The sequence below is a fragment of the Ectothiorhodospira marina genome (assembly GCF_900109495.1).
GTDB lineage: Bacteria > Pseudomonadota > Gammaproteobacteria > Ectothiorhodospirales > Ectothiorhodospiraceae > Ectothiorhodospira > Ectothiorhodospira marina.
The window spans coordinates 1-115,343 of sequence record NZ_FOAA01000002.1 but is presented as its reverse complement, the minus strand read 5'-3'; the positions used below and the strand labels follow the sequence as shown (position 1 = coordinate 115,343).

The 115,343-nt window shown below is 63.4% G+C and carries 106 protein-coding genes, 1 other RNA gene, 1 pseudogene and 1 riboswitch (1 of these 109 running past the window's edge); of the genes and pseudogenes, 50 read left to right on the top strand and 58 right to left on the bottom strand.

Features of this window, described 5'->3' with window-relative positions; translation table 11 throughout:
* The 13 genes from murC to rsmI all read right to left on the bottom strand — a co-directional run.
* Positions 1–55 carry the beginning of a UDP-N-acetylmuramate--L-alanine ligase gene (murC, locus tag BMY52_RS03120; RefSeq protein ID WP_090250819.1) on the bottom strand. The gene continues 1,376 nt to the left of window position 1, outside the view, so 55 of the gene's 1,431 nt are visible here — the first part of the coding sequence; its start codon is at positions 53–55; its stop codon lies beyond the left edge, outside the window.
* A complete protein-coding gene (gene murG, locus BMY52_RS03115; RefSeq protein WP_090250816.1) occupies positions 52–1,140 on the bottom strand; it encodes an undecaprenyldiphospho-muramoylpentapeptide beta-N-acetylglucosaminyltransferase in 1,089 nt (362 codons plus the stop codon). Before murG ends, murC begins: the two co-directional genes overlap by 4 nt.
* Entirely contained in the window at positions 1,137–2,336 is a 1,200-nt protein-coding gene (gene ftsW / locus BMY52_RS03110) for a putative lipid II flippase FtsW (RefSeq protein WP_090250814.1), read from the bottom strand. The genes murG and ftsW overlap by 4 nt, the downstream gene beginning before the upstream one ends.
* Positions 2,333–3,649 carry a UDP-N-acetylmuramoyl-L-alanine--D-glutamate ligase gene (murD, locus tag BMY52_RS03105; RefSeq protein ID WP_090250811.1) on the bottom strand — a complete coding sequence of 439 codons (1,317 nt, stop codon included), beginning with the start codon at positions 3,647–3,649 and terminating at the stop codon, positions 2,333–2,335. The genes ftsW and murD overlap by 4 nt, the downstream gene beginning before the upstream one ends.
* 25 nt (positions 3,650–3,674) lie before the next feature.
* Complete coding sequence (gene mraY / locus BMY52_RS03100) at positions 3,675–4,757, bottom strand: phospho-N-acetylmuramoyl-pentapeptide-transferase (RefSeq protein ID WP_090250809.1); 1,083 nt, start codon at positions 4,755–4,757, stop codon at positions 3,675–3,677.
* Positions 4,738–6,117 (bottom strand): UDP-N-acetylmuramoyl-tripeptide--D-alanyl-D-alanine ligase, encoded by a 1,380-nt coding sequence (locus BMY52_RS03095; protein WP_090250807.1) that lies wholly within the window; start codon positions 6,115–6,117, stop codon positions 4,738–4,740. The genes mraY and BMY52_RS03095 overlap by 20 nt, the downstream gene beginning before the upstream one ends.
* Complete coding sequence (locus tag BMY52_RS03090; RefSeq protein ID WP_090250804.1) at positions 6,114–7,622, bottom strand: UDP-N-acetylmuramoyl-L-alanyl-D-glutamate--2,6-diaminopimelate ligase; 1,509 nt, start codon at positions 7,620–7,622, stop codon at positions 6,114–6,116. Before BMY52_RS03090 ends, BMY52_RS03095 begins: the two co-directional genes overlap by 4 nt.
* Positions 7,619–9,331, bottom strand: a complete 1,713-nt coding sequence (locus BMY52_RS03085) for a peptidoglycan D,D-transpeptidase FtsI family protein (protein WP_090250801.1) — start codon at positions 9,329–9,331, stop codon at positions 7,619–7,621. Before BMY52_RS03085 ends, BMY52_RS03090 begins: the two co-directional genes overlap by 4 nt.
* Positions 9,332–9,333: 2 nt before the next feature.
* On the bottom strand, positions 9,334–9,603 hold the full coding sequence (gene ftsL, locus BMY52_RS03080; RefSeq protein ID WP_090250799.1) for a cell division protein FtsL: 270 nt from the start codon (positions 9,601–9,603) through the stop codon (positions 9,334–9,336).
* Entirely contained in the window at positions 9,600–10,583 is a 984-nt protein-coding gene (rsmH, locus tag BMY52_RS03075; protein ID WP_090250796.1) for a 16S rRNA (cytosine(1402)-N(4))-methyltransferase RsmH, read from the bottom strand. The genes ftsL and rsmH overlap by 4 nt, the downstream gene beginning before the upstream one ends.
* Positions 10,543–10,995 carry a division/cell wall cluster transcriptional repressor MraZ gene (gene mraZ, locus BMY52_RS03070; RefSeq protein ID WP_090250794.1) on the bottom strand — a complete coding sequence of 151 codons (453 nt, stop codon included), beginning with the start codon at positions 10,993–10,995 and terminating at the stop codon, positions 10,543–10,545. The genes rsmH and mraZ overlap by 41 nt, the downstream gene beginning before the upstream one ends.
* Positions 10,996–11,389: 394 nt before the next feature.
* An RNA gene (rnpB, locus tag BMY52_RS03065) (RNase P RNA component class A) lies at positions 11,390–11,751 on the bottom strand.
* A gap of 91 nt (positions 11,752–11,842) precedes the next feature.
* On the bottom strand, positions 11,843–12,721 hold the full coding sequence (rsmI, locus tag BMY52_RS03060; protein ID WP_090250790.1) for a 16S rRNA (cytidine(1402)-2'-O)-methyltransferase: 879 nt from the start codon (positions 12,719–12,721) through the stop codon (positions 11,843–11,845).
* Positions 12,722–12,896: 175 nt separating this feature from the next.
* Here rsmI and BMY52_RS03055 point away from each other — a divergent pair, with 175 nt between their 5' ends.
* The 4 genes from BMY52_RS03055 to BMY52_RS03040 are packed head-to-tail and all read left to right on the top strand — an operon-like array spanning position 12,897 to position 17,142.
* Complete coding sequence (locus tag BMY52_RS03055; protein WP_177169822.1) at positions 12,897–14,774, top strand: penicillin-binding protein activator; 1,878 nt, start codon at positions 12,897–12,899, stop codon at positions 14,772–14,774.
* Positions 14,768–15,121, top strand: coding sequence for a YraN family protein (locus BMY52_RS03050; RefSeq protein ID WP_090250784.1), 354 nt, complete (start codon positions 14,768–14,770; stop codon positions 15,119–15,121). Before BMY52_RS03055 ends, BMY52_RS03050 begins: the two co-directional genes overlap by 7 nt.
* An 18-nt stretch (positions 15,122–15,139) precedes the next feature.
* Positions 15,140–15,733 (top strand): phosphoheptose isomerase, encoded by a 594-nt coding sequence (locus BMY52_RS03045; protein WP_090250783.1) that lies wholly within the window; start codon positions 15,140–15,142, stop codon positions 15,731–15,733.
* The gene (locus BMY52_RS03040; RefSeq protein ID WP_090250780.1) at positions 15,730–17,142 is read left to right on the top strand and encodes an FAD-binding oxidoreductase; all 1,413 of its coding nucleotides are present in this window, start codon (positions 15,730–15,732) and stop codon (positions 17,140–17,142) included. Before BMY52_RS03045 ends, BMY52_RS03040 begins: the two co-directional genes overlap by 4 nt.
* A gap of 312 nt (positions 17,143–17,454) precedes the next feature.
* Here BMY52_RS03040 and BMY52_RS03035 read toward each other — a convergent pair whose 3' ends face one another.
* The 6 genes from BMY52_RS03035 to BMY52_RS03010 all read right to left on the bottom strand — a co-directional run bounded on the left by BMY52_RS03035 (position 17,455) and on the right by BMY52_RS03010 (position 22,335).
* A complete protein-coding gene (locus tag BMY52_RS03035) occupies positions 17,455–17,865 on the bottom strand; it encodes a ClpXP protease specificity-enhancing factor (RefSeq protein WP_090250778.1) in 411 nt (136 codons plus the stop codon).
* A 99-nt stretch (positions 17,866–17,964) separates the two neighbouring features.
* Positions 17,965–18,591, bottom strand: a complete 627-nt coding sequence (locus BMY52_RS03030; protein WP_090250775.1) for a glutathione S-transferase N-terminal domain-containing protein — start codon at positions 18,589–18,591, stop codon at positions 17,965–17,967.
* Between the two features lie 81 nt (positions 18,592–18,672).
* The gene (locus tag BMY52_RS03025) at positions 18,673–19,410 is read right to left on the bottom strand and encodes a cytochrome c1 (protein WP_090250773.1); all 738 of its coding nucleotides are present in this window, start codon (positions 19,408–19,410) and stop codon (positions 18,673–18,675) included.
* Positions 19,410–20,792 carry a cytochrome b gene (locus tag BMY52_RS03020; RefSeq protein WP_090250770.1) on the bottom strand — a complete coding sequence of 461 codons (1,383 nt, stop codon included), beginning with the start codon at positions 20,790–20,792 and terminating at the stop codon, positions 19,410–19,412. The genes BMY52_RS03025 and BMY52_RS03020 overlap by 1 nt, the downstream gene beginning before the upstream one ends.
* Complete coding sequence (petA, locus tag BMY52_RS03015; RefSeq protein ID WP_090250767.1) at positions 20,789–21,391, bottom strand: ubiquinol-cytochrome c reductase iron-sulfur subunit; 603 nt, start codon at positions 21,389–21,391, stop codon at positions 20,789–20,791. Before petA ends, BMY52_RS03020 begins: the two co-directional genes overlap by 4 nt.
* Before the next feature lie 194 nt (positions 21,392–21,585).
* Positions 21,586–22,335: a Nif3-like dinuclear metal center hexameric protein gene (locus BMY52_RS03010; protein ID WP_090250764.1), complete on the bottom strand. Its 750-nt coding sequence runs from the start codon at positions 22,333–22,335 to the stop codon at positions 21,586–21,588.
* A 63-nt stretch (positions 22,336–22,398) separates the two neighbouring features.
* On the opposite strand from BMY52_RS03010, the gene BMY52_RS03005 reads away from it, so the two are divergent.
* Positions 22,399–23,553, top strand: a complete 1,155-nt coding sequence (locus BMY52_RS03005) for a Do family serine endopeptidase (RefSeq protein WP_090250762.1) — start codon at positions 22,399–22,401, stop codon at positions 23,551–23,553.
* A gap of 97 nt (positions 23,554–23,650) precedes the next feature.
* Here the strand turns inward: BMY52_RS03005 and hisC are convergent, their stop codons facing one another.
* The 11 genes from hisC to BMY52_RS02950 form a co-directional block, all read right to left on the bottom strand.
* Positions 23,651–24,739 carry a histidinol-phosphate transaminase gene (gene hisC / locus BMY52_RS03000; RefSeq protein WP_090250759.1) on the bottom strand — a complete coding sequence of 363 codons (1,089 nt, stop codon included), beginning with the start codon at positions 24,737–24,739 and terminating at the stop codon, positions 23,651–23,653.
* Positions 24,736–26,049: a histidinol dehydrogenase gene (hisD, locus tag BMY52_RS02995; protein ID WP_090250757.1), complete on the bottom strand. Its 1,314-nt coding sequence runs from the start codon at positions 26,047–26,049 to the stop codon at positions 24,736–24,738. Before hisD ends, hisC begins: the two co-directional genes overlap by 4 nt.
* A gap of 14 nt (positions 26,050–26,063) precedes the next feature.
* The gene (locus tag BMY52_RS02990; protein WP_090251131.1) at positions 26,064–27,125 is read right to left on the bottom strand and encodes a 3-deoxy-7-phosphoheptulonate synthase; all 1,062 of its coding nucleotides are present in this window, start codon (positions 27,123–27,125) and stop codon (positions 26,064–26,066) included.
* Between the two features lie 83 nt (positions 27,126–27,208).
* Complete coding sequence (hisG, locus tag BMY52_RS02985; RefSeq protein ID WP_090250754.1) at positions 27,209–27,850, bottom strand: ATP phosphoribosyltransferase; 642 nt, start codon at positions 27,848–27,850, stop codon at positions 27,209–27,211.
* Between the two features lie 4 nt (positions 27,851–27,854).
* On the bottom strand, positions 27,855–29,114 hold the full coding sequence (gene murA, locus BMY52_RS02980) for a UDP-N-acetylglucosamine 1-carboxyvinyltransferase (RefSeq protein ID WP_090250752.1): 1,260 nt from the start codon (positions 29,112–29,114) through the stop codon (positions 27,855–27,857).
* Between the two features lie 30 nt (positions 29,115–29,144).
* On the bottom strand, positions 29,145–29,453 hold the full coding sequence (locus tag BMY52_RS02975) for an STAS domain-containing protein (RefSeq protein ID WP_090250749.1): 309 nt from the start codon (positions 29,451–29,453) through the stop codon (positions 29,145–29,147).
* The gene (locus BMY52_RS02970; protein ID WP_090250748.1) at positions 29,450–30,103 is read right to left on the bottom strand and encodes an MlaC/ttg2D family ABC transporter substrate-binding protein; all 654 of its coding nucleotides are present in this window, start codon (positions 30,101–30,103) and stop codon (positions 29,450–29,452) included. Before BMY52_RS02970 ends, BMY52_RS02975 begins: the two co-directional genes overlap by 4 nt.
* An 83-nt stretch (positions 30,104–30,186) precedes the next feature.
* Positions 30,187–30,645, bottom strand: a complete 459-nt coding sequence (mlaD, locus tag BMY52_RS02965) for an outer membrane lipid asymmetry maintenance protein MlaD (protein WP_090250745.1) — start codon at positions 30,643–30,645, stop codon at positions 30,187–30,189.
* Between the two features lie 15 nt (positions 30,646–30,660).
* On the bottom strand, positions 30,661–31,440 hold the full coding sequence (gene mlaE / locus BMY52_RS02960; RefSeq protein WP_218140382.1) for a lipid asymmetry maintenance ABC transporter permease subunit MlaE: 780 nt from the start codon (positions 31,438–31,440) through the stop codon (positions 30,661–30,663).
* Positions 31,440–32,216 (bottom strand): ATP-binding cassette domain-containing protein, encoded by a 777-nt coding sequence (locus BMY52_RS02955; protein ID WP_245740529.1) that lies wholly within the window; start codon positions 32,214–32,216, stop codon positions 31,440–31,442. Before BMY52_RS02955 ends, mlaE begins: the two co-directional genes overlap by 1 nt.
* A 124-nt stretch (positions 32,217–32,340) precedes the next feature.
* On the bottom strand, positions 32,341–32,964 hold the full coding sequence (locus BMY52_RS02950) for a DUF72 domain-containing protein (RefSeq protein WP_090250737.1): 624 nt from the start codon (positions 32,962–32,964) through the stop codon (positions 32,341–32,343).
* A 38-nt stretch (positions 32,965–33,002) separates the two neighbouring features.
* Here BMY52_RS02950 and BMY52_RS02945 point away from each other — a divergent pair, with 38 nt between their 5' ends.
* From BMY52_RS02945 to BMY52_RS02890, 12 genes are all read left to right on the top strand, one after another.
* A complete protein-coding gene (locus BMY52_RS02945) occupies positions 33,003–33,980 on the top strand; it encodes a KpsF/GutQ family sugar-phosphate isomerase (protein WP_090250735.1) in 978 nt (325 codons plus the stop codon).
* Positions 33,981–34,013: 33 nt separating this feature from the next.
* On the top strand, positions 34,014–34,541 hold the full coding sequence (gene kdsC / locus BMY52_RS02940; protein WP_090250732.1) for a 3-deoxy-manno-octulosonate-8-phosphatase KdsC: 528 nt from the start codon (positions 34,014–34,016) through the stop codon (positions 34,539–34,541).
* Positions 34,538–35,110: an LPS export ABC transporter periplasmic protein LptC gene (gene lptC, locus BMY52_RS02935; protein ID WP_090250730.1), complete on the top strand. Its 573-nt coding sequence runs from the start codon at positions 34,538–34,540 to the stop codon at positions 35,108–35,110. Before kdsC ends, lptC begins: the two co-directional genes overlap by 4 nt.
* Complete coding sequence (lptA, locus tag BMY52_RS02930; protein ID WP_238626812.1) at positions 35,097–35,609, top strand: lipopolysaccharide transport periplasmic protein LptA; 513 nt, start codon at positions 35,097–35,099, stop codon at positions 35,607–35,609. Before lptC ends, lptA begins: the two co-directional genes overlap by 14 nt.
* Positions 35,606–36,331 carry an LPS export ABC transporter ATP-binding protein gene (gene lptB, locus BMY52_RS02925; protein ID WP_090250727.1) on the top strand — a complete coding sequence of 242 codons (726 nt, stop codon included), beginning with the start codon at positions 35,606–35,608 and terminating at the stop codon, positions 36,329–36,331. Before lptA ends, lptB begins: the two co-directional genes overlap by 4 nt.
* 166 nt (positions 36,332–36,497) lie before the next feature.
* The gene (locus tag BMY52_RS02920) at positions 36,498–37,997 is read left to right on the top strand and encodes an RNA polymerase factor sigma-54 (protein WP_177169821.1); all 1,500 of its coding nucleotides are present in this window, start codon (positions 36,498–36,500) and stop codon (positions 37,995–37,997) included.
* 51 nt (positions 37,998–38,048) lie between these two features.
* On the top strand, positions 38,049–38,372 hold the full coding sequence (gene hpf / locus BMY52_RS02915; protein ID WP_090250725.1) for a ribosome hibernation-promoting factor, HPF/YfiA family: 324 nt from the start codon (positions 38,049–38,051) through the stop codon (positions 38,370–38,372).
* 7 nt (positions 38,373–38,379) lie between these two features.
* Positions 38,380–38,847: a PTS sugar transporter subunit IIA gene (locus BMY52_RS02910; RefSeq protein ID WP_090250722.1), complete on the top strand. Its 468-nt coding sequence runs from the start codon at positions 38,380–38,382 to the stop codon at positions 38,845–38,847.
* 4 nt (positions 38,848–38,851) lie between these two features.
* Positions 38,852–39,799 (top strand): HPr(Ser) kinase/phosphatase, encoded by a 948-nt coding sequence (gene hprK / locus BMY52_RS02905; RefSeq protein WP_090250720.1) that lies wholly within the window; start codon positions 38,852–38,854, stop codon positions 39,797–39,799.
* Entirely contained in the window at positions 39,796–40,656 is an 861-nt protein-coding gene (rapZ, locus tag BMY52_RS02900) for an RNase adapter RapZ (protein ID WP_090250717.1), read from the top strand. Before hprK ends, rapZ begins: the two co-directional genes overlap by 4 nt.
* A 21-nt stretch (positions 40,657–40,677) precedes the next feature.
* On the top strand, positions 40,678–41,073 hold the full coding sequence (locus BMY52_RS02895) for a PTS sugar transporter subunit IIA (RefSeq protein ID WP_090250714.1): 396 nt from the start codon (positions 40,678–40,680) through the stop codon (positions 41,071–41,073).
* Positions 41,074–41,343 carry an HPr family phosphocarrier protein gene (locus BMY52_RS02890; protein ID WP_090250712.1) on the top strand — a complete coding sequence of 90 codons (270 nt, stop codon included), beginning with the start codon at positions 41,074–41,076 and terminating at the stop codon, positions 41,341–41,343.
* Between the two features lie 171 nt (positions 41,344–41,514).
* Here the strand turns inward: BMY52_RS02890 and thiC are convergent, their stop codons facing one another.
* Positions 41,515–43,404 (bottom strand): phosphomethylpyrimidine synthase ThiC, encoded by a 1,890-nt coding sequence (thiC, locus tag BMY52_RS02885; protein WP_090250709.1) that lies wholly within the window; start codon positions 43,402–43,404, stop codon positions 41,515–41,517.
* A 42-nt stretch (positions 43,405–43,446) separates the two neighbouring features.
* Positions 43,447–43,540: riboswitch (TPP riboswitch) on the bottom strand.
* A 55-nt stretch (positions 43,541–43,595) separates the two neighbouring features.
* Positions 43,596–45,086, bottom strand: coding sequence for a polyphosphate:AMP phosphotransferase (gene pap / locus BMY52_RS02880; RefSeq protein WP_090251124.1), 1,491 nt, complete (start codon positions 45,084–45,086; stop codon positions 43,596–43,598).
* 155 nt (positions 45,087–45,241) lie between these two features.
* Here pap and BMY52_RS02875 point away from each other — a divergent pair, with 155 nt between their 5' ends.
* The 4 genes from BMY52_RS02875 (at position 45,242) to BMY52_RS02860 (ending at position 48,240) form a co-directional block, all read left to right on the top strand.
* Positions 45,242–45,898 (top strand): protein-L-isoaspartate O-methyltransferase family protein, encoded by a 657-nt coding sequence (locus BMY52_RS02875; protein ID WP_090250706.1) that lies wholly within the window; start codon positions 45,242–45,244, stop codon positions 45,896–45,898.
* Positions 45,899–45,907: 9 nt separating this feature from the next.
* The gene (locus tag BMY52_RS02870) at positions 45,908–46,228 is read left to right on the top strand and encodes a rhodanese-like domain-containing protein (protein ID WP_090250703.1); all 321 of its coding nucleotides are present in this window, start codon (positions 45,908–45,910) and stop codon (positions 46,226–46,228) included.
* Between the two features lie 100 nt (positions 46,229–46,328).
* Positions 46,329–47,675, top strand: a complete 1,347-nt coding sequence (locus BMY52_RS02865) for a TolC family outer membrane protein (RefSeq protein WP_090250701.1) — start codon at positions 46,329–46,331, stop codon at positions 47,673–47,675.
* 4 nt (positions 47,676–47,679) lie between these two features.
* The gene (locus BMY52_RS02860; RefSeq protein ID WP_090250698.1) at positions 47,680–48,240 is read left to right on the top strand and encodes a hydrolase; all 561 of its coding nucleotides are present in this window, start codon (positions 47,680–47,682) and stop codon (positions 48,238–48,240) included.
* Positions 48,241–48,286: 46 nt separating this feature from the next.
* Here the strand turns inward: BMY52_RS02860 and waaA are convergent, their stop codons facing one another.
* Both waaA and hldE read right to left on the bottom strand, forming a co-directional pair.
* The gene (waaA, locus tag BMY52_RS02855) at positions 48,287–49,558 is read right to left on the bottom strand and encodes a lipid IV(A) 3-deoxy-D-manno-octulosonic acid transferase (RefSeq protein ID WP_090250696.1); all 1,272 of its coding nucleotides are present in this window, start codon (positions 49,556–49,558) and stop codon (positions 48,287–48,289) included.
* Between the two features lie 59 nt (positions 49,559–49,617).
* The gene (gene hldE / locus BMY52_RS02850) at positions 49,618–51,045 is read right to left on the bottom strand and encodes a bifunctional D-glycero-beta-D-manno-heptose-7-phosphate kinase/D-glycero-beta-D-manno-heptose 1-phosphate adenylyltransferase HldE (protein WP_090250694.1); all 1,428 of its coding nucleotides are present in this window, start codon (positions 51,043–51,045) and stop codon (positions 49,618–49,620) included.
* A 237-nt stretch (positions 51,046–51,282) separates the two neighbouring features.
* Here hldE and lpxL point away from each other — a divergent pair, with 237 nt between their 5' ends.
* Entirely contained in the window at positions 51,283–52,218 is a 936-nt protein-coding gene (gene lpxL, locus BMY52_RS02845; RefSeq protein ID WP_090250692.1) for an LpxL/LpxP family Kdo(2)-lipid IV(A) lauroyl/palmitoleoyl acyltransferase, read from the top strand.
* Between the two features lie 209 nt (positions 52,219–52,427).
* On the opposite strand, the gene BMY52_RS02840 is transcribed toward lpxL, so the two are convergent.
* The 3 genes from BMY52_RS02840 to BMY52_RS02830 are packed head-to-tail and all read right to left on the bottom strand — an operon-like array spanning position 52,428 to position 56,116.
* Entirely contained in the window at positions 52,428–53,933 is a 1,506-nt protein-coding gene (locus BMY52_RS02840; protein ID WP_090250688.1) for a glycosyltransferase family 39 protein, read from the bottom strand.
* Positions 53,934–53,987: 54 nt separating this feature from the next.
* Positions 53,988–55,073 carry a glycosyltransferase gene (locus BMY52_RS02835; protein ID WP_090250685.1) on the bottom strand — a complete coding sequence of 362 codons (1,086 nt, stop codon included), beginning with the start codon at positions 55,071–55,073 and terminating at the stop codon, positions 53,988–53,990.
* Positions 55,070–56,116 (bottom strand): glycosyltransferase family 9 protein, encoded by a 1,047-nt coding sequence (locus tag BMY52_RS02830; RefSeq protein WP_090250683.1) that lies wholly within the window; start codon positions 56,114–56,116, stop codon positions 55,070–55,072. The genes BMY52_RS02835 and BMY52_RS02830 overlap by 4 nt, the downstream gene beginning before the upstream one ends.
* A 213-nt stretch (positions 56,117–56,329) precedes the next feature.
* Between BMY52_RS02830 and BMY52_RS02825 the strand changes: the two genes are divergently transcribed.
* Positions 56,330–57,673, top strand: coding sequence for an IS1380 family transposase (locus BMY52_RS02825; RefSeq protein WP_090250680.1), 1,344 nt, complete (start codon positions 56,330–56,332; stop codon positions 57,671–57,673).
* 481 nt (positions 57,674–58,154) lie between these two features.
* On the opposite strand, the gene BMY52_RS02820 is transcribed toward BMY52_RS02825, so the two are convergent.
* Positions 58,155–59,264: a glycosyltransferase gene (locus BMY52_RS02820; RefSeq protein WP_090250676.1), complete on the bottom strand. Its 1,110-nt coding sequence runs from the start codon at positions 59,262–59,264 to the stop codon at positions 58,155–58,157.
* A gap of 879 nt (positions 59,265–60,143) precedes the next feature.
* On the opposite strand from BMY52_RS02820, the gene BMY52_RS02810 reads away from it, so the two are divergent.
* On the top strand, positions 60,144–61,472 hold the full coding sequence (locus tag BMY52_RS02810) for an O-antigen ligase family protein (protein ID WP_090250671.1): 1,329 nt from the start codon (positions 60,144–60,146) through the stop codon (positions 61,470–61,472).
* Between the two features lie 644 nt (positions 61,473–62,116).
* Here the strand turns inward: BMY52_RS02810 and BMY52_RS02805 are convergent.
* Positions 62,117–63,028: a glycosyltransferase family A protein gene (locus BMY52_RS02805; RefSeq protein ID WP_090250669.1), complete on the bottom strand. Its 912-nt coding sequence runs from the start codon at positions 63,026–63,028 to the stop codon at positions 62,117–62,119.
* Between BMY52_RS02805 and BMY52_RS02800 the strand changes: the two genes are divergently transcribed.
* The 4 genes from BMY52_RS02800 (at position 63,000) to BMY52_RS02785 (ending at position 66,548) form a co-directional block, all read left to right on the top strand.
* Positions 63,000–63,818: a hypothetical protein gene (locus tag BMY52_RS02800; protein WP_143050410.1), complete on the top strand. Its 819-nt coding sequence runs from the start codon at positions 63,000–63,002 to the stop codon at positions 63,816–63,818. The two genes, BMY52_RS02805 and BMY52_RS02800, sit on opposite strands and share 29 nt — an antisense overlap.
* Entirely contained in the window at positions 63,815–64,564 is a 750-nt protein-coding gene (locus BMY52_RS02795; protein WP_177169820.1) for a sulfotransferase family protein, read from the top strand. Before BMY52_RS02800 ends, BMY52_RS02795 begins: the two co-directional genes overlap by 4 nt.
* Positions 64,565–64,566: 2 nt before the next feature.
* On the top strand, positions 64,567–65,676 hold the full coding sequence (locus BMY52_RS02790; protein WP_281244062.1) for a glycosyltransferase: 1,110 nt from the start codon (positions 64,567–64,569) through the stop codon (positions 65,674–65,676).
* 182 nt (positions 65,677–65,858) lie between these two features.
* A complete protein-coding gene (locus BMY52_RS02785; protein WP_090250658.1) occupies positions 65,859–66,548 on the top strand; it encodes a sulfotransferase family 2 domain-containing protein in 690 nt (229 codons plus the stop codon).
* A gap of 10 nt (positions 66,549–66,558) precedes the next feature.
* Here the strand turns inward: BMY52_RS02785 and BMY52_RS02780 are convergent, their stop codons facing one another.
* The 7 genes from BMY52_RS02780 to BMY52_RS02750 form a co-directional block, all read right to left on the bottom strand.
* Positions 66,559–66,777, bottom strand: coding sequence for a zinc-finger domain-containing protein (locus BMY52_RS02780; RefSeq protein ID WP_090250654.1), 219 nt, complete (start codon positions 66,775–66,777; stop codon positions 66,559–66,561).
* A 23-nt stretch (positions 66,778–66,800) separates the two neighbouring features.
* A complete protein-coding gene (locus BMY52_RS02775; RefSeq protein ID WP_090250651.1) occupies positions 66,801–67,724 on the bottom strand; it encodes a branched-chain amino acid transaminase in 924 nt (307 codons plus the stop codon).
* A 75-nt stretch (positions 67,725–67,799) separates the two neighbouring features.
* On the bottom strand, positions 67,800–70,706 hold the full coding sequence (gene glnE / locus BMY52_RS02770; protein ID WP_090250650.1) for a bifunctional [glutamate--ammonia ligase]-adenylyl-L-tyrosine phosphorylase/[glutamate--ammonia-ligase] adenylyltransferase: 2,907 nt from the start codon (positions 70,704–70,706) through the stop codon (positions 67,800–67,802).
* A gap of 31 nt (positions 70,707–70,737) precedes the next feature.
* Complete coding sequence (locus BMY52_RS02765) at positions 70,738–71,793, bottom strand: type IV pilus twitching motility protein PilT (protein ID WP_090250647.1); 1,056 nt, start codon at positions 71,791–71,793, stop codon at positions 70,738–70,740.
* A gap of 3 nt (positions 71,794–71,796) precedes the next feature.
* Positions 71,797–72,891, bottom strand: a complete 1,095-nt coding sequence (locus BMY52_RS02760; RefSeq protein WP_090250645.1) for a type IV pilus twitching motility protein PilT — start codon at positions 72,889–72,891, stop codon at positions 71,797–71,799.
* A gap of 42 nt (positions 72,892–72,933) precedes the next feature.
* Positions 72,934–75,366, bottom strand: a complete 2,433-nt coding sequence (locus BMY52_RS02755; protein WP_090250642.1) for a HEAT repeat domain-containing protein — start codon at positions 75,364–75,366, stop codon at positions 72,934–72,936.
* 87 nt (positions 75,367–75,453) lie between these two features.
* Positions 75,454–75,933 (bottom strand): hypothetical protein, encoded by a 480-nt coding sequence (locus BMY52_RS02750; protein ID WP_090250640.1) that lies wholly within the window; start codon positions 75,931–75,933, stop codon positions 75,454–75,456.
* Between the two features lie 188 nt (positions 75,934–76,121).
* Between BMY52_RS02750 and BMY52_RS02745 the strand changes: the two genes are divergently transcribed.
* The 3 genes from BMY52_RS02745 (at position 76,122) to BMY52_RS02735 (ending at position 80,014) form a co-directional block, all read left to right on the top strand.
* The gene (locus BMY52_RS02745) at positions 76,122–77,159 is read left to right on the top strand and encodes a Fe(3+) ABC transporter substrate-binding protein (protein ID WP_090250637.1); all 1,038 of its coding nucleotides are present in this window, start codon (positions 76,122–76,124) and stop codon (positions 77,157–77,159) included.
* Positions 77,160–77,295: 136 nt separating this feature from the next.
* Positions 77,296–78,987 (top strand): ABC transporter permease, encoded by a 1,692-nt coding sequence (locus BMY52_RS02740; RefSeq protein WP_090250634.1) that lies wholly within the window; start codon positions 77,296–77,298, stop codon positions 78,985–78,987.
* Positions 78,971–80,014 carry an ABC transporter ATP-binding protein gene (locus BMY52_RS02735; RefSeq protein ID WP_090250632.1) on the top strand — a complete coding sequence of 348 codons (1,044 nt, stop codon included), beginning with the start codon at positions 78,971–78,973 and terminating at the stop codon, positions 80,012–80,014. The genes BMY52_RS02740 and BMY52_RS02735 overlap by 17 nt, the downstream gene beginning before the upstream one ends.
* Here the strand turns inward: BMY52_RS02735 and BMY52_RS02730 are convergent.
* Positions 79,998–82,076 carry a contractile injection system protein, VgrG/Pvc8 family gene (locus BMY52_RS02730; protein ID WP_177169819.1) on the bottom strand — a complete coding sequence of 693 codons (2,079 nt, stop codon included), beginning with the start codon at positions 82,074–82,076 and terminating at the stop codon, positions 79,998–80,000. The two genes, BMY52_RS02735 and BMY52_RS02730, sit on opposite strands and share 17 nt — an antisense overlap.
* 517 nt (positions 82,077–82,593) lie before the next feature.
* On the opposite strand from BMY52_RS02730, the gene BMY52_RS02725 reads away from it, so the two are divergent.
* From BMY52_RS02725 to BMY52_RS15830, 3 genes are all read left to right on the top strand, one after another.
* Entirely contained in the window at positions 82,594–82,986 is a 393-nt protein-coding gene (locus tag BMY52_RS02725; RefSeq protein ID WP_090250627.1) for a magnesium and cobalt transport protein CorA, read from the top strand.
* A 187-nt stretch (positions 82,987–83,173) separates the two neighbouring features.
* Entirely contained in the window at positions 83,174–84,946 is a 1,773-nt protein-coding gene (locus tag BMY52_RS02720; protein ID WP_090250624.1) for an autotransporter assembly complex protein TamA, read from the top strand.
* Entirely contained in the window at positions 84,943–88,443 is a 3,501-nt protein-coding gene (locus tag BMY52_RS15830) for a translocation/assembly module TamB domain-containing protein (protein ID WP_090250621.1), read from the top strand. The genes BMY52_RS02720 and BMY52_RS15830 overlap by 4 nt, the downstream gene beginning before the upstream one ends.
* A gap of 45 nt (positions 88,444–88,488) precedes the next feature.
* Here BMY52_RS15830 and ilvD read toward each other — a convergent pair whose 3' ends face one another.
* Positions 88,489–90,351 (bottom strand): dihydroxy-acid dehydratase, encoded by a 1,863-nt coding sequence (gene ilvD / locus BMY52_RS02710; protein ID WP_090250619.1) that lies wholly within the window; start codon positions 90,349–90,351, stop codon positions 88,489–88,491.
* A gap of 334 nt (positions 90,352–90,685) precedes the next feature.
* Between ilvD and BMY52_RS02705 the strand changes: the two genes are divergently transcribed.
* Both BMY52_RS02705 and BMY52_RS02700 read left to right on the top strand, forming a co-directional pair.
* Positions 90,686–91,984 carry a sigma-54 dependent transcriptional regulator gene (locus tag BMY52_RS02705; RefSeq protein ID WP_177169818.1) on the top strand — a complete coding sequence of 433 codons (1,299 nt, stop codon included), beginning with the start codon at positions 90,686–90,688 and terminating at the stop codon, positions 91,982–91,984.
* 94 nt (positions 91,985–92,078) lie between these two features.
* The gene (locus BMY52_RS02700; RefSeq protein ID WP_090250613.1) at positions 92,079–93,134 is read left to right on the top strand and encodes a transporter; all 1,056 of its coding nucleotides are present in this window, start codon (positions 92,079–92,081) and stop codon (positions 93,132–93,134) included.
* A gap of 19 nt (positions 93,135–93,153) precedes the next feature.
* On the opposite strand, the gene BMY52_RS02695 is transcribed toward BMY52_RS02700, so the two are convergent.
* The 4 genes and pseudogenes from BMY52_RS02695 to BMY52_RS15980 form a co-directional block, all read right to left on the bottom strand.
* Entirely contained in the window at positions 93,154–93,696 is a 543-nt protein-coding gene (locus BMY52_RS02695; RefSeq protein ID WP_143050409.1) for a hypothetical protein, read from the bottom strand.
* 20 nt (positions 93,697–93,716) lie between these two features.
* Positions 93,717–94,340 (bottom strand): C39 family peptidase, encoded by a 624-nt coding sequence (locus BMY52_RS02690; RefSeq protein WP_245740524.1) that lies wholly within the window; start codon positions 94,338–94,340, stop codon positions 93,717–93,719.
* Positions 94,341–94,440: 100 nt separating this feature from the next.
* Positions 94,441–94,800, bottom strand: coding sequence for a hypothetical protein (locus BMY52_RS02685; RefSeq protein ID WP_238627235.1), 360 nt, complete (start codon positions 94,798–94,800; stop codon positions 94,441–94,443).
* Between the two features lie 718 nt (positions 94,801–95,518).
* A pseudogene (locus BMY52_RS15980) lies at positions 95,519–96,259 on the bottom strand (hypothetical protein); the annotation flags it as partial.
* 421 nt (positions 96,260–96,680) lie between these two features.
* Between BMY52_RS15980 and argE the strand changes: the two are divergent.
* Entirely contained in the window at positions 96,681–97,832 is a 1,152-nt protein-coding gene (argE, locus tag BMY52_RS02675; protein ID WP_090250606.1) for an acetylornithine deacetylase, read from the top strand.
* A gap of 122 nt (positions 97,833–97,954) precedes the next feature.
* Complete coding sequence (gene argA / locus BMY52_RS02670; protein WP_090250604.1) at positions 97,955–99,310, top strand: amino-acid N-acetyltransferase; 1,356 nt, start codon at positions 97,955–97,957, stop codon at positions 99,308–99,310.
* Between the two features lie 6 nt (positions 99,311–99,316).
* On the opposite strand, the gene BMY52_RS02665 is transcribed toward argA, so the two are convergent.
* Positions 99,317–99,979 carry an O-methyltransferase gene (locus tag BMY52_RS02665; protein ID WP_090250601.1) on the bottom strand — a complete coding sequence of 221 codons (663 nt, stop codon included), beginning with the start codon at positions 99,977–99,979 and terminating at the stop codon, positions 99,317–99,319.
* A 161-nt stretch (positions 99,980–100,140) separates the two neighbouring features.
* Between BMY52_RS02665 and cpdA the strand changes: the two genes are divergently transcribed.
* A complete protein-coding gene (gene cpdA / locus BMY52_RS02660; protein WP_090250598.1) occupies positions 100,141–100,947 on the top strand; it encodes a 3',5'-cyclic-AMP phosphodiesterase in 807 nt (268 codons plus the stop codon).
* 10 nt (positions 100,948–100,957) lie between these two features.
* On the opposite strand, the gene glgX is transcribed toward cpdA, so the two are convergent.
* Complete coding sequence (glgX, locus tag BMY52_RS02655) at positions 100,958–103,120, bottom strand: glycogen debranching protein GlgX (RefSeq protein WP_090250596.1); 2,163 nt, start codon at positions 103,118–103,120, stop codon at positions 100,958–100,960.
* 179 nt (positions 103,121–103,299) lie between these two features.
* Between glgX and BMY52_RS02650 the strand changes: the two genes are divergently transcribed.
* From BMY52_RS02650 to ubiT, 3 genes are all read left to right on the top strand, one after another.
* Positions 103,300–104,379, top strand: a complete 1,080-nt coding sequence (locus BMY52_RS02650) for an aminoglycoside phosphotransferase family protein (protein WP_090250593.1) — start codon at positions 103,300–103,302, stop codon at positions 104,377–104,379.
* A 2-nt stretch (positions 104,380–104,381) separates the two neighbouring features.
* Positions 104,382–105,047 carry an N-acetylmuramate alpha-1-phosphate uridylyltransferase MurU gene (murU, locus tag BMY52_RS02645; RefSeq protein WP_090250590.1) on the top strand — a complete coding sequence of 222 codons (666 nt, stop codon included), beginning with the start codon at positions 104,382–104,384 and terminating at the stop codon, positions 105,045–105,047.
* An 89-nt stretch (positions 105,048–105,136) separates the two neighbouring features.
* Positions 105,137–105,661 carry a ubiquinone anaerobic biosynthesis accessory factor UbiT gene (gene ubiT / locus BMY52_RS02640; RefSeq protein ID WP_090250588.1) on the top strand — a complete coding sequence of 175 codons (525 nt, stop codon included), beginning with the start codon at positions 105,137–105,139 and terminating at the stop codon, positions 105,659–105,661.
* A gap of 128 nt (positions 105,662–105,789) precedes the next feature.
* Here the strand turns inward: ubiT and rimO are convergent, their stop codons facing one another.
* Both rimO and BMY52_RS15085 read right to left on the bottom strand, forming a co-directional pair.
* Positions 105,790–107,118, bottom strand: coding sequence for a 30S ribosomal protein S12 methylthiotransferase RimO (gene rimO / locus BMY52_RS02635; RefSeq protein ID WP_425429217.1), 1,329 nt, complete (start codon positions 107,116–107,118; stop codon positions 105,790–105,792).
* Entirely contained in the window at positions 107,115–107,471 is a 357-nt protein-coding gene (locus tag BMY52_RS15085) for a hypothetical protein (protein ID WP_143050408.1), read from the bottom strand. The genes rimO and BMY52_RS15085 overlap by 4 nt, the downstream gene beginning before the upstream one ends.
* 90 nt (positions 107,472–107,561) lie before the next feature.
* Between BMY52_RS15085 and rpmE the strand changes: the two genes are divergently transcribed.
* Both rpmE and BMY52_RS02625 read left to right on the top strand, forming a co-directional pair.
* The gene (gene rpmE, locus BMY52_RS02630) at positions 107,562–107,765 is read left to right on the top strand and encodes a 50S ribosomal protein L31 (RefSeq protein ID WP_090250583.1); all 204 of its coding nucleotides are present in this window, start codon (positions 107,562–107,564) and stop codon (positions 107,763–107,765) included.
* Between the two features lie 152 nt (positions 107,766–107,917).
* Positions 107,918–108,583 carry a thermonuclease family protein gene (locus tag BMY52_RS02625; protein WP_245740523.1) on the top strand — a complete coding sequence of 222 codons (666 nt, stop codon included), beginning with the start codon at positions 107,918–107,920 and terminating at the stop codon, positions 108,581–108,583.
* Between the two features lie 216 nt (positions 108,584–108,799).
* On the opposite strand, the gene BMY52_RS02620 is transcribed toward BMY52_RS02625, so the two are convergent.
* Together BMY52_RS02620 and BMY52_RS02615 are read right to left on the bottom strand one after the other, a co-directional pair.
* The gene (locus tag BMY52_RS02620; protein WP_090250577.1) at positions 108,800–109,780 is read right to left on the bottom strand and encodes a malate dehydrogenase; all 981 of its coding nucleotides are present in this window, start codon (positions 109,778–109,780) and stop codon (positions 108,800–108,802) included.
* A 162-nt stretch (positions 109,781–109,942) separates the two neighbouring features.
* The gene (locus BMY52_RS02615) at positions 109,943–110,197 is read right to left on the bottom strand and encodes a DUF6489 family protein (protein WP_090250574.1); all 255 of its coding nucleotides are present in this window, start codon (positions 110,195–110,197) and stop codon (positions 109,943–109,945) included.
* A gap of 535 nt (positions 110,198–110,732) precedes the next feature.
* On the opposite strand from BMY52_RS02615, the gene BMY52_RS02610 reads away from it, so the two are divergent.
* The 6 genes from BMY52_RS02610 to tnpB form a co-directional block, all read left to right on the top strand.
* Complete coding sequence (locus BMY52_RS02610; RefSeq protein ID WP_090250571.1) at positions 110,733–111,611, top strand: 5'-3' exonuclease; 879 nt, start codon at positions 110,733–110,735, stop codon at positions 111,609–111,611.
* Positions 111,612–111,865: 254 nt separating this feature from the next.
* Positions 111,866–112,555, top strand: coding sequence for a DUF1007 family protein (locus BMY52_RS02605; RefSeq protein WP_090250569.1), 690 nt, complete (start codon positions 111,866–111,868; stop codon positions 112,553–112,555).
* Positions 112,556–112,770: 215 nt separating this feature from the next.
* Positions 112,771–113,868: a nickel/cobalt transporter gene (locus tag BMY52_RS02600; protein WP_245740522.1), complete on the top strand. Its 1,098-nt coding sequence runs from the start codon at positions 112,771–112,773 to the stop codon at positions 113,866–113,868.
* 3 nt (positions 113,869–113,871) lie between these two features.
* Complete coding sequence (locus BMY52_RS02595) at positions 113,872–114,468, top strand: rRNA large subunit pseudouridine synthase E (protein WP_090250562.1); 597 nt, start codon at positions 113,872–113,874, stop codon at positions 114,466–114,468.
* A 276-nt stretch (positions 114,469–114,744) separates the two neighbouring features.
* Entirely contained in the window at positions 114,745–115,125 is a 381-nt protein-coding gene (tnpA, locus tag BMY52_RS02590) for an IS66 family insertion sequence element accessory protein TnpA (RefSeq protein ID WP_090250559.1), read from the top strand.
* A partial coding sequence (gene tnpB / locus BMY52_RS02585) for an IS66 family insertion sequence element accessory protein TnpB (protein ID WP_143050407.1) occupies positions 115,122–115,343 on the top strand: 222 nt, incomplete at its 3' end. The genes tnpA and tnpB, both read left to right, overlap by 4 nt.

Here is a 115,343-nt window from a genome sequence, read left to right as displayed (position 1 = left end):
CAAAGTGAATCCGGCGGATGCGACGCATGCCGATCATGGCAGTGGGTGCATTCATTGCCCCTCTCCTCCCTGCGCCAGGGCCTGACAGGCCTCGGCCACCCGCCGGGTCGCTTCGGGATGGGCCAGGGCGCGTGCCTTCTCGGCCATCTCCAGCAACTGCGGGCGAGTCATGGCCTGCAGCCTCGCTGCCAGATCCTCGGCATTGAATTGCGTTTGCGGGATCAACCAGGCCGCCCCGGGATCGGCCAGATAGCATCCATTGGTGCGCTGATGGTCATCCACCGCATGCGGATAGGGGACCAGCATCGAGGCCACGCCGGCAGCGGCCAACTCGGAAACGGTCAGCGCACCGGAGCGACAGATCACCACGTCGGCCCAGGCGTAGGCCTCGGCCATATCCTCGATGAACGCATCCACACGGGCCTCCACGTCGGCAGCCTGATAGGCTGCCCGGGCCTGCTCCACGGTGCGCTCACCCGCCTGATGACGGATCAATGGGCGTGCCTCCCGGGGCAACCGCGCTACCGCCTGGGGCACACAGGTATTCAGGGCCAGGGCACCCAGACTACCGCCCACCACCAGCAGGCGCAGCGGCCCCTCCCGACCCGCCATGCGTTCGGCGGGTGCCGGCAGATGCAGGATCTGCTCGCGCACGGGATTTCCCACGGTCATGGCCTCGTGGCGGGTCGCAAAGGTGTGAGGAAAGGCCTCAAGCACCAGGTCGGCGCGACCCGCCAGCCAGCGATTGGTCAGACCCGCGATGGCATTCTGTTCATGAATGACCAGGGGCCGGCCCAGGGCCGCGGCCATCAGGCCGCCCGGGCCGGAGGCAAAACCACCCAGACCCAGTACGGCGCGAGGTTTGAGGCGCATGAGCAGGGCAAGGGCGGCCCAGAGGGCCACACCGACCCGCCAGGGTGCCAGCAGCCAGGTACCCAGCCCTTTGCCACGCAGACCGCTCACCGGCAGGGTGTGGAAGGGAATGCCGGCCTCGGGCACCAATCGGGCCTCCAGACCGTGCGCGGTGCCCAACCAACAGACCACTTCACCCCGAGCCTGCAGATGGGCCGCCACCGCCAGCCCCGGGAAGACATGTCCGCCGGTGCCACCAGCCATGATCAGGATGGGACGCCGACTCATGCGAGCCCCTCCGGTCGGATCTTGCGCCGAGGGCTTCGGCGACGCCAGCCTCCGCTTTCCACGGTTTCCCGATGGACTCGCGCCAACAATCCCATGGCGGCACAGGTCACCAGCATCGAGCTACCGCCATAACTCATCAGCGGCAGAGTCAAACCCTTGGTGGGCAGCAATCCCATGTTCACTCCCATATTGATGAAGGCCTGCAGCCCGATCCAGATGCCGATGCCGTAGGCCAGATAGGCGCCGAACCGGTGGCCCGCCGCCTCGGCCGCCTGACCGATGGCGAAACTACGCCAGATCAGAAAGACGAACAGACCCACCACCACGCAGATACCCACCAGTCCCAGCTCCTCGGCCATCACCGCAAACAGGAAGTCGTTGTGGGCCTCGGGCAGATAGAACAGCTTCTGTACACTGCCTCCCAGCCCCACACCAAACCAGGAGCCACTGCCGATGGCAATCAGTGACTGGGTGAGCTGAAAACCGGTGTTGAAAGGATCGGTCCAGGGGTCCATGAAACCGGTGAGGCGGGCAATACGATACGGGGTCTGCACTGCCAGGTAGGCCATGGCACCACTCACCACACCGAGCAGCAGGATGAACTGCCACAGACGGGCACCCCCCAGAAAGAGCATGCCCAGGCCAATGGCCATGAGCACCACCGCAGCCCCGAAGTCCGGCTGCATCAACAGCGGTATGGTGACCAGCGCCAGCAGCAGCATGGGTTTGACAAAGCCCATCAGGCTCTCGCGCACCTGGCGTCCATGTCGCACCAGGTAACCCGCCAGATACAGTGTGACCAGCAGCTTGACCACCTCGGATACCTGCAGGTTGAACAGACCCAACGAGATCCAGCGGGTGGATCCATTCACTGTCTTGCCCACACCCGGCACCAGCACCAGCACCAGCAGCACATAGACCAGAATCAGTAACAGCAGACCCGCCTGCTCCCAGTAGGCCAGGCGCAGGGAATACAGGACCCAGGCGGCGGTCATCCCCAGGGCCACGAAGATCGCCTGCCGTTGGAAAAAATAGAAGGGCTCGGCCATGCCAACGGAGGCTGATGCCACCATGACCAGCCCCAGCGACAGCAGGGCCAGCACCACCAGGGCCAGGCCCACGTCAATGCGCTGGTGAATCTCCACCGTCAGACGGGTGCCCACATCGCGACTTGCCTGGAGATCCAGCATCTTCATGACACCAGCCTCCGCACCGCCGCCTCGAACACCTCGCCGCGGTGCTCGTAGCCCCGGAACATGTCAAAGCTGGCGCAAGCCGGGGAGAGCAGCACGCTGTCCTTGCGGCGCGCCAGGCGGGCCGCCTCATCCACGGCCTGATCCAGGTCGCGGGCCCGCACCACCGGCACGACGCCGTCCAGGGCCTGTTCGATGACACCGGCATCCTGCCCCAGGAGCACCACCGCCCGGGCCTTCTCCTGAGCCACCTGGCGCAGCGGGGTGAAATCCTGCCCCTTGCCCTGACCACCAGCAATCAGCACCACGCGACCGGGCAAACCGGTCAGGGCCGCCAGCGTGGAACCCAGGTTGGTGCCCTTGGAATCGTTGTACCAGTTCACGCCCCGGAAGGTGGTCAGCCACTGGCAGCGATGGGGCAGACCCGTGAAGCGCCCCAGCACCACGATACTGGTCTCCAGGGGCAGACCAACGGCATCGGCCAGGGCCAGGGCCGCCAGGGCATTGGCAATATTATGACTTCCCGCCACCCGCAGGGTGGATTCGGCCACCAGGGTCTGTTCCCCTCGCGACAGCCATTGCACGCCGCTGCGCATATGCAGGCCGAACTGCCCCGTTTCGGGGACATCCAGACCAAAGCTCACCGGGGAGACCTCCGGCTGCATGGCACTGACCACCGGGTCGTCCCGGTTGATCACCGCGGCCCGGGCCCGGCGGTAGATCCGCGACTTGGCTTCGGCATAGTCGGACAAGTCACGATAACGGTCCAGATGATCTGCGGAAACATTGAGCACCACCGCTGCGGCACAGGCCAACGAGTCGGTGGTCTCCAATTGAAAACTGGATAACTCCAGGACATACAGATCTGGCTCCGGGTTGCTCAGCAGGTCCAGGGCCGGGGGACCCAGGTTACCGCCCACCGCCACCCGACGCCCCGTGGCACGCGCCATCTCGCCCAGCAAGGTGGTCACGGTGCTCTTGCCGTTGGAGCCCGTGATGGCCACCACGGGAGCCGTGGCGGCCTGAGCGAACAGTTCGATGTCCCCCTCCACCCGGGCACCCGCCGCCACGGCCGCCCGCACCGCGGGTTCCCGCACACTGACACCGGGGCTCACCACCAGCCGCTCGAAACCGGCGAACAGGTCCGGATCGAAGGGCCCGCGGTACAGGGAAACCTCCGGAGCCAGGGCCCTGAGCGCCTCGGCACCGGGCGGGTTCTCGCGGGAGTCGGCCACGCAGAAGGGTTCGCCGCGGGCGGTCAGATACCGCGCCACGGATAACCCTGTGCTGCCCAGTCCCACGATCAAGGTCTTCATTGCCTTCGTCACGTCCACACCGCCATCAGCGGATCTTGAGGGTGGCCAGACCGATGAGCACCAGCACCACGGTGATGATCCAGAAACGGACAATCACCCGGGGCTCAGGCCAACCCTTGAGTTCAAAATGATGATGCAGCGGCGCCATGCGAAAGATGCGCCGCCCTGTGAGCTTGTAGGAGACCACCTGGAGGATCACCGACAGGGTCTCCACCACGAAGACGCCGCCCATGATCACCAGCACGACCTCCTGACGGGTGGTCACCGCCAGCACCCCCAGGGCCGCCCCCAGGGCCAGGGCACCCACATCGCCCATGAAGACCTGCGCTGGATAGGCGTTGAACCACAGAAAGCCCATGCCAGCCCCCACCAGGGCGGCCGAAAAGACGACAAGATCCCCCACGCCAGGCACGTAAGGAATACCCAGGTAGTCGGCGAAGACGACATGGCCGGAGACGTAGGCAAATACGCCCAGGGCTCCCGCCACCAGCACGCAGGGCATGATGGCCAGGCCATCGAGACCGTCGGTGAGGTTCACCGCGTTGCTTGAGCCCACGATCACCAGCCAGGCCAGGGGGATGAACCACAGCCCCAGATCGATGGCCACATCCTTGAAGACAGGCATGATCAGGGTGGTCTCGATGGGGTTTTGCGCCGTGTAGAAAAGCAGGATCGCCGTGGCAAAGGCCACCACCGACTGCCACAGCAACTTCTTGCGGGCCGACAGCCCCTGGCTGTTGCCGTAACGCAGCTTCAAGTAATCGTCGATGCCGCCGATTAACCCAAACAGGAGGGTGACGATGAGCACGATCCAGACAAAACGGTTTCCCAGATCGCTCCACAGCAGGGTACTGACGGCCACGGCCACCAGGATCAGCGCCCCGCCCATGGTGGGCGTACCCGCCTTGCCCAGGTGGGTCTGGGGGCCATCGTCACGAATATGCTGGCCCACCTTGTACAGGGTCAGGCGCTTGATCATGGTGGGCCCGACCCAAAGGGCGATCAGCAGCGCCGTGAGCACGCCCAGGATGGCACGCAGGGTCAGGTACTGGAAAACGCTCAGTGCGGTGTAGTACTGGCTCAGATACTCAAACAGAATGAGCAGCATGCTCTTGGCTCCCCGATGGTTCTTCTTGCCGCTCATCCGGCGTGATCAATGCTTCCACGATGCGCTCCATGCGTTGCCCCCGCGATCCCTTGACCAGGATTGTCCCGGCCTCACCCGAGGTTGCTTGCAGGGTATGGATCAGGGCCTCCCGATCCTTGAAATGGGTAGCGCCTGCCCCGAAACCTTCCACCGCGTGGCGGCACAGCGGGCCCACCGCCAGCAGTCGATCAATCCCCCGGGCGGCGGCGTATTCACCGGTCTGGCGATGCAAGGTGGGACCGTCCCCCCCCAACTCACCCATGTCGCCGAGGACCAGGATCCGGGGCGCGGGCTCGTCCAGCAGCATGTCCACGGCGGCACGGGTGGAGGCCGGATTGGCGTTGTAACTGTCATCAATGATGTTGATGCCATGCGGTCCGGTGCGCCGCATGAGTCGCCCGGGCACCGGGGCCAGCGAGGCCAGCCCGGCGGCGATGGTGTCAAGATCCAGACCCAGCGCCAGGGCCGCCGCGGCGGCGGCGGCGGCATTGAGGCGGTTATGAGCCCCCGGCAGGGCCAGGTCCAGGCACACACTCGCACCTTCATGACGAATCCATGCCTTGCCATCGGCGCCCTGCCCCACCCGCACCTGTGCCTGTTCACTGCTGCCGAACAGCAGCGTGCGACGCCCCGCATTCAGGCCCATCCAGAACTGCGCATAGGCATCATCGGCGTTGATCACTGCCACCCCGTCGGTGCCCAGCCCCTGGAAGATCTCGCCCTTGGCGCGGGCCACGCCTTCCAGACTGCCAAAGCCCTCCAGATGGGCCGGACCGGCATTGGTGATCAGCGCCACCCGAGGGCCTGCCAGGGCGGTGAGGCCAGCGATCTCCCCCGCGTGGTTGGCCCCCATCTCAATCACCGCGAACCGGTGCTCCATGGAGAGACGCAACAGGGTCAGGGGCACGCCGATCTCGTTGTTCAGGTTACCCTGGGTCGCCAGGGTATCTCCCGCCTGCTGCAGGATGGCGGCCAGCATCTCCTTGACCGTGGTCTTGCCATTGCTGCCGGTGAGGGCCACCACCTCGGCCGGGCAACGACGGCGCCACCCCGCGGCAAGCGCCCCCAGAGCCAGACGGGTATCCTTCACCCGGATCCGGGGGTGCCCGGACACCACGGGACGATTCACCATGACGGCGGCGGCCGGCAGGGAGGCGTCAATGAATTCATGGGCATCGAAGCGCGGCCCCTGCAAGGCCACGAACAGCGATCCCCCGGATACCTGGCGGCTATCCGTCGACACCCCTGTCACGATGACATTCCCGCCGCTCGGGCTGCCGTCACACAGGGCCGCCACTTCCTGAAGCGAGAGCCGCATCATGCGCCACCCCCGGTCAGGGCCAGGGCCAGATCCCGGTCGCTGTAGGGTCGCACCTCGCTGCCCACCACCTGTCCGGTTTCGTGGCCCTTACCGGCCACCAGCACCATATCCCGGGATCCGGCCTGCATGAAGGCATGACGGATCGCTGCGTCCCTTTCCACCTCGATGTGCACCGCATCGGGGCGAGCAAAGCCACGACTCACTTCCTCAATGATCGTGAGGGGATCCTCCCATCGCGGATTGTCACTGGTGAGGATCACGTGATCCGCATACCGCTCGGCGGCCCTGGCCATGAGGGGGCGCTTGCCCCGGTCCCGGTTGCCCCCGCAGCCGAACACGCACCACAAATGCCCGCTGCAATGGTCCCGCGCCGCCTGCAGAGCCTGAGTCAGAGCCTCCGGGGTATGGGCATAATCCACCACGAGCGTGGGCCCATGGCTGCCACGGAAACACTCCATACGCCCGGGGATGACCGGACTGCGCGACAGGCGCTCCAGGGCATCGGAGAGGGTGACGTCCAGAGTGAGCAACGCGCCCAGGGCGGCCAGAAGGTTCAACACGTTGAACCGGCCCAGCAGCCGGGTTTCCAGTTCGCCGTCGCCCCAGGGGGTATGCACCCGACAACGCACACCCTCGGGCCCGAGGTGCAGATCCGAGGCCTGCAGATGATCCCGCCCTGCCGGATCGGGCCGCAGGCCATAGCCGAGAATCGGCACGTGACCTTCAATGCGACCGACCAGCATCTGGCCGAAGGGGTCATCCAGATTGAGCACCGCCGTTTTCAGGCCCGGCCATTCGAACAGCCTGGCCTTGGCCTCGCCATAGGCGGCAGCGGTCACATGATAATCCAGGTGATCGTGGCCCAGGTTGGTCAGGATGGCCAGGTCGAAGTCCACGCCTGCCACCCGGTGCTGGGCCAGGGCATGGGAGGAGACCTCCATCACCACCTGGCGAATGCCCTGAGCGCTCAACTCGGCCAGCCACCGATGCAGGGTGACCGGGTCAGGCGTGGTCAACCCCGGGTCACGCAACGCACCCCAGCGACCACAGCCCAGGGTTCCCACCACTCCGCAGGGTGCGCTTTCGCTATCCAGGGCAGCCGCCAGAATCTGCGACACCGAGGTCTTTCCATCGGTACCCGTGACGCCCACCACCTTCATGGATCGGCTCGGATGCCCATGAAAGCGTGCCGCCACCTGGCCCAGGTAGCGGCGAAGGTCCGGTGCCTGAATAAAGGGAACATCATCCCCCAGGTGGGGCGCGCTGACCCCCTTGAGAGGCTCCCAGACCACCGCTGCCACGCCCTGGCGAATGGCTTCAGCGGCATGGGTCAGCCCATGATGGTCGTGACCGGCCAGGGCAAAAAAGACTTCGCCGGGTTGAGCCCGGCGACTGTCCAGACACAGGCCGGTGATCTCTCGATCCCATTCCGCGGGCACACTCACATGCGGACTCAGAAGCTCCGACAGGCGCCAGGCAGGGTGGGAAGCGCCGCGCAGGGTCATGCCGGGTGCCCCTGGCCGGGGCCGGACACGGAACGCAATTCGGGCAGGTCGTCCGGCGGGATGTCCATCAGGCGCAGGGCGCCCCGCATCACATTGGAAAACACGGGTGCTGCCACCTGTCCACCGTAGTATTGATCACCACTGGGCTCGTCCACCATCACCACCATCACGAGTCGGGGGTTGCTGGCTGGCGCCATGCCGGCGAACAGGGACAGGTAACGCCCCTCGCTGTAACCGCCAGCGCTGGATTTACGCACCGTGCCGGTCTTGCCCGCCACCCGGTAACCCTCCACGCGCGCCCGCACGCCGGTGCCCTCGGGGGACACCGCGGCCTCCAGCATGTCCACCAGGGCGCGGGCCGTGCTGGCATGCATGACCCGTTGCCCCGGACGGGAGTCCTGGGACTGCACGAAACGAGGCTCGGGCATCATCCCTTCATTGGCGATGGCGGCATAGGATCGGGCCAGTTGCAGCACGGATACGGACACCCCGTAACCAAAGGCCAGAGTGGCCCGATCCACTTCGCGCCAATAGAGAAAATCGCGCAGGGTGCCACCGGCCTCCCCGGGGAAACCGCTGCCGGTGGCCCGACCGAAGCCCACCTGGTAGAGAGTCTCCCACAACTGCTGGGGCTCGATGGCCATGGCCAGCTTGCTGGCGCCCACATTGGAAGACTTGACCAGCAGGGTGGACAGGTCGATCAGGCCATAATTGCGAATGTCACGAATGGTGTGTCGCCCCACACGCAGGGTGCCGGGGCTGGTTTCCAGCAGGGTTTCTGGCTGAAACTGCCCCGACTCGAGGGCAGCGGCCACGGTAAAGGGCTTGATGGTGGACCCTGGCTCGATCAGGTCCGTGACGGCACGGTTGCGAAACCGGTCCCCCTGCAGGGTGTCACGGTTGTTAGGGTTATAGGAGGGCTGGTTGACCATGGCCAGTACATCGCCACTATGAGCGTCGAGGATGACGGCTGATCCTGCCCGCGCACCGTGGGCATGCACCGCCGCCTTGAGCTCCCGATAAGCCAGGTATTGCAGCCGCTGATCGATGGTCAGGCGCAGATCCTGCCCGGGGTTCGCCGGCCGGATGTTTTCCACGTCACGGATCACCCGTCCATAGCGATCACGCAACACCCGCTTGGCCCCCGGCTCACCGGTCAGCCATGCGTTGTAGCCCAGCTCGATACCCTCCTGCCCCTGGTCGTCGATATTGGTGAAACCCAGCACATGGGAAGCCACCTCTCCCATGGGGTAATAGCGACGGTACTCACGCTGCAGCGCCACGCCCGGCACGTTCAACTCGGATACCTGCATCCCCACATCGGGCGTCACGTGGCGACGCAGGTAGACGAATTCACGATCGGCCCGATCGGACACCCGCCGATGAAGAGCGGCCGGCTCCAAACCCAGCACCCGGGCCACCTCCGTCAGGCGCTGCGGCTCTTCCAGAACCTCCTGGGGGTTGGCCCAGACCGTATCCACGGGCGTACTGACCGCCAGGGGTTCACCCTCGCGATCCATGATCATGCCCCGGTGGGCCGGGAGGGAAACCACGCGCAGGTGTCGGGCATCCCCTTCGCCGCGCAGGAAATCCTGCTGCACCACCTGCAGATCCACGCCGCGGGCGAGCACGGCGGAAAAGCCGAGCACAAGCGCACCCAGCACCACCAGGCGCCGCCAGCGGGATACCCCTGTGGTTTCCTCTTTCATCGTCACTCCAGCAGGATCACGGTCGTGCGGCTATCGGGCAGACGCATGTCCAGCCGCTGACTCGCCGCCTCCTCGATCCGACCATGGGTGGCCCAGGTACTCTGTTCCAACTGCAACTGCCCCCACTCAACATTCAATTCATCCCTCAGATTGACTTCCCTTTGCCATTCCATGAACAACACCCGGCTTTGATGCTTGCTGTGAATCACGGCCAGGGCGCTGGCCATGACTGCCACGAACAGGATCGCCAGGCCGGTGAGTTGCCAGTTCATGACAGGCGCTCGGCAACACGCAGCACGGCACTGCGAGCCCTTGGGTTCACAGCCAGTTCAGCCTCGCCGGATCGCTGCGCCTTACCCACGTGACGCAGCGTACGGCCGGGTGGCAGGTCGCGGACCGGCAAGCCCCTGGGGACGGGCTCACCTTCCACCTGACGACGGATGAAACGTTTGACACGACGATCCTCCAGGGAATGAAAACTGATGACCGCCAGGCGCCCACCCGGGGCCAGCACCTGGGGAATCTGCGCAAGGCAGGCATCCAGGGATTCCAGTTCCCGATTCACATGCAGCCGAATGGCCTGGAAGCTGCGTGTGGCCGGATGCTTGTGGCGCTCGTGCCGTGGCACGGCCTCGCTGATCAATTCCGCCAAGTGCCCGGTCCTCTCCACGGGGGCCTCCTCACGGGCCTGCACCAGACGCCGGGCAATACGCCGGGCGAAACGCTCCTCACCCAGATCCCGCAAGACCTTGACGATGTCTCCTTCTTCGGCACGGGCCAGCCACTGGGCTGCGGATTCACCCCGTTCCGGATCCATGCGCATGTCCAACGGGCCATCCTTCATGAAACTGAACCCCCGTGAGGCATCGTCGAGCTGGGGCGAAGAAACCCCCAGGTCCAGAAGCAACCCCTGCACCCGCCCCAGGACGCCGCACCCTTCCAGCAGATCGGACAGATTGGCGAATGACCCCCGCAGAAACTGGAAGCGTGGTTCGGCACCCAAACGCTGGCTGGCCACGGCCTGCGCCTGTGGATCCTGGTCCAGCGCGATCAAACGCCCCGCCGGCCCCAGACACTCGAGGATGGCCGCACTGTGTCCCCCGCGCCCGAAGGTGGCATCCACATAAATGCCGTCCTCCCGCACCGCAAGCCCTGCCAGGGCCTCTTCCAGCAAAACGGGTCGATGACTGTCGGGGGCGGACGCGCCCCCATTAAAGGACGAGGGATTCAAGGGCCGAACTGGGATCACCATCTTCATCTTCTTCCTGCAACCAGGCATTCCGGCAACGTGTCCAGGCATCCTCGTCCCATAATTCGAATTTCTTGCCTTGGCCCACGAGCACGGCACGTTTTTCCAGGCCGGCGTAGTCGCGCAAGGGCGTTGGAAGCAGGATGCGCCCCTGCCCGTCCAGCTCGCATTCAGTCGCATGACCGACGAGCAGACGCTGCATACGGCGCGTCTTGCGATCCATGTTGGGGCGGGAGACAAGGGCTTCCTCGATCCGCTCCCACTCGGGCAGCGGATACACCAGCAGACAGCCATCGCGATCAATGGTGATCACCAAACGCCCCTGACAGGATTCCATCAGACGGTCACGATACCTTGCCGGCATCGCCATACGCCCCTTGGCATCCAGATTCAGGTTGGTGATCCCTCGAAACACGACAGCCCCGGGCCCATTGAATCGCCACCGGCAGGGGTGGCGACGGAGTCACGGGAACATACGGGCCTGTGCCTGGAAGCACGCACCCATACCACCGGTCCCCACGTTTCCCCACTTTTTTACACTATAGGTAGGGCCTCGCGGGGGTGTCAAGGGAAAAGCCCGGCGCGGACATGAAGATTTATACTTGCGTCACAAATACTTACAAAAACCTTCACAGGTGGAATGAGGGAACCCGGGGCTTGCATGAAGGGTTTCAATATTTGTCAGTTGGTTGCAGGATACTTCTGAAAACAGGATACGAAAAAGGCTCCATGAGCTTGGCTCATCGAGCTTTTTTTAGACAAGGGGCGGTGGGGAAAAGTGGGGGCCGGGAGGCCCCCGGAGGGAAAATGAGGGGAGTCGGCCGGTAAGCCGGGTTCTGTCGTGGACAATCATTCCTCTGGGGCGCGCGTCACCACACGCCTCTAGCAGCCTACCCGGGTGCAATGCGGGCCACACCAATGCACCCCTATTTGGCCTTGCTCCGGACGGGGTTTACCTTGCCACGGCGTGTTACCACCCGCGCGGTGCGCTCTTACCGCACCTTTTCAACCTTACCTGTGCCCCTGCCCGGAGGCGGGGACCATCGGCGGTATGTTTTCTGTGGCACTTTCCGTCGGCTCGCGCCGCCCAGGCGTTACCTGGCGCCCTGCCCTGTGGAGCCCGGACTTTCCTCTGCGACGTGGGGTCCGCAGCGACTGTCTGGCCAACTCCAGGTCCCATCATACTGTAAATTTGGATAGTTTCAAGAGGCATGAACATCCATCATCAGCCATTGCCGGAGGCAAGGGATGAGGAGTCGACATCATGCCTTCCCTTTGAGCGCCAGGGCCTGCTGATAGAGATCATTCTTGGGGGCGCCCGTGATCTGAGACGCCAGCTTCGCCGCCTGCTTCACCGGCATCTGCGCCAGACACAGTGCCAGCACCCGCCGTGCCTCAGCCGTCAAGGCCTCGCCGGGTGCATCCGGGGCCCCCGTGACCAGCACAACGAATTCACCCCGGGTGTGGTTGGGGTCGCTGGACAGCCAGACGCACAGGTCGTCCAGGCGCCCCCCCTGAATCTGCTCGAAGGTCTTGGTCAACTCCCGGGCCACCACCGCCCGACGCTCCCCGCCCAGAGTCTGAGCCATATCCTCCAGACTGCCCTGGATGCGATGACTGGACTCATAAAGGATGAGCGTGCCGGAAACCGCGGCCAGGGCCTCCAGGCGATGGCGACGGGCCTGAGCGCGGGCGGGTAGAAACCCCTCGAACCAGAAACGGTCGGAGGGCAGACCACTGGCCGACAGGGCCGCGATCAGGGCGGCGGGACCGGGGATGGGCACTACCCGAATGCCGGCGGCACGGGCAGCCGCCACCAGCCGAAAACCCGGGTCGCTGATCAACGGGGTGCCGGCATCACTGACCAGGGCCAGGGATTCTCCCTGGATGAGCCGCTGGATCAGGGCCGGTACCTGTCGGTCTTCGTTGTGCTCATGCAGGCTCACACGGGGCGTCTGGACCCCGCAGTGGGCGAGCAGCCCGGCCGTGTGGCGGGTATCCTCGGCTGCGATCAGGTCGACACCGGCGAGCACCTGCACGGCGCGCGGGGACAGATCCCCCAGATTTCCGATGGGCGTGGCCACCACATGGAGCACCCCACCCTCAATTGACACACTGGACCTCGGCCAAGATACTGACATTCCCATGAAAACAATACGTCAGTCTAACCCGGCACAAGCGCGCCGGGAAGGCTCGGCCACCCGCCCAATGCGACCCTGTGGATCACTGATGGACAGACAACCCCACCCCGGCCAGGCCCTCCACGGAAACACCCTCCGGGCAAGTGCCCTCTGGCGTGGGGCACGAACCGGGACCATGCTGCTGGTCATCATGCTGCTGATCTCCGCTTGCGCTGGCATCCCTCGCTCCATGGACGACGCCGAGGACCGCCTGGCCCAGGCGCAAGCCCTTGAAGAGGCCCAGGAGTACCAGCAAGCAGCGGATCTTTACCTGGAGATCGCACAGGGCCTGAGAGCCACACCCCGTGCGCGCGTTCAATTGGAGGCACTGGAGATTCTCACCCGGGAGGACGCCCCCCCCGCCCAGCGGGACCGGGCCGGGCAGTTACTGGAAGAGATCGACGCACGCCGTCTGGAAGGTGACGAGCCCGCGCGCCTGGACATCCTGGCGGCACGACTGGCATGGCTGGAGGAGGATCCCGATACCGCCCTCCAGAGGCTACCGGAAAATCCCGGTGCCCTGCCGGATCACCTGGCCCGCCAGGCCCTGGAAGTGGAGGCCCGTGCCCATGCCGCCCGGGCGGACTGGATACAGGCAGTGAACACCTGGGACACCCTGGGAGCACGCCAGCCGGATGAGGACCATCAGCAACAAATATACGAACGACTTTGGGCGCTCATCCAGGAACGGGACCGGGATACCCTCGAGGCCCTGAGGGAGCAGGCGCGCTCGCCTGCCACTCGGGGCTGGCTGGACCTGGGGCATGTGGCGCAGACCACGCCCCCCAGTCCACGCGCCCTGGAAAGGGCCCTGGATGCGTGGCGTGAACGCCACCAGGACCATCCGGCCGACCCGCTCTTCCTGGAGCGCCTGCGAGAGCAATGGGCCGCCTACTCACGGCACCCGGATCACGTGGCGGTGCTGTTGCCGCTGACCGGACGATTCGGATCCTCGGCCAACGCCATCCTTGAGGGCATCGTGGCCGCCTACTACGACACCCCGCGGGAGGAACGCACAACGCTGCGGGTATACGACACAGGTGACCAGCCGGAAGCAAACTGGACACAGTACGAAAAGGCCGTGGAAGCCGGCGCCAGCCTGGTCATCGGCCCTCTGGAGCGCTCCGCGGTGAACCGCTTTGCCCGGGAATCTTCACTACCGGTGCCCGTGCTGGCGCTGAATCGGGCCGAGACTCGCGACAGTTACCCGGACACCCTCTATCAATTCGGGCTCAACCCTGAGGATGAAGCCATCCAGGCGGCGGAACGGGCGGTGCTGGATGGTCATCAGGATGCGGTGGTCATGGTACCCCGCACCGAACTGGGCGACCGTCTGCATCGTGCCTTTGAAGCGCGTTACGAGGCACTGGGCGGCCTGGTGCGTGATGTGCAGTTTTATGCCCCCGAGGCCACGGATTACAGCGACACCATCATCCAGGGACTACAGATCCGCGACACCCGCCCCACACATCGACGCCGCCCATCGCAGGACGGAGAGGCGGACCGGGAGGAACCCCGCTACCGCAGCGACGTGGATGTCATCTTCCTCTCCGGGGGCCCCCGCCAGGCTCGCCTGATTCGACCGCAATTGCGCTACTATCAGGCGGGTGACCTGCCGGTGATCGCCACATCACACATCTACTCCGGTCACGCCGATGCCCGCGCCGATGCCGACCTGAACGGGATCGTCTTCGCCGACATCCCCTGGCTGCTGGACCACGCCAATCCTCGCCCGGAACTGCGCGAAACCCTGGATGACCAACTCTCGAACATCTCTCGGCAATTGCCGAGACTGGTTGCCCTGGGCTTCGATGCCCTGCAGGTCAGCTCGTTGGTAGAACACCTGGCCCACCGCCCGGGCGAATACCACCAGGGACTGACCGGCCGGCTGCACCTGGACGAGCAACGGCGTATCATCCGCGAACTGAACTGGGCCCGCTTCATCGAGGGGGAACCGCGGGTGATAGGTGTCGGCAACGCGCTGATCAACCCGTTGGGCGACGCAGCATGGTGAACCGACGGGCCCAGGGTGATGTGGCCGAGGCCCGTGCACGGGCCTATCTGGAATCACAGGGGTTGCGGTTCCTCCGCGCCCAGTTCCGTTGCAAGGTGGGCGAGATCGACCTGGTCATGGAGGATCGGGACAGCCTGGTCTTCGTGGAGGTACGCCAGCGCCGATCCACCCGCTACGGGGGGGCCGCCGCCAGCATCAATCACCGCAAACAGCGGCGCATCCTGGCCGCTGCGGCGTATTATCTGCAAATCCATGGTTGCCAGCGCCCGGCCCGTCTCGATGTCATCGCCATCGAGGCTGATGACCGCATCCAGTGGATCCCCAATGCCTTCCAGGCACACGCCTGACTCAACCGAGCCCGTTCAATGAATCTGCAAGACATCATCCGCCAGACCTTTGCCGAAACCCTGGAGACCCAGCAGGCCGCGGCCGATGCGCTACCACCGGCAATCGAACTGGCTGCCAACAACATGCTGCGGGCACTGCTGGGCGGACACAAGGTGCTCATCTGTGGCAACGGGGGCTCGGCGGCGGATGCCCAGCATTTTGCCTCGGAGATGGTCAACCGGTTCGAACATGACCGACCGGGCCTCCCGGCCATTGCACTGACCACCGATACCTCCACCCTCACCTCCATCGCCAATGACGACGCCTTCGAGCAGATCTTTGCCCGTCAGGTCCGCGTGCTGGGTCAGGGGGGCGATGTCCTCGTGGCCATCTCCACCTCTGGCCGCTCACCCAATATTCTGGAGGCCATCCATGCCGCGCGTGAGCGTGACCTGCAAGTCATCGCCCTGACCGGACGGGATGGGGGTCCGCTGGCAGAGTTACTGACGGAGCGCGACGTGGAAATCCGTGTCCCCGCGGAGCGCACGGCACGGATCCAGGAGACCCACCTGGTGGTCATCCACTCCCTGTGCGACCTGATCGACCGGCAACTCCTGGGCATCCGCACATGACCGCTTCCGCCCCGGACAAGCCGCTGCCCAAGGCGGCCATCAAGGCCCTCAGGGATTCGGTTGGTGCAGCCAATCTGCTCACTGAAGCAGCCGATCGCTGGCCCTACGGGGGCGACAACTCACGCCTGCATGCCCCCCCGCAGGCGGTGGCCTTTGCCACCGAGGCCGACCAGGTCCAGGCCCTGGTGGATGCCTGCCGTAGCCATCTGATCCCCTTGGTGACCCGCGGGCGTGGTACAGGCACCACAGGTGCCACCGTGCCCGACCAGGGTGGCGTGGTCCTGTCCCTGGAGCGCATGAACCGCATTCTGGAAGTGGACCCCGACAACCGGATGATGGTGGTGGAGCCAGGCGTGACCAACCAGGCCGTACAGGACGCCGCCGCCGAACACGGCTTTTTCTGGCCACCGGACCCCACCAGTGCGGCTTACTGTACCGTGGGGGGCAACCTTGCCTACAACTCGGCGGGCCCGCGAGCCGTGAAATACGGTACCCCTCGGGAAAACACCCTGGGCCTGACCGCCGTGACCGGCAGCGGGCGCCTGCTGCGCACAGGTGTTTACACCACCAAGGGCGTGGTGGGCTACGACCTCACCCGCCTGCTGATCGGTTCGGAAGGCACCTTAGGGATCATCACCCAGGCCACCCTGCGCCTCACCCCCCTGGCGGAGGCCAAGCGCACCCTGCAGGCGGTGTATGGCTCCATGGACGCTGCCGCCCAGGCCGTCTCCCGCATCATGGCGCAACCGGTCGTGCCTTGTGCCCTGGAGTTCATGGATGGCCGGGCCATTGAGATGATCCGGGACTATTCCCAGGCACGCCTGCCCGAGGGGGCCGGGGCCCTGCTGATGATCGAAGTGGATGGCCCGCTGGCAGGACTGGATGAGGCCGCCAGGCGGGTGGCCGATGCGGCACGCGGAGAAGGCTGTCTGAAAGTGGAACTGGCCCGCTCCGAGGATGAGGTCAAGGCCCTCTGGGCCACCCGTAAGGCTCTCTCCCCCGCCCTGCGTCGCGTTGCGCCCAAGAAGATCAACGAGGATGTGGTCGTGCCGGTCTCCCGGATCCCCGATTTGATCCGGGGTCTGGAGTCCCTGGGTCGCAAGCACGACATCACCATCGTCTGCTTCGGTCACGCGGGCAACGGCAATATCCACGTCAATCTGCTGATCGACCCCGACGACCCCCGCCAGATGAAGGCCGCCGGGGCCTGCCTGGATCAGGTGTTCACCCTGGTACTGGACCTGCGCGGCAGCATCTCCGGCGAACATGGCGTGGGGCTGGCCAAGCGGAATGTCGTGGGCCGGGAGCTTGGAACAGAGGTGCTCAGCCTGATGGAGGGCATCAAGGCCACCTTCGATCCGGCGGGGATCCTGAACCCGGGCAAGGGCGTGCCCCCCTCCCCGCAGTAGCACCGCCACCAGAAGGGCACCCCGATGTGCCGTTTGTGTGTGTGGAAGCGGCCCTCGGCCGCGAAGGGTCACCCCGCGCACCATCCCCTTCGGTTGGCACTGGGGTGAACCACGGCGGGGTGGTATGCCTGTCCGCGGGACGCCGTGAATACTTCCCTGTAGGCTTGACCGCCGCATCCCTGCGGCGAACACCCGCTCCCAGGCACACCACCCCGCCGTGGTTCGGATGCTGTCGTGGCTTCGTTGTGAATAGACCCTTCGCGGCCGAGGGCCGCTCCCACACAGACACCCGCACAGGGCGGTGGGCGGGAGTTACTTGACTACCCGGAGGCTGGGGCCCTTCTTCTGAGGTCCGGATTCTCCCGTGCTCGGGCCACCGTCCTCACCACCGCCCTCCGGCGGCGGTTCCTCCCCATCCCCCGACTCGGCGAACATCATGCCCTGGCCATTCTCGCGCGTGTAGATGGCCAGCACGCGATCCACCGGGATGATGACGTTCATGGGGCGCCCACCGAAACGGGCACTGAAGGTGACCTCATCGTTGCCGATATTCAGGGCACTGACCGCCATGGGCGCCACATTGAGCACGATGCGTCCTGCCTCCACGTACTCGCGCGGCACCACCACTTCCGGGGCCGCGTCCACCAGCAGGTGGGGGGTCATGTCATTATCGGCGATCCATTCGTAAATGGCTCGAATCAGGTAGGGACGGCTGGAAGTCATGGTAGGGCTCAAACTCGGCTGCTCTTGCTGACATGGGTCGCAGGGCATCCTCGCACCGACGAGTGACGAAAAGCCACCCCCCGCGTACGGCCCTGTTGATCAGTGCATTTCCTTTTCCGCCTCGGTCAGGCTGTGCTGGAAGGCCTCCCGGGCAAAAACGCGCCGGGCGTAATCCCGCATCGGCTTGGGCAACTTGTCCATGGGGATGCCCAGAGAAGGCAGACGCCACAGCACCGGCGCCACTGCCGCATCAACAAGACTGAATTCATCACTGAGGAAATAGGGCTTGATGGCAAAGATCTCGCTGGAAGACACGAGGCTCTCAAGCAGAATCTTGCGTGCTCGATTGGCTGACGCCTTGTCCGAGGCCGCCTCCAGATTCTCCACCCCCCGATACCAGTCCTGTTCGATACGATACAGGGCCAGACGGGCCGTGGCGCGGGAAACGGGGTCCACCGGCATCAGCGGTGGATGAGGAAATCGCTCATCCAGGTATTCCTGTATGACCTGCGTACCGTACAAAACCAGATCCCGGTCCACAAGCGTGGGCACGGAATTATAAGGATTGAGATGGGACAGGTCTTCGGGTCTGGATTCCGTGTCGATATGGGTGATATCGACGGTGATGTCCTTTTCAGCCAGCACGATCCTCACCGCGTGACAACGCGGGCAAGCGGGTGCTGAAAAGAGCGTCATGACGGATCTACGGTTGGCGACTAACGCCATGGAAGCTCTCCATCAGGCGGACCGCGCCATGCGCGGTCGCCAAACACGGGGGGCATCCCTGCCCCGGGCCAGCAATGACGATCAATGAACGTCGCGCCAGTATTCCTTCTTCAGCAGGTAGGCCAGGATGGTGAACAGGATCAGGAACCCGATCACGTACATCCCCATGGCTTCACGCTCCATCCGGATCGGCTCGGCCACGTAGGTCATGAAGGCGGTGATGTCACGGACCACTTCATCATACTCTTCGGTCGACATCTTGCCTTCTTCAACCAGTTCCAGCTCGATGTGGCCATCTTCACCCACATTCTTCTGCCAACCCTGGAGTTCCCAGAGGGCGTGGGGCATGCCCATGGCCTCGAAGGTGGCATTGTTCACGCCCAGGGGACGAGAATCATCCAGGTAGAAGTTACGCAGCACGGTGTAGATCCAGTCCGGCCCCCGATGGCGAGCCGTCAGGGTCAAGTCCGGCGCTGGCTGAGCAAACCATTCCTCAGCATCATCCGGACGCATCGCGATCTCGATCAACTGCCCCACGCCAGTGGGATCACCGGCAGCATCACGGGTGTGGACAAACTTCTCCGCCACCTGCTCTTCGGTAAGCCCCAGATCCTGGCCGATACGGTTATAGCGCGCATGCTCCAGGGAGTGGCAACCGATGCAGTACTGGAAGAAGTACTCCGCGCCCCGCTGTAGTGAGGTGGTGTCTTCCAGGTTGATGTTGGCGTCATCCACGGGAACCGACGGACCCGCAGCCAACGCAGCCCCTCCCGGCACCGCAAAGGCAATTACAAATGCACATGTCAAAAGCTTTTTCATCACGAAGTCACCCTCGCCGGAACCGGCTTTTCCTCGTTGAAACTGGTGTACAGGGGCCCCAGCAGGCAGATCGCCAGATAGGCCGTGGGCAGCAACCACCAGGTCATGGTCATGGTTGGATCCGCGCCAGCTTCAACACGCAGGAAATCCCAGTAGGTATAGCCGGCCGCGAGCACCAGGAAAGACCCCCAGCTGAACGCGAAGGATCTAGGCTTGCTGTGGAACCACAGCACGAAGAAGAACGCGCAGTAGATGGTCGTGAAACGCAGGCCCAGTTCCGCATAGAAGGGCTCGACCGCCTTCATGCCCAGCCAGCCCAGAATGACGAACGTAATACCAAAGGTCACCAGGTTGAGCTTGTGGATGGCGCTACGATAACGGATGGAGTTGATGGGGTTCCGGTCCAACCAGGGCAGGAAGAACAGGATCAATACTGCACCAAACATCAACAGCACGCCCAGGAACGGATCCGGTATCACACGCAGGATCGTGTAGAAAGTGCCGAAGTACCACACCGGGTGGATCAGGTCAGGTGTCACCATCGGATCGGCCTGAATGAAGTTGGACTTCTCGATGAAGTAACCACCCATATCCGGAGCGAAAAACACCACGGCGAAGAACAGGATCAGGAAAACCCCGAAGCCGATCATGTCCTTGACGGTGTAGTAGGGATGGAAGGGGATGCCATCCAGGGGAATGCCATCGTCACCGGTAAACTTCTTGATTTCCACACCATCCGGATTATTGGAACCCACAGCGTGCAATGCCACGATGTGAGCGAACACCAGCATGATCAGCACCAGCGGCAGGGCTGCCACGTGCAGGGCGAAGAATCGGTTCAGTGTTGCATCGGAGATCAGGAAGTCCCCGCGGATCCAGGTCACCAGCTCACCGCCGATGAAGGGGATGGTGTTGAACAGGTTGACGATCACCTGAGCCCCCCAATAGGACATCTGCCCCCAGGGCAGCATGTACCCGGCAAAGGCCTCGGCCATGAGCACCAGATAGATGGCCACACCAATCACCCAGATCAGTTCGCGCGGCTTCTTGTAGGAGCCATAGAGCAGGGCCCGGAACATGTGGAGATACACCACGATAAAGAAGGCTGAAGCGCCCGTGGTATGCATGTAACGAACCAGCCAGCCCCATTCCACGTCGCGCATGATGTATTCGACGGAGGCAAAGGCCAGATTGGCATCCGGCTTGTAAAACATGGTCAGGAAGATACCCGACACGATCTGGATGGCCAGCACCAGCACGGCCAGGGAACCGAAGTAATACCAGAAATTGAAGTTTTTCGGCGCGTAATATTGCGCCAGGTGCTCATTCCAGGTCTTGGTAAGCGGATACCTGGCGTCGACCCATTCAAGAAGACCTCTCATAATGCGACTCCTTCCTCGTCCTCGCCGACGACGAGCAGCGTGTCGGACACATACATATGCACGGGCACCACCAGATTGGTGGGGGCGGGCACGTTCCGCCATACTCGACCGGCCAGGTCAAAGCGCGAGCCGTGACAGGCACAGAAATAACCACCCTTCCAGTTCTCTCCCAGATCCGAAGGGGCGATTTCTGGGCGATAGCTCGGCGAGCAGCCCAGGTGCGTGCAGATGCCGATGAGAACGGAGTATTCCGGCTTTCTGGACCGGGTTTCATTTTGCGCGTAGGCAGGCTGCTGCGTCTCCACCTCGGAATCGGGATCCACCAACCGGGGACGGTTTTCAGGCAGCATGTCCAGCATTTCAGGGGTTCTGTGAGTCACCCATACCGGCTTGCCGCGCCATTCCACCACGATCAATTGACCTGGCTCGACCTGACTGACGTCGAATTCCACTGGAGCGCCAGCTGCCTGGGCGCGGGCACTGGGCGCCCACGTTGACAGGTACGGATACGCTAACCCGACGACCCCGGCCCCGCCGACCACGCTGGTCGCCGCCACCAGGAATCGCCGTCGATTCTGGTTCACGTCTTCATAAGACATTAATTAAGATCTCCCGTTGAGTTCCAACAAAAAGCCGCTGGCCGCTGGGCGCCCGGCATTGGCCGAACGCGTAGACACACGCTCGCCTACCACTAAAACCCCTCGACCCACCGGGGCACTCAAAACGCGGTAGCATTCCCGAAGACGCTCTCGAGGTCAAGAGAAAACTCGAAGCGAATCTGTAACACATTGTTTCAAACAGGGTTATCAATGTCTATAAATTCATGCGAAAGTGCTAATATTCGCGCAAGATGATCGCCCACGGCCTTGGGTCCATAGCGTTCGGTGGCATGGTGCCCCGCCGCAAAAAAGTGAATGCCCTCCTCGCGTGCCACGTGCACGGTCTGCTCCGAGACCTCCCCGGTGATGAAGGCATCCAACCCCAGGTTCACGGCTTGCTCGATCATCCCCTGGGCGCCCCCGGTACACCAACCCACGCGTCGGATGGACTCAGGACCTGATGGGATCCACAAGGGTTCACGCTGCAAACGCCGGGCAATGCGATCCTTCAGTTCGGCCCCGGAGAGGGCTTGTTGCGGGCGACCAAAGTTGCCCACGCCGTCAGGGCGCATGGAGCCTTCCACCTGGAACTCCAGCAATCGCGCCAGCTGGGCGTTGTTACCCCATTCCGGATGGGCATCCAGCGGCAGATGATAGGCCAGCAGATTGATGTCATGAGCCAGGAGCAGGCGCAGACGCTCGCGTTTCATGCCAGTGACACAGGCATCCTCACCTTTCCAGAAGTAGCCATGGTGCACCAACAGGGCATCGCCCCCCCGCTGGATCGCCGCCTCAATCAGGGCACGACTGGCGGTCACGCCCGTCACCAGCCTGCCCACATGGGGCCGACCCTGCACCTGCAGCCCGTTGGGACTATAGTCGGCGAAGGCGCTCACGTTGAGCAGATCATCGACGTGACGCACCAGATCCTGAATGGCAACCATGGAGACCTCCGTAATGGGCAGCGCTTCAAACTGCGTATATAAGCATTGTGTTATTGTAGCCCCATGACGCGAATCAGTCCCTTTCTGATGCAGGTGGTCGGTGTCGGCGTGGCCGTGGCTGTCCTCATGCTGGTGTTCTTCCCCGGCCTGTTGCGGGATCCCCAGCCGCGCGTGGAAGTACTCCAGAGCGACCGGGCCACCCCGCTCGCATTGGGTGAGGGCCCTGTGTCCTATGCCGATGCGGTTGACCAGGCCACCCCGGCGGTGGTGAACATCAGCACCCGCAAGACGGTGGTACAACGCAGCCACCCCTTCCTGGATGACCCGGTCTTCCGCCAGTTCTTTGGTGATCGTTTCGACGCCCCGCAACGTCGCACCCAGACGAGCCTGGGCTCGGGTGTGATCATCAGCCCGCAAGGGTACATCCTGACCAATAACCATGTCATCGAGGGCGCCGACGAGATCGAGGCCATGCTCGCTGATGGTCGCAATCTGCCCGCCCAGGTGGTGGGCACAGACCCGGAGACGGACCTGGCGGTACTGCGGATCGACTCCGGCGAAGGCCCGCTGCCCAGCATTGTGGTCGGAGACTCACGACACCTGCGCGTGGGGGACGTGGTGCTGGCCATTGGCAACCCCTTTGGCGTGGGGCAAACCGTCACCCAGGGGATCGTCAGTGCCACCGGCCGCAACCGCCTGGGCATCAATACCTATGAAGACTTCATCCAGACCGACGCCGCCATCAATCCCGGCAACTCAGGGGGCGCCCTGGTGAATGCCCATGGGGAACTGGTAGGCGTGAATACCGCCATCTTCACCCGCTCGGGCGGCTCACAGGGGATTGGCTTCGCCATCCCCGTGGATCTGGCTCGGGATGTCATGACCCAGATCATCGAGCAGGGCGCGGTGGTGCGAGGCTGGCTGGGCATCGAGGTGCAGGAGATCACGCCGCAATTGGCCCGATCCTTCGGCCTGGAGAACAATCGGGGCATTCTGATCGCCGGCGTGCTGGGCACGGGCCCGGCAGCCCGAGCCGGCATCCGTCCCGGGGATGTGTTCACTCACATTGACGGTGACCGCATCAACGATGCCCAGGACGCCCTGAACTTCATCGCCCGCAAGGAGCCCGGCGAAACCCTGCGCATCAGGGGGCTTCGCGATGGGGAGCCCTTCGAGAGCCGGGCCGAGGTGGGGAAGAGACCGACGGCAAGGCGTTGATTCCGCTGCTGGCGGACCCAAGCCACCAGCGCCCCCTTTCGCGGCCGAGGGCCGCTCCCACACGGTCCTTTGGCAGCCCGGGGCCGCCGCTCACACTTCAGGTGGCGCTCGCGAGGGAGCCTTCCAGGGCCTTCAGGAAGTGCTGATTCTCCTCGGGGGTGCCCACCGTCACCCGCAGGCAGTCGGCGAGCAGGCCACCCTGGCCGGAGAGGTCCTTGATGAGCACGCCGCGATCCCGAATGCCCTCGAACACCTGACGGCCCTTGCCTTGCGGAACCCGGAAGAGGATGAAATTGGCCTCACTGGGGAACGGCGTCACCCCCGGCATCCCCTCCAGGGCCTGGCTCAGGGGCTCACGATCCCGGCGGATGGCGGCAGCCTGCTGATCCAGCACTTCGTGATGATCCAGGGCAAACTCTGCCGCCACCTGCGTGAGCACGTTCACGTTATAGGGCAACCGCACCTTTTCCAGTTCATCCATCCAGGAGGGCGGACCGCACAAATAGCCCAGGCGCAGCCCGGCCAGACCCAGCTTGGAGACGGTCCGCATCACCAGCAGACGCTCAAACCGCCCCACATCGGGCAGGAAGCTGTCATCGGCAAAGGGCCCGTAGGCCTCATCCAGCACCACCAGACCCGGCGCCCGGTCAAGCAGCGCCTCCACATCCCGCCGCGACCAGCGGTTACCGGTGGGATTGTTGGGGTAAGCCAGGAAAAGCACCGCTGGCTGATGGGTATCCAGGGCACGCTCCATGGCAGGCCGATCCAGGGAGAAGTCTTCGTTAAGGGGCACACCGACAAATTCCAGGCCCAGCCAGAGGGCAATCATGCGATACATGACGAAACCCGGCTCCGGGGCCATGATCACCCGACCGGGGGACGCCACGGCCATGAGCAGGATCTGGATCAGTTCATCCGAACCATTGCCCAGCATCACTCTGGCCGACTCGGGCACCTGCATCACCCGGCGCAGCGCCAGGGCCAGGCGCGTGCCCTGAGGATCGGGGTAGCGGTTCATGGCCACCGTGGAAAGACGCTCTGCCCAGGCCGTTTGCAGTGATGCGGGCCATTCGTAGGGATTTTCCATGGCATCCAGCTTGACCAGTCCCTGAGAAGAAGGCACGGGATAGGCGGACAGGGCCCGGATCTGGGGACGAATGAGATCTGCTGGCATGGTGGCGGTCATGGCCTGTCGTCCGGGTCCTGGCGGTATTCCGCAGAGCGGGCGTGGGCAATGAGGCCCTCGCCCCGGGCAAGCACCGACGCTGTACGGCCCAGATCAGCCGCGCCCGCCGCCGAGCACTGGATCAGGCTGGAGCGCTTCTGGAAGTCATATACCCCCAGCGGCGAGGAGAAACGGGCCGTGCGCGAAGTGGGCAGCACATGATTGGGCCCGGCACAGTAATCACCCACGGCCTCGGCCGTGTGCCGCCCCATGAAGATCGCCCCCGCATGCCGAATGCGCGGTAACAGGGCATCGGGATCGGCCACCGACAGCTCCAGGTGTTCCGGAGCAATATGGTTGGCCACCTGCACGGCCTCGTCCATGTCTTGCACCTGGATCAGCGCCCCTCGATCCGCCAGGGAGGTCCGGATAATCTCCGCCCGGGGCATCTCGGTGAGCAACTCATCCATGGCGGCCGCCACCATCTCGAGAAACGGGCCATCCGGGCTGACCAGCATGGCCTGGGCATCCTCGTCGTGCTCGGCCTGAGAAAACAGGTCCGCGGCGATCCAGTGGGGATCGGTCTTGCCGTCACAGACCACCAGGATCTCGGAGGGGCCGGCCACCATGTCGATGCCCACGGCGCCAAAGACCATGCGCTTGGCCGTGGCCACGAAGATGTTGCCAGGGCCGACGATCTTGTCCACTGGCGGCACCGTCTCGGTGCCATAGGCCAGCGCGGCCACCGCCTGGGCACCACCGATGGCAAACACCCGATCCACCCCCGCCACGGCCGCCGCTGCCAGCACCAGATCATTCACCACGCCATCCGGCGTGGGGACCACCATGATCACTTCGGGCACGCCGGCCACCTTGGCGGGGACAGCGTTCATGATCACCGATGAGGGATAGGCGGCCTTGCCGCCGGGCACATACAGGCCCACCCGGTCCAGGGGGGTGATCTGCTGACCCAGCACGGTGCCATCGGGCTCGGTGTAGCGCCAATCAGACATTTTCTGATGTTCGGCGTAGGCACGCACGCGCCCGGCAGCACGTTCCAGTGCCTCGCGCTGCTCGCCCGGGATGGCCTCCAGTGCCCGGGCAAGCCGCGCCTGGGGGATCTCCAGTTCATGCAGATCGCGGCACTCCAGACGATCGAAACGGGCGGTGTACTCCAACACCGCCGCATCGCCGCGGCGACGCACGTCCGCCAGGATGTCGGTGACAATACGGGTTACCGACTCATCGGAGACCCCTTCCCAGGCCAGCAGTTCGTCGAGCCGGGCCATGAAGTCGGCTTGCGTGGAATCCAGTCGATTGATCTTTGGCATGACAATATCTCCGGCTACGACGCCTTGGAACGGCGTTCCCGCACACCTGCCGCCAGATCGCGCAGCACGGGAATGGTGTCGTCCCAGTTCATGCAGGCGTCGGTGATGCTCTGCCCGTATACCAGGGGCTTGTCGGCGACCAGATCCTGCCGCCCAGCCACCAGATGACTCTCCAGCATAACACCCATGATGCGCCGATCGCCGCTGCTCACCTGCCGTGCCACCGAACCGGCCACCTCCACCTGCCGGGCCGGATCCTTGCGGCTATTGCCATGACTGCAGTCGATCATCATATGGGCGGGCAAGCCGGCATCCTGAAGGGCCTCGGCCGCCTCGTCCAGGCTCCTGGCATCGTAGTTGGGCTTGCGCCCACCGCGCAGGATGATATGACAGTCCGGATTGCCGGCGGTGGAGAAAATGGCCGAGTGCCCCTCCTTGGTCACAGACAGGAAGTGATGCGGCTTGGACGCCGAGCGAATGGCGTCAATGGCCACCTGCAGGCTGCCGTCGGTACTGTTCTTGAACCCCACCGGGCAGGACAGGCCCGACGCCAGCTCCCGGTGCACCTGGCTCTCGGTGGTGCGGGCACCGATGGCGCCCCAGGCCACCAGGTCGGAGACATACTGGGGGCTGATCAGATCAAGGTATTCCGTGGCCGCTGGCATGCCCTCCCGGGCCAGATCCAGCAGCAACCCCCGGGCCAGGCGCAGCCCCTTGTTGATCTCGAAACTGCCATCCAGGTTGGGATCGTTGATCAACCCCTTCCAGCCCACCACGGTGCGCGGCTTCTCGAAATACACCCGCATGATGATCACCAGATCCCGGGCCAATTCATCCCGCAGGGCCTTCAACTGACGGGCATAGTCCTTTCCGGCCTCCACATCGTGAATGGAGCAGGGGCCGGCGATCACCAGGAGTCGGTCATCGGTGCCCCGCAGGATACCCTGAATGGCCTGGCGGGCCTCGTGAACCGTCGTCGCGGCGGCCTCGGTGATGGGCAGTTCCTCGTGCACCTGCCGTGGCGGCGATGCCTCGCGGATATTGATGATCTTCAGGTCGTCGGTCAGGTGCTGCATGGGTACCTTGGACAATACGTGTCGAGTATGGGCAGGGACTTCCCTGGCTGAGGCCGGAGCCGTGGCTTCACCCCGGCGCGGGCTCATGCCGCCTGAGACACCGCCGTCTCCAGCGACTGGATCAGCGCCTTGACGCGAGCGGATTTCATCTTCATCGACGCCTTGTTGACGATCAAACGGGAACTGATGTCGGCGATGTGCTCCAGGGGTTCCAGGCCATTGGCGCGCAGCGTATTGCCGGTGTCCACCAGGTCGACGATGCAATCGGCCAGCCCCACCAGGGGCGCCAGTTCCATGGAACCATAGAGCTTGATGATCTCCACCTGCCGGCCCTGTTCAGCATAATAGTGGCGTGTGGTGTTCACGAACTTGGTGGCCACCCGCAGGCGCCCGGCCCGTTGTGTCGCACCGGGATGCCCGGCCACCATCAGACGGCAACGGGCAATGCGCAGGTCCAGGGGTTCGTAGATGCCCTCGCCACCGTGCTCCATCAGCACATCCTTGCCGGATACGCCCACATCGGCCGCCCCGTATTGCACATAGGTCGGCACGTCGGTGGCGCGGATCACCACCACTTTCACCTCTGGATGATTGGTGTCCAGGATGAGTTTGCGGCTGGTTTCCGGGTCGTCCACCGGCTCGATGCCCGCCTGGGCCAGCAACGGCAAGGTGTCCTTGTAAATGCGCCCCTTGGACAGGGCAATGGTCAACGTCTGTTCAGGCATGGAATCATCCGGGCACGCGGCGAATGATGGCACCCAGCTGGGACAGCTTCTCCTCGATGCACTCATAGCCGCGATCAATGTGATAAATGCGATCCACCAGGGTGTCGCCGTCGCCCACCAGGCCCGCCAGGATAAGGCTGGCCGAGGCACGCAGGTCCGTGGCCATGACCGGCGCCCCCTTGAGGCGTGGTACGCCACGAATGACGGCGGTATTGCCCTCGATGCGAATATCGGCCCCCATGCGCTGCATCTCCAGGGCATGCATGAACCGGTTCTCGAACACCGTCTCGGTGATGGTGGCCGTGCCTTCCGCCACGGCGTTCAGGGCCACGAACTGGGCCTGCATGTCGGTGGGAAAGGCCGGATAGGGCGCCGTGCGCAGATTCACGGCCCGTGGCCGACGACCCTTCATGTCCAGGCGGATCCAGTCCTGTCCCACATCCAGTTCCGCGCCGGCCTCTTCCAGCTTCACCAGCACCGCATCCAGGGTCTTGGGCTCGGTGTTACGGGTCCGCACCCGACCGCCGGTGATGGCCCCCGCCACCAGAAATGTACCGGTCTCAATGCGGTCCGGCAGCACGTCATAGGCGCAACCTTTGAGTGATGTGACGCCCTCGATGGTGAGGGTATCCGTACCGGCACCACTCACCTGGGCGCCCATGGCATTCAGGCAATTGGCCAGATCGATGATCTCTGGCTCCCGGGCGGCATTTTCGATGACGGTGGTACCCTCGGCCAGGGTGGCCGCCATGAGGAGGTTTTCGGTGCCGGTCACGGTGACTGTATCCAGCACCAGCCTGGCTCCCTTCAGGCGACGCGCCCGGGCACGTATATAGCCTCCCTCCACCTGAATATCGGCGCCCATCGCCGCCAGCCCCTCCAGATGGATATTCACCGGACGCGTGCCAATGGCGCAACCGCCAGGCAAGGAGACCTCCGCCTGCCCATGGCGGGCCAACAGGGGCCCCAGCACCAGAATGGAGGCCCGCATGGTGCGCACCAGCTCGTAAGGTGCCACACATTCGCGCAGGGTGTTGGGATCCACCTCGATGCGCATGCGCTCGTCCACGGTCAGCGTGACGCCCATCCGCCCGAGCAGTTCCATGGTGGTGGTCACATCCTGCAGATGCGGCACGTTACCGATGGTCATGGGCCCGTCAGCCAGAAGCGTGGCCGCCAGAATGGGCAGCACTGCGTTCTTGGCGCCGGAAATGCGCACGTCGCCCTGGAGCGGGCCGCCACCACTGATGATGAGTTTATCCATGGGGGTGGGATGATAGCGGAAATCCGGCCGTCAGTCGTCCCGCTCCAGGGGCATCACCCCATCCAGGTCGCTGAGTCGGATCAGATCCCACATCCGGTCCGGCACGCTCACGAACCGCAAGCCACCGTGCGGACCGCCACACAGGCGCATCCATTCCAGCAGCAGGGCGACCCCTGCTGAATCGGTGCGGGTCACACCAGACAAATCCACCCGGCAGCCACCCTGCCCTGCCTTGAAACGCTTCACGGAGTCGGCCCAGAGGCTGGGTACCGTCTCCTGCGTCAGTTCGCCCACCAGACGCAGGCCCTGCTCAGCAGACTCCAGGCGGGCCTCGCTCACTGGCTCTGCCCCGCTTCGACAGCGTCCTCGATCAGCGACTCATCCCCCTCCTCGAGGCGCGTGATGAGGGCATCCAGGCCATGGCGATCCACCTCGGCACCGAAATTGGTACGGAAGTTGGTCACAAAGCTCAGGCCCTCGACAGTGAGATCGAAGACCTTCCACTCCCCGTCCACCGGACGCAGACTGTAGTTCACGCTGATGTTGGACTGCCCCTGCCCCATGACGATCTCACTGGCCACCGAGGCCATGCGCTCATCCGTGAAACTGCGGTGGGGCAGTACGCGAATGTCCTTGTCCATGTGCTCGGCCATCTGCTGGGTGTAAGTGCGCACCAGCATGCCGCGAAAGGCCTTCACGAAACGCTCACGCTGCTCGGGTTCGGCTGTACGCCAGTGCCGGGCCAGAATCAATCGCGACATGCCCTGCCAGTCGATCAGCGGCAGAATGATGTCGTCCACCAGCTCGAACAGGAACTCGGGGTCTTCACGGGTCCGCTCCGGATCCTCCCGCAATTTCTCCAGGACTTCGTCAGCCGTACGGGTCACCAGATCCACCGGATCCTGCTCGGGCAGGGATGCGTTGGCAACGGAGACGGATGTGGCCAGGGCCACAACGGTGGCCAGCACGAGATGGATGAATGACTTCATGACGGACTCCGGGTCAATGATGCTGCAATCCTGCGCCGCGGGGTGTGAACCCGGGCTGAACGGTGTGGGTGAAGGGTCGAGGACTAATCGCTGGTCATGTTGACCATCATGCGGCCAATCAATTCCTCAAGCACCACCGCCGACTGCGTGAACAGGAGGCTATCGCCATCCGCCAGCACCGCTTCCTCGCCACCAGGTTCCAGGGCGATGTATTGTTCCCCCAGCAGGCCGGCCGTGTAGATGCTGGCCTGGGTATCGGTGGGCAGGTAATCATGGGCGTTGGAGATATTCATGGTGACCCGCGCCTGATAGCGTTCCGGGTCATAACGGATATCCGTGACCCGACCGATACGCACCCCGGACATGGTGACCGGGGCACGCACCTTGAGCCCGCCGATATTATTGAAATGCGCATGCACCTCGTAACCCTCGTCGCCGCGGTATTCCCCCAGGTTGCTCACCTGCAGGGCCAGCATGAAAAGGCCCGCCAGGCCCAGGGCCACGAAGATGCCCACGGTGATCTCGATCCTGCGCGTCGTCATCTTGCCGTCCCGTTGTCAAAGGTCACCGAACATCAGCCCGGTGAGAATAAAGTCCAGGGCCAGTACGGCCAGTGCGGTATGCACCACGGTGCGCGTGGTGGCCCGGCTCACGCCTTCGGAGGTGGGCGGGGCATCATAGCCTTCAAAGACCGCGATCCAGGCGGCCACCAGGCCAAACACCATGCTCTTGATGACTCCGTTCATCACATCCTCGAACAGATCCACATTGGCCTGCATCTGTGACCAGTAAGACCCGGCATCCACCCCCAGCACGCCCACGCCGATGCCGTATCCCCCCATCACCCCGACGGCGCTGAAGATGGCCGCCAGCAGTGGCAGGGAGATCACCCCGGCCAGAAAACGCGGGGCGATCACCCGTTTGAAGGGATCCACCGCCATCATTTCCATGCTGGAAAGCTGTTCGGTGGCCTTCATCAGGCCGATCTCGGCGGTGAGGGCCGAACCGGCACGACCGGCGAACAGCAACGCGGTGACCACCGGCCCCAGTTCCCGCACCAGGGACAGGGCCACCACCGTGCCCAGGGCCTCCGCCGCACCAAAGTCCACCAAGGTGATATAACCCTGGTAGCCCAGCACCATCCCCACAAAGAATCCCGAAACCACGATGATGAGCAGGGAAAGCACGCCCACCGAGTAGAGTTCGCGAATCAGCAGTCGGGGTCGCAGCGCCAGAGGGCCCAGGGCCATCAGGGTGCGAAACAGGAACACATGCCCGCGACCCAGCCGCTCCAGCACGCTCAGACTCCATTGACCCAGCCGTTGGAATGCGCCCATCAGGATTGCCCGCCTCCCATCAGATCGTCCAGATAGTCCGGGGCCGGATAGTGGAATGGCACCGGCCCGTCGGGCAGTCCCTCCAGGAACTGGCGGGACCAGGCCGAGGCATCCTGCTGCAATTGTGACGGAGAGCCTTGGTCCACCACCCGACCATCGGAGATGAGGTACACCCAGTCGGCAATGGAATTGGCTTCCGCCACGTCGTGGGAGACCACGATACTGGTCATGGCCAGGGCATCGTTGAGGCGACGGATCAGCGAGACGATCACGGCCTTGGTGATGGGGTCCAGCCCCGTGAAGGGCTCGTCATACATCATCAGCAGCGGATCCAGAGCAATGGCCCGGGCCAGTGCCACGCGCCGGGCCATGCCCCCGGAGAGTTCGCTGGGCTGCAGCGACCAGGCCCCCCGCAGTCCCACGGACTCCAGTTTCATCAACACCAGATGACGCAACACCGACTCAGGCAGGCGAGTGTTCTCGCGGATGGGGAAGGCCACGTTATCGAAGACATTGAGGTCGGTGAGCAGCGCCCCGCTCTGGAACAGCATGCCCATGCGTCGGCGCAGGCGATAGAGTTCTCGCAAGGAGAGGCGATGCACATCCTGCCCCTCCACGAGCACCTGCCCCCGATCCGGCTTGAGTTGACCGCCGATCAGCCGCAGCAACGTGGTCTTGCCCGTACCGCTCGGCCCCATGATGGCCGTCACCTGCCCCTGGGGAATGGTGATATCCACCCCATCAAAGATCTTTCGATCTCCGCGGGCAAAATGCACGTCGCGGATCTCGATCCACGGCTTTTTATCGGCTACGGGGGAGATAACGACTTTCCTTGTGAAGGGTGACGATCATGGCATACCCATCGAACACGCAACATCTTCAGTCGCGGCGCGGGGGCTGTCAAGTGAACCCCAGCAAGCGCGCCACCGTGATGGTTTGACCCATGACGGCGGGTGGGGCATCCAGGAACAAGACGCCCGACCGGCCCTCCGCGCATCGAGCAAAGGCCTCCAGGTTTTCACGCAGCATCCGCGGGTGCGCGCCGGCAGGCAAGCCCATCCACCCCACCGGCGCACAGGGAGGCTCCGTCGCTGGCCCCATCCACAGACGAGTCCGGGCCGCCGGGGCATCCACCGAGTAGCACGGAAGGCGACCCTGCCCGGGCCTCATGAACACCGCCTCTTGAAACGTCTCATGCGACGCACCCGGCAGCACCAGACCACCCAGTTGCGGCCCCAGGGTCGCCGTCATGCGCCTGAGGTGCTCGACGTCCTCCAGTGCGCCCCCCCCGACTTCCAGAAAAAAGCGAAAATCCTCCCGCACTTCGCCAAGCCAGCCCTGCCAGTCGGCCGGACTGGTGCCTTGCCAGCGTTGCGGAGGAAGCAGCACAGTGGAAAACTCGTTGGCGTAAAAGCACAAACGCCAGGACGCTGGCATGTCCTGGGGATAGAATTGCGCCACCCACGCCGGATGCTCCCAGTCGCGGGCACCCAGGGTGAGGTGGAAAGGCTTGCCGTATCCCATTGTTTAATCCTCTCCCGCCTTGAGGTAGTGTTCCGCCGATGAAGCTCAATCCCGACAAGACGCTGGCCATGGCCCGGGCCGTCCTGGAGACCGAAGCCCAGGGGATCCGCGACCTCATCATCCGCCTGGATGACCGCTTCGTGCGCGCCTGCGAGCACATGCTGGCCTGCACCGGGCGGGTGGTCGTCACGGGCATGGGGAAATCCGGCCACGTGGGCGGCAAGATTGCCGCCACCCTCGCCAGCACCGGCACACCCGCCTTTTTTGTCCACCCGGGCGAAGCCAGTCATGGCGACCTGGGCATGATCACCGCCGGGGATACGGTGCTGGCCTTGTCCAACTCCGGCGAGACCGATGAACTTCTCACCATCCTGCCATTGATCCGTCGCCTGGGCGCCCCCCTGATTGCCCTCACCGGGAATCCTCACTCCACCCTGGCCCGGGAGGCCAACGTGCACCTGGATGTGAGCGTGGCCGCGGAGGCCTGCCCTCTGGGCCTGGCCCCCACCTCCAGCACCACCGCCACCCTGGCCATGGGAGATGCCCTGGCCGTGGCACTGCTGGAAGCCCGGGGCTTCACCGCCGATGACTTTGCACGCTCTCACCCCGGCGGTCGACTGGGACGAAGGCTGCTGCTGCACGTGGGCGACATCATGCACACCGGCGAGCGCATCCCCCTGGTACGTGCCGACGCCCCGCTGGCCGATGCCCTCCTGGAAATCACCCGCCAGGGCCTGGGGATGACCGCCGTGGTGGACGCGCACCGCAACCTGATCGGCGTCTACACCGACGGCGACCTGCGCCGCACCCTGGACCGAGGGATCGACATTCGTACGGCGCGCATTGGTGATGTCATGACCCGTCAATGCAAGGCAGCGCAGCCCGGGATGCTGGCAGCGGAGGCCCTCAAGGTGATGGAGGATCACAAGATCAGCGCCCTGCCCGTCGTGGATGGGGGCCAGCACTTGGTGGGGGCCCTGAACATGCATGACCTGCTGCGTGCCGGCGTGGTCTGAAGTTGCCCACCCGCCCCATGGTATCCTTGCCCCATGAACGATGCCCCAAGACAACGCGCCCGTGACGTGCGCTTCCTGATCCTCGATGTGGACGGTGTGCTCACCGACGGCAGCCTCTATCTGGGGGACGATGGCCAGCAGTACAAGGCCTTCAACAGCCGGGATGGTCACGGCATCCGCATGCTGGCCGACAGCGGCGTGCAGATCGGCATCCTCACCGGACGACGGTCCCAGGTGGTGGAACACCGCTGCCGCGACCTGGGCATCCAGCATATCGTCCAGGGCCGCCGCGACAAACTGGATGCGCTGGGCGGATTACTCGAGGCGGCCGGGGTGGGCATCGAGCACACTGCCTACATGGGTGACGATGTGGTGGATCTGCCCGTGATGCGTCGCGCCGTGCTGGCCATCGCCGTGGCCGACGCGCATCCCCTGGTACGGGAGCATGCCCACTACATCACTCGGGCAGGTGGCGGTCGCGGGGCCGCACGCGAGGCCTGCGAATTCATACTGGAGGCCCAGAACAACCTTCAGGCCGCCCTGGCGCCGTACCTGGAATGAGTCGACGTTTCTCGGGACTATTGCTGATTCTGGTGCTCGCCCTGGTGGTCGCCCTGGGTTTCTGGCTCTCCAAGAGCGCCCAGGAACAACGCGTGGTGCCGACTGCCCAGGTGGACCCTGAAGCCAATCAGTTCTTTGCCGAGGATTTCGTGGTCTGGAGCATGGATGCCTCCGGCCAGCTCAAATACCGGCTCTCCGGCACCCGCCTGGAACAACGCCAGGGAGATCAATCCAGCCACGTGGAATCCCCGGTACTGATCATGGAACATCCCCCCGCTCCCGACTGGACCCTGCGTTCCGAACGTGGCTGGGTCTCATCCGGCGGCGATGAAGTGCAACTGCTGGGTCACGTGCAACTGGACCGCCCGGGGGCACCGGACCACCCTCCCATGACCATCACCAGCCGGGATGTGACCGTATGGACCCTGCCCCGCCAGGCACACACCAATGCCCGGGCCCGCATGGTGACCACCCACCGCGAGGCAGAGGGCGTGGGCATGACTTTGGACCTGACCCGGGATACCCTGGAACTTGAGAGCCAGGTGAGAGGCACCTATGTTCCGCACTGACATCTCCAAGAGGCTGCTGCTGACCCTCTTGCTGGCCTGGATGCCCGCCGCACACGGCCAGCACAACCCTGACCTGCCCATCCGCATCGAGGCGGATCGCGCCAACCTGGATGACCAACGGGGGGTGAGCGTATACCAGGGCAACGTCACCATCACCCAGGGCGACACCGTCATTACGGGTGACGAAGTGACCGTGCATGCCCCTGATCGACAACTGGAGCGCATGGTCTCCGAGGGACGCCTGGCCACCCTGACCACGCGGGACGAGTCGAACCGGGAGGTTCGCGCCGAGGCACGACGCATGGAATTCTTCCCGGATGGGCCGCGTGTGGCACTCACCGGCGAGGCCCGGGTATGGCAGGGGGATGACGAATTCCGCGGCAGCCGCATCGTCTACAACCTGGAAGCCGCCACGCTGGAAGCCAGCACCGGTGACACGGGCCGCGTGGAGGCCATCTTCGCGCCCCGCGACCGCTCGGAGGACGGCGACACCCCATGAGCCGGCTGGAGACCGACAAACTGGTCAAGCGTTACCGGGCAATCAAGCCCGTGGACGGTGCCTCCATCGAGATCAACAGCGGTGAGGTGGTGGGCCTGCTGGGCCCCAATGGGGCCGGCAAGACCACCTGCTTCTACATGATCGTGGGCCTGGTGCCCTGCGACGAAGGGCAGATCCGCCTGGATGGCCGGGACATCACCCAGTTACCCATGCACGCTCGGGCCCGCATGGGCGTGGGCTATCTGCCCCAGGAACCTTCGGTGTTCCGCAAGCTTTCCGTGGCCGACAACATCATGGCCGTACTGGAGGTGCGCCGCGACCTCGACAAGGTCCAGCGCCAGGAAAAAATGGAATCCCTGCTTGAGGAGTTTCAGATCCAGCACATCCGTGACAATGCCGGCGTCAGTCTCTCCGGCGGTGAGCGGCGGCGCGTGGAGATCGCCCGGGCCCTGGCCACTGAACCGGCCTTCATCCTCCTGGACGAGCCTTTCGCTGGCGTCGACCCCATCTCCGTGATCGAGATCCAGCGGATCATCACCCATCTCACGTCACGGAACATCGGCGTGCTGATCACCGACCATAACGTGCGCGAGACCCTGGGCATCTGCAACCGGGCCTATATTCTCAGCGGCGGGCATATCATCAGCCAGGGTGCGCCGGAGGATGTATTGGCCGACCCGCAGGTGCGCCGCGTTTACCTGGGGGAGAACTTCCGCCTGTGAAACCCCATGCACTCACCGCAGGCAGGGTTTTCCGGGCACGGGTCCAATTTTTGCCGGCACACCGTATAATCTCCCGTGACAGCAATATTAACGTCGGGGGCCTGCCCCCGCCTCCATCATCAGGCATCACAGACTCGGGCTCCGGCCCGATGGCGCGCATCGTGCTATGTTGAAACCTTCCGTCCAGCTCCGGCTGGGTCAAAACCTGACCATGACCCCTCAGTTGCAGCAGGCCATCCGCCTGCTGCAACTGTCGACCCTGGAGTTGCAGGCACAGATCCAGGAAACCCTGGAAACCAACCCCATGCTCGAGGCCATGGAAGGTACGGAGGCGGATCAGGACACCGCCTCCGAGGAAACGCGCGAGCAGGACCCGGCCGACACCCGCGAGACTTCAGAGGCGGCCGAGGCCGCCGCCGAGACAGAAGGCAACGCCGAAGGCAGTCAGGAACAGATCCCCGATGAACTGCCGGTGGACAGCAACTGGGACGACATCTACGATGTGCCCCCTTCAAGCGCCGGGCAGTCGGATCACGACGGGCGCGACGTGTTCGAAAACCAGACCGGGCCCTCGGAAAGCCTGCATGAACATCTCATGTGGCAGGTGCATCTGTCGTCCATGAGTGAGCGTGACCGGGCCATCGCCTTGACCATCATTGACTCCATCAACGAAGACGGTTACCTGGCCGAACCCATCGAGCAGATCCATGCCGCCCTGGCCGAAGACCGGGAAATGGATCTGGAACTGGATGAGGTGGAGGCCGTACTGAACATGGTTCAGCACCTGGACCCGGTTGGCGTGGGCGCGCGGGATCTGGCCGAGTGCCTGAGCCTGCAGCTGGCACAGTTTCCGGATGAGACGCCCTGGCTGGCCCAGGCCCGAATCCTGGCCCGTGAACACCTGGATGCCCTGGGTGCCCGCGATTATAAGGGCGTGCAGCGGCGCCTGGGGCTGGATGATGGCGAACTGCAGCAGGTGATCGCCCTGATTCAGACACTGAACCCGCGCCCGGGCGGGCTCATCAGCAGCAGTTCGCCCGAATACATCATCCCCGATGTCTTCGTACGCAAGCGAGAGGGCCGCTGGCAGGTGGAGCTCAACCCGGAAATTGCGCCGCGGTTGCGGGTGAACCCCCTCTATGCCAGCTTTGTGCGCCGCGCCGATTCCAGTCAGGACAACACCTACATGCGCAACAGCCTCCAGGAGGCCCGCTGGTTCATCAAGAGCCTGCAAAGCCGCAACGAGACCCTGCTGCGGGTGGGCACCGCCATCGTCGAGCACCAGCGCGCCTTTCTGGAATATGGCGACGAGGCCATGAAACCCCTGGTGCTGCGCGATATCGCCGAACAACTGGAGATGCATGAGTCAACCATCTCCCGGGTGACCACCCAGAAATTCATGCATACCCCCCGGGGCATCTACGAATTCAAGTATTTCTTTTCCAGCCATGTGGGCACGGCAGACGGCGGCGAGTGTTCAGCCACCGCGATCCGCGCCATGATCCGCAAGCTGGTTGCCGAAGAGCCTCAGGGCAAGCCCATGAGTGACAGCAAGATTGCCCAGGTTCTGGTGGATCGTGGCATTCATGTGGCACGACGCACCGTGGCCAAGTACCGTGAGGCCATGGCCATTCCGCCATCCAACGAACGCAAGCGGCTCGTCTGACATCAACCGCGAAGCTGTCTTGATCATTACCCATCCCTAAGGAGTCATCTTATGCAGATCAACCTCACCGGTCATCACGTCGACCTGACCGAAGCCCTGCGCAACTACGTCAACGAGAAGTTCGAGCGCCTGGAGCGGCATTTTGACAACGTCATCGACGTGCACGTGATCCTGACCGTGGAGAAGCTGCAGCAAAAGGCCGAAGCCAACCTGTTGCTCAGCGGTAACAGCATCCATGCCGAGGCCACCCACACGGACATGTACGCCGCCATCGACGCCCTGGTGGACAAACTGGATCGCCAGGTGGTGAAGCATAAGGAAAAGCTCAAGGACCACCACCGGGCGGAAGGCTCCCACCGCAACCATATCGAGTGAATGATTCATGAACATCGGTGATCTTCTCGCCCCCGAGCGGGTGCACTGCCAGACGGACGTGAGCAGTAAGAAACGTGCGCTGGAGATGCTGGGCGAGATGCTCTCCAATCATCTGCCCAAACTCACCCAGGGTGAAATCTTTGACAGCCTGCTGGCCCGGGAGCGCCTGGGCAGCACGGGATTGGGGCATGGCGTGGCCATCCCCCATGGTCGCCTGGCGGGTGCCAGCGAGGCCTGTGCTGCCCTGCTCAAGCTGGAGAAGGGCGTGGACTACGACGCCCCCGACAGCGAACCGGTGGACATCCTCTTCGCGCTGGTGGTGCCGGCGGACTGTACCGACGAGCACCTGCAGATCCTCGCGCTGCTGGCGCGGATGTTCTCCGATCCGGAGACCCTGGCCCGGTTGCGTAGCGCCTCCGGCACAGCGGAACTGCTGACCCTGGTGCGTGACTGGGACACCGAAGACACCGGATGACCCCATGACTGACTCGCTCACCGTCAGCAACATCATGGAAGTCATGGAGGAACGCCTGGGCCTCACCTGGGTTGCCGGCACCCTGGGGGGCGAACGGAGCATTTCGCACCGATCCACGCCCCAGGGCAGCCCGTCGCTGGTGGGTCACCTGAACATCATCCATCCCAACCAGATCCAGGTGCTGGGAAATGATGAGATGCGTTACCTGTGGTCGCTGCGCAAAAACTCCCAGCGGGACATCCTGGAGCAATTGTGCAGCGGCGCATCCTCCATGCTGATCGTGACCGACAGCCTGGAACCCCTCCCCGAACTGCGCACCCTGTCGGAGCGTCAGTCAGTACCGCTGCTGCGCACCGCCCTGCCCAGCCATGAATTGATCAACATCCTGCGTTACTTTTTCAGCAACAAGCTGGCGGAGACCACCACCCTGCACGGGGTGTTCATGGAGGTTCTGGGGATCGGGGTGCTGCTCACCGGGGAAAGCGCCGTGGGCAAGAGCGAACTGGCCCTGGAACTCATCAGCCGTGGCCACCGCCTGGTGGCGGACGATGCGCCCGAATTCGCCCGCATCGCCCCGGACATCCTGCGCGGCACCTGCCCGCCGGTGCTGGAGAACTTTCTGGAGGTCAGAGGCCTGGGGGTGCTCAACGTACGCGCCATGTATGGCGACAGCGCCATCAAGAACAGCAAGTACCTGCGCCTGATCATCGATCTCAAGGACCAGACCAAGGTGCAGGCAGGTGACATTGACCGCCTGCATGGCGTGCGTTACACCCGGGTGGTGCTGGGGCTGGAGATTCCGGTGATCACCCTGCCCGTGGCACCGGGGCGCAACCTGGCCGTCATGGTGGAAGCTGCCATCCGCAACCACCTGCTGCGTCTGCGCGGCTATTATGCCGGCGACGACCTGGCCACCCGACAACGCAAGCAGATGCAGATCGAAACACCATGAAGCTGATCATCGTCAGCGGCCTGTCCGGTTCCGGCAAGACCGTGGCCCTGCATGCCCTGGAGGATGCGGGCTATTACTGCATCGACAACCTGCACCTGGGCCTGCTCACGGCAGTGGTCGCGCAGCTCCGGAGCCCACGTCTCACCCTCTACGACGAAGCCGCCGTGGGCATTGATGCCCGCAGTGGCATTGAAGAACTGGATCGCTTCGACAGCATCGTGGATGAAATCCGCGCCATGGGCGTGGATCTACAGGTCATCTTTCTCCAGGCGGAGGAAGAAACCCTGCTGCGGCGCTTCAGCGAGACCCGCCGGCGTCATCCGCTGACCCGCGATGGCGTGCCCCTGTGGGAGGCGATCCGCCTGGAACGCAAACTGCTCTCCAATATCGCCAATCACGCAGATCTGGCCATCGATACCACCCGCACCAACGTGCACCAGTTAAGCCAGACGATCCGCGAACGGGTCGAACAGGCCGCCGACCGAGGAATTTCGCTGCTGATCCAGTCCTTCGGCTTCAAGCATGGCGCGCCAGTGGACTCGGATTTCGTCTTCGATGTACGCTGTCTGCCCAACCCCCACTGGGAGCCACTGCTGCGTGGTCTCACCGGCCGGGACGAAGAAGTGGCCCAATTCCTGGATAATCACCCGATGGTGGAGGAAATGTTTGCCTCATTGCGCGATTTCCTGACCACCTGGATCCCGCGGTTTGAAGGCGAGAACCGCTCATACCTGACCGTCTCCATTGGTTGCACCGGCGGGCAGCATCGCTCAGTCTATCTCGCCGAGAGACTGGCGGAACACTTCCGCGGCCTCAGGGGCGAGGCGGTGAGCACTCGTCACCGTGAACTTTCCTGATCCTTGAAACGGTATGCCAGCATGTCCGTCGGACTCATGATCATTACCCATAATCACATCGGGGAAGACCTGCTCAGCACGGCGCGTTCCATGATGGGCACCATTCCTCTGGACACCTACTGTCTGGCGGTCTCCCAGTCCGGGGATCCGGATGTGCTGCTGGGCAAGGCCATCGATGCCTATCACCGCCTCAATCAGGGGGATGGCGTGCTGGTGCTCACCGACATGTATGGCTCCACCCCCAGCAATATTGCCAACCGCCTCACCCAGCACCCCAAGGTCCAGGTGATTGCGGGGCTGAACCTGCCCATGCTGGTGCGCGTCCTCAACTACCCCACCCTGCGTCTGCACGAACTGGTCAACAAGGCCATCAGTGGTGGCCATGACGGTATCCTGCTCTGCGAGACCCACAGCTAAATGCCCACCCGGGAAGTCGAGATCATCAACAAGCTGGGCATGCATGCGCGGGCCGCGGCCAAATTCGTGAATCTGGCCAGCAGTTACGCGGCTGAACTGGAGGTGGAAAAGGGCAGCCGCCGCGTGAACGGCAAGAGCATCATGGGCATCATGATGCTGGCTGCCAGTCGCGGCACCACCGTGCGCCTGATCGCCGAAGGCGAGGACGCCGATGACGCCCTGGATGCCCTGGAGGGGCTGATCGGGGATCGGTTCGGGGAGCCGGAGTAGTTGCAGGATTCGGGGGCGGCCCCCGCCCCTCATCCCCAGCCCTTCTCCCCAGAGGGGAGAAGGGAGTTTTTAGCACTAAGCCCCTCGCCCGCTGGTGGGAGAGAAGGGCGTTTCCAGCACTGAGCCCCTCTCCCGCTGGCGGGAGAGGGGTTGGGGTGAGGGTGGAGGACCCTACACCTCCCGGTACACCTTCCCCCCCTTCTCCACGAATTCCACCGCCTTGTCCTGCATCCCCTTCTCCAGGGCCTCCTGAGCCGATACACCCTGTTGGGCCGCATAGTCCCGCACATCCTGAGTGATCTTCATGGAACAGAAATGCGGCCCGCACATGGAGCAGAAGTGGGCCACCTTGTGGGACTCCTTGGGCAGCGTCTCGTCGTGGAACACCCGGGCCCGCTCCGGATCCAGTGACAGGTTGAACTGATCCTGCCAGCGGAACTCGAAACGCGCCTTGGAGAGGGCATTATCCCGCACCTGCGCCCCAGGAAACCCCTTGGCCAGATCGGCCGCATGGGCGGCAATGCGGTAGGTGATGATGCCATCACGCACATCTTCCTTGTCAGGCAGCCCCAGATGCTCCTTGGGCGTCACATAACAGAGCATGGCTGTGCCATACCAGCCGATATTGGCAGCACCGATCCCCGAGGTAATGTGATCATAGGCCGGGGCCACGTCGGTCACCAGCGGCCCCAAGGTATAGAACGGGGCCTCGAAACAATCGGCCAACTCCTTTTCCACATTTTCCTTCACCCGATGCAGGGGCACATGCCCCGGGCCCTCGATCATCACCTGTACATCATGTTCCCAGGCGATGCGGGTGAGTTCGCCCAGGGTTTCCAGTTCGGCAAACTGGGCGGCATCATTGGCGTCGGCCAGGCTGCCGGGACGCAGCCCATCGCCCAGCGAGAAGGCCACGTCATAGGCCTTCATGATCTCGCAGATGTCCTCGAAGTGGGTGTAAAGGAAGTTCTCCTCATGGTGGGCCAGGCACCACTTGGCCATGATGGAGCCGCCCCGGGAGACGATCCCGGTCAGACGCTGGGCCGTCAGCGGCACATAGCGCAGCAGCACACCGGCATGGATGGTGAAATAGTCCACGCCCTGCTCCGCCTGCTCGATGAGCGTGTCGCGGAAGAGTTCCCAGGTGAGATCCTCGGCCTTGCCGGCCACCTTTTCCAGGGCCTGATAGATGGGCACGGTGCCGATGGGCACCGGGCTGTTGCGCAGCACCCATTCCCGGGTCTCATGGATGTTCTTGCCGGTGGACAGATCCATCAGGGTGTCGCCGCCCCAGCGGCAGGACCACACCAGTTTCTCCACCTCCTCGCTGATGCTGGAGGTGAGGGAGGAGTTGCCGATATTGGTGTTGATCTTCACCCGGAAGTTGCGCCCGATGATCATGGGCTCCAGTTCCGGGTGGTTGATGTTGGCGGGAATGACCGCCCGGCCAGCGGCCACCTCGTCGCGCACGAATTCCGGAGTGATGACTTCGGGGATGTGGGCGCCGAAGGATTCACCGGGGTGCTGACGCAGCAGGGCCGCATAACGCGGGTCGGCGCGCATCTCCTGCAGACGACAGTTCTCGCGGATGGCCACAAACTCCATCTCCGGCGTCACGATCCCCTGGCGGGCATAGTGCATCTGGGTGATGTTGTGGCCCGGTCGCGCCCGGCGTGGTGCACGGATATGCTCAAACCGCAGGGAGGCCAATTCGGGATCATCGGCCCGCGCCCGACCAAACTCGGAACTGGGACCCTCCAGTTGCTCGGTATTGTCCCGCTCCTGTATCCAGACCTCGCGCAATGCGGGCAGACCCTTCATCAGATCAATCGACGCCTCCGGGTCGGTATAGGGGCCCGAGGTGTCATACAGGGTGATGGGCGGGTTGTCTTCCGTGCCAGCGGAGGTCTGGGTGGACGCCAGGGTCACCTCGCGCATGGGCACCTGGATGTCGGTGCGGGAACCGGGCACATGGATCTTGCGGGAGCCCGGAAAGGGCTGGGTGATCTCGTCGGAGAGACGGGCGGTTTGCTTGACAAAATCCTGGGGAATGGCGCTCATGCGGTGACCTCGAAGAAGGCGGTGGTCACCACGGGGCGCGAATGCGCATCTCCGAAGCTTCCCTCCGCCGGTATGATCCGGTTCAGGTTCCAAGGGACTGTCTCAGCCCCCTTCGGGGGCACCCCTAGCCTCAAGCGTTCAAGCTAGCCCAGATGCCGCGGCTTGGCAAGCCCGTCGGCTCTCGGGGCCCTTCAGGTGATCGCCGCCTCCAGGCGGTCGCACACCGTTTCCAGCACCGTCACCCGCGCAAAACGCTTGTCATTGGCCGGCACCAGTGTCCAGGGGGCGTATTCCGTGCTGGTGCGCACCACCATCTCGTTCACCGCGGCATTGTAGCCCGCTCGCTGCTGGCGGTTACGCCAGTCCTCATCGGTGATCTTGTGCTGCTTGTAGGCCACTTTCTCACGCTCCCGGAAACGCTCCAGTTGCTCTTCTTCCGTGATGTGCAGCCAGAACTTCACCAGCACCACATCGTGCTCCACCAACTGCTCCTCGAAGTCGTTGATCTCGTGGTAGGCCCGGCGCCAGCGATCCTCGGCGGCAAAGCCCTCCACCCGCTCCACCAGTACGCGCCCGTACCAGGAGCGATCGAATACCGTCATGCGCCCGCGACGTGGTACGTAGCGCCAGAAACGCCAGAGATAATGGTGCGCCCGTTCCTCGTCAGTGGGTGCCGCCACGGCCACCACCCGGTACAAGCGGGCATCAATACCGGAAGTGAGGCGACGGATGGCGCCACCCTTGCCGGCGGCATCCCAGCCCTCGAAGACAATGACCGTGGCCACGCCCTTGTCCTTGGCGCGCCAGCATAGATCCCGCAGCCGTGCCTGGGCGGTGGCCAGGCGTTTCTTGTAGTTCGCCTTTTCCAGGACCTGAACCATGTCCAGATGGTCCAGCACCGTCACTCGGGCGGAAGGCTCGGGCGGCAGACTGGGCGCATGGGAGAGTGTGACGCCCTCATCGGGAGGCCCGCCCACCTGCAGGCGCTCGTTGATGGCATCGAGCAGGGTCCGCCCCACGGTCAGATCCCGGTAGCGCGGGTCGGTGGCCTCGATCAGATACCAGGGGGCCAGACCGCTGTCGGTCTCGCGGATCACCCGCTCACCCGTCTCCACCAGACGTTGATAACGAATCGCCTGATCCTTGCCTTTGGGCAAGCGATACCAGCGACTGGCCGGATCCTTGAGACGCTGCTTGAGGCGGGCCTTTTGTTCCGAGCGGGTCAGATGAAACCAGAACTTGATGATCAGGGCCCCGTCCACCACCAGCATGCTCTCGAAATCGCGGATGCGGGTGAGGGACTCGTGCAGACTGGCCTCGTCCCATTCATCACGGATATGCTGACGGATCGGCCGGGAATACCAGCCCCCAAAGAAGATGCCGATGCTGCCCCGACGCGGCATCGACTGCCAGTAACGCCACAGGGGCGGGCGCTCCAGTTGCTCGGAACTCTGCTCCCAGAAGGCGTGGGTCTCCACGCCCCGGGTATCCAGCCAGGTATTGAGACGGTTCACCACCTCACCGCGTCCCACGCCGTCCACGCCCTCGACGATGATGATCACCGCCGCATCCGTCTCCCGTAGACGCCTTTGCGCCTCCAGCAAATCGGCCCGCAGTAGCGGCACCGTTTCCTTGTAAGTCTGTTTCGATACCTTCCTGCCCAGTTCCGCTGCTTCGAACATGCCTGCCCCCATCACCGTGAGATGCCCGCACCTCATGGGCGCGGGTCTTGCCCCGCCTTGCCCAAGACCTTAACCTTCCGATCACGACTCATCACCGGGCGGCGCCTCATCATGGCCACCCGGCATAACAACCACAAGATGCAGAGACCACCACCATGAACCTCGAACAAGCCCGATTCAACATGGTTGAACAGCAGGTCCGTCCCTGGGAGGTACTGGATCCGCGCGTGTTGTCCGTGATGGAACACACCCCCAGGGAACAGTTTGTCCCGGACAACCACAAGCAACTGGCCTACGCCGACCTGGAGATCCCCCTGGGCCATGACGAATCCATGATGCGCCCCACCGTGGAAGGACGTCTGCTGCAGGCACTGGACATTCAGCCCCGTGACGTCATCCTGGAGGTGGGTACCGGCTCCGGTTATCTCACGGCCTGCCTTGCCCAGCTGGGGGGGCATGTGGAGAGCGTGGATATTCACGAGGACTTCACCCGAGCCGCCCAGCGCCCCCTCAGGGACCTGAACCTGAGCCATGTCAATCTGGCAACAGGTAACGCTGCGGAAGGCTGGTCTGGCCGCCATGGTCAATATGATGTGATCGCTGTGACGGCCTCCATGGCACGCTACCGCGAGGATTTCGAGCGCCAGTTGAGCCCGGGTGGGCGTCTGTTCGTGGTGGTGGGGGAACCGCCGGCCATGCAGGCCATGCTGGTCATCCGTGTGGGCGAGAACGATTTCTCCCGACATGCACTCTTCGAGACGCGCCTGAAGCCCCTGGTGGGTTTCGAGCCGGCTCCCCGCTTCGTTTTCTGAATCCGCCCCATGCAGCGACTGACGGCCAATCAGCTGTACGATCATCTGCACTCGACCCAAGAGCCACCACGCCTCATCGACGTGCGCGAGCACTGGGAGTACGAGATTGTGCACCTGGAGGGGACTCAGTTGTTCCCCCTGGGGCAGATTCACGAGCTGGAAGAGGCGCTGGATCCCGACGAGGAAGTGGTGCTGATCTGTCATCACGGCATTCGCTCCCTGCAGGTGGCCCATTATCTGGAGCACCAGGGCTTCACCCGGGTGATCAATCTGGAGGGTGGCATCGACGCCTGGGCCCGCCAGGTGGATCCCACGCTGCCCACGTACTGACAAGGCCTGTCAAGGTTCCCAATTCAGGCCCGATGACGATACGATATCAGAATACGCTGATGTTCCCCGATCACCCCGCCCCCCGCGGCTGGAGACACCCATGATCCGCTTTCGCAAACCGCTGCTGGCCAGCCTGTTCGTTTCACTGACCACGGCGGCGGCGCCCTTGTATGCCACTGACCTGCTGGAGGTCTACCGCACGGCACAGGAACGAGACGCCGAGTTGCGCACTGCCGAAGCGGAGTTCCGGGCTGCCCTGGAGGCCCGACCACAGGCCCGCTCCGCGCTGCTGCCTCAGATCGAGGGCACTCTGGGCTATGCCTACACGGACAGTGATCAGGAAGGGCGGCCCTCCTTCGACTATCAGACCCGCACCTTTGAGTTGTCCCTCAATCAAACTCTCTACGATCACACCAACTATGTGGCCTTGCGCCAGGCGGACCTGGGCGTTGCCCAGGCCACAGCAGTGCGCGACGCTGCCCGTCAGGAATTGATCCTGCGAGTGGCCGAGGCCTACTTCGGGGTGTTGTCAGCCAAGGATAATCTCTCCTTCGCCGAGGCGGAAAAGGAGGCCATCGGTCGACAACTGGAGCAGGCAGATCAACGCTTTGAGGTCGGTCTGATCGCCATCACCGACGTCAAGGAGGCCCAGGCCCAATTCGACCTGGCTGTTGCCGAGGAGATTGCCGCCCAGAATCGCCTGGATCAGGCCCAGGAAGACCTGGCTGTCATCACCGGTCAGTTCTACGAGAACCTGCCCGAGTTGTCCGACCGCATGCCTCTGGTGCTTCCCGACCCGGCGGACAAGAGCCAGTGGGTGGAAACCGCCCGGGAGGCCAACCTGAATCTGGTGGCCCAGCGACTGAGCACCGAGGTGGCCGCCCAGGATATCAAGCGCCAGCGCTCCGGCCATTACCCCACCCTGGGCTTGTCCGCCAGCTACAACGACCAGGCGTTCAACGACCTCCCGGACTTTGGGGGCCAAACAAGTGGCGCCACCAGCCAACAGTTTCTGGATCGTCAGGATGCCCAGGTTGGCGTGCAGTTACGGGTTCCCATTTACACTGGCGGCCGCGTGAGTTCCCTGACCCGCGAGGCCCGCGAGAATTTTGACGCTGCGCGAGAGCAGCAGGAGCTGGCGGAACGCCAGACCGTGCAGCAGACCCGCAGTGCCTTCCTGTCGGTGAACGCTGGCATCTCTCGAGTTCGGGCCCTGGAACAGGCCCTGGAATCCACTCGCGCCTCCTTCGAGGCCGCCGAGGCAGGCTTCGAGGTGGGCACCCGCACGGCCGTGGACGTGCTCCTGGAACTGCGTCAGGTGTTCCGGGCTGAGCGGGACTTTGCCGAGGCCCGCTATGATTACCTGCTCAACACCCTGCGTCTGAAGCAGGCCGCCGGCACCCTCTCGCAGGAAGACCTCATCAGCGTGAACACATGGCTGGATTGAGTGGATGATGGATCTGCTTTGCGATCGTGACCGCAGCCACCTGCTCGTGGTGGATATCCAGGAGAAACTGGCCGTCGCCATGGACGAGGCCGAGCGTGCCCAGGTGTATCGCAACGCAGGACGCCTGGCCCAGGCCGCCGGGATCCTGAATATCCCGGTCACCGTGACCGAGCAATACCCCCAGGGAATCGGCCACACGGCTCATGCCGTGCTGGAGCAGGCGCCCCAAGCGGCTCGTGTGCTGGACAAGACCACGTTCTCCTGTTGTGGTGCCCCGGGCATCATGGATGCCCTGAAGAGCGCTCGCCGTCCCCAGGTGATCCTGTGCGGGATGGAGGCGCATGTGTGTGTGCTGCAAACGGCCCTGGGACTCACTCAGGAGGGGTTCCAGGTCTTCGTGGTGGAGGATGGCGTCTGCTCGCGCAACCCCCGCAACCGGGACAACGCCCTGGCCCGCATGGCCCAAGCCGGCGTCACCGTGACCAACGCCGAGTCGGTGATGTTCGAATGGCTGGGCGAATGCACCCACCCGCGCTTCAAGGACTTGCTTAAGCTGATCCGCTAGCACTGGATTCCGTCGATCGCAGCCCGTGGGAGCGGCCCCCCATTCACTATCGAGACCTCAGTGCCATTGCCTCGGCCCAGTCAAGTACTCGGGCCACCGCTCCGCGATTGGACTCCAGTACCTGTTTGGCCGCGGCGCTGAGGGCGTCGCGATCCTTCCCCGAATCAAGCAATCGCACAACGACCTGCCCCAGTGCATCGGCATCTTCCACCTGGCACACCCCGCCCGCGCCGGACAGCGCCGCAAAGACCTCGCTGAAATTGAACACCTCAGGCCCCGTCACCACAGGTACGCCATGGGCGGCAGGCTCCAGGGGGTTGTGCCCCCCCGTGGGCACCAGGCTGCCCCCCACAAAGGCCACATCCGCCACGCCGTAGAGCATGAGCAACTCCCCCATGCTGTCGCCCAGCCATACCGCCTGTGAGCCATCAGGCACCACGCCCCGGCTGCGGCGTGCCGGGTCCCCTCCCGCTTCACGGCACAGGCGCGCCACGGTCTCGAAGCGCTCCGGATGCCGGGGCACCAGGATGAGCAAGGCATCGGGCAGCGCCTGGCGCACGAGGGCGTGGGCCTTGAGCACCTGTTCATCCTCCCCGGGATGGGTGCTGGCGGCGATCCACACCGGGCGCGCACCCAGGGCATCGCGCAGGGCGCGGGCCTGCTCACGCAAAGGGGCGGAGAGCGTCAGGTCGTACTTGATATTGCCCGTCACCCGCACCCGGTCCGGCGATGCCCCCAGCGCCACAAAGCGGTCCGCGTCCTCCTGCCCACGGGCCGCCACGCCCTCCAGCCAGCCCAGGGTGCGCTGCACCAGCGGGCGCAATCGCTGATAGCCGCGAAAGGAACGGGGAGAGAGGCGTGCATTCACCAGCAGGATCGGGATGCCACGCGCGTGACAGGCCCGGTAGAGGTTGGGCCAGAGTTCGGTTTCCATGACCAGCAGCCGATCCACGGGCATTCGCTCGATGAACCGCCCCACGGCGCCGGGCAGGTCGAACGGCAGGTAGCGATGGATCACTTCATTCCCCAGACGCCGCACCACCTCGTCCGCCCCCGTGGGCGTCGTCGTGGTCACCAGAATCGGCTGCTCCGGATGTCGTTGCCGCCAGGCCCGGATCAACTGCGCAGCCGCCACCACCTCTCCCACGGAGACGGCATGCACCCACAAATGGCGGCGCTTGTCCCGAAGCGGCTCAGGAAATCCCAGCCTCTCTCCCCAGCGCTGCCGATAAGCCGGATTGCGACGACTGCGCCAGAGCAGGCGCAACAGGAAGATGGGCAAGAGCAGGTGGATCAGGAGATTGTAGAGTGCATGCATGTCAGGCGTTCCAGTGCTAATGGGGACGGATTCAAATCCGTCCCCTGGGTTCCGACGATCTATCCCCCTGACCGAATCCGATCGATCACCCCGGTGGTCGACACCCCATCCACAAAGGGCAACACCTCCACCGAGCCACCCGCCTCCCGCACGCAGCCGGCCCCGGCAATCTCATCGGGCCGATAATCCCCGCCCTTGACCAGCACATCCGGCTGCACCGCGCAGATCAGGCGCTCCGGGGTGTCCTCAGCAAAGGGGACCACCCAGTCCACCGAGGCCAGGCCCGCCAGCACGGCCATGCGGCGCTCCAGGGGGTTCACCGGTCGCTCCGGACCCTTGAGACGTGCCACCGAGGCATCATCATTCACCGCCACAATCAGCCGGTCGCCACGCTTGCGGGCCTGCTCCAGGTAGGCCACATGCCCGGCATGAAGGATGTCGAAACAGCCATTGGTCATGACAACGCGCTCCCCCTGGGCCTTCGCCTCCTCCACGGCCAGCATGAGATCCGCCTCCGACAGCAGGCTGCTCCAACCCCCGTGATGCCCACGCAATGCGGCCCGAAGCTCGGCGGGCTTCACATAGCCCGTGCCCAGCTTGCCCACCACGATTCCGGCACCCAGGTTGGCCAGGGCGGCAGCGGCGGCCATGTCCTGCCCCGTGGCCAGGGCGGCGGCCACCAGGGAGATCACGGTATCCCCCGCCCCGGTCACATCGAAGACCTCCCGGGCCCGGGTGGGCAGGTGCACGGGATCATGCCCCTCGCGCACCAGCAGCATGCCCCGCTCACTCAGGGTGATCAAAAGCCCCGTCAACCCCAGGTCGGCCCGGAGCCGTTCCCCACGCTCCACCAGCAGATCATCCCGAGGGCACGGACCCACCACGGCCTCGAACTCGGCCAGGTTGGGGGTGAGCAGCGTGGCCCCGCGATATCGCTCGAAGTCCCGTCCCTTGGGGTCCACCAGCACGGCCACCCCCGCCTCACGTGCCCGAGCGATCAACTGGGGCGCTGCCGCCAGGGTGCCCTTGCCGTAATCGGACAGCACGAGCACGGACACCGAGGCCAAGGCGGCCGGCAGGGTATCCAGCAAGACCTGAGTGTTCACGTGATCCAGCGGCTGCTCAAAATCCAGCCGCAGCAGTTGCTGATGCCGGCTCATCACTCGAAGCTTGGTGATGGTGGGGACCGTCGGATCCCGAACAAACTCGCAGGTCACCCCCGCATCCGCCAGCAGTCGATCCAGCGAGGCAGCCGCCTCGTCCTGCCCCACCACGCCCGCCAGGTGTGTCTGCACACCCAGTCGGGCCAGGTTCAGGGCCACGTTGGCGGCACCGCCGGGACGCTCCTCCACGTCGTTCACATGCACCACGGGCACCGGGGCCTCCGGCGAGATCCGCGCCGTGGCGCCAGACCAGTAGCGATCCAGCATCAGGTCACCCACCACCATGACCCGGGCCTGTTCGAAGGGGGGCAAACTCGGATTCACAAGCCAATCACCTCATCAAAAACTCCCGCGCATGATACAAGACCGGTGGCGGCCATGTGGGCACCCTGGCCGAGCCTGCCCCCCTGTGGGAGCGGCCCTGGCCGCGAATCATCCCAAAAGCCGCCGGACTCCCGGGGCTTGAGCATTCGCGGCCAGGGCCGCTCCCACACAGGTGGAATCCGTCAGGGCGAAGAGGCATGTTAACATCCGTGCCTTTGCTCCCCTTCTCCCTTTTCGATGCCCAAGCGCAAACCCTCATCCTCGCTCTACCATCCCCATCACTGGCCCATGTGGGTCGGTGTGGCGCTGCTCTGGGCACTGGTGCGCCTGCTGCCGTGGCGATGGCTGGTGCGCCTCGGGGAGGGTGTTGGCAGGTTGCTCCATCCACTGGCGCGGGAAAGGCGCCGCATCGCCGAGACCAACATCCGCCTGTGCTTTCCGGAACTGGACGAGAAGGCTCGGCAACGACTGGTCAAGGACCATTTCCGGGCCATGGGGGCGGCACTGTTCGAGACACCCTTTGGCTGGTGGGCCACGGATGAGCAACTCGCATCGCTGGAACACGTGGAGGGACTGGAGCATCTTCAAGAGGCCCTGGCTCAAGGCAAGGGCGTGCTCCTGCTCTCGGCCCATTTCACCTCACTGGAGATATGCGGTCGACTGATACTTCGACATCAGCCCCTGGCGGCCATGTACCGCGCCAACCAGAACCCGGTGGTGGAATACTTCTTTCGCCGCAACCGGGAACGGCATTGCACCCGAGCCATCCGCCGCGACCAGGCCAAGGAGGTCATCCGCACCCTGCGCCAGGGCGAAGTGGTGTGGTATGCGCCCGACCAGGCGTTCAAGACACGCGCCAGCGTCATGGTCCCCTTCTTCGGACAGCTGGCCGCCACCAATCCGGCCACCTCCCGCCTCGCCAGGATCACCGGCGCGCCTGTAATGCCCTTCTTCGGCTACCGGCTACCGGGCAACCAGGGTTACCGCCTGGTGATCCACCCCCCCCTGGAAGACTTCCCCGGCGAAACGCCAGAGGCGGATGCTACGCGCATCAATCAGGTGATCGAGCAAGCCATACGCGAGGCCCCGGAGCAGTACTTCTGGACCCACCGACGTTTCAAGTACAAGAAGTGCTGGGGCCTGCCGGATCCCTATCGCTCTCACCTCGACTGACACCCACCCCGACCCCTCTCGCGCCAGCGACTGCTCCCTTCGCCACTCAGGGAATCGTGAGAAAGGCCAGGGATGAGGGGCAGCGGCGGGCACCGTGCAGCAACTGCCCTCACCGTGGGAGCGGCCCTGGCCGCGAAGGCAGCGCTGGATTGCCCCCTATGCTTTCACCTTTCAGCCAGGGCCCAGCGCCGCACGGAAGCTGAACTCGCTCAGCTAACTGGGCGACCCACTCTACATGCCCCATCCAGGGCCCCGGGCCAGAGCACCACGGCAAAATCGAATCGCTCACCGCTCCAGGATTCAAGCGAGATCACCTGAATATCCCTTTGCATGTCGCTGGCCGAGGGCCCCAGATGGTGCTCCACCCAGGCCCCAAGGCGCTGACCCAGAACCGCTTCTTGACTGACCTCCCATGCCACCAGGACATCGCCACCCGCCTCGCACCGCAGACGGCCCGGGGCCACGCTGGGGGACAACACCTGACTGTCCGGAAAATGCATCCTCAGATTGCCGGCCACGAACGTACCATCAGAGACGATGATCCCGCGCTCAAAGCCCCGGTCCGCCAACGCCTCGGCCAAGGCGTCGAAGGGATGCACATGCCGTTGCCGGTCCTCCAGTACCGCCCAGTCGTTCACCCGCCAGGCCATCACCAGTAGCACCAGCGCCGGCATCACCACACAGGTGGCGATATAACCCCGCACGCGTCCTGGGGTGAGGGCCGAGCTGCCCATCATGGCGAACACATACAGCGGGAACACCCATAACATGGGCAACATCCAGCGGTCCTTGAAATGGGCTGCCCCCAACAGCACCAGAATCACCAGCAGAGCAAGAACAGCCAGCAGGTATCGCTGTAAAGAGAACTGCCCCGCAGGCGATTGCCAACGCAAGAACACACGACTGAAGTCTCCCCGGAACGTCATCCACATCACCAGCCAAAGCGGAGTCAGGAAGGCCAGCACAGCCAGCGTCATCTCCCCCAGCCCGGACAAAGGCCAAATTCCCTGGCCAAAATCCATCTTTTCCAGGCCACTGCTGGCCATATCCTGGCTGGACAACACCCAATGTAGATGCGGTCCCGTCACAGCCAGCGCGGCCGCAGCACTGATCAGGATACGCACATCCAGCAACAGCGCCCGCCCACGCGGCAGGGTCAACAAGGTCAACCCTGCGGCTGCCGCAAAGACCAGATAGTTATACTTTGAAAGTACGCCCAGACCGAATACGACGCCCACCAGCAGGTAATGGCCCAGCGTGGGCCGATCCAGCCAGCGCAACATCACATACACACTGGCAGCCGCCATACAGGTAACCATCACCGAGTGGGAAAGATCTCTCTGCGACTCCCAGACCACCTGCGGGATCAGCAACAGCGAAAGCGTGGCCAGAACAGCCAGGCGCATATCCCCCTGCAAACGCCGGGCTGAGAGATAGACAAACATATAGGTAAGAAACAGCAGTCCGTTTTTTACCAGGGCCAAAGACCAAAGGTCCGCCCCCAGCAAACGGAACACCACAGCCTGTATCCAGGCATACAGGGGCGGCTGCCCCGAATAGCCGGCCGCCCACCACTGGGTGACCACCATTTTCTCGGCTTCGTCCAACTCCAGCGTCGGCGATCCGGTCGCCCGGATAAGCACGTGCAAGAAGAAATAGGCGGCCAGCCCCAGCAACAGCCAGGCACCCCATGGTCGGTGAACATCGTTGCTCATGATATATTCGGATCGATTGGGTCAGGTGGGCGGGCAGGGACTTGCCGGAGTATGTTACCGGATCAACTCCCGATATACCGCCAGATTCCCCTCCACCATGGCATCCAGTGAAAACAGTCGGCCCACCCGGTCGCGGGCAGCCTGCCCCATGCGCTCGCGCCCGACCGGGTCATCCAGCAACTGGATCACCGCATCAGCCAGGGCCGTGGGATCAGCAGGCGGTACCAACAGCCCCGCCTCATCGCCGATGATCTCCGGCACCCCGCCCGCCCGGGCGCCCACCAACGGCACACCGGCGGCAGCGGCCTGCAACAAGGAGACTCCCAGCCCCTCCATCTCCGCCGGATGCACCACCAGGTTCAGGCAGGGCAGGATGCTTGGGAGGTCATCACGAAAGCCCGCCAGCAACACCTGCGATTCCAGCCCCCCGTCCCTCACTTGGGCGCGAATGTCGTCCTCCAGGGGCCCCTGACCCAAAAACACGAAACGCACCTGCGGATGCCTGGCAAGAATCCATGGCGCCGCCTCCAGCAGATGCCGATGCCCCTTGCGGGGGATCAACTGGGCAATCACGCCCACCACAATTTCGTTACCGGAAAAGCCGAAGGCCTCCTTGAGAACCGAGCCATCGCAGCCACCGGTGTATGCGGCCATATCCACCGCGCTGGGCACACAGATGACCTTGCCCGCCGGCACCCCCTCGGACAGCAACACCTCCCGGATGGCCTGGGAGATGGTAATCACGCGATCAAACAGGCGGTACTTCAGGCGCGCCGCCCAGGGCCGCTCGGGGTTATCCACCCGCCGGGAGAGCACCACCGGCACCCGGCACCAGCGGGCTGCCAGCCCGCCCAGCACATCGGCACCGCGCCGGCTGTGAAGATGCACCACATCGGGCCGGGTCTGACGGATCACGCCGCGCAAACGCCCCACGAACCCCAGGTCCAGGTCGCCCCCCATGGGCAGTTCATGCACCTGCTGGCAAAAAGGCCCGGCCGCCCCGGCAATCGCCGCACCTTGAGGACAGACCAGCACATTGGACATCCCCCTCTGGGCCAGCCCCTCGACGAGATAGCGCACCTGCAGGGCCCCACCGTAAAGATGGCGCCCCGCTTCCACGTGCAAGATAGTGAGACTCAAGCGGATGTCTCCCGGTGAGGCAGGAGTGCGTCCACCTTGCCCAAAACCTCGTCCACGGTGATGCCCGTCATGCAATCAAACCGGCCCTGGCAGGTGGGATTGCGTTTGCAGGGTGCGCAGGGCAGATCGTGGTAGATGACCACCGTATTGTCCCGGCCCGTATACAGGTACGGACAGGTCGACCCGAACAGGGCCACCGTGGGCACATTGAAGGCGGGGCCCATGTGCGTGAGGCCGGTGTCCACCCCCACCAGGAGACGGGCACGGGAAATGACGGCGGCGGCCTCGGTGAGCGAGGTCTCCCCTACCCGGTTGTCCACCGCATCACCCGCCTGGGCGGCGATGCGTTCAGCGGCCTCGCGATCGCCGGGGCCGCCGAGCAGGACCAACCTCGTCCCGAATTGCTCCTGCAGCCGCACGGCAAGACGGCCCCAGGCGGACTCCACCCAGTGTTTCTGGGGGCGGGTCGTGAAGGGACAAGCAACCAGATACCCCTGCGGATGCGCGCGGGCTAGGCCCGAGGCCACTTGGCGATCATCATCGCTCAACCCCACCTGCATCCAGAAATCCCCCACGTCGAGGCCAAGGGCCTCTGCCAGATGCCGGTATTCGGAGCCAATGCGGCGTATGTCGCCCCCCCTTGGCACCACCCGGGTCATGAGCAGATGGCTACCCTCTCGGGAGCCCAGCCCCACCCGTTCGCGAGCCCCGGACAACCAGGCGAAGACACCACTTTTGAGTAGACCCTGCAGATCCAGCGCCAGGTCATGGCGCTCACTGCGCAGTTCGCGACGCAAGCGGACCACATCCCGCCCCAACCGAATCCAGCGAAACCCCCTTAGCCACGAGCGCCATTGGGCCTTGGGCCAAACCACCACCCGATCCACCCCAGGGTGCCGAGCCACGAGCGAGGCGGCCTGCGGCTCCACCAACCAGGTGATTCGCACTTGGGGCCAGCGCGCACGCAGCACGGCGGGCAGCGGCGAGGCCATGACGACGTCACCGATGGCGGAAAGACGGATGATCAGGATGGAGGAGTGCATCTAAGGATATCGGAGGGTCGGGGGAACGAGCGGGGGGCTAGGCAAGCTTGTTGTGGTGACGATACATTGTAAACGCGATCCGTTTTCGGTCCATCGTTTAACCATTGCCTGAATCCGTGACGAAATCTCGCCAAATTTCATGATTAGCCTTCAAAAACAACAAGATAAATGAGAAAATCGGGGCTTCCCGTTGCACCAGTTGGGTGAACCCAGATGCCCCTCAAAAAACCTCGCCTTGAGCAGTCGCCGCGCCGGATTCTCACCGCCCATGCGGGGCTGGCACTGATTGGCGAGGCGATTGCGGCATCCCGCCTGGATCAGGCGGTGAAGTCGATGGGATCTTACCGGGGCGCCGACCATGGCCAGGTGCTCAGCACCTACCTGGGGCTGCTTACCCTGGGCAAGAGCGACTTTGAAGCCGCCGAGGGGGTGCGCAAGGATCCGTTCTTTCTGTCTTGCATGGGCTTGAAGCGCGGGCTGTCGGCAGCGCGATTGCGTCAGCGCATGGATGCCTCCGCCATGGATTATGCCCGCGCCCTGGATCAGGCCAACCTGACCTTCCTTCAGCAGGCTAAGATCCCAGTGACGCCGTTGTCCTGCGGCCACGTGGCGCTGGATCTGGACCTGTTTGCACAGGACAACTCGGGCACTCACAAGGAAGGCGTGTGCTACACCTATCGGGGCTTTGACGGCTATGGCGTGATGCCGGCCTATCTGGGTGAAGAGGGTTGGTGTTTGGCCACCGAGCTCAAGCCGGGATCCGAGAACAGCCAGAACGGCTTCGGGTTTGTGCTGGATCGCGTGCTGCCAGCGGCACGCAGCCTCACTGAACGCCCCATTCTGATGCGTCTGGACAGTGCCCATGATGCCCGGGAAAACCGCGTGCGCGCGCAGGCCGAAGGCATCGACTTCATCATCAAGTGGAACCCCCGACAGGCGTCGGCCGCGGACTGGATGGCGCATGCGGATGGCCTGGAGGCGAGCAAGGTCAAGTGGGAAACGCCCCGCGAGGGTAAGCGGATCGCCACCTTCAGCGTCAACGAAACCCGGAGTTGGCAAGGGCAGGAGTACACCTTCCGACGCATCATGCGCGTGGTGGAGCGCACAATCGACCGCAAGGGCCAGACGCTGGTGTTCCCCGACTTGGAGGTCGAGGGCTGGTGGACCTCCCTGGAACTGTCCGATGACGACATCATCGCCCTGTATCGCGGCCATGCCACCTGTGAGCAGTTCCACTCCGAGTTCAAGACCGACATGGACCTGGAGCGCCTGCCCTCCGGCAAGTTTGACACCAACACCTTGGTCATGGCAGCGGGCACTTTCGTGTACAACGTCCTGCGCTGGATTGGCCTGCAGGGGCTGATCGGCGATGACTCGCCCGTGCGCCATCCCGCTAAGCGCCGCCGCATCCGCACTGTGTTCCAGGAGTTGATCAGCCTGCCTGCTCAGCTGGTTCACCACGCCCGTCAGGTCTGGTTGCGCATTGGCGCTCACTGCCCCGGCTTTGCGGCCTTCAAGCGAGTGTTCACACAGCTCCAGGCTTGCGCTTCCGGATAGCGGGAAACGCCGGCTCACATCCTGAACCCTCACGCACGGCCTGGAGCACAGGCGGTGCGGATACCCATGGCTCTGGCCCCGGGAATCACCCCCAACTGCTGTTTGGAAAGGCTCGAATTTCATGGATGAACGCCTTCAGGTAACCTGAACGCTGGTTGGCCACCGGTCACAGCATCGCTCGCGGGGTCGCTCCCCTGCCAAGGCCGATTTCCGGTCGGGCGGGCGAGGTTGGCCACGGATTCAGGCATTGTCCCGGACCAGCAAACTCTCGTCCAGCCGGATCAAGGCAAGGCATACCTCGGCGCTTCAACCAATTCAAGATCCCGCCGCGGATCCACCCCAAAAAGGACAGGCGGGTCGGCCCTTACCACATTTCGCAAAGCGCTCGCTGGTGACCGCAGAGGTTGTAATTCCGTTAAAACCACTCCACCAACCGATCACGGAAACAGAATAGCCACATCAACCTAGGAAAAGTTGCCATCTACGCGCTGAGTACACGGATATATTGCTTGGTCACGGCATTAACGGCATACTTCATCGCTGCTTGGCGAAGCACCGACGAATCTGTCGGCGACTCGATGCACCTCTCAAAAGCATTCGCTAATGCTGGAACGTCCCCGACCGGCACAATTGGCCCCAATCTCCCGTACTCAAGGATCTCCGCGGGACCACTGGGGCAATTGGTCGCAACAACCGGCGTACCCAAGGCCATCGCTTCAACCAGAACGTTCCCAAATCCCTCCCAGCGAGAACTCAAGGCTAGAAGGGACGCCATCTTCATAAAGGGAAAAGGATTTGCTTGATATCCAAGAAACGTGATGCCCCCGGAGTAGTTACTGCCCTTCGACTTACTCTTAATCTTCTCTGAGTCTGCCCCATCTCCAATAAGGGCTAGTCGACATCCCAGTCGCCCACGCAGCGTCAAAAACGACTCCAGGAGCGTATTAAGATCCTTTTGGGGTTCCATCCTCCCCACCCAGACGATGACTGGAACCACCTGATCCTTAAACCAAGGGTGATCCACGGGGCAACGGCCCGCATCCTCAAGATCTTGCGTAACCACTGGATTATTAATAACAGAAAGCCGAGACTCCTGAATGCCACTCAAGTTCGAAAATGAACGTGCAGCGCCCTGAGAAACAGGAACTACAGCATCGCATCTCGGATAGTATCTTTGGATTGTTCGTATGCGCCGCTGTCGCTTCTTAAATTGCAGATGCTTGAATGACTCAATATAGTCATTATGCACGTTCACCACCAAACGAAATTGATGACCACTCACGCTACGCGCCCGACACATCCATACTGCGTGCCGCGGCACGGCAGTTAGTACGGCAAGCGGCCTTCGGTTTATCAGATACCAGGCCAGCCAGGGCACATCGAAAATCGGATGCGATCCTCGTGGAGTCCAAAACCGCACTCCATCCGGAAACTGATCGATATACCTTCCGCCAAAGTGATCCACTATAATATCTACACGGTAACCTTCATCGATAAATCCAATACACAGATTTAATAGATTTCGACCACCCCCCCCTTCAAGGCATGGCGCAGTCATTGTAATAAACCTATTTGATGTCTTATCGTTCATCTTGGCCCAATCCCGAAAACATATCCTTACTCCTCCATGGATTGGCAAGCGTATGTAATACGCCAGCTACCACGATATGCAGAACGGCACTACTAGGATAGTTGACGTACGACTCAAATAAAGGGAACCTTGATCAATCGTGTTTTCTACCTCTCCTCCCCGGGCCAGCAGGCCGAGTTAGCCCACACGACAGCATACGTATCGTTGTCGTCCAGAAAGACATCGATCACCTGGCTGTTATGGACGGACGCTGATGACCTCAAAGTACCGGACCAGGTTCTGCCTGCGGTCGGTCCCCACGTTCTCCTTGTAATCAAAAAAACGCTCTTACCCTGCGTCTTCGCACAGCGGTCTTCACGGTCCTTCTGCGGTACCTTGTTGGGCTGCCCTTCCGAGCCGTCGGGCACACCCTGCTTAATCGCCTTGCACTCCTGACATCTGCACCCGGGCAACGGCTCATCCGCCTTCTCCTGCAGGGCATAACCCTCTTCCCGGCCAAGGAATCCAGACTTCATAAGGGGCGTCCATCAGAACGGGCGACGTGGGGACATGATGCCCCGGCAGCGGCCATTTTTCGAGGCCTCCTTAAGGAGTATTCTGCGAGGCGATTGACCCCCCAGTTTGCCTGGATCAAAACCCTGGTATATCCTTTGCGGCTGGACGTCGAGTTTTCGGCTCCAACGCCCTGTAACAAAATGACCTGACCGGCATAATACGCCCCCCCTTGCGACTAACCCACACGTCAAATCGACACGACTGTGCCGTTACGGTGCCCGACCACGATCGAAATACGCCTTAATCTGATTGGTAGCGGCCCGTGGCCGGCCAAACTGGACGATTTTCACTTAGCATCCTTTGTCAGAACTCACCGGAAATCCCATGAAATCCCCTGATCACGCAGATACTGGAGGTCATTGTCAGCACTCGGCTTTTTGCACCTTCACAGCCTTCTCCGGCTGGTATGTCTTTGTATTCTTTTCACCCTACTCCGTCTCTGGCTCCTACTTAGGGCTGGCGCTCGTCCTAGCCGCATCAGCATGCGCAGCAAAACACTTGTGGCCTGACCTCAGAAAAGAACCGATCTTCTGGGTTAGCCTATTACTCGGCGGCTATATCCTGCTACGATCCATAATGGCTATTAGTCAGTTCCCAGAACTTGATGAGATGAGGAACCCACACTGGCGGCACTTCGTTATTATAAGCCTGCCCATCCCGTTAGTTATGGGGTGGTGGCTGTTCCGATACCCGCACCATATCAAGCCTTTACTGATAGTTTCCGTGATCGGTTTTTTAGTTGGAGTCATATACGAGGCTCCAACTGTCACCTTACGCGAGATAGATCTTTCATCTCGCTTTGCTTGGGGATATCACCCCAATTTTCTCGGACTGACTGCCGGCGCCGGCATGCTCGCATGCTTCTCATACCTACTGATGGGAAGCAAAAAGAACGTTATCGAAATTCTCTCATTGACAACACTAATAATTCTCTTCGGATTAATGGTAGTCACATCGCAATCCAGATCAATCTGGCTAGCACTCCCTATCGCCCTGGCAGTATTAATCTATAGCGCATTAATTAACAGACAACAATCACGAAAGGTGATTTTTTCCGCTACATCTGGATTACTCCTACTCCCCATACTCGCCATGATTGTGGACCACATGTCAGGGGATCAATCAATCATCATCAGTCGTATATTATCTGAAGACCACACGCTCTCTTTATTATTTAGCGGCGAACTCGAAGCCGCTGCTAGCCAAGGCCAATCAATCGGCGCAAGAATACAGATGTGGATGATAGCAGCGGAAGCCATATGGGAACGACCATTGACGGGGTGGGGCGGCGGGAGCGGCGAGATCTTACTCACCGAGCTACCATACCGGCATTTCCATAATTTCTATATTGAGCTCCTAACTAGTTACGGAGTTCTGGGGGTGGGTGGATTCTTGACACTTATAACACTAATGCTAAGAGCCCTATTCGCTGCCGGCCGAACAGGCGTCATCACACCCACAATGCGCTTGAGTATTTTTTGCATAACATTATTTGCCGCCATAGTTCTAAATTTTGAAATCCGCATTGGCCAAGCGGAAGGACGTGCACTACTGCTCTTATTGCTGTCATTCTATGCATTCGTGATATTTTCTAACAACACTCCACAGAAGGCAAAAGTACCAGAACCTCCGAAACGGAGCACTCAACCATGATGCATGCTTTTAGATGGCTCACCCCGCTGACCTCGCCTCGTCACATGAAGCTCACACCTGGGTAAACCCATACAGAATTATTTATGCCAGAAAAAGCGCAGAGTGGCCCTTTTATATCAAATATTGGCCCTTACTCACATGCCCCGGGGGCTGGGATCTCTATAATGCACCCAAGACTGCTTTCAGAGAAAACGAATTACGCGAACTCCTGCTCGAGAACTGCGATTACCGCGACACCCCCAGTTATCGGCGTTTACTCAATGAGCTAAAACATAACAGGCGAACTCGCTTTCCACGCTGTGAGTCGACAGATGATCGAGTATTTCTCCGGGGTCAAGGCACTGTTTTTAAGCATGAAACAACATGGCTATTTAGCGGCCGACCATAGCAACGCAGGTAGCGACATCGTGATCCGGATCGGACGTGATGGATCCTTAATTAAATGCGGTGAAGGGACTCACAGACTTGCAATAGCAAGGATTCTAGATACTAGCCACGGTCAAGGTGCAGGTAGATCTTCTGCATTCACAGTGGGCGAGGCATTGCATTTCCCGATATGATTTACCCATGAGAGCGGCCATTAGCAACTGGATAAAGGAGATTTCACTGCCTCCAGCAGCCGCTTCAGAAAGGCCCTCACATTATTAGTGGCGGCGTGTTTTCATGCGGTCACCCACATAATTGGACACCCCCCGTGGAAACGCCATCAGCCAGAGCAAACGATTGGGAACCTCGCACCACTGCTCACGCAGCCCAAAATCAGCATGCAGGCCATACCGAACAAACTCCGCATAATGCCTGATTCGACGGGATACCCGCAAACAGCCTTGATGATGATGGATGTCATCCCGCCAGTAGGCGAACAATCCGCGTACATTCCGGAGGCGACGCCTTGAAGCAGTGGCGGTCAACCCATCAGTAGCAAAATCGACCACCTGCAGAGGCTGATTAATACAGCGGAGGCCATAGCGATGGGCGATCTGTTTCCAGATGTAACTGGGGCGAACATGTGTCTCGTTGGCAAAGACTGGATAAGGATAGTGCTTCAGGACATCCACCCGCAGAGCGCTGCGCTTTTCTCCACAAACCCCGAGTTCGCCACGCAACACCAGGTAATTGCCATCCCAAGGGTCACAGGGATAAGGGGTGCCATGGAGTATCCCGGCACTGGTGATGCACAGACCTTCCACCCCCGCGCTGCCGGCCCGAGCCTCGGGGGACAGATCCAGCCAGGCGGCCGCCACCTTGCCCAGGGCATCAGGAAGCAGGATGTCATCGGAATCCAGCACCATGAAAAGCTCGCCCCGGGCCAGTGAAACACCGTGGTTGTGGGCCACATGCTTGCCCCTATTGGCCTGGTAAGCGTAGTGCACGGGGATATCATGATGGCTGGACCAACGGGCCACTACATCTCCGGTGTCGTCGGTGGAGCCATCATCCACCACGATGACCTCCCAGGAACGGAAGCCCTGGGCTGATATACTGTCTAGAGCCCGAGTGATGACATGCCCCCGGTTATAGGCCGGAATGAATATGGAGAACAAAGGACTTGCCATTTACCAACCCTACGGTCACCGGCTGCCGACGGTTAAAGTCTCTGCAACCATGAACAATGATACCCATACCGCGCCCAAGGGCAGGACCAGCCTGGGCGCGTGGACAATGTGCCAGACCTGGCGGCATCTCCCCGTCGGTGCCGCAAGAAGACTGGAGCCGCTACTGGAGTGCAGCGCCGTAACCCGAGTATTTCCACAGGCCACGTGGATGACGGTGAACCCGCGCAGCGTCAGGCGCCGCCTGATCAAGCCCGAAGCCTGCAGCCGGGCACGGAGAAGAAAGTTCTTCCTGAAGGAACCAAAAGGCTGGCGGAAAGCGGATTTTCGGGAATCATACCAATACCGGTTGATCCAGGACATATGGGAACATCAGGTTGATCTGGCGGGCAGCAGCGTCTACCAGGAACTGCTGGGGGGCATTCGTCGGGGCAAGGCCTTTCACCACCGCACCGGCAGACGTCATTTCGTGGTTGATACCGAAGAAGGACTGTTCGATGACATGTCCGGCTATCTGAAGATCATGCAAGGCATGCAGGCGGATGGATACAGGATAGATGCCGCACCAAATGAACTGACCGTTACCGTGGCCGCCAACGGGGAATTGCTCGCGACTTCCGGCGGCAAGCGCAGGCTAGCCATGGCCCAGGTACTGGGCCTCACCCGCACACCGACAAGGATCAGTCATATGAGAAGCGCATGGGCGCGCAACCACGCCCGGGATGCCCGGGAGCCGGCGTGCGAAGCCTTGATGCGCGTCATGCAAACCTTCCCCGGAGGAAGCCTGGCATGACTGACTGGTTCAAGACTCTACGTATCCGTTCACGCCCCTTCTACCGGCGCTTCAAAGGAACGCCCCTGCATGTGCTTCCGCAGGTGGATCAGCGCATTGCCGTAGACCGGGGGCGGGGCTTCATCTATTTCCGCATCCCCAAAGCGGCCAACTCGACCGTTATACGCCTACTGACCCGCGAAGGTGACGGTGAATATTGTTTCTTCGCAAGCAAGCGCTCATTTGCCCGCCCGAGCGACCTTTCAGTGAAAGAGGTCGAAGAGCTGGATAGACGATTTTTTCTATTCACCATCACGCGCGACCCCTACTCACGAATACTGTCTGCCTATCTGGACAAGATTGTCACCGGCAAACGCAAGGAAAAGGCACGCCGAGCCCTCAATAAGTCCGCGGACGAAGACATTAGTTTCGAGGAGTTCTGTCGATACTTGGCTCAGGGCGGGTTTACCCAAGACCCCCACTGGTACCCCCAGGACTGGTACATCCCCTGTGATACCGCACTATTGGATCACGTGGGCAAGATGGAAACTCTGACGAAGGAACTGGAGACCATCATGGCGCGAATTGATCCGGCCAGGAAGCTGGCGGATACCGGTTCGCAACGCGGGCATCGGACCGATGCCCGCCAGAAGCTGACAGCCTATTACAGCCAGAACACAGCTCAGATTATTGCACGGATTTACCAGCAGGATTTCGAGCGCTTCAACTACCCCTTGCAGCCTGAGTGGCTGAAGGACATCCGGTGAGCCTGCCCCCCCACTTGGCTGTACTCGTCTCCCTCTCGGGCGAAGGTGGCGTGGAACGCATGGTGCTGAACCTGGTCCGAGAGTGGGCCGACATGGGCCTGCAGATCGACCTGGTACTGATCCGCGAGGAAAGTCAACATTTGCGTGATCTGCCGGAGACCGTCAACGTCACCCGACTGGGCACCCGCCACAGCGCCCTTGGCGTTGCTCCCCTTGCACGTTATCTGCGGGAGCGCCGCCCCGACCTGCTATTAGCCGCCAAGGATCGGGCGGGACGGGCAGCGCTCAAGGCTCGCCGCAGGGTAAAGGTGAACACCCGCATCTTCATCCGCCTGGGCACCACGCTGTCCGAGGCCATGGAAGGGCGTTCGAGGCTGAGGAAATGGCTGCGGTACCGGCCCATGCGGCGGCTTTATCCCTTGGTGAACGGGATCATCGCAGTGTCACAGGGGGTGGCGGATGATGTGCGCCAGATTACCGACCTGCCTGAAAACCGGGTGCATGTGGTGCGCAATCCCGTGATCACCCCGGGACTTGAGGCATTGGCTGCCGAACCTGCTCCGCACCCCTGGCTGGAAGATGGGGGTGATCCGGTCATCATCGGCATGGGGCGACTGACCCGACAGAAGGACTTTCCCACCTTGCTGAGGGCCTTTGCCAGTATCCAGCTCCACCGACCTGCGCGTTTGATCATCCTGGGAGAGGGCGGCGACCGCGAAGCCCTCGCCGCCCTTAGCCGGTCGCTGGGTGTGGAGGACCGGGGCGTCATGCCCGGTTTTGCGGCCAACCCCTATGCGTGGCTGAGACGAGCACATCTTTTCGTACTCTCCTCTGCCTGGGAAGGCTCTCCCAATGCACTCACCGAAGCCATGGCACTGGGGGTGCCAGTGGTTTCCACGGACTGTCGCAGTGGCCCGCGCGAGATCCTTCAGGGTGGGCGATACGGCCCACTCGTGCCAGTGGGCGATGTCACAGCACTGGGTGAGTCCATGCTCGGAACACTGGATGCGCCCTTACCAGCCGACGACATCCGAGCAGCGGTGGAGGAGTATAGGGCCGAAATCAGCGCCCGTCGCTACCTGGAAGTCATGGGCCTGGAGCCCCCGAAATGAACGCCTCCACCCGTTCCACGTACCCCTCGTAATCCCGCAGGCAACTGCCGACGGAACGGTGGCGGATGCTCCGCCGCAGCCAGCCGGAAAGGCCTGTCAGTCGAGGCTATCGGTGGACACCCACGCCGCTGGGTTGGATACTTTGCCGCTCCCCAACCCACTTCGCAGTCCGCTGATCCCCCATGCTACTCTCCCTCAAGCACAACTTCCTTTTTGTCCACATCGCCAAGACCGGTGGCACCAGCGTGCGGGCGGCGCTGTCGCGTTACCGCTACCAGGGACCCTGGGGCGTGCCCCTGTTCCTGGCCGACAAGCTGGATCAGCTGAGCGGGCACCGGATCGGTGCCAAGTTTCCCCGCCATGCCAAGGCCATTGCCGCCCGGGAGATGCTGCCGGCAGAGCTGTACGACAACCTCTTCAAGTTCGTGTTCGTGCGCAATCCCTGGGATCTTCAGGTGAGTTCGTTCTTTCACATCCGCAAGGAGCGCCCCCATGTGCTGGAGGGGGTGGAGACCTTCGAGCAGTTCGTGAAGCTCAAGTTCGACCCGCAGCGGGAATGGAACTACATGCTGGATACGTCGAAGGAGTTGCAGCGGGACTATGTGACCGACATGGGAGGACGATGCATCGTCGACTTCATTGGTCACTACGAGAGCCTGCAGGAGGACTTCGATACCGCCTGCGATCACATCGGCATTCCCCGAGTGGCACTACCCCATCGGCGCAAGGCCGAGGGGCGGGATGATTACCGGCGCTACTACACGGACGAGACAGCCCGCATCGTCGAGGCCCATTACCGGCCGGATATCGAGATGTTTGGCTACCGATTCGACGCCCCTGCCCCTCCGGAGAGGCAGGGGTCAGCCGAATGAACGTCAGCCGCTAATCCTCCAGCGTAAACTCCGTGCTGCAGTAAGGGCACAGGATCCGGCCATCCTTGCTGTCCTCAATGGGCAGAAACACCCTCGGATGCGATGCCCATAGCGCCGTGCCCGGCATGGGGCAATGCAGGGGCAGGTCCTTGCGGGTCACCCGGATGGCCGTCTGCTGGTTGGCCACCTGATACTGATCCTGATGCAGTGCGGTCTGCGGATTGGGCATGACATCTCACTCCTTGGGGCACGTCAGATATAGGTGAGCCACTCATCATGCTTGGGATGGCGGCCCTTGACCACATCAAAATACAACGTCTGAAGCTTCTCTGTGATGGCACCGCGACCGCCGTTGCCAATGCTGCGGCCATCCAGTTCGCGGATGGGGGTCACCTCGGCGGCGGTGCCGGTGAAGAAGGCCTCGTCGGCCACATAGACCTCGTCCCGGGTGATGCGCTTCTCGCGCACCTCGATGCCGCACTCATGGGCCAGAGTGATGATGGTGCGCCGGGTGATGCCATCCAGGGCCGAGGTGAGCTCAGGGGTGTAGATCACGCCGTCATACACCATGAAGAAGTTCTCGCCACTGCCCTCGGCCACGTAGCCCTCGGTATCCAGCAGCAGAGCCTCGTCGCAGCCACAACCCTGAGCTTCCTGGAGGGCCAGCATGGAGTTCATGTAGTTGCCGTTGGCCTTGGCCTTGCACATGGTCACGTTCACATGGTGCCGACTGAAGGATGAGGTCTTCACGCGGATGCCGCGCTCCAGGCTCTCGGTGCCCAGGTAGGCCCCCCACTCCCAGGCAGCCACGATGGCATGCACCTCCAGGTTGTCGGCCCGCAGACCCATCCCCTCGGCCCCGAAGAAGCACATGGGGCGCAAGTAGGCGCTGGTGAGCTTGTTGTCACGCACGGCGGCCACCTGGGCGGCGTTGAGCTCATCCGGGGTGTAGGGGATGGTCATGCCCAGGATATGGGCGGAACGGAACAGGCGACGGGTGTGGTCGCCCAGTCTGAAAATGGCCGGACCGCGGTCGGTCAGATAGGCGCGTACGCCCTCGAACACCCCCATGCCATAGTGCAGGGTGTGGGTGAGCACATGGGTCTTGGCCTCGCGCCAGGGCACCATCTCACCGTCGTACCAGATCAGACCATCGCGATCGGCCATGATGGACATGCAATGCTTCCTCTTGAATATTCGATCATCAGTGCCCCCACCGGGGGATGGAACACCGCCGGGAGGGGCGATGGGTCAGGTCATCAACTGCTGCCAGTAAGCGCGCACCCGGTCCCGCTCCCGGGACCACCGAGCCGCATCCACACGCGTCGTCTGATCCTGAAGCGTCAGTTCGTGGATACGGTCCCTGAAGGCCCGGTAGGTATCCATCAGGAACACGGCAGCGTCCCTGGACATCAGATCGGTCTCGATCAGTGATTCCAGGATACGGATATTGTCCGGATAGGTGGACAACTCCGGATACTCTCTGGCATGTGCCAAAACCAGGTATTGCACCATAAATTCGATATCCGCGATACCGCCAGGGTCTCTCTTCAGATCAAAGCGCGCGGGATCACGACTGGCGTGCTCTTTCCACATCTTCTCGCGCATCTCGCGCACCTGGCGCTTGAGTTCATCAGGATCCCGTTCGCGCCCAAGCACACGCTGACGCATGGCCTGGAAGGCCTCGGCAATCCGGGCATCACCGGCCACGGGGCGGGCCCGCACCAGGGCCTGGTGTTCCCAGGTCCAGGCAGAGTTCATCTGGTAGTCCTCGAAGGCCTCCAGACCAATCACCAACAGCCCGGCGGCACCGCTGGGGCGCAGGCGCGTGTCCACCTCGTAGAGTCGTCCGGCGCCGGTGAACACCCCCAGAAAATGCAGGATGCGCTGCCCCACCCGGGCAAAGAACTCACTGTTATCCAGGGAGCGATCCCCATCGGTCATGGCCTGATCACCCCGGCTGTCGTGCAGGAACACAATATCCAGGTCCGAACCATAACCCAGCTCCAGCCCTCCCATCTTGCCATATCCCACCACGGCGAAGCCCGGCTCATAGGGCTCACCATCGATCAGGCAGCGGGGTCGGCCGTGCTTGGCGATGAGCTGTTCCAGCACCAGCGACAGCACCTTTTCCAGCACCACCTCGGCGATCCAGGTGAGGTGATCGCTCACCTTCATCACCGGCAACACATCCATGATGTCGGCTGCCGCCACCTTGAGCACCTGCACCTGCTTGAACATGCGCAGGCGATCCATCACCTGCTCCAGGTCATCCAGAGGCACCTGTACCAACTCGTCCTCCACTGCCTCGCGCAGCCCCTGGCGATCTGGTGGAGCATACAGGCTGCGGGGATCCAGCAATTCATCCAACAGCAGGGGATAGCGGGTGAGGTGGTCAGCGATCCAGGGGCTGGCCTCGCACAGGCGCGCCAGTTGCGACAAGGCCAGAGGGTTTTCCACCAGCAGGGAGAGGTACACTGAACGCCGGGCGATGGTCTGCACCAGCCGAAGCAGACGACTGAGTGTCGCATCGGCTTCCTCCAGGCCGTTCAAAACGCCCAACATCAATGGCATCAGGCGATCCAGGCGCTCCCTTCCGGTGGCGGTCAACGAGCGACAGGCGCTGCTTTCACGCAAATGCTCCACGGCCGAGAGGGCCGTCTCGGGATCCTTCAACCCCAGCCCAACCAGCACCTCCAGGGCGCGTTCATGCCCCAGGCTGCCTGCCCACAGGGCCGCCAGATCGCGCTGCACCTCGGACTGGGCAGCCGCCTCGCCCTCCTCGTCCGCGCGCTGGGGCGCCGCGAACACCTGCTCGAAGTGCCCATGGATGCGACGCATATGGCGGCCCAAGGCAGTCTCAAACCCCTCCCAGTCGGCAAAGCCCATGGACAGGGCGAGACGCAACTGACCGGCCTGATCGGAGGGCAGACAATGGGTCTGCTGATCCGCCACCATCTGCAAGCGATTCTCCGTGCGCCGCAGGAAGGCATAGGCCTCCTTGAGTTGTTCCACGGCATAGTCCGGCATGACCTCCTGACGGGCCAGTTGATCCAGCACCGGGCGGATGCCACGCAACTGCAGCGAGGGATCGCGGCCGGCACGGATGAGCTGGAAGGCCTGCCCGACGAACTCCACCTCGCGGATACCGCCCTCACCCAACTTCACATCCCGCTCCTTGCCCTTGCGCGCCGCCTCGCGGTTGATCATGGCCTTCATGTCCCGCAGCGACGCAAAGGCCCCGTAGTCCAGATAGCGGCGATAGACAAAGGGCCTGAGCAGGGTATGCAGTTGCTCGGCGCCTTCCCGGTCCCCGGCCACGGCACGGGCCTTGATCAGGGCATAGCGCTCCCATTCCCGGCCATGGCTCTCGTAATAATCCTCCAGGGCATCAAAACTCATCACCAGCGGACCGGCATCGCCAAAGGGCCGCAGTCGCATGTCCACGCGGAACACGAAACCATCAGCAGTCTTCTCATGGAGCACCTTGATCAGGCGCTGGCCCAGGCGGATGAAGAACTGCTGGTTCTCCAGGCAACGCTCCCCATCGGTCTGCCCGGGCTGGGGGTAGGCGAAGATCAGGTCGATATCCGAGGAGAAGTTCAGCTCCCGCCCCCCCAGCTTGCCCATGCCCAGCACCACCAGTCGCTGGGCATGGCCCTGGGCATCCCGGGGTTCACCGTGTCGCCGTGCCAGTTCCCGATGCTGCCAGGTGAGGGCCTCGTCGATCAGATGCTCGGCCAGGCAGGTCAGATCCTCCAGGGCCTCATTCAGGTCGGAAAGGCCCGCCAGGTCACGCCAGGCAATGCGCACCATCTCCCGGTTGCGCACCCGGCGCAGGGCACGCATCAGAGCCGGCTCATCGGTGGCATTTTCCAGGGCCTCGGCCACATGACGGGCCATCTCCCCATCCTCATACGACCGTTCCAGATCCCCCGACGTCACCAGATCCACGAACAAGGCCGGTCGTCGCACGCAGGTCCGGGCCACAAAATCGCTGTAATACCAGACCATCCCGATAAGGTCCGGCCACGCATTCAGGGACACGCCCTCACGCTCACAGGCCTTCAGGAAGTCATCACCAAGATGGTTCACGCTGGCGCGGGCGGCGTTGGGCACGGCATCAAGCGGCAGGTCTTCAGGAGCAGGCAATGTCATCGGGGCAACTCAAGAGCAACGGGTTGGGGGTTCAAGGCGGGCCACCGCCAAATTCAGACTTGTTGACCGCGTGATGCCGGGCCTCCTCGGGGGTGGCCTGGCCTGCGTCCACCAATCGCCGCAAGGCGGCATCCATGGTCTGCATGCCCACCAAGGCGCCGGATTGCATGGTGCCGGGCAGCTGGTCCGTCTTGCCCTCGCGCACCAGATTGGCCACAGCGGGGGTGTTCACCAGGATCTCCACCGCCGCGACCCGACCGCTCCCATCGGCCCGCCGCACCAATTGCTGGGACACCACCCCGCGCAGGGAGGTGGAGAGCATGGTGCGGATCTGGGCCTGCTTCATGGCTGGAAAGGCATTGATGATCCGATCCACCGTGGCTGCGGCCCCGTTGGTATGCAGCGTACCCAGTACCAGGATACCCGTCTCGGCCGCGGTCACCGCCAGGGAGATGGTCTCCAGGTCGCGCATTTCCCCCACCAGGATGGCGTCGGGATCCTCGCGCAGCGCCGAGCGCAGGGCGGCAGCGAAACTGGGGGTGTGCAAACCCAGTTGACGCTGGCTGATCAGGCAGCGCTTGCGTTCGTGGATGAACTCGATGGGGTCCTCGATGGTGATGATATGACCACGACGGCGCTCGTTGATGTCGTTCACCAGGGCCGCCAGGGTGGTCGATTTGCCCGATCCCGTCTTGCCCGTCACCAGGATCAAACCATGGCGCTGCATCCCCAGGCTGGCGATCACCGGGGGCATGTTCAACTCACCCAACGACAGGGCACGGGCGGGAATGGCACGAAAGACCACCGCCAGGCCGTTGAGATGCCGGGAGAGGTTCACACGAAAACGCGCCAGATCCGGGATGGCATAGGCGAAATCGGCCCCATCCTCCCGCTCGAAGGTCTGGCGTGCCGCATTGGGCAGGATCTCCGCGGTGAGATCATTCACCGTCTGGGAGGTGAGGGCCTCATCGGAGAGATTCTCCAACTCGCCGTTGATGCGCAAGCGCGGCGGGTCACCACCGATCAGATGCAGATCCGAGCCGCCCCGCGCAATCAATTCCCGCAGAAAACCGTCTACCTGGTGCATCAATCATCCCCCCGCCAGATTGATCCGGGGCAACAGGCTGGAATCGGTGACAAACCGCTGAAAGGCCTGCTTATCGGTGGCGTACTGATAGGCATCGTCCGGGTCCACTTCATTGCGCTGTATGGCCTCCAGCAGGGCCTGATCCAGGAGTTGCATGCCCTGGTCACGACCTGTCTGCATCTGGGAAGGGATCTGGTGCACCTTGTCGGACATGATCATGCGGGCAATGGCCCGGTTCATCACCAGGCACTCGACAATGGCCCGGCGGCCTCGCCCATCGGCGGACTTGACCAGATTCTGGGTGACCACCCCATGCAGGTTCTGGGAGAGAAAGGTCTTGCCCTGCTCGCGCTGCTCCAGTGGCAGGGCATCCAGGATACGGTCGATGGTCTTCACCGCCGAGGTGGTGTGCAGGGTGCCCAGGACCAGGTGACCCGTCTCGGCGGCCACCATGGACATGATGATGGAATCCACATCCCTGAGCTCCCCTACCAGGATCACATCCGGATCCTGGCGCAGGGCGGCCCGCAGACCCTTGGCAAAGCTGGGCACGTGGGTGCCCACCTCCCGCTGGATCACCTGGGCCCGCTTGCAGCGGTGCACGAACTCCACCGGATCCTCCAGGCTGATGATATTCACTGAACGACGGGTATTGATGTGATCAATGATGGCCGCCAGCGTGGTGGATTTGCCGGTGCCGGTGGAGCCGGTCACCAGCACCATGCCCTGATGATGATCCACCATCCGGGTCACCACCGGCGGTAGTCCCAGGCTGTCCAGCGCTGGCGCCTGGGCAGGGATGTACCGGAAGGTGGCGCCCACCCCGGTGGCCTTGCGGAAGAGATTGGCCCGGAACCGGCCCACATCGTCATTCACATAGGAAAAATCCAGATCATCCCCGCCTCGAAACCGATCCTTCTGCGCCGGGGTGAGGATCTCCATCACGTAGGCCTCCAACTCCCGATCGCCCAGGTCGCGAAACCGGATGGGCATCAACTCGCCATTCATGCGCAGCATGGGGGGCACCCCCACCGCCAGGTGCAGATCGGAGCACCCCTGTTCCCTGGCCAGTTTGAGAAAGGCGTCGATTCTGGGCATGGCAAGGTCTCGTTCAGGCAGCCAATCCAGCCGTGCAGGCCATCAGGCCCACCGCTCTTGCTGGAACTCTAACAGCGTCTTGCGCACATCCCGCATGGTGGGATAGCGATCCTCCGGGTTCACCGCCATCATGGTCATCACGATGGCGCTGAGCTCGCGGTCAATCCCAGGGCTGATCTCATGGGGCGGCGTCGCCTGCCCCTGCACGTGCTGATACATGATGGCCATCTGGTCTTCACCGCTATAAGGCACCTGCCCAGTGATCATCTCGTACAACATCACCCCGAGTGCATAGATGTCGGCACTGTGGGTGATCTTGCGGCCCGTCACCTGCTCCGGGGCCATGTACTTGGGAGTGCCGATGAGGATGCCGGTACGGGTCAGGCGGGTGTCCGCCGAACCGGTCACCGAGGCGATGCCGAAGTCCACGATCTTGAGTTGTTCCCGGTTGTTGATCAGCACATTGCCCGGCTTGAGATCCCGGTGGATGACACCCACCTGGTGAGCGGCACCGATGCCGGCGGCAATGCAGGCGGCAAAGCCCACCGCCCTGTCCTGAGGCATGGGACGCTCCTGCTTGAGGACGACGCCCAGGGTGGAAGACGGGAAATACTCCATGGAGATGGCCAGCACCCCCTGCACCGTCAGGAAGTCGTAGATGCGGATCACGTTCTCGTGAGTGATCTTGCGCGACAGACGCAGCTCCTGAACGAAGCGCTTGATCATCTCCTCGTCGGCAGCCAACTGCGGGTTCATCACCTTGAGGATGATGGTCTCGGAGATCATCACATCCTCCATGAGCAGTACGGTGCCAAAGGCGCCTTTGCCCACACGACGGATGAAACGGTAGCGTTCCCCCAGTGTCTCGCCGGGTTTGAGGGCCTCCAGGTCCAGGCCCGCGCCGTGAAAGCTCAGGCGACGGGTACCCGCGGCAGTCTCATCCGCGCCGGTCCGTGTGACGGCGATCTGCCCGGTATCACTATCCAGCATGGAGGTGGCTTCGGGCAGGGCTTGACCCGAGACGCCTTGCCCGAGCGAAGACACGGCAAACCTGGCCTCCAGCCGGGCACTGGCATCCCGCGCCATATCCTGCAGTTCGCTATCGCCGGCAGCGGACACACGGCGAACGGCCGTCAGAATATCGCCGGCAGTTCGGGCATCGGCCAGGTCCACCAGGGCATTCATCGCCTCCAGACACACGGCGCGATCACCATCGGCCAGGCGCTGTATCAGGGGTTCCACTGCACGGTCATCCTGCAGGCGGGCCAGGGCGCGCACCACCACCGGAGCGGCATCGGCATCCCGGTCCAGCATCTTCAGCAGGGCCGGCACCGCAGCGGTATTGCCAATGCTGCCCAGGGCATCCACAGCGCGCTCGCGCACCCACCAGTCCGAGTCCTCCAGGGCATCAATCAGGTAGGTCAACGCCGTCTCGTCACGGGTGGAGTTGAGGATCTCCACCGCCGAGCGGCGCACGAACTCGTCTTCATCACGAATCAGTTCCACCACCGCCCGTACCACCCGGGGCCCGCCAATCTGTGCCAGCGCGTCGGCGGAACGGGCTCGCACCCACCAGTCCTCGTCCTTGATGGACACCAGCAACTCCTTGATGTTGCTGGCATTGCCCACCCCATTGAGCACCTCCACAGCGGCCCGGCGCACATACTCCGACTCATCCTGCAGCACCGGCAACAGAGGGCGCATGATATGCGGGTCATCGAGCTTGATGATGGCGTCGATGGCCTTTTGCTGCACGTTGATGTCCGGGTCATGCAGCAAGGCGCACAGGGAGGCGGCGTCCATATCCACCGCGCCCAGTGCCATCAGGGCCTCCAGTGCGGCGCCACGCACCCCCCTGTCCTCGTCACTGAGTCGCTCCTGCAGGATGGCACGCACGGCGGGGGTATCAAAGCGACGCAGCACCCTCACCACCATGCGCCGGATCACCGGATCCTTCCCCGAGGCGCGGCTCATCAGATCCGGTAGCACCACCTCGTCGGCCACCTCGTCAACCACCCGGAACAGGGCATTGCGATCCAGCGGTGGCAGTTCATAGGCCTCGCGCAACAGCAGGCTGGCGTTGAGTCGAGCCCGATGGGCGTGCAACACTCGCACCAGGGCCGACTTGGACACATGGGGATCACGAAAGGCCCGCGCCAGAGGGTTGGGGTCGAATCCCCGGGCCTCCTCAAGGATCTGAGTCACTCGGTCCACCTGGGTCGGGTTGGTGTCAGACAGCGCCTGCAGAAAAACCGGTAGCGTCTTGTCGCACACCAGGCATCGCAGCAGCTCCATGGTGCGGGACAGGCCCTCACCCGAGGCATCTCCCAGCCCGTGCAGCAGACGACGTACACCGGCATCCCCCAGGGACCTCAGTTTCTCAAGACGCTTTTGGGCCTGCGCTTCACCCAGATCCCCGGCATCCAGCAGACGCTGGATCTGACGGTCGGCTCGAAAATCGCTGAACACACTCACGACGGATCGCCCTCATCGGGACATCCTGCGGTCGAGGGCGCACCGGCACGAGCCCCGTTCCGGAGATGCCGCGGAACGCGGCCACGATCAATCCCGGGGGGCATCATCATCGGGCGAGACACGCACGATGTAGGCCTTGTTCACCAGCGTGACCTCCGTATCCGACAGGAACAGGCGCACAAAGCGCTGATCATGGATATTGATGTAATCGTAGAGACGGGCATTCTGCGGGTCCAGCAACTCCCGGATGGTCCCCACCAGATTGGAGCCGTCCATGAGATGCAGTCGGGCTCCCAGGCAGACCGCGTTGTCCTCGGATCCGGGTGCATCCACCGCGTGCTCCAGTCGCACCACCGAATGCTTGTTGTAGAATCGCGTTTCGTCTTCGCCGCACTGAATCACGAAGAAGGGCTCGGGCCCGTTGAGGATCTCCGCTGGCGACTCTTCCCCCAGGTAGCGAGCGCTTTGCAGATGAACGAACAGGGACCCCAGAACCAGACCATCAGGATGCACCCAGGCCTTGACCGGTTTGAGCTTCTTGGGAATCTTCAGTGCTTCTTTATCCACGGGTGCCCCCTATGGAGAATCTCTAGGCCAACGACAGGTGACTTCACAGTATGCCGCAAACATCCGGCGCTGACTAAGGTCGGCAAACAGATCCTGTTGACATGGACGCAAAACAAAATGACAATCGTTCTTGTTTATCCCGGTATCCGCCGGGCATTGAACCTTCACGATAGGGAGTGACTCCTTCCATGATCCAACGCCCCATCACCGCACTGGCGAGCCTCACCGTCGCCGCCGTGACCGCCCTTACCCTGCCCCTGCCCCTTTTTGCCAACGATGAAGTGAACGTCTACTCGGCCCGGCAGGAAGCGCTGATCAAACCCCTGATGGATGAGTTCACCGAGGAGACCGGCATTCGCGTCAACATCGTCAGTGCCCGGGCCGATACTCTGCTGCAGCGTTTGCGCAGCGAAGGCCGGAACACCCCCGCTGATGTCCTGATCACCGTGGACGCTGGCAATCTGCACAACGCCAAGGAGGCCGGTGTACTGCGCCCGGTTGACTCCGAAGTGCTCAAGGAGGCCATCCCGGAAAGTCTGCGGGATCCAGAGGGTTACTGGTACGGGCTGTCCATGCGCGCGCGCCCCATCATGTATGTCACGGGCGAGGTGGATCCGGAACAACTGTCCACCTACGAGGCCCTGGCGGACGAGCAATGGCAACAGCGCATCTGCATCCGTTCCTCCAGCAACGTGTACAACCAGTCCCTGGTGGCCTCCATGATCATCGCCAACGGTGAGGAGGAAACGGAAGAGTGGGCGCGTGGGCTCGTGGCCAACATGGCTCAACCGCCCCGGGGCGGCGACCGTGATCAAATCCGTGCCGCCGTGGCCGGTGTCTGCGACATCGCCATCGCCAACACCTATTATCTGGGGCAGATGCTCAACTCCGACGACGACACCGAGCGAGCCACTGCGGAGGCCATCAGCGTGTTCTGGCCCAATCAGGAAGGTCGGGGGGCCCATGTCAACGTCAGTGGTGCCGGCCTGATCACCCATACTGAGAATGTCGATAACGCCGTGAAGCTCCTGGAATTCATGGCCAGCGACCGGGCACAGCAGTGGTATGCCGAGGCCAACCAGGAGTACCCCGTGAAGCCAGGTGTTGAATGGAGCGACACCCTGTCCGAGCTGGGTGACTTCAAACCCGACGCCGTCAACCTGGGCCAACTGGGTGAATACAATGCCGAGGCCGTGCGCCTGATGGACCGGGCGAACTGGCGGTAAGTGTCTTGGTGAGACCTTCCCCCAGCCCCTCTCCCCGATGGGGAGAGGGGCTGACAGGCTGTCTTCCGGGCTGCGACGCGTTACTATGTCAGGCTTTGAGCGTCCTCATGCCCATGAACCATTACCCAAGCACTTCATGAGATCGGCCCTGGCTACCCTGGGGGGCACGCTGCCGCGTCCCCGCTGGCGCAGACCGGAAGGCTGGACCATCGTCACGCTGCTGATCGCGGGCGTGTTGTCATTGCCTATCCTGGTCATCTTTGCCCATGTCTTCGTGCCCGCCTCGGAAGTGTGGCTGCACCTGCGCCAGACCGTGCTGCAGGATTACGTGGTCAACTCGCTGATCCTGATGCTGGGCGTCGGCGTCGGGGTGCTGCTCATCGGCGTCTCCACCGCCTGGCTGGTGAGCATGTGCGACTTCCCGGGCAGGCGCGCCTTTGAATGGGCCCTGCTCCTGCCTCTGGCCATGCCAGGTTACATCATCGCCTATACCTACACGGGCATGCTGGATTTTGCCGGCCCGGTGCAGACACAGATCCGCGATCTCACCGGCTGGGGCTACGGCGATTACTGGTTCCCCGAGATCCGCTCCCTGTCCGGGGCCATCGCCATGCTCACGCTGGTGCTCTATCCCTATGTGTATCTGCTCAGCCGGGCCGCCTTCCTGGAACAGTCCATCTGCGTGCTGGAGGTCTCCCGCACCCTGGGGTCCAGTCCCTGGGCGGGTTTTCGGCGTGTGGCCCTGCCCCTGGCCCGGCCAGCCATCATCACCGGCCTCAGCCTGGCCCTGATGGAAACCCTGGCCGACTACGGTACGGTGCAGTATTTCGGCATCCCCACCTTCACCACCGGCATCTTCCGCACCTGGTTCGGTATGGCCGATCCGGGGGCCGCGGCACAACTGGCCGCCCTGATGATGACCTTTGTGCTGGTACTGATCGTGCTGGAGCGCTACTCCCGGCGCCGCGCCCGATTCCATCACACCAGTGCCCGCTATTCCCGTCTCCCCCGCTATCGTCTCAAGGGCTGGGCTCGCACCGGCGCCCTCGTCGCCTGCCTGCTGCCCATTGTCCTGGGGTTTGTGGTGCCCTCCAGTCAGCTGACTCAGTGGGCCATGAAGACCACCCACATGTGGCTGCAGCCGCAGTTCCTGGGGCTGGTGTGGAACAGCGTCTCCCTGGCGGCCATCGCCGCGGTGCTGGCGGTGTTCCTGTCCCTGATCATGGCTTATGGCAAACGCCTGGAATCCTCCCGAACCACCAACGCCGCCGTGCGCATCGCCGGCATGGGCTACGCCATCCCGGGCACTGTCATTGCCGTGGGGATCATGCTGCCGTTTGCCTGGGTCGATAACACCATCGACAGTTTCATGCGTGATACCTTCGGCATCTCCACCGGGCTTCTCCTCTCGGGCACCCTGGTAGCCCTGGTGTTTGCCTATTGCGTGCGCTTTCTGGCCGTCTCGCTGAATACGGTCGAGGCGGGTCTGGGCAAGATCAAACCCTCCATGGACGATGCCGCTCGCTCCCTGGGCTCTGCACCCCGCACCGTGCTCTGGCATGTGCACATGCCCATCATGCGTGGCAGCATTCTCACGGCGCTGCTGCTGGTATTCGTGGACATCTTGAAAGAACTGCCCGCCACCCTGATACTGCGCCCCTTCAACTTCAACACCCTGGCGGTGCGCGCCTTCGAGCTGGCCTCGGACGAGCGCCTGGCGGATTCCGCCAGTGCCGCCATGGCCATCGTCCTGGCCGGGATCATCCCCGTGATCCTGATCAGCCGCACCATCAGCCGCTCAAGACCCGGACATGACACGCCTGCTTGAGATCGACCACGTGAGCGTGGGCTACGACGGTACCGACGTCGTCCACGAAGTCACCCTGACCCTGAACACCGGCGTCATCGGCTGCCTGCTGGGCCCCAGTGGCTGCGGCAAGACCACGCTGCTGCGCTCCATTGCCGGGTTTGAGCCCATCAGTGACGGGCGGATCCGGCTCGAGGGCCAGGAGGTCAGCCGCCCTGGGCGCACTCAACCACCGGAACGCCGCCAGGTGGGCATGGTCTTTCAGGATTTCGCCCTGTTCCCGCATCTGACCGTGGCGGAAAACATCGCCTTTGGCATCCGCGGCCAGTCCGCCAGGCAGCGCCGCCGACGGGTCACGGAACTGCTCAGCCTGATCTCCATGGACGGCTATGGGGAAGCCTATCCCCATGCCCTCTCCGGGGGCCAGCAACAGCGCATCGCCGTGGCCCGGGCCATGGCCCCGCGCCCCCGGGTACTGCTCCTGGACGAACCCTTCTCCAACATGGACGTGGAACTGCGCGAAGGCCTGGCACGGGAGGTGCGGGCCATCCTCAAGCAGGAGGAGATCACCGCCATGCTGGTCACCCATGACCAGAACGAGGCCTTCGCCTTTGCCGACCGCATTGCCGTGATCCACGCCGGGCGGGTATTGCAGTGGGACACCGCGTACAACCTCTATCACAGGCCCCGGGATCGTTTCGTGGCCGACTTCATCGGCCAGGGCCGCATGCTGCCCGGCCAGGTGCTCAGCGAGCATGAGGTGGAAACGGAACTGGGCACCATCACCGGCAGCGTACCCCAGAACTGCAGTCCGGGTGCCCCGGTGGATGTGCTGGTGCGGCCCGATGACATCCTGCCCGATGATGACAGCGAGATCTTCGGCGAGGTCATGGACAAGGCCTTTCGTGGTGCCAGCTTCCTCTATAACCTGCAACTGGGCAGCGGCACCCGGGTGCTGTGTCTGACACCCTCCCATTACAACTTCGCCCTGGGAGAGCGCATCCCGCTCAAACTGGGCTTCAACCACCTGGTCATCTTCCCCCGTTGAGGTGATGCTCCACCCGACCCCGCAGATTCACGGCGGGGGCTGCCAGATGGATGGCCCGGCCATGAAGGATCACCACACCACGCGCCGGCAGCAGGGTGATCCCCGCTTCGGGCGTGCCGATGACAATAGGACGCCCACCCCGGGACTGGATATGAAGATCCTGGTCCGCCCACCAGTCAAGATCCCCTTCCACCCGCCATTGGCCCTCTCCCGCCATCACCTCAAGGCCCAAGCCGGCGCCGGCGGAGAGGGTCAACCGCCGGGTCGCCATGGCTCGCAGATCCGCCTCGGCGTCCATGATCACGTGATGACGGACACGCGCCCGCCAGTCGCCCGCGGCCCGATGGATACACTGCCCGGATGCCTGAAGCGAGGCTTCGCCTGCCACACGCTCATGCCGATTCCCCCCTGCCCATGAATCCAGGTGGGCGCCGCACCGTATGTGCAAACAACCACCGGTGGTGGCAATGAGCGCGCCCTGGCGACAGATCAGGGACAAGGCGGCGGCATCCATGCGGGCATCCAGGGCCAGCAGGTGCTGCTCGTCACGGGTGAACAGCTTCAGCAGTGCGCGCCCCTCCCGATCATCCATCAGCAGGGTGTGACCGCCAGCACTGCGGTAGAGATGCCGACGGTCATCCCGGGCATCGACCGGATTGGCGTGGGCCCCATCGAAACCGGCCCCGGCAATCACCGCAAAACCATCCGGATCCCCGCCCAGGATCATCAGGCTCACGGGTTGCCCCGGCTGCAACGGGGTGTGCCAGCCACTGGCCCGCCCGTCCTGCCCCGGTGGGGCGGCATAGGGGGTCAGACGCGGCCAGTGTGGCTCCGCCTCGGGCGCCATCAGGCCCACATCCATGAACAGGCCACGGGCCCGCTGACACCCGGCGTCATCCATGTGGGGATCGGAAAGACCCTGAATCCGGGCCTGCAGCATATCCGGCACCGGCCCCCCGTACCGACGCGGCTCCGCGGGCTGGTAGGGGATGTCCCCGGGGCACAACCGCACACGATTGCGGTATCCCCAGCCACCCGACTCATCCGCCTGCGCTCCGTGCAGAATGGATTCCACACGCCACACCCCTCGCGGGACCGCGGGGTGACCCGGGGCCGCTATCTGGATCCGGTCTCCGGGATGCAGATCCTGCACGGTGGTCTCCAGCAACAAGCCATGGGCTCGACAGGCCTCACGCTGAGCCAGAATCCAGGCCCGCCATTCCAGGCTTCGGCTATCATGCAACCCCCAACCGGGATGGTCTTGCACGCCTTCGCCATGACCGCTGTCCGCGGTGGCCACACAGGGCCTTCCGTCGGCCAGCCGCCCCTGAACACGGATCTGCCGGCAGACCGCGCGATGATGTCCCCGGGCGCTGAGCACGCCCGCGGGTCGATCCCCCCACCCCCCAGGCGATCCCAGCCAGTTCAGCACCCGGTGCCCGGGCATGCCCGCGCCATCTTCCAGTCGCAATGTTTCCATGCCCTCGGCCACGGTCAACCGGGTATGGATCCCGGCACGAGCCAGCACCCGGAACAGCAGATCGGCGTCGCGCTCATCCGCTTGCAGGATGGCTCCACGGCGGGGGTGATCCCGGGTAAGGTGCCGGGCATCCACCGCCAGCCCCAGCGGATCCAGCAATTCCCGGGTGAGCCCCACGGCATCCAGACCAATGAACAGGCGCGTGTCCCGATGCAGGGTCAACCCCGCCAGCCGGCTACGCAGGGTAAGGCGCCAGCGCCGCCCCACATCCTCAGCCTTGCAACTCGGGCGACAGGCGGTCAGAACGCCCAGCCATTCACGCGCGGGGCTCAAACAGGAGGAGAGCGTCAAACGGGCCGGGGCCCCCAGGCATGCCAGACACTCCGGCCCGGCGTGGACCACGTCCACCTCCATGCGGGTGATCCGGGAGAGACCCTCACGCAGTCGCAGGGCGACAACGGGCAGCTCGAGATCACCGAGGGTGAGGCTCAGGGCAACCCCGGCTGAAAGGGAGTGAGGAGGCTGTTTCACAGGCACATCCATGGGCATCGAAGCACTTCCCTGATCCGTGGGAGAAGGCATGAACATATCACCCCCGGGCATGGCTTTGAAGGGCAGACCAGTGGCATGAAAAAAGGCCTGAAAAGCTCTTCAAAAATACCTCCCGAAGCGTTATGGTGGCGCCCGTTCCCGGGGGGGATGCGAATGGCGGCCCATTGGCGCCTCACTTGCCTCCCCATGCAGGCGACAAGCCCTGACCGGGGGCCTTTGTGAGGCAATAGAGGATCCACCTCTCGTATGGACAGTTGCAGTACAAACGGCACACGCGCGGCGGCCCTTCCGGCCTGTCCCAGGATGATGTGCAGCGTCCATCGGGACGAGCGCCCCGCAACGGTCATCTGACCTTCCCGGGCTCTCCCCCTGGCGCCGCCCTCCGGAACGCACGGGAGAACCCGACCCCGACTTCACCACCCATGCCCGGTTTCCCCGGTGCCGTGGGAGAGGTGTATTGATATCGGGATCATCTCTCCACGGCCCCGCCTGTTGCCACACCCGCCACACCGCGCAGCACGCCCCCCGGCAAGAAGGAAACAATGAGATGACCGAGATGATGACCAAGGCCAACGACCGCTTCGAAGCCAACCACTACCAGGCCATTCACTGGATTGACGAGCGTCAGGACCCGGCACTGCAGACCGTGGACCGGGCTGTCAGGCAAGGGCATTACCAGACGGCCCGCACGCGGTTCCTGAAGCTGGCCGAGTCATCCCAGATCGGTGTTCTTCAGCACATCCCCCAGCAGGATGCGGTGCGTCTGGCCGGGGGGCTGCCCACCTATACCGTCGCCCGCCTTTTCGAGCACCTGCCCCGCCCACTGGGCCGCGCCATCGTGCAGTCCCTGCCGGAGGGCAAGCGGGAGGGCGTGGTGGTCATCCTCAACCATCGCCGTCAGACCCCCCGCAGCCTGCGGGGCCGACCGCTTCAGGGTTGATCAGGCCCACACCCCGCGGGGCCAGTGTGGCAGATGCCGATGGGTACGGTGCGCCGCCCGCGGGGCTTGAGCAGACTCAAGGCCTATGGGTTATCCTTGGCATCACCCCCAAGGACCCGGTCCCGCTCACTCCCGTGAACCAGGCGACCCATCCGGTGTCCGACGGCAAAGGATCATTCATCGGCCCATGACACCAGCCCACCCCCCACCATCGCTCACCTGCACCTCCCCTCCCCACATCCGATGGGTGGTGTATGGGGTGGGCGTCCTGTTGCTCATCGCCACGTCGACTGCCTGGGGCAACCCTCAGGCGGAGATCTCCGGTGGCAACAGCGAGATCCAGGACAATGTGCGTGCCCATCTGGGCCTTTCCTCGGCGCGCTGCGACCTGCCCGCCTGGCGTGAGCGCCCCCTGGTGAGGGCAGCCCGCGAAGACACCCGCAAGGCCCTTCGGGCCCTGGGCTACTACAGTCCGGAGATCGAGGTTGATCTTCAGCGCCTCGACGAGTGCTGGCAACTGAACGTACGGCTGGATCCGGGGCCGCCCGTGCGCATCCGTACCATTGACGTCACCTTGAGTGGGGGCGCCACCGAGGATTCAGCCTTCCAGGCATACCTGCGCGATCTCCCCCTGCGCGAAGGCCAGCGCCTTCGCCACAACCAATATGAACAAATCAAGAGCGGCCTGAACCGGCTGGCATCCTCCCGTGGCTATTTCGATGCCCGCTTCACCACCACCCAGATCCGCGTTCAACTCAGCGAGCAGGCCGCCGATATCGTGGTGCACATGGACAGTGGCCCGCGTTACCGCTTCGGACCGGTCACCCTGAACCAGGACATCCTTCATGATGAACTGGGTCAGAAATTCGTTCCCTTTGAGCAAGGACAGACCTTCGAGAGCCAACGCCTGATCCAGTTGCAGCAGGCCCTCATCGACAGCGGCTACTTCGCCAACGTGCGCGTGGACACCCAACCGGAGGAAGCCCAGGATCTGGAAGTGCCCATCACCGCCACCCTGGATGCCCGCAACCAGTGGTCCTATCTGGCCGGCGTGGGCCTGAGCACGGATATCGGCCCCCGATTGCGCCTGGGCCTGGAAAACCACCGTGCCAATCGCTCGGGGCATCGCTACAGCGCGGACCTGGAACTGGCACCGGTGCGCTCCAGCATCGGCCTCAACTATCAGATCCCCCTGGGCGATCCGGCCCGGGAACGGGTGGATCTCACCACCGGGTTCCAGACCGAAAGCACCGACAACGCCGATGGCGACCTGTTCACTCTGGGCATCGCCCACATCCGGCAGAAGCCCTCGGGCTGGACCCACACCCGCTTCCTCCGCTACGAACACGAGGATTATGAGATCTCTGATACCCGGGGCACCTCACGTCTGCTGACCCCCGGGCTGGAGTGGTCCCGTATCCAGTCAGATCACCCCATCTTCCCGCGCCAGGGTTGGCGCCTGAGCGCCAACGTACGTGGTGCCTCCGAGGACCTGCTCTCCACCGTCACCTTCGGCCAGGCCACGGGTCGGGCCAAGCTGATCATCCCCCTGGGCCGGGGTCGGCTGCTCACCCGGGCTGACGCCGGCATCACGGCAGTCGACGAATTCGTGGAGCTGCCCAGTTCCGTGCGCTTCTTCGCCGGTGGCGACAACAGCGTGCGCGGCTATGGCTATCGTGAACTGGGCCCCACCGATAACGACGGCGAGGTGATTGGTGGGCAGCACTTCTTCACCGCCAGCCTGGAGGCCGAGTACCCCATCGTCGGCAAATGGAGTGCCGCTGTCTTCGTGGACGGCGGTAACGCCTTCGACGACCTGGACGACTACAAGGCCAAGTACGGCGTCGGCGCTGGTGTGCGCTGGCGTTCACCCATCGGCCCGATCCGTGTGGATATCGCCCATCCGACCGACGGCGACGACAATTTCCGGCTGCACCTGACCATGGGGATGGACCTGTGATACGCCGCGCCCTGATCAGCCTCGCCGTGGTGCTGTTGCTGCTGGTGGCCCTGGTCACCGGTCTGGTGACCGCCCTGGTGGCCACTGAACCCGGTGCGCGCCTGCTGGTGAAGCAGGGCGTGGGCTTCGTGCCGGGGGAGCTGTACATCGAGCAGGTGAGCGGCACCCTGCTCAGCGGCCTACGGGCCGAAGGGGTCGCGTACACCCACGAGGCCCTCACCGCGTCCCTGGAAAGCCTGGACCTGCGCATGGAGTTGTTACCCCTGACCGGGCTGGCGGTCCACATCAATGCACTGGACGCCCAGGGCCTGGATCTCACCCTCACGCCGGACCCGAATGCCCCGCCCCCCGATCCGGATGAGCCCTTCACCCTGCCCGAGGCCATCCCCATGCCGGTCACGGTGGATCTGATCCAAGGGGTGATTCAGAACATCCGCTTTCGCACCCAGGAGCAGGCGGAACCGATCCTCGTGGATGAGGTGCGCCTGAGCCTGCACCTGGATGCCGAGCGTGCCCTCATCCGTGATCTGAACGTCCAGACGCCCGACGTCCAGGCCAGGGCCTCCGGCCGTGCGGCTCTGGCCCAACCTTACCCCCTTGCCTTGTCGCTGGACTGGCAACTGGATCTGCCCGAGGCCACCCGGGAGCTCTTGCCGAACGAACCCGCCCGCGGGCGACTGGCCCTGGAGGGAGATCTGGACAGCCTGACAATCCATCATCGGTTGCTGGGTCCGTTGTCCCTGGTCAGCGCGGGTCGCATCGATCAACCGATCACCGATCTCAATCTTGACCTGACCCACCAGTGGGAACCCTTCGAGCTGGAACTGGCACCCGAACAGCGCCTGTCCGTGGCCTCGGGCACCCTCACCACGCGAGGTGGTCTGGAGGCTTATGAACTGGGCCTGAGCGCGGCCCTGCAGGTCACCGACCTGCCCGCTGTAAACCTGGCCCTCGCCGCCGATGGGAACCTGGAATCCCTGAATCTGGCTCCCCTGTCCGTGACCAGTCCGGCCGGCAACCTGGAAGTGGCCGGTCGCCTGGGCTGGGTCGATGACCCGGACTGGGCACTACAAGTCCGTGGACGGGACCTGAATCCCGCTGAGTTCATGGCGGACCTGACCGGTCGCCTCAACCTGGATCTGCACACCCAGGGGCGTCTGGATCCGGAACAGGGGGTGGTGGCACAGGTGGACCTGCAGCGTCTGGCGGGGCAACTGCGTGACTATCCTGTGACTGGCCAGGGGCAGGTAGTCATCGACGGCACCACCCTCAACACCCCCGGCTTGAGACTGGGCGTGGGCGACAACCGCCTGAGCACCCGTGGTCGGGTGAGCGATACCCTGGCACTGGACTTTGATCTCAATGCCCCGGACCTGCCAGCCCTTTGGCCGGGCCTGGAAGGTCGGGGCACCGCCAGTGGACAGGTGAGCGGCCCCCTGGAGGCCCCGGTGGTCTCCACCCGGGCAGACATCCGCGACCTGGGCCTGGGGGGGCTCTCCCTGGCTCGACTGGATCTGGACCTGGAGGCCGGGGTGAGCCCCGACAGCCCCCTGCGCCTGGACCTGGAAGCCCGTGGCCTGCAACTGGGCGAGGGCCTGGAGTTGCGCACCCTGAGCCTTCAGGGTCGTGGCACCGCGCAGGCTCATGAGATGACCCTGGACCTGGAGTCCGATCAGGGCCAACTGGGACTCACCCTGGCCGGCGCCCTGGACGAAGGGCCCACCTGGGCGGGCCGACTGACCCGCCTGACCGTGGAGCAGCCCCAGGCCGGCGCCTGGCAGCTGGAAACCGACGTGGGGCTCAATGCCTCCCCCAGCAGCGCGCGTCTGGAAGACCGCCTCTGCCTCGCACAGGACACGGCCCGGTTGTGCCTGAACGGTGACTGGTCCGCTGAGGCAGGCACCACGGCCGACCTGCAACTGAACGATCTCTCCCTGGCGGTGCTAAAACCGTTCCTGCCCCCCAACCTACGGGTGGATGGCTCAGTTGGGGCCACCGCCAGCCTGCGCCTGGACGATCAACTGTGGCTTGAGGCACGGGTGGAGCCCAGTGCCGGCGAGATCCGTCTGCGGGACCTGGACGACGAGGAACACATCATTCCCTACCAGGACGGCCACGTGGATCTGCAAGTGGATGACCGGGACATCACTGCCCGCCTGGCGCTGGGCTTTCTGGAGGGCGGACGCATCAATGGCCGACTGGACGCCCGTCAGCGGGACGACAGCGACCTGAATCTGGACGGTGAGCTCCAGGTGGCCCTGGACGAATTCCGCTGGCTGATACCACTGGTCCCCCAGGTGACTGACCCCGGAGGTCGCCTGCGGGTGGACCTGGCCGTGAACGGCACCACCGCCGACCCTCGCATCGAAGGCCAGCTGAACCTCACCGAGGGCACGGCCTTCATCTCCGAGGCAGGCATTACCGTAGAGGCCCTGAACCTGAACCTGCGCAACGACGGCCTGGAACGTCTGGTTTTCGAAGGGGACATGCGCTCCGGTCCCGGCACCCTGGCGGTGGATGGCGAGGTGCAATTGGGCGATGAGGATGACATGCCCATCATCATCAACATCCGTGGGGACCACTTCCAGGCAGTCCGCCGCCCCGATATCCAGGCCCAGGTCACCCCGGACTTGCGCATCACGATCATTGGCCAGCGGGTCATCGTCACCGGCCAGGTGGAGATCCCCAAAGCACGGGTGGAACTGGTGGAATTGCCGCCCCAGGCCGTCTCCGTCTCCGGGGACGAGTTCATCGTGGACAAGGGAGACGAGGAGCAGGAAGGCATGATGGTGATCGCCCGGGTGCGTGTCATCCTGGGTGACGATGTGCGCATCAGTGGCTACGGCCTGGATGCCCGTCTGACCGGCGACATTGCCGTACAGGACTCACCGGGCATGCCCACGCGCCTGGTCGGCGAGGTGCGTGTGGCCGAAGGCCGCTACAAGGCCTATGGGCAGGACCTCACGGTGGAGCGGGGCATCATCCTGTTCCAGGGTCCACCGGAGAATCCGGGCCTGAACGTGCGTGCCTCCCGGCGCGTGCCTGCCCACGACGTGGTCGTGGGGCTGGAGATCGGTGGCACCCTGGAGGAACCCCGTTCCCGGGTCTTCTCGGAGCCCCCCATGGAAGACAGCGAGGCCCTGGCCTTCCTGGTGACGGGTCGCCCCCTCTCCGGGGCAGGCGAAGGTGACGGCAATGCCATCGTCTCCGCGGTGGCTCTGTACGGGATCGAACAGGGCGGCTTCATCACCGATCGAGTGGGTCAGGAACTGGGTCTGGACGAGTTTACCGTAGACACGGATACCGGACTGGAAGAGTCGGCCCTGATGATGGGCAAATATCTCTCACCGCGCCTGTTCCTGCGCTACAGCGTGGGCCTGTTCGATCGAGTCAACACTGTCATGCTGCGCTACGAGCTCTCCCGCAACCTGAGCCTGGAGACACGCTCAAGCAGCGAGGCCCAGAGCATGGACCTGCTTTATCGGCTAGAGCGTTGAGTCAACCCAACAAAAAGGCTGACCCCATGGCCCGTCTCACCTTTCTCAGCGCTTGAGCTTCAACTGGGACAGGTCACGCACGGCCCCCTTTGAGGCCGAGGTGGCCATCAGGGCGTAGGCCTGCAGGGCCTGGCTCACCACCCGCTGGCGGCTCACCGGCTGCCAGGCCCGCGCCTCGCCCCGGGCCTCCATGGCCTGGCGGCGTCGATCCAGTTCCGCATCCTCCACGGCGATACGGATGCTGCGACCGGGGATATCGATCTCGATGGTATCCCCCTCTTCCACCAGACCGATTGCGCCCCCCTCGGCCGCCTCCGGAGACACATGGCCGATGGACAGCCCCGAGGTCCCCCCGGAGAAGCGCCCGTCGGTGATCAGGGCGCAGTCCTTGCCCAGTCCCTTGGACTTGAGATAGCTGGTGGGATAGAGCATCTCCTGCATGCCCGGGCCGCCCTTGGGGCCCTCGTAGCGGATGAGGACCACATCTCCTGCCTTGACCTGATCCGCCAGGATGGCCTCGACCGCCGCATCCTGACTCTCGAACACCCGCGCCGGGCCAGAGAACTTCAGGATGCTCTCGTCCACGCCCGCCGTCTTGACGATACAGCCATCGGCGGCCAGATTGCCCGCCAGAACGGCCAGCCCCCCGTCACGGGAATAGGCGTGGGCCACATTCCGGATGCAGCCCTGCTCGCGATCCAGATCCAGGTCGTCCCAGCGTTGCGACTGGGAGAAGGCCTCCTGGGTGGGCACCCCGCCGGGTGCCGCCAGATAACGCTCCCGCGCCTCTTCCGAGCGGGTGGGGCGCGCCACATCCCATTCATCCAGGGCCTTCCCCAGGCTGGGGCTGTGCACCGTGGGCACATCCGAGTGGATCAGGCCACCCCGATCCAGTTCACCCAGGATGGCCATGACCCCACCGGCCCGATGCACGTCCTCCATGTGGTATTTCTGGGTGGCCGGGGCCACCTTGCAGACATTGGGCACCTTGCGGGAGAGCCGGTCGATGTCCTCCATGGTGAAGGGCACTTCCCCTTCCCGGGCCGCCGCCAGCAGATGCAGCACCGTATTGGTGGAGCCACCCATGGCAATATCCAGGCTCATGGCATTCTCAAAGGCCTTCATGCTGGCGATGGAGCGGGGCAGCACGGCGTCATCGTCACCTTCGTAGTAGCGCCTCGCCAGTTCCACCACCTGCCGACCTGCCTGCAGGAACAGTTCGCGACGGCCGGAATGGGTGGCCAGCAAGGAGCCATTGCCGGGCAGTGACAGGCCCAGGGCCTCGGTCAGGCAATTCATGGAGTTGGCGGTGAACATGCCCGAACAGGAACCGCAGGTGGGGCAGGCGGAACGCTCATATTCCATCACGCTCTCATCGCTCTCCCCAGGCGTGGCCGCTGCCACCATGGCGTCCACCAGGTCCAGGCTGATCACCTGCTCGCCGCGGCGCACCTTGCCCGCCTCCATGGGGCCGCCGGAGACGAACACGGTGGGGATGTTCAGGCGCATGGCGGCATTGAGCATCCCGGGGGTGATCTTGTCGCAGTTGGAGATGCACACCAGGGCATCGGCGCAGTGGGCATTCACCATGTATTCCACCGCGTCGGCAATCACCTCCCGTGAAGGCAGGGAATAAAGCATGCCGCTGTGGCCCATGGCGATGCCATCGTCCACTGCAATGGTGTTGAATTCCTTGGCCACGCCGCCGGCCTTCTCGATCTCCCGCGCCACCAGTTGTCCCAGGTCCTTGAGATGCACGTGCCCGGGTACGAACTGGGTAAAGGAATTGGCGATGGCGATGATCGGCTTGTCGAAGTCCCCGTCCTTCATGCCGGTAGCACGCCACAGGGCGCGGGCCCCGGCCATGTTGCGTCCGTGGGTGGTGGTGCGAGATCTGTACTGGGGCATGGAGTGATTCCGAAGATTGTTGCTGATGGCACACAGTCTACACCGGCACCCGATCCGTTCCGAGTGCCCTCACCGCAAATCATGCGGCGAACACCCGCTCCCGCGGGGTACCACGGGTGAATTGTCATGCTTCTTTACAATACCAGGCGATAAGCAGCCCCCAAAAAAACACCATCCCATTGATTGACAAAAAGAATTCAGCATGGGCACAAACCCTGCAGGAAGTTCCTCAAGATAAGCCAAAGACAGGCCGTTAAGCATGGACTCTGGTGCCGTGAACGCACACAGGTTGCTCTGGGTGGACCTTTTGGACACGCCAGGTGAGCCGCCCTTTTTGACTCCTGACTGGGAAATCCTGGTCGCCTCCTCACTGGGTGAAGCAGAAACCCTACTCAGGGACCCCAGCATCATGGTCGGGGTCTTTTCGCTGAGGCCCGACTCACTGGAACACCTGCCGGCGCTGGGGCGCTTTCTTCAGCATCACGGCACCCGGGAATGGCTTGCCCTGGTGGAACCCGACCTCCTTTGGGATCCTCGAGTACGCGAGATCCTGCGCCATTGGTGTTACGACTTTCATTCCTTCCCGTTGGATACTCCCCGGCTGGAAGTGGTGCTGGGACATGCCTTCGGCATGGCGGCACTGCTTGCTCAATCGAGCATCCCCTCCTGCGGCTCGGGAGAAGAGGATCCCCTGACTGGTGAGAGTCCTTCCATGGAACAGGTACGCCGCACCATCTGCAAGGTCGCGCGCGTGGCCGCCCCGGTGTTGATCACCGGCGAGAGCGGCACCGGCAAGGAACTGGCGGCTCGCGCCGTACACGAGGCCTCCCCCAGGGCCGGCAAACCCTTTGAAGCCATCAATTGCGCTGCTGTGCCCGCTTCTCTCATTCAATCGGAACTCTTCGGTCACGAGCGCGGGGCCTTCACCGGTGCCCATCGCACCCGAGGTGGTCGGGTGCAGGCCGCCCATGGCGGCACCCTGTTCCTGGACGAAATTGGTGACCTGCCCCTGGAGGTCCAGGCCTCGTTGCTGCGGTTCCTGCAGAACCAGACGGTGCAGAGGGTGGGCAGCGACCATGAAGACAAGGTGGATGTGCGTGTCGTGGCCGCCACCCACGTCAACCTCACCGACGCGGTGAAGGAGGGGCGTTTCCGGGAGGATCTGTTCTACCGCCTGGATGTCCTGAACTTCGAGATGCCACCGCTGCGGGAGCGGGATGGGGACGGCGTGCTACTGGCACACCATTTCTTTCAGGCCTTCGCCCGGGATCGCAGTGCCCGGGTAAAGGGGTTCAGTGCATCCGCCCTGGAGGCCATTCGCCGACACCCCTGGCCCGGTAACGTCCGGGAACTGATCAACCGCGTGCGGCGGGCCATGGTGTTGTGCGAGAACCGTTTCATCCAGCCAGAGGACCTGGGGCTTGAGGACGCCCTGGAAAACACCCTGCCCCAGGCCTCACTGGAAGCGGTGCGGGCAGAAGCGGAACGCAAGGCCATCACCCGAGCCCTCAGAACCTGCGAGGGCAATGTATCCGCCGCGGCTCGCCGCTTGAATGTCTCGCGCATCACCTTGTATCGGCTCGCCCGACGCCATGACATCCCCTTACAGGGACAAACGACCGTCAAGAGCTAACCCATGACATGGCGCGCGGGCAAGGCGGCATCGCCCAACATGCCTGCTGGATGCCTGCCTACCCGGACACCGCTTGCAAAGGAGCCCCAAGGACATGAGATTCACCCGCACACACCTGGTACTCGCCTGCTCCATATTGCCATGGGTCATTCCCCAAACGGCCTGGGCCCAGGAGGCACCGCCCCGAGAGGTTGGCGAACGCCCTCCCCAGGAAGAAGCCCAACCCGACGTGGCGGCGGTTTTCCAGGAGCGCGGGCTGCTGACCCCCAAAGGAGGGTGGGTGGTGGAGCCCTCACTGCAGTATGTGCACAGTTCATCAACCACGGTGGCCATCGACGGATTCACTATTCTGCCGGCCATTGCCATCGGACTGATCGACCTGACCGAAGTGCAGCGGGATACCCTCACCGCCGCACTGTCCTTCCGGTACGGTCTGTCCAACCGCATGGAGGTGGGCATCCGCATACCGTATGTCTGGCGGGATGAGTCACTGCGGCGCCGGGAGATCCTCGTGGGCACCCCTGCCGAGCAGGTGACGGGCTCGGACGGGCAGGGTCTTGGGGACGTGGAACTGGCCCTGCACTATCAATTCAACCGGGCCGTGACGGGCAAGCCCTTCTTCATCGGCAACCTGCGCGTCAAGGCGCCCACGGGAGACTCCCCGTTCGACGTGGAGCGTGAGCTCATCGAGGATGATGACGGACGCCCGATCACGGAGATCTTTGTTGAACAGCCCACGGGCTCGGGCTTCTGGGCCGTCCAGCCCAGTCTGACCATGACCTACCCCACCGATCCGGCCGTGATCTACGGCAACCTCAGCTACCTGTGGAACATCGAGCGGGACGTGGGTGACGGGATCGGCAGGATCGATCCGGGCGATGCCCTGGGTATCAGTGTGGGCGCAGGCATTGCCCTGAACAACCAGACCTCCATCAGTCTGGGCTACGACCACAGCATGGTCTTCAAAACCAAGTACGATAATGCCCCCCCCCTGGACCCCTCATTCGACCGCATCCAGGTGGGCACCTTCCTTTGGGGCCTGTCACACCGCTTTTCACCGCGAACCAGCATGAACCTGTCCGTGGGGATCGGAGCCACCTCGGCCGCCCCGGACACCCAGGTCACACTGCGCATTCCCATGCGGTTCTGACATGTCCTCGCGAGGCGACTCAGTAGCCCCGCAAACCCTGAATCATCTGCGCATCCAGCATGCGACGCATGTCCATGCGGTTCAGGTTCATTCCCGCCAGGTCCACATTCAGGGTGGTCTGATTGCTGATGATCTGATTGCTGAGTTGGTTCTGGACAACGGATGCCCAGTTGGGGCCGGACAGGGCCTGAACCGTCAGGCCATCCAGGGCATTGCGGATATGCATCCCGCCACTGGCCACTTTGACATTCACGCCGGAGCGATCCATGAGCACCGTATGGGCCACCACTTCCCCATTGATGGCCGTGGTGCGCTCGATGCCCAGGGCCAATTCAAACCCATCACGACGGATCAGGCCTCCCCGCTGCTCAGCCAACTCCTCATCGGGCACCACGGCCCACCTCATCGCGGCAAGGGGGTCGCCGGCAGCGCCGTCGAGGGTCGCAGGCCAATCACCGTGGGCGGGCAGGACAAACCCCACGACACAGGTCAACAGCAAAGCCTTGGGCGGGCGACACAGCAGCCGTCCCATCGTCGTTCGCAGACCCGAAAACCATTGCATGTTTGCCTGCACCTCGGCTGCTACCAGTCAGAATGGCGTGGCAGAGCCAGAAGAAAATCTGCCAGCCCATCACGCGCCAGGGCCGTGCCATAGGGGGGCGTGGTCAGGGCCTCCCAGGACACAGGGGCGTTGAAATGTTCGCGCCCCAAGTCCAGGCGGTCACGAATCAGGAAAAGAATATCGTTACTGCGAATCGCCTCAAACTCCGTGCGACCGTAGTCTTTCACTCCCAAGGCGGGATCCCCCACCAGCACGCGGTCACGCCGAATACCCTTGACCACAACGAAATGGCGATACCCTTCAATATCCACCAAGGCAATGGCGGGAATGCCCAGTTCTTCCAACTTTTCCAGGGGGATTCGGAAACCATCCGACGCGATGCCCTGAGTACCCAGATAACGCTTCATATCCAGCATTGAAAAACCCTGCTCCCGGATGCGCGCCTGATCCCCCATCTCGTACATGGTGTCAAAGGTCTCGCGTTCCCCGGTGGATCGATCGTAGTGATAAGTCAGCAGGGTCGCCAGAGCCGCCGACCCGCAACTGAAGTCATATCGCTGGCGCACCACCGTTTTGAAACGCATACCCTGCAGACTGGTCACCGACATCTCGTGAGTACCCATGGCTCCCGGAATATGGACCATCCCCGAGCCCTGCCCTATCTGCGGCATGACCAGAGCCAATGCACCCCAAGTGATCGCTACGGTAAACACTCGACTCCACTGGCTGACACTCGCCATGAAATTATGGCGCCACATTGACATTGAGAATCAGGGATTCCTGGATGATCACATTGTGACCGGAGTTCTGGATCACCGTGCTAATCCCCTGGGCATGATCAAAAGCCCCCGTACCCAGCACGTTGTCGCCGCTGGCAAAGGCCCCCTGCATTTGAGTATTGGACAACTGAGCATTGGATGTCATGTGACCCAGTTGTACGGAAGAAATGTTATACATGGCGCGCTGATTCCCCAGCGTCTCCGCGCCCACGGCCGCCGGCAAGTGCAGTGATTCAGTCTGCGCCAACACGGGGGCCGTCACCAACAACATCAACACCAGGGGAAAACCGTTTCTCCCCCATGCACTACCTCGCTTGGCGCCCATCACCCTTCACCTCCTGGGTCCTGGAGTTGGCCGGGACCAGAGGCGGTGGTCGTCCGCCCACCGCCTCTGGTCACCTCTCAACAGACGTCAGGCGCGGGGGTTACTGACCCAGGCCCAGGTGTGCCTGCACGGACACCTGCTGCTGGGTGAGACTGTTGGTGCCGCTGTTCTGGGACACCTGGGTAATACCCGCGGAGTTGCTCAACCCACCCTCACCGATGGTGTTATAGGCCGAATAAGAAGATTCGGACTCAATGTGGAGCGAGGTATTGGTCACCGCACCACCAAGATCATTCTCGCTCACCACCATGGCACCAATGTTGAACGAATCGGTGACACTATTATCGGTGGAGATGCTATTGTCGTTATTACTGTCCACGACGTTATTACTGTTATTCACGCTGCTGTTCGAGTTATCGTTGTTACTGTTCGCGACATTGTTGCTGTCGTTCATGCTGTTATCGGAGTTATCCGACGAGTCATTCCCGGAGTCCGCAATATTGGTGTTCCCGGAATCAGCGATGTTCGTGCTGTTATCGTTCTGAGAATTGTCGTTTCCAGAATCGGCCACATTGGTGCTGGCATCCGTATTGAATGAATCGCTGACGTTACCAGAATCGCTGGTATTGCCGCTATCGTTCGTGCTGTTATTGCTGTTGTCGTTGTTGGAGTCCGTCCAGGCCATATTGTTACTGTTATCGGAATTATCGCTATTATCCGAGTTATTGCTGTTATCGGAGTTATCGTTCAGCGAGTCCGTCCAGGCCATGCTGTTATCGGAGTTGTTGCTGTTGTCCGAATTGTTGCTGTTATCGGAGTTATTGCTATTGTCCGAGTTATCGTTCAGCGAGTCCGTCCAGGCCATGCTGTTGTCGGAATTATTGCTGTTATCCGAGTTGTTGCTGTTATCGGAATTGTCGTTCAGCGAATCGGCCCAGGACTGGTTATTGCTGTTATTGGAAGCGTCATTGCCGGAGTCGGCAACATTGGTACTGGCATCAGTTTGGGAATTATCATTCCCGGAATCCGAAATACCAAGGCTGGTGCTGGCATCGTTCTGAGAATTGTCATTACCGGAGTCGGCAATATTGGTGTTGCCAGAGTCCGCAACGTTGGTGCTGGCATCCGCCTGGGAGTTATCATTCCCGGAGTCTGCGATATTGGTACTGGCATCCGTTTGGGAATTATCGTTCCCGGAATCGGCGACATTCGTGTTACCCGAGTCCGCCAAATTGGTGCTGGCATCACTCTGGGAGTTATCATTCCCGGAGTCGGCCACATTGGTGTTGGCCGAGTCACTCACACTATTGTCCGAGCTGTCATTGGCAGAGTCAGTCAGGCTGGTGTTGCCTGAGTCAGCAATCGGAGTATTGAAGGATTCGCTGGCATTGTAGGAATTCTGATCCCCAAACTCACCTTCGCCGGTGTTGGCAGCATCCGCCCAAGCTGGGGCAGACATACCGAAGGCCAGGGCAATGGCTGCGGAGATTGCGGTCTTCTTGAACGTCGTCATGAAATCATTCCTCCTCACTTGAGCTGTCGTCCGGCCGGCGGGCGAAGGGCCTTACCAGTCCGTAAACCCACCTCTGCAACAAGCAGACCAAAACAAAAAAATCACTCCAAAACAACACCTTGAAACGCATCAGGCGCAGCAATGTCCATAAGTGCACATTTTGGGGGTCGAAACCTGTTCAGATGCTGTTACACCTCAAGGCATAAGCACATAGCCCAACATCAGGAAACCCCTTTCAGGCCTGGCCTGCGGGGAGACAGGCACACCTGTCACGCTCGCGATACACCGCCTCATATTCCGACCGGGTTCGCATTGTTGCCCTGGGCCAGGCAGCGTATCTTGGAGAAAACTCACCTGGAGCCCTGTCATGCACCAGCCTGACCTCATGCACATGCTCAAGCGGCTCATCGAAATCCCCTCGGTGAGCAGCGTCTCGCCGGCTTACGACATGGGAAACCAACCACTGATCGACGCACTGGCAGGATGGTGCGAGGCAGGAGGCTTTCGGGTGGAGATCAAGCCCCTGCAGGGCGTGGCGGACAAGGCCAACCTGGTGGCCTGCCTGGGCCAAGGGCCAGGGGGGTTGGTACTGGCCGGGCACACCGACACCGTACCCTGCGACCCGCACCTGTGGTCCCAGGACCCCTTCCAGGGCGTCGTCCGGGATGACCGTCTCTACGGCCTGGGCAGCTGTGACATGAAGAGTTTCCTTGCCCTGGCCCTGGAGGCGGCAGCTGGTTTTGACCCAAAGGATTTCCGACACCCGCTGGTGATCCTGGCCACGGCGGACGAGGAGAGTTCCATGCGCGGTGCCCGGGCCATTGCCGAGGCCGGGCAGCCCCTGGGACGACAGGCCCTGATCGGCGAGCCCACCAACCTGCGTCCCGTGCGCATGCACAAAGGCATCCTCATGGAGGGCATCAGAGTGAATGGCCGGGCCGGGCATTCCAGCGACCCCAGCCTGGGGAACAGCGCCCTGGAGGGCATGCACCGGGTGATCAACGAGATCCTGGCCTGGCGGGACGAACTCCAGGCCGCCCACCGGAACCCGCAATTTCAGGTGGCTGTCCCCACGCTGAACCTGGGTCACATCCACGGCGGCGACAACCCCAACCGGATCTGTGGCCAGTGCGAGCTCCATATCGACCTGCGCCCCCTCCCCGGCATGAACCCGGACGCGCTGCGCCGGACCCTGAGCGAACGGGTGAGGAAAGCGCTGAAGGGCACGGGCCTGGATCATGAAGTCTTTCGCCTGATCCCGGGCATCCCCCCCATGGAGACACCCGCCGACAGTGAACTGGTGCGGGCGACCGAGGCCCTCACCGGCCATACCGCCGAGGCGGTGGCCTTTGGCACGGAAGGCCCCTTCCTGCGCCAGATGGACATGGACGTGGTGATCCTGGGTCCCGGGGACATCCGCCAGGCCCATCAACCGGATGAATACCTGGCCCTGGACCGCATCGACCCGATGCTGAAGATCCTGCGCGGACTGATCCACCGGTTCTGTATCGATCCGTAACGTCCGCGGAACAAGATCGGTGCCACCCCCGGCCCGTGCAGGGGCAGCGCACTGGCATTTGGCAGCGGGGCGCGCAATTGCTTATCATCGTGCCGCAAACGCCCGTACCGCCTAAGGACCTGATGGCCTTGAAGAAAACCCCCACCTCCCCCCATGTCGCCTGGTTTCGGGACGCCGCCCCCTACATCAATGCCCACCGGGAACGTACCTTCGTCATCTGCTTCGGTGGCGAGGCAGCCCTGCAACCGGGCTTTGCCACCCTGCTGCACGATATCGCCATCCTTCAGACCCTGGGTGTGCGACTGGTCCTGGTGCACGGGGCGCGTCCACAGATCGAGGAGCGGCTGCGTGCCCGAGGGGCACAGATACAGTACGTGAACGGCCTGCGGCTCACTGACGATTCCGCGCTGCAGGCGGTCAAGGAGGCCGCGGGTTCGCTGCGCGCCGAGATCGAGGCCCTGCTGTCCATGGGGCTGGCCAACACCCCCATGTCCGGGGTGCGGGTTCGGGTCTCATCCGGCAACTTCGTCACCGCCCGCCCCCTCGGGGTGCGCGGTGGCGTGGACTATCAGCACACGGGCGAGGTCCGGCGGGTGGACACCGAGGGCATGAAACACCACCTGCGAGCCGGCGACATGGTCCTGCTGCCGCCCATGGGCTACTCCCCCACAGGGGAGATCTTCAACCTCACCGCCGAGGACGTGGCCACCGCCGCCGCCACGGCCCTGGGGGCGGATAAACTGATTTTCTTCAGCGATACCCCCGCCTTGCGCGATACCCGCCGACGCCCCATCACGCAGATGACCGCGGATCAGGCCCAGGCGCTCCTGAACGGTCGTCGCCGCCTGCCCGAGGAGCTGGCCGCGCACCTGAAATGTGCCATCAGCGCCTCGCGCCAATCCGTGGAGCGCGTACACCTGGTGGACCGTCACCGTGACGGCGCCCTGCTCATGGAGCTCTACACCCGCGAGGGGGCCGGCACCCTGATCACCGGGGAGAACTACGAACGCCTGCGTCAGGCCACCATCGAGGATGTGGGTGGCATCCTGGAACTCATCCAGCCCCTGGAGGTGGAGGGTATCCTGGTGCGGCGCTCCCGCGAGCAACTGGAACTGGAGATCGAGCGGTTCTATGTCATCGAGCGCGACGGCATGATCCTCGCCTGTGCCGCCCTGTACCCCTCAACCGAGGAGGCCGTGGCGGAAGTGGCCTGTGTGGCGGTGCACCCGGATCACCGCGGCGGTGGCCGGGCCGACATGCTGGTGGAACACCTGGAGGCCCAGGCCCGCGACCTGGGCATCACCCGGCTGTTCGTGCTCACCACCCGCACCGCGCACTGGTTCCGGGAGCGGGGGTTCGAACCCGGGGAGATCCAGTCCCTGCCCATCAGCCGGCAGCAGATGTACAACATCCAGCGAAATTCCAAGATCTTCATCAAGCCGCTCCAGCCCCGGTACAAGCGCCGTCAGCTCGCCTGAGAGGCCTCAGCGCTTGCGCGCCAGGGTGAGACCATCCCCGATGGGCAGCAGGCTCAGGGTCACGTTCGGGTCCTCGTGGGCCAGGGCATTGAAGGCGCGGATGGACTCTGTATCGGGTTCGTGGTCGTTGGGGTCGGCCACCCGGCCACCCCATAGGGTATTGTCCAGACAGACCACCCCGCCCGGGCGCATCAAACGCAGGCAACGCCGATAGTAATTCACGTAATTGGCCTTGTCGGCATCGATGAAGGCCAGATCAAAGTGGCCCGCCTGGCCGTCTGCCAGAAGGCCATCCAGGGTGTCCAGAGCCGGCGCCAGGCGCAGATCAATGCGATCGGCCAGTCCGGCCTCGGCCCAGTAACGACGGGCGATGGCCGTCCACTCCTCGCTGATGTCGCAGCACACCAGCTCCCCGTCTTCAGGCATGGCCCCCGCCATCCAAAGGGCGCTATAGCCTGTGAAGGTACCGATCTCCAGGATGCGACGTGCTCCCAGCAATTCCACCAGCAGCCCCAGAAACTGACCCTGCTCGGGCGCCACCTGCAGGTTGTGCTCGGGCATATGGGCGGTTTCCTCCCGCAGGCACCGATACAGGGCGGGCTCGCGCAAGGTGACCGAGCGCATATACGCCTGCAGACGCTCATCCATTGGCGTAGTCAGGTTGGACATCAGGGGACTCCTTGGCGTGCTGTGTCGCCGGGCCGTGACGGTTCCGTCAAAGCATTGTCAAAGATTTCGGTTATAATCCGCCCATCCGGAGACAGAGCGGTGTCTTTTTATACACCTTTTGTCTGGAAATTGCCTTACCCCTGCTCACGGAGGTAGTCATCATGAGCTACACGGGCGCGCAAGTCAGACCACTGCGAATCCTTCAGATCACCGATCTCCACCTCTGCCCGCAGCCGGGCGATGTCATGGATTCGGGCATCAACACCGATGATAGCCTCCAGCGTGTGCTCGCCCAGGTCAAGCAGCAGGAGCCGCACCTGGATCGAGTGCTCGTGACCGGAGACCTGGTCCACGAGCCGGTACCCGAGGCCTACCAGCGGGTCAGCAGACAACTCAGCCCCCTGCCCTGCCCAGTGCATTGCCTGCCCGGCAACCATGACGATGCCGATCTCATGGAGGACACCCTCGCGGCCAGCAACCTGCATTGCGGCAAGATCCTCAGCCTCGGCGACTGGCTCATTGTACTGCTGAACAGCACGGTGCCCGGAGCAAGCCACGGCAAGCTGGACGAGGCCGAGCTGGAACTGCTGGAAGAGAGTCTCTCCCGCCACCCATCAAGCCATGCACTGATCTGTCTGCATCACCCGGTGATCCCCGTCGGCAGCCCCTGGATGGACCGCATCGGGCTGTGCAATGCCGATGACTTCCTGGGCGTCATCGATGAGCACGACAAGGTGCGCGGCGTGCTCTTCGGCCACGCCCATCAGGCGGTGGACAGGACTCGCAACGGCGTGCGTCTGCTGTGCGCGCCCTCCACCGGTGCCCAGTTTGCCCCCAGGAGCCAGACCCCGCGCCTGGACGACCTGCCCCCCGGTTACCGGCGTCTGGACCTTTTCCCGGACGGGCGCATCGACACCTGGGTGAATTACCTGCCGCAGGTACCCGAATGGCGGCTGTGCGGCACGTAAGGCACAGCCCTTACTCGATCCCGTTGCTGGTGCGCGGCACGGGGCGGCTGGCATTCACCATCAGTACCAGGGAGCGCCCCTGCAACGGATAGACCTCGTGGCTGTGGAACTTGCGATGGTCCGGACGGGGCCCGCGGGGGTAGACCGTATCCAGGAGCACATCCCAGCGGGTGCGCTCCGGCTTGGCCGGCAGTCGAAAGGAAATGGCTTCGTGATCCGAATTCATTAACAGCAGCATATCGGTATCCCGCACCCGCCGACCGCGCTCGTCATACTCCTCGAACAGATCCCCCGCGATGAACATGCCCAGACTGCGAGCAAAACCCTGCTGCCAGTCCTCGTCGTCCATCTCCTCGCCATCGGGGCGGATCCAGGCCAGGTCCTTCACCCCGGCCCCCATGATGGGACGCCCCTGGAAGAAATGCCGCCGCCTCAGTGCCGGGTGTTCGCGCCGCAGGGTGATCAGGTATTGCACGAACGGCAGCAGGTCGCGCCCATACTCATCCAGGGCCCAGTCCATCCAGGAGATTTCGTTGTCCTGACAATAGGCATTGTTATTGCCCTGCTGACTGCGCCCGCGCTCATCCCCGGCCAACAGCATGGGAATGCCCTGGGAGAGAAACAGGGTGGAAAGAAAATTGCGCTTCTGCCGCGCCCGAAGATCCAGGATGTGCTTGTTGCGGGTGGCCCCCTCCTCGCCACAGTTCCAGGAGAGATTGTGGCTCTCGCCATCCCGGTTTTCTTCGCCATTGGCTTCGTTGCGCTTGTCGTTGAAGCTCACCAGGTCATCCAGGGTGAAGCCATCGTGACAGGTCACGAAGTTGATGCTGGCGTAGGGCCTCCGGCCACTGGACTCGTACAGATCCGATGAACCGGTAAGACGATAGGCCATGTCGCCGATCAGACCATCCTCGCCCTTCCAGTAGGCACGCACCGTATCCCGGTAACGCCCGTTCCATTCGGTCCAGCCTACCGGGAAGTTACCCACCTGATATCCTCCCTCACCCAGATCCCAGGGTTCGGCAATCAGCTTCACCTGGGAGAGCACCGGATCCTGGTGAATGATGTCGAAGAAGGCGCCCAGACGATCCACCTCGTGCAGTTCACGCGCCAGCGCCGAGGCCAGGTCGAAGCGGAAACCATCCACGTGCATCTCCTGCACCCAGTAGCGCAGCGACTCCATGATCAGCTGCAGCACCCGCGGGTGCTGCATGTTCAGGGTATTGCCGCAACCGGTGTAGTCCATGTAATAGCGCGGCTCGTCGTGCACCAGCCGGTAGTAGGCCCTGTTGTCGATGCCACGAAATGACAGTGTGGGGCCCAGGTGACTGCCCTCGGCCGTGTGGTTGTACACCACATCCAGGATGACCTCGATCCCCGCCGAGTGCAGGGTCTTGACCATGGTCTTGAACTCGTTCACGTGCCCCGAGGCGCTATAGCGCATGTCCGGCGCGAAGAAGGACATGGAATTGTAGCCCCAGTAATTGCGCAGCCCTTTCTCCACCAGGTGCCGGTCATCCAGAAAGGCATGCACTGGCATCAATTCAACCGCGGTCACGCCCAGGCGCTGCAGATAGGACACCACCGGGGCCGTGGCCAGCCCGGCATAGGTACCACGCAGCTCCGGGTGCACCTTGGGATGCTGGGCCGTGAAGCCCTTGACGTGGAGTTCGTAGATGACCGTCTCGTGCCAGGGGGTCTTGGGAGGCTTGTCGTCCCCCCAGGTGAAAGCGGTATCAATGACCTGGCACTTGGGCATGCCGGGAGCGGAATCCCGGGGGTCCATGACCAGATCCGCCTCGTCGGCGCCGATGCGATAACCAAACAGCGCATCATTCCATTTCACATGCCCATACAGGGCCTTGGCATAGGGATCGATGAGCAGTTTATTGGGATTGAACCGATGCCCGGCGGCTGGCTCCTGAGGGCCATGCACCCGGTAGCCATAGAGCAGCCCCGGACGCGCCTCCGGCAGATAGCAGTGAAAGACCTGATCGGTCTGCCACCGCATTTCAATGCGTTCCAGCTCCCGCCGACCACTCTCGCTGAACAAGCACAGCTCCACCCGCTCAGCGTGCTCGGAAAACAGCGCGAAATTCACCCCTTCACCATCCCAGGTGGAACCCAGGGGATAGGGACTGCCGGGCCAGATGGCCCAGTTCGGTTGGTTCATGCGGATAACCTTTTGCGCCTGTGGGCGCCCATGGAAAACACGCGGCCGCAGGGACCGACGCTATTATGATCACCCGAGCATCACCCCGTCGGTCAATGGGCAGGGGGCATTGGCTCAGGCCGCGGGCATGTAATAATGACACGGCGCAAGAACCACCGCTCTGGAGATCCCTGCCCCCCATGACAGTCGCCACCATCGAAGCAGACCCGCGCCTGGAGGCCATTCAAGAATGGCTCCAGGCGCTGTTGGGGCCCGACACGCCCCCGCCCACCCTGCTTTCGGCCGATGCCAGCTTTCGCCGCTATTTCCGCCTACGGGACCACAATGCCTCCCGGGTGATCATGGATGCCCCGCCCGACAGGGAATCCGCCGAAGACTTCGTGCATATCGCCGAAATCCTGCAGGAACTGGGCCTCAGCGCGCCGCGCATCCATGCCTTTGACCGGAGCCAGGGATTTCTTCTGCTGGAAGACCTGGGCGATCACACCTTCAGTCGCGCCCTGGGTGAGGGCGCCGACGAGGCGGGTCTATACCGACTGGCCACCGACACACTCGTGGAACTGCATCGCAACTGGTCACGCCACCATACCCGTCGCATCCCCCCCTACGACGAGACTGCGCTGCTGCGCGAAGCCGATCTATTCACCCAATGGTACTGGCCCGAGGCCTTTCACGCAGGATGTGACACCCACGTACAGGAAAGATTCCAGCAGGCCTGGCGCCAGGCACTGGAGCCGGTGTATCGACTTCCCCCCACCCTGGTGCTGCGAGACTATCACGTGGATAACCTGATGGTGCTGGCGGGCCGCCAGGGTGTCGCCGCCTGCGGCCTGCTGGACTTCCAGGATGCCCTGATCGGCTCACCCGCCTATGACCTGGTCTCCCTGCTGAGGGACGCCCGCCGGGACGTGGATCCCACCGTGGCCGAGACCATGGTGGCCCGCTACCGGGATGCCTTCCCGGGCCTGGACGCCAACACCCTGGACGACAGTTTCTGGATCCTGGGGGCGCAACGCACCACCAAGATCATTGGCATCTTCACCCGCCTGTGGCGACGTGATAACAAACCCTCGTATCTGCGCCACCTGCCGCGGCTGTGGCGCCTGCTGGAACAGGAACTGGCCCATCCGGCGCTCACGCCGGTACGTCAGTGGTTCGACACCTACCTGCCGCCCGAGCACCGCCTGGCCCTCCAGGCCGGGGTATTGGCACGCTCCGATCAGCCCCCTCTCCAAACCCAGATTCGACCGGAGACCTGAGCATGCATGCCATGATCCTGGCCGCCGGTCGTGGCGAGCGCATGCGCCCGCTCACCGATCACACCCCCAAACCCCTGCTCTGCGCCGGCGGCCGCCCGCTGATCGTGCATCACCTTGAGCGACTGGCGGCTGCCGGCTATCGGCACGTGGTCATCAACCTGGCCTGGCGGGGCGAACAGATCCGCGAGCACCTGGGTGATGGCCGGACATGGGGCCTGAACATCGAGTATTCTCCCGAGCCCGAGGCCCTGGAGACCGGCGGCGGCATTCGTCAGGCCCTGCCCCTGCTGGCATCCGACCCCTTCCTGGTCATCAATGGAGATGTCTGGAGCGACCACCCGCTCACCCCGCCTGCGCTGTCCCGCGATACCCTGGCCCACCTGATCCTGGTGGACAACCCATCGCATCATCCCGAGGGAGACTTTCGGCTTTGCGGGGAACGGGTGCTGAACGAAGGAGAGGTCATGGTCCCCTGCCTGACCTTTTCCGGCATGGGCTGGTACCGTCCTGCCCTGTTTGCGAACACGCCCACCGGGGCCTTCCCCCTGGCTCCACTGCTACGCCAGGCCATGGACCGTGGCCAGGTCACCGGTGAACATCACCCCGGGCAATGGCTGGACATCGGCACCCCGGAGCGCCTGGCGGCCCTGGATCAATGGTTGACCTGATCCCCCCGCTTGGGACACAACCCAATCCCCGCTAGAATTGTGCCAAGGATTCAAGGCCACACCGCCCTTCTCGATAGGTACCCGACACCATGCAACTGCCCACCCCCCCCGTTCTACTCCCCCTTGGCGTCGCCCTGCGACTGCTGCCCGACGCCGTTCACACCCGGCTCTTCTCGACCCTGGTCAACCACCTGCTCAAGGGGCAACCGGCGGCGGAGGAACTGGGCCCACTGGAAGGCAAGCGCATCTGCCTCTCGGTCACGGACCACCCGGGCGGGATCTGCTTTCTGGTGAAGGAAGGCGGCGTCAGCCCCTGGGACTGCAAGGCGGATGACGACTGGGACGTGCGCATCCGCGGCCGCCTGGAAGACTTCTGGCGCCTGGCCGCCCGGGCCGAGGACCCGGACACCCTGTTCTTCAGCCGCCGCCTGGACCTGGAGGGCGAGACCGAGGCCGGCCTGTACCTGAAGAACCTCCTGGACACCGCCGAACCCGACTGGGAGAGTCATATCCACGCCGTCCTGGGAGAGCGTGCCGGTGCCAAGGCCGTGTGCATGCTCAATCAGCTGGGCCTGGGCAAGCTGCTGCCGGGTGGGCTGCACCCGAGCCAGTAGACATACTCCCCGCATCAGAGGCCCCTCTCCCGCCTGCGGGAGAGGGGTTGGGGTGAGGGCCGTCGTCCGCACCGTACCCACCGCCCCCCTCTTCCCCAGCTCTTCTCCCCCAAGGGGATAAGAGAGATTCAGGTGCGCCTGCCAAACAGATCATGCTCGGAGGCCTCTTCCACCTCCACCTCCACAAACTCCCCAACAGCCAGCCCCTGGCCCTCCTCCACGAACACCAGACCATCCACCTCCGGCGCGTCCGCCGCCGAACGGGCAATCGCCGTGCCCTCGGCATCGATCTCATCCACCAGTACCGTCAGGCGCTGCCCCACATGGCGGGCCAGCCGCGCCTGACTGATCCCCGCCTGCACCTCCATGAAGCGCGCCAGGCGCTCCTCCTTCACCGGCTCGGGCACGGCGTCGGGCAGTGCGTTGGCCGGCGCGCCCTCCACCGCCGAATAGGCAAAGCATCCCACCCGATCCAGTTGCGCCTCCTGAATAAACTCCAGCAGTTGCTCGAAATCGGACTCCGTCTCCCCAGGGAAGCCGACGATGAAGGTGCTGCGCAGGGTCAGATCCGGACAGATCTCGCGCCAGCGATGAATCCGCTCCAGCACCCGCTCCGTGGCCGCCGGCCGACGCATCGCCTTGAGCACCCGCGTGCTGCCATGCTGCAGGGGCACATCCAGGTAGGGCAGGATGCGGCCCTCGGCCATCAGCGGGATCAGGTCATCCACGTGGGGATAGGGATAGACATAATGCAGGCGCACCCACACCCCGAGGCTACCCAGGGCCTGGGCCAGGTCCTGCACGTGGGTGCGCAGCGGGCGACCGCCCCAGAAACCGGTGCGATATTTCACATCCACCCCGTAGGCACTGGTGTCCTGGGAGATCACCAGCAACTCACGCACCCCGGCCTCCACCAGCCGCTCGGCCTCCGCCATCACCTCGCCCACCGGGCGGCTCACCAGATCCCCGCGAAAATGCGGGATCACGCAGAAACTGCACCGATGATTGCAGCCTTCGGAGATCTTCAGGTAGGCGTAGTGGCGAGGCGTGAGTCGCACCCCCTGTGGCGGCACCAAGCTCTGGTAGGGGTCGTGCGGGGCGGGCAGATGCTCGTGCACTGCCCCCATCACTGCCTCGAAGGCGTGGGGTCCGGAGACCGCCAGCACTCCTGGATGAGCGGCACGCACCTTATCCGCGTCCGCCCCCAGGCACCCGGTGACGATCACACGCCCGTTCTCCGCCATGGCCTCGCCAATGGCCTCCAGCGACTCGGTGACTGCCGCGTCGATGAATCCACAGGTGTTCACCACCACCAGATCGGCGTCCTGGTAGGCACCGGTGATGCCATAGCCCTCCGCCCGCAGACGCGTCAGGATGTGCTCGGAATCCGACAATGCCTTGGGGCAGCCCAGGCTGACAAAACCCACCTGGGGCACAATCGCCTGCGGGCTGCTCACGATGCCCCCTCAGCGCGGATACCCGCCGGTAAACACGGATATTTATACACACTGGCCACCGTGGGCACCGCGGTGCATACACGCTTCTCTTCCAGACCGCAACAGGTCACGCTGAACAAATTAAACTCCAATAAAAACAAAAAGTTAGAAACATGTACAAAAAATGACCGATCTGACTCAAGCCTTGACGGCACGCGCCCTGGAGGCACTTTACCCCAATTCATCCACATACTTATCCACAGCTTTTGTGGAAAAGAGAAGAAAATGAAGCGTTGGGGAGGATTTAGCTGCAAAGGCTCAAGCGTCGTTTGGAAAATGGCGGCTAAACCGAGCGGCAGATCTTTCGGACCCATCGGTCCGCCTGGGCGGGCCTTGCCACCCGGAGCGAGGTCCAGTATATTACTCGTCTTTTTTCAGCGCTACAGGCTTTCGAGGGTGCTTGCATGAAGCCGGAAATTCATCCTGATTACCATGAAGTGAACGTGACCTGCAGTTGTGGGAACGCGTTCCAGACCCGCTCGACTCACAAAGGCGACGCCCTGAACGTGGAAGTCTGCTCTGCATGCCACCCGTTCTACACGGGCAAGCAGAAGATGCTCGACACGGCTGGGCAGGTGGACAAGTTCCGTCGCCGCTACGGCATGTAACACCCGGGGCTCGCCCCATGGCAGGAAAGATGAGATGGAGCACAAGGGCGCCATGGGTCGGCGCCCTTGTTGCGTTGTGTCTGGGCACAGCCCACGCAGCCGACCTGCCCGACAGCTGCGGAGGCCCTCAGGGCCGCATCAACCAGGGGCAGGTGAATCACGTCTATGACGGCGACAGCGTGCGCCTGACCAACGGCACCCGGGTGCGGCTCATCGGCCTGGATACGCCGGAGATCTTCTGGCACGAGCAAACGGCCGAACCCTACGCTCACGAGGCCCGCGACACGCTCATGGAGCTGCTGCGGGACCACGACCATCGGGTGCTGCTGGTGCATGACGCGGAACGCAAGGACCGCTATCAACGCACCCTGGCCCACCTGTTCACACCTGACGGCCAGTCCATCACCGCCCTGCTGCTGCGCCAGGGGCTGGCCACCGCCATGACCATCCCCCCCAACGACTGGCACCTGGACTGCTACCGCGACGCCGAGGCCCTGGCCCGCGCCGAGGCCCTGAAGGTCTGGTCACTGGAGCACCTGGAGGCCTTCGAGGCAGAGGAACTGCCCCGCGACGCCGAGGGTTTTCGCATCGTGACAGGAGAGGTGGTCCGCCTGGGGCAGAGCCAACGCGCCCACTGGATCAATCTGGAAGGGGATGTAGCCTTTCGCATCGACCGGGAAGACATGCAGTACTTCCCCGACCTGGACATCGACGCCCTACGAGGCGAGCGAGTGGAAGGCCGCGGCTTCGTCTACACCCACCGAGGCCAACCCCGAATCCGCATCCGCCACCCGGCGGATCTGCGCATCCTGGAGTAGCAAAAAGGGGACAGACACCTTTTCCGTGCGCGCCGCTGGCGCGCGGAAAAGGTGTCTGTCCCCTTTTTGCTTCCGAAGCTCCCTTCTCCCCCATGGGGGAAAAGGGCTGGGGATGAGGGGGTGGGGGAGGCACTGTGCCGGCCCTCGCCCCTCACCCCTCAGGGGAGAGGGGCTCAATATGGGGGAAAGAGGGGCGGGTCTGCCCCCCGCTTCTGATCAGGGCAGCAGGTGCGCCACCCCGTCGCGCTCCTCGCGCAACTCCTGCTCCGTGACCTGCATGCGCTCGCGACTGAAGTCATCAATCTCCAGCCCTTGCACGATGCTGTAATCGCCATCCTTGCAGGTCACCGGGAAGGAATAGATCAGGCCCTTCTCAATGCCATAGCTGCCATCGGAAGGCACGGCCATGCTCACCCAGTCGCCGTCCGGCGTCCCCATCACCCAGTCGCGGATGTGATCCACAGCGGAGCTGCCGGCCGAGGCGGCGCTGGAGGCACCACGCGCCTTGATGATGGCGGCGCCACGTTGCTGCACCGTGGGGATGAAGTCCGATTCGTACCAGTCACGCGGCACCAGACCAGAGGCGGCATCACCCTTCACGACGGCCTGACTGATATCCGGGTACTGGGTGGCGGAGTGATTGCCCCAGATGATCATCTTCTGGATGTCGGTGGTGGAAGCGCCGGTCTTGCCTGCCAGCTGCGCCATGGCACGGTTATGGTCCAGACGCGTCATGGCAGTGAAATTGCGCGGGTTCAGATCCGGGGCATTACGCTGGGCGATCAGGGAATTGGTATTGGCCGGGTTACCCACCACCAACACCTTCACATCACGACTGGCCACGGCATTGAGCGCCTTGCCCTGCTCGGAGAAGATGGCGGCATTGGCCTCCAGCAGATCCTTGCGCTCCATCCCCGGGCCGCGCGGACGGGCGCCTACCAGCAGGGCCACATCCGCCTTGTCAAAGGCCACTTCCGGCTTGTCGGAGGTGGTGATCCCCGCCACCAGCGGGAACGCGCAGTCTTCCAGTTCCATGACCACACCGCGCAGCGCGTCCATGGCCGGAGTGATTTCCAGCAACTGCAGGATCACCGGCTGGTCCTTGCCCAGCATATCGCCCGAGGCGATGCGGAACAGCAGGCTGTAGGAGATCTGGCCAGCAGCGCCGGTAACGGCGACGCGCATGGGGTTCTTCATGAAGCTACCTCCAGTAAGGTCTTTAATTTGGTGTAAATGCTCGGCCCCGAGCAGCAGCACTTGTGGTCCCGCTGCTCGAAGACGGACAAAGGATACACCCCCACCCCTTGGTTTTCCGCATGGCCCACACTGTTGGGCCAACGCATGACCTGTCAATCAGGCCTATTTATTGTTGTCATCCTTGTTGCCACTCTGAGTAAAGGCCTGCCAGAACAGCTTCTGCATGGCATCCATATTGGCCACGCCACTCTGCATCAGCGGCTGCATCATCGCCAGGGATTCATAACCCTGCTGTCCCTCGCGCATGCGCTTGGACAGATCTTCCATCATCTCCTGCTGCAGGGGCGCCACATCGGGCAAGCCAAGAAAGGCACGGATTTCTTCGGGGGTGGCATCCACCTCCACATTGATCTTCATGGGAACTCCTCCGCCTGTCTGATGATTGCAATGCTGTGACCGGGACGGACAAAAGTAAAGCCGCATCGCGGTTTATCACGCCCCCTGCATACACGTTAACAAAACCCACCCCATCACGCAGGTACGACCTCGCCCCCGTGGGAGCGGCCCTGGCCGCGAAGGCTTTTCCCATGAAGAGGCCACCGATGTACCCGAACCCCGGTGGGGCCGTGTCTCCGGGAGCGGGTGTTCGCCGCATGGATGCGGCGGTCAAGCCTACAAGGATGTATTCACGGCGTCCCGCGGACAGAGATACGGCCCCACCGGGGTTCTGCCCCGGACATCAAGCTCAGGCAACCGGGGCTTCGACAGAGTATTCGCGGCCAGGGCCGCTCCCACGGGCAACCACCGCTGGCAGGAGGGGCACCGGCTGGCACCCTGGCACCCTGACACCCTGACACCCTGACACCCTGACACCCTGGCACCCTGGCACCGGGGGCACCGGGGGGCACCGCCAGGATGGCCCTGCTGCATCGCGGCGGGTAGACTCCCACCGGTGAACACACCCACCTATCTGATCGACTCCAGCATCTTCGTCTTTCGCGCCTGGTTCGCCCTGCCCGAGACCATCACCTGCCGCGATGGCCACCCGGCCAACGCGGTCCATGGCTTCGTGCGCTTCGTGCACACCCTGCTGCAGAGCGAACGCCCCGCCCGCGTGGCGTTCGCCTTCGACCAAAGCCGAGGCACCTCCTATCGCCATGCCCTCTACCCCGCCTACAAGGCCAACCGGCCCCCGGCCCCGGAAGAGCTCAAGCGCCAGTTCGCCTGGTGCCGGGAATTCGTGAGCGCCCTGGGCCTGGCCCACCTCTCCAGCCCCACCTTTGAAGCCGACGATCTCATTGGCACCCTGGCCGCAAGGGAACGCCAGGCGGGTCGCGCGGTCGTACTGGTCACCGGCGACAAAGACCTCTCCCAACTCGTCCACGAAGGGGATGTGTGGTGGGATCCGCATCGCAGTCAGCGGCTCGACCCCCGGGGCATTGAAAAACGCCTGGGGGTACGCCCCGACCAGGTGGCGGATCAGCTGGCCCTGGCCGGAGACAAGGTGGACAATATCCCCGGCATCCCCGGCGTGGGCATGGCCACGGCGGCCCGCCTGCTGCGCCGCACCGACACCCTGGAGGCCCTGCTGGCGGACATCCCGGCCATTGCCCACATGCCCCTCCGCGGCGCCCGGCGCCTGATGGGGCTGGTGGATACCCACCGCGACACAGTGCGTCTGGCCCGCCAACTCACGGGCATCCACCTTCAGGCAGATCTGCCGACAGGGCTGGATCTGGAGCGCGGAGGTCCGGATGGGGCCCGCCTGGAAGCGCTGATGGACCAACTGGCCCTGCCACCCTCCCGGCGGTTTGACTGGGAAAGCATCTGACAGGACAACGTGCCCACGCCCCCACGGCGCCCACCCGTACGGGTCGTTCGCGAACGACCCCAAACGGAGCACCGGAAATCACCAGGCCATCGGGATACGCCGATGACAAGTTACACGCCGTCGGGGCGCTTCCCGAAGCGCCCGTACAGAGAGACACGAACACAAGACCTGCACCTCATCCGTTCGCGCCCATCGGGAACGGCCCCAGGCCTTTCAGCCACCCATCGCCTTGTCGGTATGTCGAGACCATGAACATGAACAGCCGCCCAGCCAGCCCCGGAGATTGCCCACGCCCTGCCCATCGCCTTCGCCAGGCAGTCGTGGGCGGACTCTTGCTCACCCTGCTCTGGGCGGCCCCGGCCCACAGCCACCCCCATGCCTGGATCGACCTGCAGGTCACCGCCGTCTTCAATGCGGATGGCCACATCACCCAACTACGCCAGGCCTGGCTGATGGACCCCTTCTACAGCACCTTCCTGCTGGACGACATGGCCCAGGATGCCAGCGGAGACACCCAGGAAGAGCGTCTCGACAGCATCGCCCGCAAGATCATCGAGAACCTGGATGATTATCATCACTTCACCGAGATTCACCATGGGGACACCGCCATCCAGGACGCCAGGGCAGAAGACCCCCAACTGGTGCAGAAACAGCGTCGCCTGGAGTTGAGCTTCACGCTCAGCTTCCAGCACCCCCTGGATCCCACCGATGCGCCCCTGAAGTATGCGGTGTTCGATCCCACCTACTTCATCGAGATCCTGCATGCCGAGAGTGGCGGCGTCCATCTGGAGGGCGGCTCCGAGCGCTGCGACATGGACCTGCGCATCCCGCGCCCCGACCCCGCCTTGGTGGCCCGGGCCGCCGTGCTCGACTACGACCAACAGGGCGACCCTGACATGGGTAAACACTTTGCCGAACGGGTGACCATCGAATGTTCCCGCTGAGTGCCCGCCGCGCCCCTCATCCCCGGCCCTTCTCCCCAGAGGGGAGAAGGGAGTCAAGCTACTGTCCCACCGAAGGCAGAAGGGGGTCGTCGAGCCCCTCTTCCGCCGAATGCAGAAGGGAGGTGAGCCCCTCTCCCGCTGGCGGGAGAGGGGTTGGGGTGAGGGTGGAAGGAACGAAGGCTTGGGGTACGGGCCGCCCCTGGAGCCTCCTCACCTTGTTCATCCTCCTCATCGCCACCCTGCTCCCACTCGGGCATGCCACCGCCTCCCCACTCACCGGCGGCGCCCCGGCCCAGGAAAGCGCACAGGCGCAGGATGCCCCGGCAGAGGCCATGGAAGCCGACAGCCTCCTGGACCGCTTCGTCGCCTGGACCATCACCCAGCAACGGGCCCTGCATCGCCAGCTGGCCGATGGCATGGAGGCCCTGCAGACCGCCCCCACCGCGGCCAATGCCGGCGCGCTGATCCTCATCAGCTTCCTCTACGGCATCTTTCACGCCGCGGGCCCCGGGCATGGCAAGGCGGTGATCACCACCTACCTGCTCACCCACCGACAACACCTCAGGCGCGCCCTCACCCTGTCCTTCGCCGCCGCCCTGATGCAGGGGCTCACTGCCGTTATCGCCGTGGCCGCCGTGCTCTTCATCGTCGGGCGCACGGCCCGGGACGCCATGGCTCAGGCGCCCATGCTGGAGCAGGCCAGCTTTGCCCTGGTGGCCCTGCTGGGGGCCTGGCTCGTGCTGCGGGCACTGCGGCAGTTGATCCGCATGATCCGGGAGCGGCGCCGCAAGCCTGCGCCCTCGCCCTCCCCCGCAGCCGGTGCCGCCCCGGTGTTCATGGCGCCACCCTCACCGTCGGGGGCACCCGCACCCCTGGCGCCATCCATCACCCCTCATGCAGCCCATCACGAGCAAGGCCCCGATTGCGGCTGCGCCCATCACGTGGACCCGGGCCAGGCCGCCCGTGCCGATAGCCTCTGGGCCATGCTGGCCACGGTCGCGGCAGTGGGCATCCGTCCCTGCACCGGGGCCATCCTGGTCCTGGTGGTGGCCCATATCATGGGGCTGTGGGCCGCAGGCATCGCCGCCGTGATGGCCATGTCCGTGGGCACGGCCATCACCGTATCCATGCTGGCCATCATGGCGGTGCAGGCCCGCGCCCTGGCTACGCGGCTCTCCGGCGGACCGGGCCTCAAGGCGCAGATCGTCGGCCATGGGGTCGGGCTGCTGGGCGGGCTGCTCATCCTGGGCATGGGGCTGATCCTGTTCATGGGCAGCCTCACCAGCCGCGCACCCCATCCCATGGGCCTTTGAACCATGACCCCTTCCCGCAAACCCCTTTCCCGCAAATCCCAGGCTTCAGGCAGGGAGTCCGCCCGCGTCATCCTGTTCAACAAGCCCTTCGACGTGCTCACCCAGTTCACCGACAAGGAGGGTCGCAAGACCCTGGCCGACTTCATCCCGGTCCCCGGGGTGTATGCCGCCGGCCGCCTGGACAGGGACAGCGAGGGCCTGGTGGTACTCACCGACAACGGCCAGCTGCAGGCACGCATCAGCCACCCGGACCACGCCATGAGCAAGACCTACTGGGCGCAGGTGGAGGGCATCCCGGACGAGGCCGCCCTGCAGGCCCTGTGCAAGGGGGTGGAACTGCGCGACGGGCCCACCCAACCGGCCCGCGCCCGCCTGATGGACGCACCTGTGCAGCTCTGGCCCCGCGACCCGCCCATCCGCGAGCGTCGTCACATCCCCACCGCCTGGGTGGAACTCACCCTCTCCGAGGGCCGCAACCGCCAGGTGCGACGCATGACTGCCGCCGTTGGCCACCCCACCCTGCGGCTGATCCGTTACCGCGTGGGCTCATGGACGCTGGATGGTCTGGGACCAGGGGAGTGGTATACAGTGCAGTCCTAACCCCCCCTGTACACCTACCCGCCCCGGGTATCCGGCTCCCTTGGAAACCTCGAGAGCACCGCACCCCGTACGGGCGCTTCGGGAAGCGCCCCGCGGAGGCATCCGATGCCCCCATGCCAACCCGCCAGGCCCCATCAACCCCGGACACACCGCCGGGTCGTTCGCGAACGACCCCTACAGGCATTCGTATCCGTCCGGTAGCCCCCATATTCCATAGTCCCCGCTAATCCCACATCATCACCGGCACGATCTCAAGCAATAGAGGGGTGTGCCGGTATGAACAGAGGCATCCGACAGCGCAAGCGCGCTTTCTGGAAGGATCTGGTTCAACAGTGGGCGGCCTCGGGCCAGAGTAAGGGGGCCTTCGCCCGTCAGCACGGGGTAACGTCTCAGCAGTTATCGCAATGGGCGGCGCGCTACCCGGAGTGGGTGGTGGCCGAGGCTGAGCCAGAGTGCGCGCATTCGAAGCCGACGGCCGGGATGCAGCACTTCTTGACGGTCCGCACAGTGGAGGACGAGCCCGCTCCCGTGGCCCCGTCACCGCAGCCCGGCGTTGGACCGGTGGTAGTGGTCCTGGGCAATGGCCATCGCCTGGAACTGTATCCGGGTTTTTGTGCCCAGACCCTGCAGCGAGCCATGGAGGTCCTGGAGGCATGATCGCCTGGCCTACGGGTGTGGCCATCCATCTGGCGGTGGCGCCGGTGGATTTCCGCAAGGCCTTCGATGGTTTGTGTACCGAGATTGTTGAGGCCCTGGAGCGGGATCCGCTCAGTGGTGAGCTGTTCGTCTTCCGCAACCGGGCCGGGGACAAGCTCAAGGCCCTGTACTGGGACGGCCAGGGCTTTGTGATGATCTACAAGCGCCTGGAGAAGGGG

Coding starts and splice junctions, on each gene's coding strand:
- BMY52_RS02840 (WP_090250688.1), bottom strand. CDS start 53,933: ATGAGCAACGATGTTCACCGACCATGGGGTGCCTGGCTGTTGCTGGGG.
- BMY52_RS03010 (WP_090250764.1), bottom strand. CDS start 22,335: ATGGTTGCCATTCAGGATCTGGTGCGTCACGTCGATGATCTGCTCAAC.
- BMY52_RS03040 (WP_090250780.1), top strand. CDS start 15,730: ATGACCGCTTCCGCCCCGGACAAGCCGCTGCCCAAGGCGGCCATCAAG.
- BMY52_RS02760 (WP_090250645.1), bottom strand. CDS start 72,891: ATGCCCAGAATCGACGCCTTTCTCAAACTGGCCAGGGAACAGGGGTGC.
- rsmI (WP_090250790.1), bottom strand. CDS start 12,721: ATGTCAGTATCTTGGCCGAGGTCCAGTGTGTCAATTGAGGGTGGGGTG.
- BMY52_RS02950 (WP_090250737.1), bottom strand. CDS start 32,964: ATGGGATACGGCAAGCCTTTCCACCTCACCCTGGGTGCCCGCGACTGG.
- BMY52_RS02990 (WP_090251131.1), bottom strand. CDS start 27,125: ATGCAGCACCTGACCGACGACCTGAAGATCATCAATATCCGCGAGGCA.
- BMY52_RS03095 (WP_090250807.1), bottom strand. CDS start 6,117: ATGATGCGGCTCTCGCTTCAGGAAGTGGCGGCCCTGTGTGACGGCAGC.
- petA (WP_090250767.1), bottom strand. CDS start 21,391: ATGTCTTATGAAGACGTGAACCAGAATCGACGGCGATTCCTGGTGGCG.
- BMY52_RS02970 (WP_090250748.1), bottom strand. CDS start 30,103: ATGAAGTCATTCATCCATCTCGTGCTGGCCACCGTTGTGGCCCTGGCC.
- BMY52_RS03025 (WP_090250773.1), bottom strand. CDS start 19,410: ATGAAAAAGCTTTTGACATGTGCATTTGTAATTGCCTTTGCGGTGCCG.
- ilvD (WP_090250619.1), bottom strand. CDS start 90,351: ATGCCCCAGTACAGATCTCGCACCACCACCCACGGACGCAACATGGCC.
- murD (WP_090250811.1), bottom strand. CDS start 3,649: ATGAAGACCTTGATCGTGGGACTGGGCAGCACAGGGTTATCCGTGGCG.
- lptB (WP_090250727.1), top strand. CDS start 35,606: ATGAGCCGGCTGGAGACCGACAAACTGGTCAAGCGTTACCGGGCAATC.
- BMY52_RS15085 (WP_143050408.1), bottom strand. CDS start 107,471: ATGGGTCCGAAAGATCTGCCGCTCGGTTTAGCCGCCATTTTCCAAACG.
- BMY52_RS03035 (WP_090250778.1), bottom strand. CDS start 17,865: ATGACTTCCAGCCGTCCCTACCTGATTCGAGCCATTTACGAATGGATC.
- BMY52_RS02765 (WP_090250647.1), bottom strand. CDS start 71,793: ATGCACCAGGTAGACGGTTTTCTGCGGGAATTGATTGCGCGGGGCGGC.
- BMY52_RS02870 (WP_090250703.1), top strand. CDS start 45,908: ATGCAGCGACTGACGGCCAATCAGCTGTACGATCATCTGCACTCGACC.
- mraY (WP_090250809.1), bottom strand. CDS start 4,757: ATGCTGCTCATTCTGTTTGAGTATCTGAGCCAGTACTACACCGCACTG.
- BMY52_RS03055 (WP_177169822.1), top strand. CDS start 12,897: ATGCTGCTGGTCATCATGCTGCTGATCTCCGCTTGCGCTGGCATCCCT.
- kdsC (WP_090250732.1), top strand. CDS start 34,014: ATGAACGATGCCCCAAGACAACGCGCCCGTGACGTGCGCTTCCTGATC.
- BMY52_RS02745 (WP_090250637.1), top strand. CDS start 76,122: ATGATCCAACGCCCCATCACCGCACTGGCGAGCCTCACCGTCGCCGCC.
- BMY52_RS02685 (WP_238627235.1), bottom strand. CDS start 94,800: ATGGGCGCCAAGCGAGGTAGTGCATGGGGGAGAAACGGTTTTCCCCTG.
- cpdA (WP_090250598.1), top strand. CDS start 100,141: ATGAGCTACACGGGCGCGCAAGTCAGACCACTGCGAATCCTTCAGATC.
- BMY52_RS03090 (WP_090250804.1), bottom strand. CDS start 7,622: ATGACCCTGCGCGGCGCTTCCCACCCTGCCTGGCGCCTGTCGGAGCTT.
- ubiT (WP_090250588.1), top strand. CDS start 105,137: ATGCAACTGCCCACCCCCCCCGTTCTACTCCCCCTTGGCGTCGCCCTG.
- BMY52_RS02895 (WP_090250714.1), top strand. CDS start 40,678: ATGTCCGTCGGACTCATGATCATTACCCATAATCACATCGGGGAAGAC.
- BMY52_RS02805 (WP_090250669.1), bottom strand. CDS start 63,028: ATGGCAAGTCCTTTGTTCTCCATATTCATTCCGGCCTATAACCGGGGG.
- BMY52_RS02735 (WP_090250632.1), top strand. CDS start 78,971: ATGACACGCCTGCTTGAGATCGACCACGTGAGCGTGGGCTACGACGGT.
- BMY52_RS02665 (WP_090250601.1), bottom strand. CDS start 99,979: ATGTCCAACCTGACTACGCCAATGGATGAGCGTCTGCAGGCGTATATG.
- BMY52_RS02650 (WP_090250593.1), top strand. CDS start 103,300: ATGACAGTCGCCACCATCGAAGCAGACCCGCGCCTGGAGGCCATTCAA.
- BMY52_RS02865 (WP_090250701.1), top strand. CDS start 46,329: ATGATCCGCTTTCGCAAACCGCTGCTGGCCAGCCTGTTCGTTTCACTG.
- hprK (WP_090250720.1), top strand. CDS start 38,852: ATGACTGACTCGCTCACCGTCAGCAACATCATGGAAGTCATGGAGGAA.
- BMY52_RS03030 (WP_090250775.1), bottom strand. CDS start 18,591: ATGGCGTTAGTCGCCAACCGTAGATCCGTCATGACGCTCTTTTCAGCA.
- BMY52_RS02700 (WP_090250613.1), top strand. CDS start 92,079: ATGAGATTCACCCGCACACACCTGGTACTCGCCTGCTCCATATTGCCA.
- BMY52_RS02690 (WP_245740524.1), bottom strand. CDS start 94,340: ATGGTCCATATTCCGGGAGCCATGGGTACTCACGAGATGTCGGTGACC.
- BMY52_RS02860 (WP_090250698.1), top strand. CDS start 47,680: ATGATGGATCTGCTTTGCGATCGTGACCGCAGCCACCTGCTCGTGGTG.
- rpmE (WP_090250583.1), top strand. CDS start 107,562: ATGAAGCCGGAAATTCATCCTGATTACCATGAAGTGAACGTGACCTGC.
- BMY52_RS02910 (WP_090250722.1), top strand. CDS start 38,380: ATGAACATCGGTGATCTTCTCGCCCCCGAGCGGGTGCACTGCCAGACG.
- BMY52_RS02920 (WP_177169821.1), top strand. CDS start 36,498: ATGTTGAAACCTTCCGTCCAGCTCCGGCTGGGTCAAAACCTGACCATG.
- ftsW (WP_090250814.1), bottom strand. CDS start 2,336: ATGAAGATGCTGGATCTCCAGGCAAGTCGCGATGTGGGCACCCGTCTG.
- hisC (WP_090250759.1), bottom strand. CDS start 24,739: ATGACCGCCACCATGCCAGCAGATCTCATTCGTCCCCAGATCCGGGCC.
- BMY52_RS02820 (WP_090250676.1), bottom strand. CDS start 59,264: ATGAACGATAAGACATCAAATAGGTTTATTACAATGACTGCGCCATGC.
- BMY52_RS03005 (WP_090250762.1), top strand. CDS start 22,399: ATGACGCGAATCAGTCCCTTTCTGATGCAGGTGGTCGGTGTCGGCGTG.
- mlaD (WP_090250745.1), bottom strand. CDS start 30,645: ATGACGACGCGCAGGATCGAGATCACCGTGGGCATCTTCGTGGCCCTG.
- mlaE (WP_218140382.1), bottom strand. CDS start 31,440: ATGGGCGCATTCCAACGGCTGGGTCAATGGAGTCTGAGCGTGCTGGAG.
- BMY52_RS02720 (WP_090250624.1), top strand. CDS start 83,174: ATGACACCAGCCCACCCCCCACCATCGCTCACCTGCACCTCCCCTCCC.
- BMY52_RS03085 (WP_090250801.1), bottom strand. CDS start 9,331: ATGAAAGAGGAAACCACAGGGGTATCCCGCTGGCGGCGCCTGGTGGTG.
- hisG (WP_090250754.1), bottom strand. CDS start 27,850: ATGCCTGAACAGACGTTGACCATTGCCCTGTCCAAGGGGCGCATTTAC.
- BMY52_RS02725 (WP_090250627.1), top strand. CDS start 82,594: ATGACCGAGATGATGACCAAGGCCAACGACCGCTTCGAAGCCAACCAC.
- glnE (WP_090250650.1), bottom strand. CDS start 70,706: ATGACATTGCCTGCTCCTGAAGACCTGCCGCTTGATGCCGTGCCCAAC.
- argA (WP_090250604.1), top strand. CDS start 97,955: ATGGCCTTGAAGAAAACCCCCACCTCCCCCCATGTCGCCTGGTTTCGG.
- BMY52_RS03045 (WP_090250783.1), top strand. CDS start 15,140: ATGAATCTGCAAGACATCATCCGCCAGACCTTTGCCGAAACCCTGGAG.
- BMY52_RS02740 (WP_090250634.1), top strand. CDS start 77,296: ATGAGATCGGCCCTGGCTACCCTGGGGGGCACGCTGCCGCGTCCCCGC.
- lptC (WP_090250730.1), top strand. CDS start 34,538: ATGAGTCGACGTTTCTCGGGACTATTGCTGATTCTGGTGCTCGCCCTG.
- BMY52_RS02795 (WP_177169820.1), top strand. CDS start 63,815: ATGACTGACTGGTTCAAGACTCTACGTATCCGTTCACGCCCCTTCTAC.
- BMY52_RS02875 (WP_090250706.1), top strand. CDS start 45,242: ATGAACCTCGAACAAGCCCGATTCAACATGGTTGAACAGCAGGTCCGT.
- BMY52_RS03050 (WP_090250784.1), top strand. CDS start 14,768: ATGGTGAACCGACGGGCCCAGGGTGATGTGGCCGAGGCCCGTGCACGG.
- rsmH (WP_090250796.1), bottom strand. CDS start 10,583: ATGGTGATCCCAGTTCGGCCCTTGAATCCCTCGTCCTTTAATGGGGGC.
- tnpA (WP_090250559.1), top strand. CDS start 114,745: ATGAACAGAGGCATCCGACAGCGCAAGCGCGCTTTCTGGAAGGATCTG.
- BMY52_RS02890 (WP_090250712.1), top strand. CDS start 41,074: ATGCCCACCCGGGAAGTCGAGATCATCAACAAGCTGGGCATGCATGCG.
- BMY52_RS03020 (WP_090250770.1), bottom strand. CDS start 20,792: ATGAGAGGTCTTCTTGAATGGGTCGACGCCAGGTATCCGCTTACCAAG.
- glgX (WP_090250596.1), bottom strand. CDS start 103,120: ATGAACCAACCGAACTGGGCCATCTGGCCCGGCAGTCCCTATCCCCTG.
- BMY52_RS02945 (WP_090250735.1), top strand. CDS start 33,003: ATGAAGCTCAATCCCGACAAGACGCTGGCCATGGCCCGGGCCGTCCTG.
- thiC (WP_090250709.1), bottom strand. CDS start 43,404: ATGAGCGCCATTCCCCAGGATTTTGTCAAGCAAACCGCCCGTCTCTCC.
- BMY52_RS02730 (WP_177169819.1), bottom strand. CDS start 82,076: ATGCCTTCTCCCACGGATCAGGGAAGTGCTTCGATGCCCATGGATGTG.
- BMY52_RS02620 (WP_090250577.1), bottom strand. CDS start 109,780: ATGAAGAACCCCATGCGCGTCGCCGTTACCGGCGCTGCTGGCCAGATC.
- BMY52_RS02615 (WP_090250574.1), bottom strand. CDS start 110,197: ATGAAGATCAATGTGGAGGTGGATGCCACCCCCGAAGAAATCCGTGCC.
- lpxL (WP_090250692.1), top strand. CDS start 51,283: ATGCCCAAGCGCAAACCCTCATCCTCGCTCTACCATCCCCATCACTGG.
- hpf (WP_090250725.1), top strand. CDS start 38,049: ATGCAGATCAACCTCACCGGTCATCACGTCGACCTGACCGAAGCCCTG.
- BMY52_RS02825 (WP_090250680.1), top strand. CDS start 56,330: ATGCCCCTCAAAAAACCTCGCCTTGAGCAGTCGCCGCGCCGGATTCTC.
- ftsL (WP_090250799.1), bottom strand. CDS start 9,603: ATGAACTGGCAACTCACCGGCCTGGCGATCCTGTTCGTGGCAGTCATG.
- waaA (WP_090250696.1), bottom strand. CDS start 49,558: ATGCATGCACTCTACAATCTCCTGATCCACCTGCTCTTGCCCATCTTC.
- hisD (WP_090250757.1), bottom strand. CDS start 26,049: ATGCCAAAGATCAATCGACTGGATTCCACGCAAGCCGACTTCATGGCC.
- BMY52_RS02785 (WP_090250658.1), top strand. CDS start 65,859: ATGCTACTCTCCCTCAAGCACAACTTCCTTTTTGTCCACATCGCCAAG.
- BMY52_RS02780 (WP_090250654.1), bottom strand. CDS start 66,777: ATGCCCAATCCGCAGACCGCACTGCATCAGGATCAGTATCAGGTGGCC.
- BMY52_RS02775 (WP_090250651.1), bottom strand. CDS start 67,724: ATGTCCATCATGGCCGATCGCGATGGTCTGATCTGGTACGACGGTGAG.
- BMY52_RS02800 (WP_143050410.1), top strand. CDS start 63,000: ATGAATATGGAGAACAAAGGACTTGCCATTTACCAACCCTACGGTCAC.
- pap (WP_090251124.1), bottom strand. CDS start 45,086: ATGTTCGAAGCAGCGGAACTGGGCAGGAAGGTATCGAAACAGACTTAC.
- BMY52_RS02605 (WP_090250569.1), top strand. CDS start 111,866: ATGAACAGCCGCCCAGCCAGCCCCGGAGATTGCCCACGCCCTGCCCAT.
- murG (WP_090250816.1), bottom strand. CDS start 1,140: ATGAGTCGGCGTCCCATCCTGATCATGGCTGGTGGCACCGGCGGACAT.
- BMY52_RS02830 (WP_090250683.1), bottom strand. CDS start 56,116: ATGCACTCCTCCATCCTGATCATCCGTCTTTCCGCCATCGGTGACGTC.
- murA (WP_090250752.1), bottom strand. CDS start 29,114: ATGGATAAACTCATCATCAGTGGTGGCGGCCCGCTCCAGGGCGACGTG.
- murU (WP_090250590.1), top strand. CDS start 104,382: ATGCATGCCATGATCCTGGCCGCCGGTCGTGGCGAGCGCATGCGCCCG.
- BMY52_RS02695 (WP_143050409.1), bottom strand. CDS start 93,696: ATGCAATGGTTTTCGGGTCTGCGAACGACGATGGGACGGCTGCTGTGT.
- BMY52_RS02810 (WP_090250671.1), top strand. CDS start 60,144: ATGAAATCCCCTGATCACGCAGATACTGGAGGTCATTGTCAGCACTCG.
- rapZ (WP_090250717.1), top strand. CDS start 39,796: ATGAAGCTGATCATCGTCAGCGGCCTGTCCGGTTCCGGCAAGACCGTG.
- lptA (WP_238626812.1), top strand. CDS start 35,097: ATGTTCCGCACTGACATCTCCAAGAGGCTGCTGCTGACCCTCTTGCTG.
- BMY52_RS02595 (WP_090250562.1), top strand. CDS start 113,872: ATGACCCCTTCCCGCAAACCCCTTTCCCGCAAATCCCAGGCTTCAGGC.
- argE (WP_090250606.1), top strand. CDS start 96,681: ATGCACCAGCCTGACCTCATGCACATGCTCAAGCGGCTCATCGAAATC.